The organism is Sphingomonas ginsengisoli An et al. 2013 (assembly GCF_009363895.1).
Taxonomy (GTDB): Bacteria; Pseudomonadota; Alphaproteobacteria; order Sphingomonadales; family Sphingomonadaceae; genus Sphingomicrobium; species Sphingomicrobium ginsengisoli.
In genome coordinates this window covers 2312501-2422266 of the sequence record NZ_CP045434.1, presented here as the reverse complement: position 1 = coordinate 2422266, position 109766 = coordinate 2312501, and the positions used below count along the sequence as shown (strand labels likewise).

The window sequence follows — 109766 nt, the reverse complement described above, 5'->3', positions numbered from 1 at the left end:
GCAGCGGCGATCGCGTCGCGCAGGAAATCCTTCTGGTCGGGCCACAGCGCCGCGGTCGGGGTGTCCCACAGCTTGAGCCCGACGACCTGGTCGATGTTCCCGGCGCGCCACTGGAACTCGGTCCGGTTGGCGTGGAGGATGCTGCCGTCGGGCGCCATCAGGACGATCAGTTCCTGGACGCTGTTGAAGATCGCCCTCAGCCGCGCTTCGCTCTCGCCCAGCTCGGTGGTGCGCTCGGCGACCAGCGCCTTCAACTGCTCCTCGCCCCGCTTGGCGAGCGTGATGTCGAACGCCGCGCCGATATAGCCGAGCAATTCGCCATCGGGCCCGAACCGCGGCCGCGACACGCTGCGCAGCCAGCGCCAGCTGCCGTCGTGCCGCCGGTAGCGCGCCTCGAGCATGAACGGCAGCAGGCTCGCCTCGCCGGCGATGCTCTCGGCGACCAGCCGGTCCCAGTCGTCGGGGTGGATGAAGTCGCGCCACTCGTGGCTGTTGACCTGCGCCCGGGTCAGCCCGGTGAACTCGAGATAGGCGTCGTTGACGAACTCGCGCTTGCGGTCGAGCCGGGTCACCCACATCATCACCGGGGCGCTGTCGGCGATCCGCCGGAAGCGCGCCTCGCTCTCGCGCAGCGCGCGCTCGGCGACGCGCTGCTCGGTAACGTCCTGGATGATCATCACCACCGCGGTCACCCGCCCGTCGGGCGCCTTTTGCGGAATATACTCCGTCTGCAGCGCCAGCGGGCCGCGGGTCGGATGGGTGATGTCGGCGGCGAACCACTGCCGCTCGCCCGCCAGCGCGGCCTCGATCATCGGCCGCCGCGCCTCGTAGGCCGCGGGCCACAGCACCTCGGCGATCGTGTGCCCGAGGATCGTCCCGCGCGGCTGCTCGAAGAATTCGGCGAAGGCGCGGTTGCAGAAAAGGTAGCGTTGCTGCGGATCGATCGTGCACAGCGGCATCGGCAGCGCGTCGGCGATGCCGAGCACCTGCGCGAAGTCGATCCCGGTCATGGGACTGGGCCGGGGAGCGGGTCCGGGCGCGCGACCGGCCATGCGCCCCCGATTACTCCACCGCCGCGGCGGAGGGAATTCCTGGCTCGACGGCCGCCGCCACCGGTTCGACCGGCGGCAGCGCCAGCCACCACCACAAGGCGCCGAAGCCGACGATCCCCGCCGACGCGTAGAAGGCAACGTGGAAGTCGCCGCCGTGGCGCCCGACCAGCCAGCCGGTCAGGATCGGCCCGACGATCCCCGAGCAATTGCCGACCCCGTTCAGGATCCCGACCCAGCTCCCCGCCGCGCGCGGCCCGGCGTAGATTTGGGCCAGCGCATAGCTGTTGGCGCCGCCGATCCCGCCCACCGCGCCCGCCAGCAGCAGCCAGCCGAACAGCGTCGCGGTCGAAGTCGCCAGCGCCGCGCCGACGATCGCCGCCGCCAGGCTCAGCTGGTAGAAACTGAGCAGCCCTTTGCGCAGCCGACCCTCGGGCCAGCCGCGGCGGACCAGCGCGTCCGAGCCCCACCCCCACAGCAGCGCGCCCGCCCCCTGCACCAGGTAGACCGCGGTCGCCATGCCGGTCATCGTGCCGATCGACAGCCCGCGCGCCTCGACCAGGTAGAGCGGCAGCCAGGCGAGCAAAAAGAAGAAGCCGTAGGTGTTGCAGAAGTGGCCGATTCCGAGCAGCCACGGGGTCGGCTCGCGCATCACCGTGCGCACCGGCACGCTGTCGCCGGCCCGGCTCGCGCGGTCGCTCCAGTGCGGGCGCGAGGCGATCAGCCACGGCACCAGCCACAGCAGGGTCACGCCCCCGAACACCCAGAAGATCGCGCGCCAGCCGACGCTCGCCAGCAGCAGCCCGCCGGCGAAGGTCCCCAGCGCCGGCCCCCACGCCAGCGCCGCCGCCACCGTCCCGTTGGCGATCCCGCGATGCTCGGGCGCGACGTGGCGGGCGATGATCTTGCTCGCCGCCGGAAACGCCACCCCCTCGCCGACCCCGAGGATCACCCGCAACGCCACCAGCATCGCCAGTCCGCTGACGAAGCCCGTCAGCAGCGTCGCCAGCGCCCACAGCGCCAGCCCCGCGGCAATCAGCCGGTAGACGCAGAACCGGTCGGCCAGCCAGCCAACCGCGAACTGCGCCGGAGCATAGATCCAGGCGAACGCCGACACCGCCAGCCCGAAAGCGTAAGGCGTCAGGTCGAGCTCATGCTTGAGCTTGGGCGCCGCAATCCCCAGCGCCCCCCGGTCGACATAGTTGAGCAGCACCAGCGCGCCGAGCAACAGCGTCAGCCACACCCCCGCCTGCCGCCCGCGCCGCTCGTCCATCCCGCTGTCCTCCCCCGCCGACAGCAGCACAGCGCGGAGCGCGGCGCAATGCTCGCGGCCCGCCCCTGTCCTACACACAACCAGATCGGTTAAGCCCTCGTCCGCCAAACCAACCGCAAGGGACTAAGCCATGCCCGATCGCCCGCCCCCGCCGCGCCAATTCACCCTCGACAGCGCCTACGCCCGCGCTCTCCTCGCCCCCGGCCCACCGAGCCATTCGACCCTCGCGCCCGAGCCCCTGCCCATCGCCTATCGCTGCCTCAACCCACACCTCACCCCCGCGCCGGGCCGGGGTCGCCGATGATCGACCGCCGCCCCCACGCGCCCAACGGCGGTGAGCCCCTGCCCGATTTCCAGCCGGTTCAGCGCAAGTATCGCCACGACGGCTGGACCCCCGAGCGCCAGCGCGGTTTCATCGCCGCCTTGGCCGACACCGGCTCGGTCCGCCGCGCCGCCAACCTCGTCAACATGACGCCCGAGGGCGCCTACTACCTCCGCCGCCAGGCCGGCGCCGAAAGCTTCCGTCGCGCGTGGGAAGCCGCGCTCGATTTCGGCGTTCAGCGCCTCAAGGACCTCGCCTTCGAGCGCGCGATCGAGGGCGACCTCGTCCCCGTGATGAGCTTCGGCAAGCTCGTCGGCTACCGGCGCAAGATGAACGACCGCCTGCTGATGTTCTGCCTCCGCATGAACGCGCGCAGCCGCGACGGCCGCCGCTACGCCCAAAGCTACTTCGACCCCGCCGCGCCCAGGCTGACCGGCGCCCCATCATCCTCCCCCACCGGGGGAGGGGGACCAGCGCAGCTGATGGAGGGGGTTCTGAGCCCCGTCCCCCTCTCCCTCACCACCCCCCTCCCGACCGAGGCTGAGCAGGCCGACGACCAGGCCGCCCTCATCCGCGGCTTCGACCCGGTCGAGCTCAGCCTCGCGCAGATCGAGTCCCTCGAGGCCCTCCTCGCCGACGCCGCCGCCGCCAAGCGCGCGCTTGGCCAGCACCCCGCCGCCGACCCCGACGTCCCCTTCGTCAGCGAGGCCGACGGCGCCCACCTGCTCGAATCCGGCGTCGAGGAAGCCGCGACCGGCGCCTACTTCCAGCCCGAGCACGAAGCCGACTGGACCATGCTCGACGAGGCTGGGCTGAAGGAGGTCGCGGCCATCGACGAAGCGGTCGCCCAGGTCACCGCCGCCCGCGAAGCCGCCCACCGCGCCGCCCTCGTCGAGATTGCGAGGGAGGCGGGGATGGCGGTGCCGGCGGAGATCGAGGCCGCGCTGGAGCGGGAAAGGGAGGAACCGTCACCCCGGACTTGATCCGGGGTCCTGAGCGACGTTGGAGGGCGGGGTCCAGCTACTACCCGATGGCGGTGCCCTTAAAGCACTGCTCGCGATGCCACTTGATAAAAGCCGGATCGGGCCATTCCCGTCGCTGCTCCGGGAAGCGCGCGCGTCCATCGGGCAGCAGGATCTTTCGCACGCCGTCGACATCATTGATCTGGTTTGAGAGGAGCACTGACCGGTCGTCGGCCAAGCTGAGCAAACCACGGTCAAACATCCAGTGCACCGTGCCCGACAGCGCAAGTCCGTTCTGCACCACGTCAGGCCCCTTGGCTTCGACTGACTTGATGTGCGCAGCTTCAACCTCAGCACGGCCCCCGCCGTTGATGAACTGAAAACCGGTAAAGGCGCAGCGCCGGTCGTAAGCTCTGATCACCTTTGACCGGAACACACGGTCCCGCACCGTGCGCAGCGTCAGCATCTGCGTCCGGTCTTGCTCGAAGACGAAGGGCGCTTGTTCTTCTGCGACGCCGTTGACCGACAGCGTAGCATCGGTCCGCGGCAACAGCTCGTCATGTGTCGCCAAGCCGATTGAGATGATCCGATTGAAATCAGAGTCAGGGATCGGGCGAACGGCGGATTGCGCACGACCTGAAACCCGACCTGCCTCGTTCAGCACGCTGCGTTCCGGATAAGCACCGCCGGATTGAAACGGCACGTCATGATCGAACGGCAGGTATGACCCCGGCTCAATCATTGCGAGATACATGGCGGAGGCGCTGGGGTCAGGCACGATCCGCTCAACCTTGCCGACCGCGTGATAGCCTTTTCGCCCGGCTTTAACCGGCTCCATGAAAAGGACCCAATCGCCGACCATTTGGCTCGCACGTGAAAGGTAAGGCTCGGGGAACTGGTAAACCTCCCACGGTCGATCTTCGTAGCGAGAGTCTTCGCGAAAGAGGAACACGCCTTTGCTCATGGGGCTATGCTATTTGGGCAAAGGGCTGACGTCGATGCCGAATGAAGAAGCGTTCGCTCACCGCTGTTGAACGATGCTGCTACAAGAATGTCGGTTCGGCCTCGATTTGGTTCTCGCTGAAATTCCTTCGCAGCGAGCATCGGCCTGACCTTACTGACACGGCTTACTCCATTGACCCGCGAACGATGGCAGTCGTAAGCTCTCACAGTCACGAAGCCGCGCAGACTCACTGCCCTGCGGGATGGCAACTTACGATGGCTCCTGCCGAACAACTCCGCAGGGGCATTGAAAGGTACTTTAAGATGGCTGCTTTCGAGCCAGGTCGGCGTGCGCCCGACATTCTTCCAATGACAGTCGCCAAGATGGGGTTCTTGGTGGACCGCCTAAACAGAGACTGCTCGCCTCTCCAATTCGTTCGTGAGCTTACGAAAAACGCCGTGGAGGCGGTCGAACGATGTGATCCGCCGGTGGGAGAAATCCGCTGGGATGTGGACTGGAACCGCTTCGATCTCCTTGGGCCCGACTCTGCTCAAAAGCTCTGCATCATCGATACGGGACTCGGAATGTCCGGCGACGAGATGGTGGAATTCATCAACAAGTTGTCTTCGTCTATCCACGAGCAGTCCGCCACCGGCAATTTCGGCGTGGGAGCGAAAATCTCTGCCGCGCCGCTGAACCCGGAAGGCTTGGTATATCTGAGCTGGAAGGGCGGAGTTGGGTCCATGATCCATCTCCATAAAGATCCAAGCACGGGTGATTACGGATTACTGCGCTTCAGTAACGGCGAGTTCTGGCAGCACATACAGAATGATCTGAAGCCTGAGCCAATCAATGATCACGGTACGATGGTCGTTCTGCTCGGATCCTCAATCGATGAGAGTACGATGTTGGCTCCTCCGGGTGCCAAGATGCCGCGCAAGTGGATACTTCGGTATCTGAACTCGCGTTTTTTTTCCTTCCCTGAGGGGGTCAACGTATCGGTGCGAGAAGGCTGGGACCTTCCCCGCGGTACCCGGCATAACTTCTTGAGGAAAGCGACCGGACAAGGGCCGTGGCTTGCCGAGAACGCCGCGGATCATGGGCAGGTTCGCTTGCCCAGCAATAAGGCTACTCTCCACTGGTGGATCATCAAGTCGGACGTCGACACCAACAGCGGACACTACATCCCCGGCGGCCACGTAGGTGCGTTATTCCAGAATGAACTCTATGAGATTGCCTCGAGTTCAGCAGGCTATGCTCGTCTTCAGGCGTTCGGAATAGTTTTTGGCGGCGATCGGGTCGTTCTTTACGTCGAACCCGATAACGACCCCACAAGCATGGTAACTGCGAACACCGCACGAACCCAACTTCTCATTGGAAGCGAGCCGTTGGATTGGTCGAGCTATGCTGCTGAATTTCGTGAACTCATGCCCGAGCGCCTTCGGGAATATCAGGATGAAATCGGGTCTGGGTCAATCCAGACTGATCACCGTAAAGCCATTCGAGAGCGGCTTCGGACAGTGCGTGAGTTGTTCCGGTTCGGTCGTTATCGGCCTCGCGTAGGTGGACAATTCAACGTTACCCCTGGAGAAAACACCGGAGGTGAGATCGAGGGCGACGAAAAGAAGAAGCGCGAGACCTCCTCAACAAGTGGAGGCAGGGGCGGCATTCGTGGGGACATCTACGCGTTATTTGCGGAGGAAGTTGGCACTCCTGCCGATTTGATCAACTTGCCGACCGAACCGCAGGCAAAATGGATCTCGCTCGAAGACAAGACCCGGAATGCCGGAGACTTAGAAGATAGAGCCGCACGCTATCTTGTTGAGCAGAACCTGCTGCTAATCAACGGAGACTTCCGCGCCTTCACTGATATGGTAGATCGCTGGGCCGAACGCTACGCCAATGTTCCAGGATGCAGGTCGACTATTCAAGATGTAGCTCGCGAGTGGTTCGAGCAGCAGCTTATCGAGACAGTCATGAGCGCCCTGGCACTCAAGCAAGGTGGAAAGTGGAGCATGCAAGAGTTGCCGGAGTTGTGGAGCGAGACTGCTCTCACCGCTTCAGTTCTGCCCCGCTACCATATCGATATGAGCATAAAACGGATCCTAGGACAGCGCCTTGGGCGTATAGCCGCCTAAGCTCGGTTCAGTCGCTCCGCTCGGGGCGGCTGTTCACGCGAGGTATGCTGAAAGCAATCGCTGGGGCCTTAGGCGCGCGCAGACCAAGAGCGGAGTCGTCACGGAGTAAATCCGTGACGTCGGTCGTGTCGTCCTCGCCCCGGTGCGGCCCGCGCGCACGCCGGCCGGAATGCGCGCTCTCTTCGCGTTGCTCCGGCGGCGCTGCGCGCCGGCGTCGCTACGCTCAGGCGCTTATTCTTCCCCCATCCTGAGCGCCGCAATGAACGCCTCCTGCGGAATGCTCACCGAGCCATATTCCCGCATCTTGGCCTTCCCCTTCTTCTGCTTCTCCAGCAGCTTCCGCTTGCGGGTGGCGTCGCCGCCGTAGCATTTGGCGGTCACGTCCTTGCGCATCGCGCTGATCGTCTCTCGCGCAATGACCTTGCCGCCGATCGCCGCCTGGATCGGGATCTTGAACAGGTGCCTGGGGATCAGCTCCTTCAACCGCTCGACCATCCCGCGGCCGCGGGCCTCGGCGGTGCCGCGGTGGACGATCATGCTGAGCGCGTCGACCGGCTCCTCGTTGACGAGGATGCTCATCTTGACGAGGTCGCCCTCGCGCGTGCCGATCTGGTGATAGTCGAAGCTCGCATAGCCCTTCGACATGCTCTTCAGCCGGTCGTAGAAATCGAACACCACTTCGTTGAGCGGCAGTTCGTAAGTGAGCTGCGCGCGCCCGCCGACGTAGGTCAAATTCTTCTGGATGCCGCGGCGGTCCTGGCAGAGCTTGAGGATGGGCCCCAGATATTCATCCGGAACATAGATGGTCGCCTCGATCCACGGCTCCTCGATGCTCTCGATCCGGTTGGGGTCGGGCATGTCGGCCGGGTTGTGGAGCTCAATCGTCTGCGCCGCCTCATTCTTCGAGTGGCTGAGGTGCATCGTGTAGACGACGCTCGGCGCGGTGGTGATGAGGTCGAGGTCGTACTCGCGGGTCAGCCGCTCCTGAATGATCTCGAGGTGGAGGAGTCCGAGGAAGCCGCAGCGGAAGCCGAAGCCGAGCGCCGCGCTGCTCTCGGTCTCGAACGAGAAGCTGGCGTCGTTGAGGCGCAGCTTGCCAAGGCTTTCGCGCAATTTGTCGAAGTCGGCGGCGTCGGTCGGGAACAGTCCGCAGAACACCACCGGCTGGACTTCCTTGAAGCCGGGGAGCGGTTCGGCGGCGGGGCGCTTGGCGTCGGTGATGGTGTCGCCGACGCGGGTCTGGGCGACTTCCTTGATCTGCGCGGTGATGAAGCCGATCTCGCCCGTCGCGAGCTCGTCCAGTTGCTCGATCTTGGGGCGGAAGCAGCCGACGCGGTCGATCAGGTGGGTCGTCCCCGCGGCCATGAACTTGACCTGCGCGCCCTTGCGGAGCGTGCCGTCGATCACCCGCACCAGGATCACCACGCCGAGGTAGGGGTCGTACCATGAGTCGACCAGCATCGCCTTCAGCGGCGCGCTGGCGTCGCCCTTGGGCGGCGGGATGCGGGTGACGATCGCCTCCAGCACCTCGTCGATCCCGATCCCGGCCTTGGCGCTGGCGAGGACGGCGTTCGACGCGTCGAGGCCGATCACTTCCTCGATCTCGGCCTTGACCTTCTCGGGCTCGGCGGCGGGGAGGTCGATCTTGTTGATGACGGGCACGATCTCGTGGTCGTGCTCGATCGACTGGTAGACGTTGGCGAGCGTCTGCGCCTCGACCCCCTGCGCGGCGTCGACCACCAGCAGCGCGCCCTCGCACGCGGCGAGGCTGCGGCTGACCTCATAAGCGAAGTCGACGTGCCCCGGCGTATCCATCAGGTTGAGCTCGTAGGTCTCCCCGTCGTTCGCCGTGTAGTTCAGCCGCACGGTCTGGGCCTTGATGGTGATCCCGCGCTCCTGCTCGATCTCCATATTGTCGAGCACCTGGCCGTGCGTCATCTCGCGCTCGGTCATCCCCCCGGTGCGCAGGATCAGCCGGTCGGCGAGCGTCGACTTGCCGTGGTCGATATGGGCGATGATCGAAAAGTTGCGGATATGGGAAAGCGCGGTCACGCGGGCGGTTCTTCTGCAAGCTGAAGGGAATTGGCGCGTCCGCTAGCAGAGCGGTGGCGCGCTGTCATGCACCGCCGCCGGTCGAAGCGGCCGCGCCGTTGGTCGATGGCGCTTGCGTGGCCCGCCCCGACGCCTAGCATCCGCGCGCTTATTTCTCAGCGTTCGTGGAGCCTGCCCAACATGACCCTGCCCCGTCTCGCCCTGTTCCTGGCCAGCACCGCCGCGCTCACCGCGCCGGCCTTCGCGCAGCCCGCCGCGAGCAGCGCCGCCGCCCCGGTCAGCAGCCTCGTCGCCCAGGTCCGCATCCCCAACAGCGTGTTCAAGCTCGCCAACGGCCTCACCGTCGTCGTCCACGAGGACCGCAAGGCGCCGATCGTCGCGGTCAGCACGTGGTATAATGTCGGCTCCAAGGATGAGCCCAAGGGCAAGACCGGCTACGCCCATTTGTTCGAGCATCTGATGTTCAACGGGTCGGAGAACCTGCCCGGCGACTATTTCACCTATCTCCAGCAGGTCGGCGGCACCGACTATAACGGCACCACCTTCTTCGACCGCACCAACTATTTCGAAACCGTCCCGCGCGGCGCGCTCGAGCGGGCGTTGTTCATGGAAAGCGACCGCATGGGCTATCTTCTTGGCGCGCTGACGCAGGAGAAGCTCGATAACCAGCGCGGCGTCGTTCAGAACGAGAAGCGCCAGGGCGACAACCGCCCGGGCGGGCTCGTCTTCTACGAGGTGCTCGACAACCTCTTCCCCGCCGGCCACCCCTATCACCACAGCACGATCGGCTCGATGGCAGACCTCGACGCCGCCAGCCTGGCCGACGTCCAGAACTGGTTCCGCGACAAGTACGGGCCCAACAATGCGGTGCTCGTTCTCGCCGGCGACATCAACGCCGCCGAGGCGCGCCCGCTGGTCGAGAAATATTTTGGCGCGATCAAGCGCGGTCCGGTCAACACGCCGGCGGCGGCCGCGGTCCCTGCGGCCAACGGCAAGACCATCGTCATGAAGGACCGCATCGCGGCGACCCAGATCCAGCGCTACTGGGCGGTCCCCGGGATGCTCGGCAAGGACGCTCCGGCGCTCGACCTCGGCGGCTCGGTCCTCGGCGGCCTCGCCTCCTCGCGGCTCGACCAGGCGCTGGTCCGCAACGAGAAGCTCGCGGTCGGCGTGTCGGCCTCGAACAGCAGCTTCCAGCGCGTCGGCTTCTTCAGCGTCACCGCGGTGGTCGCCCCCGGGGTCGACCCGGCGCGGGTCGAGAAGCGCCTCGACGAACTGATGGCCGACTACATCAAGCACGGCCCGACCCAGGCCGAGCTACGCCGCGCCGCGACTCAGGAAGTCGCCGGCCGGATCCGCGGGCTCGAGCAGGTCGGCGGCTTCGGCGGCAAGGCCGTCGCGCTCGCCGAAGGCCAGGTCTATGCGGGCAACAGCAATTTCTACAAGCGCAACCTCGACGAGCTGGCGGCGGTCACCCCGGCGCAGGTTCGCACCGTCTTCGGCCGCTGGCTGACCCGCCCGCCGCTCAAGATCCGGCTCGAGCCGGGTGACCGTCCGCCCTATCAGGAAGCCGCGGTCCGCCCGCAGGGCACCGCCCCCAAGGAAGGCACCCCGCCGCCCTCGACCAAGCGCGCCATCCCGCCGCTGGCGACCCTCGCGCAATTGAACTTCCCGGCGGTCGAGCGCACCCAGCTCGGCAACGGCATCAAGATCACCTACGCCCGGCGCACCGCGGTGCCGCTGACCCAGATGGCGCTGTCGTTCGACGCCGGCGACGCCTCCGACGCGCCCACCCAGCGCGGCCTCAGCGACTTCACCCTCGGGCTGCTCGAGGAGGGCGCCGGCGGCCTCACCTCGCAGCAGATCGCCGAGCGCCAGGAAGAGCTGGGCGCCGAGATCGGGGCCAGCTCGGGCGCCGACCGCAGCAACGTTACCTTGTCCGCGCTCAGCGCCAACCTCGCCCCCTCGCTCGACCTGCTCGAGAAAGTGGTCGAGCAGCCGACCTTCGCTCCATCGGAGATCGAACGCGTCCGCACCCAGACGCTGACCGGCATCGCCCAGGCGCAGAAGGACCCCAACGGCATCGCCTCGCGCGCGCTGCCGGCGCTGCTCTACGGCGCCTCGCACCCCTATGGCGGCCCCCCGGGCGGCGACATCGCGGCGGTCAAGGGTTTCAGCCAGGCCGACCTCAAGACCTACCAGCAGCGCTGGCTGCGGCCCGACAATGCCGAGATCTTCGTCGTCTCGGACCGCCCGCTGGCCGAACTGAAGCCCTTGCTCGAGCAGCGCTTCGGCAGCTGGGCTGCCCCAGCCTCGCCCAAGGGCGTCAAGACCTTCACCGCCCCGCCGGCGCGGCCCAGGGCCTCGCGGATCGTGCTGATCGATCGCCCGGGCTCGCCCCAGTCGGTGATCATCGGCGCCCAGCTCACCCCGGTCGACCCGCGCGGCAACATCATCCCCGTCAGCGCGGCGAGCGAGGTGCTCGGCGGCAACTTCCTCTCGCGGATCAACATGGACCTGCGCGAGACCAAGGGCTGGAGCTATGGCGTCAGCGGCAACTTCGGCTTCAGCCAGCACGCCGCGCCCTACATCGTCAGCGCGCCCGTCCAGGCCGACCGCACCGGCGACAGCATCGCCGCCTTGAACAGCAACATCACCGACCTGCTCGGGGCCAAGGGCGTCACCGGCGAGGAGCTGACCCGGCTCGTCGCCAACAACGTCAACGCCCTGCCCGGCCGCTACGAGACCAGCGCCGCGGTGCTCGGCGCGCTGATGAGCAATTCGCTCTACGGCCGCCCCGACGACTATCAGGTCCAGCTCGCCGGCAAGTACCGCGCCCTCGCCGCCCCTCAGCTCGACGCCGCGCTCAAGGGGGCGGTCGATCCCAACGGCTTCGTCTGGGTGGTGGTCGGCGACGCCGCCAAGGTCCGCCCCCAACTCGACAAGCTCGGCCTCCCGGTGGAGGTCGCGCAGGCCCGCTGAGCCTGGATCGCCCCTTGCCCGAAAGCTTAACCTGCGGCAGCTTTCGGGCAACAGGGAGGTCGGCGATGAACAAGGTGATTCTGGCGGCGGCGCTGCTGCTCGGCGGCGCGACGGGCGCGCTCGCGCAGCCCCAGCCGCCAAGCGAGCTCGAGAGGGCGCGGACCCTCATCGACCAGCATCAGCCCGCGCAGGCGCTCGCGCTGCTCGACCCGCTCGTCGCCAAGGCGATCGCCGACGAGGCCAAGGACCCCAAGGCGCCCTGCCCGCGCTATGCGGTGGCGATGATCCAGCGGATGATGCCTGCCAACGTCACCGTGACGCTGCCCAACGACTTTTGCGACGTGATGCTTGCAAGGGGCTATGCGCTGACCGAGCTCAAGCGCACCGCCGAGGCCGAGCAGATGCTCGCCACGCTGGTCGGCCACGATCCGCAGAACCCGCAATATCTCATCGAATATGCCTTCGCGGTCCGCTCCAACGGCGGCAACGAGCGTGCGCTCGACCTCTACCGCCAGGCCCAGCAGCTCGGCACCAAGGTCGCCGACAAGCGCCTGAGCCGGCACGTCCAGGCGGTCGCCCTGCGCGGCCAGGGCTTCACCTTGTCCGACCTCGGCCGGTGGCACGAGGCGGTAAGCGCCTACAAGCAGAGCCAGCGCTTCGAGCCCGACGACGCCATCGCCGCGCACGAGCTCCAGTGGATCGCCCAGAACCGCCCCCACTGACCCGGGCTGAAACAGTTCGCACAAGCGCCGTCGACTTGGCCCTAGGCCGTGTTAGCCCCACGGGATGAGCTTCAAGATCGAACGCCGCCAGACCCCCGACGTCCCCCGCCCCGAGCACGGCCAGCGCCGTGGCGACAAGCTCGCCGCTCTAGCCCTCGCCCGCGCCGACGCCCCCGCCTGGTGGCAACACGCCCTCCCGCTATGGACGGCGGCAGCGCTCATCGGCGCGCTAGTCGGCGTGCTCCTGCTACGGCGCTAGTGGCTCGGAAGGTTTGCGCCGGGTGGAAAGCGGACACTCCGGGCTCGCAAATCAAGCCCCTTGATCAGTTTCCTGTCCGAGCCTCGCGGCGGCCAGCCTTAGCCGATCGCCTGACCGTAGAAATTATCGATGGCGATGGCCGCGATCATCAGGATCAGCAGCTTGTGCAGCCATTCGCGGCGACTGAAAATCATGATGGCGGCGGCCGCCATCGTCAGGATGTTTCCCCACCACTGTTCAAGAAAGCTGATGACGGTCACGCCCTGCTCCGTCGTCCGCGGGGCAAAGACGAGGAAGATCGCGGCATAGGCGAGCAGCATCAGGCTCCAGAAATAGCGCGCCTGCATCCAGTAATGACCACGAAGATCGACGGTCCCTCGCGGCAACGAGTCCGGGAGGATAGCCGCGGCCATGAGGAAGACGAGGATTCGGATCATCACGTCGGGAAAGAATGCGGCAATCGTCAGTGAGCGCTCGTCGCTGTAGATGCTGAAGTCGACCCAGTAAGATTCGAGCAACATTGCCAGGACGAAGGCGGCCAGGACGAGTACCGGCCAATACCAGCGCACCCGCGCGCGGGCGGTCATCAGACGGTGAAAGCTGGTGGCAAGATCGCCGACGGCGAGAGCAACGATAATGGCCAGAAACACGGTAACATGCGACGCAACGGTCATGGCGATCCCTTGCTAGGCGTGGCTGGCGCGTGGCCGGGGGCACAAGGAGCGGACCGTACTCACGGCTGTGACATCCGCTCGCGGCGGAACGCCACCCAGCCTTCCCGGATGCCCGTTCCCAGAATCGCTCCCCCGACGGCGGGCCAGATGCTGTCGACCGTCAGCCACCACCGCAGGAGGAAGGTGATGCCACCAGCGAGCGCGGCCACCGCAAGCACGTCGAAAATCCTGCGCATGAGGCCATTGTGCGTTGCGCGTCCAATGTCCGCAATGGGTGGAAAGCGGACGTTGCGTAGCCTAGTGACCGGCTTATGTGGCAGGTTCTAGTTACCGGCGCTCTCTCTCTTACCACGGCAGCAAGGGAGCAGCCGCCCAGTGATCGTGCGATGCCGCGCTTTGCTCTTCTCGAAGAAGGTGGCGGTTTGGGTATCGAAAGCCATAACTCCACCTCGTTCCTCTTAAGCGGAGTAGGGGCAAATGCCCACTGGTTTGCCGAGGCCTACGACGAGGAAAGCAATTGGTGCGGTCGTAAAATCGCAGGTAAGTGCGAGGCGACGACCTTGAAGTTTCATCGATACATCGACGGGAACGACTGCCCGGCACTTCGGAGTGAGATGAGCCAGCTTCCGCAGGTCAGGTCGCAGGAGCGCAACGCTTCGCACCCAATCGTGTCCGACACGCCGCTGTTGTCCCTGATTTCATACGAGGGGAGGGGCATGCGAACGGAGCGCCTTGCCGAGTATGTCGGGCCACTGGCGAGCTGGTGGCGCAAAGCTCAAGGTCGCCTCACCTCCTGCTGGACCGACACTCGGCCTCCGCCCCTCTAATGTCCGCAACGGGTCGAAATTGGAGCCTCACCGCACCCGCGTGACATGCCCCATCTTGCGCCCGGGCCGGGCGTCGCCCTTGCCGTAGAGGTGGACGCTCGCGCCGGGCTCGGCGACCAGGTCGGGCCAGCGCGCCACCTCGTCGCCGATCAGATTGTCCATCGTCGCTCCGCTGCCCCTGAGCGCGGTGCTGCCGAGCGGGAGGCCGCAGATCGCGCGGATGTGCTGCTCGAACTGCGAGGTGGCGGCGCCCTCGATCGTCCAGTGGCCGCTGTTGTGGACCCGCGGCGCGATCTCGTTGACCACCGGGCCGTCGGCGCAGGCGAAAAACTCGACCGTCAGCACCCCGACATGGCCGAGCGCGTCGGCGATGGCGCGGGCCATCGGCTCGGCGGCGGCGAGGTGCGGCGCGACCAGCGGGCCGGCCGGCACGGTCGAGGTGCGCAGGATGCCGCCCTCATGATCGTTGCGCGGAGCCGGGAAGATCGCGCTGCCACCATCGAGCCCGCGCGCGACGATCAGCGAGAATTCGGCGGCGAAGCTCATCCCCGCCTCGGCCACCGCCGGCTGTGCGCCGATCGCGGCCCACGCCGCGGCGGCATCGGCGGGGGAGCGGACCCACGCCTGGCCCTTGCCGTCATAGCCATAGCGGCGGGTCTTGAGCACCAAGGGGCAGCCGAGCGCGGCGACCGCCGCCTCGACGTCGCTTAGGCTCTCGACCGCGCGCCACGGGGCGACGCGGCCGCCGGTGCTTTCGATGAATTGCTTTTCCGCCGCGCGGTCCTGCGCGACGCCGAGCGAGCGGGTGCCCGGGCGCAACTTGTCGCCCAACCCCTCGAGCGGTCCGACGCTCAAATTCTCGAACTCGTAGGTGACGACGTCGCAGGCCGCCGCGAAGCGCTCGAGCGCCGCGCGGTCGTCATACTCGGCGCGGGTGAAGTCGGCGGCGACGTCGGCCGCGCACGGCCGCTCGTGCGGATCGAAGATGTGGGTGCGATAGCCGAGCTGCGCCGCCGCCACGCTCAGCATCCGGCCAAGCTGGCCGCCGCCGACGATGCCGATGGTCGCGCCCGGCCGGATCACTCGGGGCTCTCGGCCACCGCTTCCGTTTGCGCCGCGCGCCACGCCTCGAGCCGCTCGGCGAGGGCGTCGTCGCTCAAGCTGAGGATCGCCGCCGCCAGCAGGCCGGCGTTGATCGCGCCGGGCTTGCCGATCGCCAGCGTGCCGACCGGCACCCCGCCGGGCATCTGGACGATGCTCAGCAGGCTGTCGACGCCCGCCAGCGCCTGGCTCTTCACCGGCACGCCGAGCACCGGCAGGCTGGTCATCGCCGCCGCCATGCCGGGCAGGTGCGCCGCCCCGCCCGCGCCGGCGATGATCACCTTGAGCCCGCGCCCGCGCGCCTTTTTCGCATAATCGTAGAGCCGATCGGGCGTCCGATGGGCTGACACCACCGTAACTTCGTGGGAGACGCCCAGCGCCTCGAGCGTTTGGGCGGCATGGCGCATCGTGTCCCAGTCGGACCGACTGCCCATGATGATGCCCACCGCCGCGCTCATCAGCGGCCTTTAGGAAGGAGTGTCCCGCGGCGCAACGCCCGGGACGGACGAGACGTGATTGGGACTCTGCAACCGCAGGAAACTGCGCTATTATTCATGTTCCCTTGGCTGGGGGCCAATTGAGTGGCTGACGTGCTGAATGTCGAGCGGAGCGGCATGGCCGCTGATCGCGCGGAGCTGATCGAGGAGATCGGCCGCCTGCGGGGTGAGGTCGCGCGGCTCGAGGCCAGGATCGAGGACCTCGACCAGCTCGCCCACCACGACAGCCTGGTGCCCCTGCTCAACCGCCGTGGTTTCACCCGCCAGCTCGAGAAATTGATCGACCGCACCAACCGCTACGGCGACGGCGGGGCGATCCTGTTCATCGACGTCGACGGGCTGAAGAACGTCAACGACAGCTTCGGCCACCACGCCGGCGACGCCGCGCTGGTCCACCTCGCGCAGCTATTGATCGGCGACGTCCGCCAAAGCGACTTCGTGGCGCGCTTCGGCGGGGACGAGTTCGCGGTCCTGCTCGAACGCGCCGACAGCGACCAGGCCGCCGAGACCGCCAGCCGCCTCGCCGACCGCATCGCCGGGAGCGAGTTCCGCTGCGACGACCAGCTCATCCCGTTGAGCGCGGCGATCGGCATCGCGATGATCGAGCGCGGCGACTGCGCCGAAGCCGTCCTCATCCGCGCCGACCGCGCGATGTACGAGGACAAGGCCGCGGCCTGAGCGTCGGCGCTTAGCGCTCGCTCAGATAAAACCGGTCCTTCACCGCCAGATCGTCGCCCAGCTCGTAGACGATCGGCTGCCCGGTCGGGATTTCGAGCCCGACGATGTCGGCGTCGCTGATCCCCGATAATTGTTTCTCGAGCGCGCGCAGCGAGTTGCCGTGGGCGGCGACGATCACCCGCTCGCCGCGCTTGAGCGACGGCGCGATCTCGGCCTCGTAATAAGGCAGGACGCGGGCGATCGTGTCCTTGAGACTCTCGGTCGCGGGCACGGTCACGCCGGCGTAGCGGCGGTCGTCTTGCAGCGCGGCATAGGGACTGTCGCGCTCGAGCGGCGGCGGCGGGACGTCGAAGCTGCGCCGCCAGATCTTGACCTGCTCCTCGCCGACCTTGGCGACCGTCTCGGCCTTGTTGAGCCCGGTCAGCCCGCCGTAGTGGCGCTCATTGAGGCGCCAGTCCTTGGTCACCGGGAGCCACAGCCGCTCCATCCGCTCGAGCACCAGGTTGAGCGTCTTGATCGCCCGCCGCTGGACCGAGGTGAAGCAACGGTCGAAGTCATAGCCCTTGGCCGCCAGCAGCGCGCCCGCCGCGCTCGCCTCGGCGACGCCGGCCTCGGTCAGGTCGACGTCCCACCAGCCGGTGAAGCGGTTTTCGAGGTTCCACTGCGACTGGCCGTGGCGGAGCAGGACGAGCGTCGGCATGCGTCAGGCCCGGATGTCGGGGAGCATGGCGTGGAGCGCTGCCAGGCAATGGTGGGCGAGGAACTTCGAGCGCTCCGGGCTCCACCCATAGAGCGGATCGGGCAGGTCGAAATTGTCCTTGAACGGCATTTCCAGCGTCATCGACAGGCAGCCGTAGCGCTCGGCGAGCTGGGTCGTCGACATGCTCATATTGGCCTGGCCCGGCGCCGGGATCTCATAGCCCTGCTGGGTCTGGAAATCGGGGCACAGCCGCTCGAGCGTGTCGCTATATTGCTTGAACAGCCGCGTCTGCCGCTCGGTCAGCGAGGGGATGCCCTCGAAGCCGGCGAGGAAGTTGGCGGGGATCGCCTCGTCGCCGTGGATGTCCATCGCGAATTCGGGCGGGTTCTGGTCCATCGCGTTGCGGACGCACAGCACCTCGGGGCTCTTCTCCGCGCTCGGCGCGTGCCACTCGCGGTTGAGGTTGGTGCCCGCGGCGTTGGTGCGGAGGTGCCCGCGCTTCGAGCCGTCGGGATTCATATTGGGCACGAGGTGGAAGGTCACCGCCTTGCGCAGCGCGCGGGCGACGGGATCGTCGGGATCGGCGAGCTTCTCGAGCGCGCCTTCCATGAACCATTCGGCCATGCTCTCGCCGGGATGCTGGCGGGCATAGATCCACGCGGTCAGCGGCCCCTCGCCGATCGTCAGGCAGTCGATGTCCTGCCCGTCGAGGCTCTTGCCGAGGCTGCGGTAGCTGATCCCCTCGAACTGCGCGAAGCTGCTGACCAGGTCGTGGTGCCGCTCCATCGAGTAAGGCGCGAAATAGGCCAGCCAGACGAGATCGCTCTCGGGGATCAGGCGGATCGTCAGCACGCCGTCGGCGAAGCTGGTCCCCTCGGCCAACAGCCATTCCTCGCGGTCGTAGCTGACCCGCGCCTTATAGTCGGGCCAGCCGTTGGGGTAGGCGCTGCCCGCGCAATTGGTGATGCGCAGCGTGACGTCCTGGCCCGCGGCGCCGGCGAGGCGGAAATGGAACCACTGGTAGAAGTCGCTCAGGTGATCGGCGACGATCTCCAGGTCGAAGGTCGCGCCGTCCTGCTTCACGACCCGGATGTTGCCGGAATCGAACGCGCTCGAAATCGTGATGGACATGAACCTCAACCGGTGAATGGAAAGACGCGGGCCTGATAGTCAGCCCCGCCGGTTGAGGAAAGCCCGTCGTTCCGCGCCCCCCGTCAGGCCTTGCGCAGGTGCGCCGGATTCTCAGGGTCGACCAGCACGTTCACATCGTCGCCGTAGCGGAGATCGTAGAATTCGGGGTCGCCGCCGTCGAAGTGCAATTCGCCCGAGCCGGTCTGGCCGTCGGCGCGGGTGTACATCACCGCCACCGTCGCCTCGCCCTCGACCTTCTTGCTGTGCTTGGTGCGGACCTTGTCCCACTCGGCGACGTCGGCGCACTCGCCGGTGTAGTGGCGTTCCTTCGACGCATCGAGCTGTTTCCCCGGCTCGCGCGGGTCGTCGACCGGGGTGCGGCTGGTCTCGATGATCTCGCAGGCGCGGTCGATCCGCGTGATGCTTCCCTTGGCGGGCACCCAGTTCGGGCCGCAGCCACTCAAGCACCCCGCCGCGGCCGCCACCAGCGCCGCGCTCCCCAACCGCACTGACATCGCTTCGTCCCCCTTCCGAACGAAGCCCCGCGCTACACCCGCGCCGGTTACCAACGGGTTTCGTTGCCCGCGGTGAAGCGGGGATTGGCAAGTTCCGCCCGCCTCCGCTAGCGACGGCAGCCATGACCTCTCCCACCGTTCTCGTCACCGGCGGCGCCGGCTACATCGGCAGTCACGCCGTCCTTGCCTTGCACGACATGGGCTGGCCGGTAGCGGTGATCGACGACCTTTCGAACGGGCGGCGCGAGGTAGTGCCCGAGGGCGTGCCCTTCCTCCAGGCCGATGTCGCCGACAAGCCCGCGCTCGAGGGCTATCTGCGCGAGCAGCAGATCGGCGCGATCATGCATTTCGCGGGCTCGATCGTGGTCCCCGAGAGCGTCACCAACCCGCTCAAATATTATCGCAACAACACCGTCGCCTCGCACAGCCTGATCGAGAGCGCGGTCGCCTGCGGCATCCGCCACATCCTCTTCTCCTCGACCGCCGCCACCTATGGCGCGCCCGAGAAGGTCCCGGTCGACGAGGAGGACCCCAAGCTCCCGATCAACCCCTATGGCTCGTCCAAGCTGATGACCGAGGTGATGCTACGCGACTGCTCGGCGGCGCACGGCTTCAACTATGGCGCGCTGCGCTACTTCAACGTCGCCGGCGCCGACCCGCAGGGCCGCTCGGGCCAGGCGAGCAAGGGCGCGACCCACCTCCTCAAGGTCGCCTGCGAGGCCGCCATCGGCAAGCGCAGCCACGTCGACGTGTTCGGCACCGATTACCCGACCCCCGACGGCACCTGCATCCGCGACTATATCCACGTCTCCGACCTCGCCGACGCGCACGTCGCGGCGCTGAAGGCGCTGATCGCCAACCCGGACGAGAACCTCACCATGAACTGCGGCTACGGCCGCGGCTTCTCGGTGCTCGAGATGCTCGATGCCTTGGACAAGGTGAACGGCGCCCCGGTCGAGCGGCGGATGGGGCCGCGCCGCGCGGGCGATCCGCCGCAATTGGTCGCTTCCAACCGCCGCCTCGTCGAACGGCTCGGGTGGAGCCCCAGGCACGACGCCATCGAGCACATCATCGGCACCGCGCTCGCCTTCGAGCGGCGGCTCGCCGGCCAGGAGTAGCCCCCATCCGTTTCACGCTCGCGTTCGCGCCGCTCGCCGCCCTCGCCCTGCTCGCCGCCGCGCCGGCCCCGGCGCCCGCACCCGCGCCCGCGCCAGCCGCGGTCTCGCCCGAGCTCGCCGCCGCCGCCAACCGCGTCCGGGCCCATGTCGAGTTCCTCGCCGACGACCTGCTCGAAGGCCGCGCCACCGGCGCGCGGGGGCATGAGATCGCCGCCCGCTACGTCGCCGCCCAGTTCCGCGCGCTCGGCCTCCAGCCCGGCGGCGCCGACGGCGGCTGGTTCCAGCGCGTGCCGCTCCGCCGCGCGGCGCATGACGGCAATCCGGTGGTCAGCCTGACCAGCGGCGGCAAGGTCGCCCGGCTGGCGTGGGGCACCGACGTCGCCCTCCGCCCCAGCCTGACCGAGAAGCAGCGAAAGTTCACCGCGCCGCTGGTGTTCGCCGGCTACGGCCTTAGCGATCCGGCGCTCGGCCAGGACGACTTCAAGGGCCTCGACGTCGCCGGCAAGACGGTGGTCGTGCTCGAGGGCACCCCGCCCGGCATGGACACCGAGGTCGCCGCCCACCTCTCGTCGGTGAAAGCGCAGATGGCCGCCCGCGCCGGCGCCGTCGGGCTGATCGAGATCGGGCGCACCGGCAGCAGCAGCCGGCTCGGCCAATATGCGCGCGGTTCGGCGACCGACTGGGTCGATGCGAGCGGCGAGGCGGGCAGCACCCCCAAGGGCCTGCGCCTGCGGATGGCGGTCTCCAACGCCGCCGCCGCCCAGCTCTTCGCCGGCGCCCCCAAGACGCTCGAGCAGGTCCGCGCCGAGGCCGCGCGCGGCGGCAAGGGTCCCGCCGGTTTCGCGCTTCCGGGCACCCTCGGGGTCGAGGCCAACAGCCGCTGGGAGGACTTCACCAGCCCCGAGGTGATCGCCCTGCTCCCCGGCACCGACCGCAGCCTCAAGACCGAATATGTCGTGCTGATGGGCCACCTCGACCACCTCGGGATCAGGAAGGACGCCAAGCCCGGCGAGGACGCCATCTACAATGGCGCGCTCGACAATGGCGCCGGGGTCGCGACCATGCTCGAGGCCGCGCGCGAGTTCGTCGCCTCGGGCAAGCCGCCGCGCCGCTCGGTGCTGTTCATCGCCAACACCGGCGAGGAACTGGGCCTGCTCGGCGCCGATTATTGGGCGGCGCACCCGACCGTGCCGCTCGGCCAGGTCGCGGCGGCGGTCGACCTCGACATGCCGCTCCCCCTTTACCCCTTCGTCGACGTGATCGCCTTCGGCGCGCCGCACAACACGGTCGCGAAAACCGTCGCCGCCGCCGCCGGCAGCATGGGGGTCAAGGTCTCGCCCGACCCGATGCCCGAGCAGTCGATCTTCGTCCGCTCCGACCATTACACGCTCGCCAAGCGCGGCGTCCCCGCCATCCTGCTGGCGACCGGCTTCGGCGGGCGCGGCAAGGGCGTGTGGGACGATTTCTTCGCGACCCGCTACCACCAGGTCCGCGACGATCTCACCCAGGCGATCGAGTGGGACCAGCTCGCCCGCTACGCCGAATTGAACTACCGCATCTCGCGCGACCTTGCCGACACCGGCCAGCGTCCGCGCTGGTATGCCGACAGCTATTTCGGCAAGGCCTTCGCGCCCGATCAGCCCAAGGCCGCGCGCTAGGCGCTACTGCAGCGCGGGCTCGTTCAGGCGCAGGTGGAGGTAGGTCGGGTCGAAGTCGCCCGCCGCCGCCAGCGCGCGCCAGTCGCCGATCCAGATCGCGCGCGGATTGGGCCGGCGGATCAGTTCCTCCTGCTCGAGCAGCTTCAAACTGCGGTTGACGTGGACGGGAGTCAGCCCGGTCGCGTCGGCGATCTGCTCCTGCGTCATCGGCAACTCGTAATGCGTGTCACTGGCGAGCCCCGCCACCCGCAGCCGCACCGCGAACTCGCACAATAGGTGCGCGATCCGGGTCCGCGCGTCGCGCCGCCCGACGTTGGCTATCCACTCGCGGAACAGCGAGGCATCGACCAGCGTGTCGAGCCACATCGCCCGCGCCACCCGCGGCCGGTCGAGGGTCAGCTGGATCACCGCCTCGCGCGGGATCATCGCAACCCGCCCGGCGGTCAGCATCTGGACGCTGTGATCGGCGACCTCGAGCAGCGAGTTCTGCAGGTCGACCGCCTCGCCCTTCATGTGGATGCCGACGATCTGGCGCTCCCCGCTGGCGACCAGCTTGGAGCGGATCGAATAGCCGCGCAGCATCACGCAGGTGGTGCGCGGCGGCTCACCCTCACGGATCAGGAACTGGCCGCGCTCCATCGCCTCGATGGTGCACGGCAGCCGCAGCACCGCGGCGCGGTCGTCATCGTCGAGCGGAGAGCGGTAGGCGAGCTTCGTCACCAGCGGCCCGAGCGTCGACGAACTGGTTTGATCCTGCACCGGCCTGACCCCGCAACCGCGCCCTGTTGACCGCCGCGGCCGGGCAGCGTTCGTCCGCGGGCATGCGGGCGGGCCTAGCTGGCGGCGGACGGCGGCTCCCTAACCCAAGTTGGTTTGTCTCAAACCCGGACCAAGGACTACCTAACCCATGCTAAACGCCGGAACCATTCGAGCGTTGCGGCGCTGACTTGGACCATCGGCCAGGATGTGCCGGCCGGTGCCTGAAAGTCTGGTCGTGCCGCGTTTCTTTTTTCATCTCGTCGATGACATCGACGCCTTGCTCGACCGCGACGGTCAGGAGGTCGCCGCCCACGACATCCCGCAAACCGCGCTCAAGGCTGCGCGCGACTGCATGGCGGGCGACGTCCAGGAGGGTCGCCTCGACCTCGGCTACAGCATCGAGGTGCATGACGAGGCGGGGCACCTGATCCACAGCCAGCCGTTCGGCGATTCGGTCGAGATCGTCCGCCAGGACGCCCCCGCCCAGCCGCCGCTCCGGCCCCGCTCACCTTGACTCTCGCCTAGCCCTCCCATAAGCGCCCCGACCGAAGCCCGTCAGGGCGTCAGCTGACAATCTAGACTAAAGAGAAACGGGCAGACCCGGCCATGAAGATTCGCAACTCGCTCAAGTCGCTCAAGGACCGTCACCGGGATTGCCGCGTGATCCGTCGCCGCGGCCGCACCTACGTCATCAACAAGACGAACCGCCGGTTTAAGGCGCGTCAGGGCTAAGCATCCGGGGGATGCTTAGCCGGCGCGCCCGGCAAGGCTAAGCTGCTCGGCGGGGCCACGTGTCCCGCTTCGGTTCATCGCTCACCAGTACCGGCTGGCCGTCCATTGGCGGTTAAGCTGTTCCTTCCTATATGGTTGGGACTGGAGTGATGACGACCATGACGACGACTTTCCGTATCCTGATCGGTCTCGGAGCCCTGGGGCTCACCGGGGCTATTGGTGCGGGCACCGCCTCGGCGCAGCAGGCGCCGGGCGGCAACAATGCGCAATGCACCTCCCCGCCGGGGCTCAACTACATGATCTGCAACGGCCAGCGCGTCCCGCGGCCGAGCAACCGCGTGGTCCGCCCCGACGGCAGCTGGCGCGAGGAGTTGCGCCAGGGCAGCTGCGTCGTGGTCAAGGAAAAGACCGCCACGGGCGAGTATAAAGAGACCCGTCAGTGCAACTGAGGCACTGACGGCTTCTTCCTTTACGACGACTGCTGGACCGGATGCCCCTGTTGCGCGCGTGACGTGCGGCCGGTCGGATCGGCCGCGATCACGCAGGCCGGCAGCTTGAGCTGCGCCAGATCCTGGCACGGCCGCACTTGCGCGCTGCCATCCGGCCCGACGAAGATCGCCCAGTCGCGCTTGTCGGCGCACGACGCGGTCCACATCGACAGCGTGTTGTATTCCTGCACATAGCCCGACTTGGTGACGCGCTTGCACGGCATCCCGCTATCCTGGATCGCGCGCTTCAAGCCGATGTCGCGGTTCATCGTGTCGAGGTTGTGGAGCGCGTCCTGCTCGGCGCTGCGGACCGCGATCTTCTGGTTGTTGGCCGGCGCCGGCGCTTGGCTCCCGCTCCCACAGGCGGCCAGGCTCAGCATCAGACAAGTCGCAATCACTTCGCGCATCGGTCAGGCTCCCTCATCATCGGCATAACGCAGGCGAACCCGCCCGGCTGCATCCTTCGCCTTGCGGACCGCCGCGTCGGTCGTCTCGGCCAGCGCCAGCGCCACCCCCATCCGCCGGTTGGGCAGGGTCTTGGGCTTGCCGAACAGCCGCAACTCCGCCCCCGTCGCCAACGCCTCGCCCACCCCTTCGAACCCAAACCGCTCGCTCTCCCGATCGGCGAGAATCACCGCCGAGGCCGCCGGCCCGTGCTGGACGATTGGCGCCACCGGCAGCCCGAGGATCGCGCGCAAATGCAGCTCGAACTCGTTGGGTGACTGGCTGATCAGCGTCACCATCCCCGTGTCGTGCGGGCGCGGGCTCAGCTCGGAAAAGATCGCCCGCTCGCCGGCGATGAAGAACTCGACTCCGAACAGCCCCCGCCCGCCGAGCGCCTCGACCACCTTGCCCGCTTGGCTCCGCGCCGAGCGCAGCGTCGCCTCGCTCAACGCCGCCGGCTGCCAGCTCTCGCGATAGTCGCCCGCTTCCTGGCGATGACCGATGGCGTCGCAGAAGTGAATTCCGTCGGCCGCCGCGACGGTCAGCAGCGTGATCTCGCTGTCGAAGGCGATAAACTCCTCGACGATCACGCGGGGCCGGTCGCCGCGCATGTTGGCGACCGCATAGTCATAGGCCGCGCCGACTTCCGCGGCCGTCCGCGCCACGCTCTGCCCCTTGCCCGACGAGGACATCACCGGCTTGACCACGCACGGCAGGCCGACCGCGTCGATCGCCGCCAGCGCCTCGGAGCGGCTCTCGGCGAAGCGGTAGCGGCTGGTCTCGAGCCCCAGTTCCTGCGCCGCGAAATCGCGGATGCCGTCGCGGTTCATGGTCAGCTGCGCGGCCCTGGCCGATGGCGCCACCCGCCACCCCTCGGCCTCGAGAGCCCCAAGTGTCGCGGTGTCGATCGCCTCGATCTCGGGGACGATCACGTCGGGCCGATGCCGCTCGACCGCGGCCCGGAGCGCCGCCCCGTCGAGCATCGAGAAGACCTCATGCGCATCGGCGACCTGCATCGCCGGCGCGCCCTCGTAGCGGTCGCAGGCGATCACTTCGCAGCCGAGCCGCTTGGCGGCGATCGCGAACTCACGGCCGAGCTCGCCGGAGCCGAGTAGCATCAGTCTGGCAAGGAACATGCCGGCGGGTTAGCAAGTGCGCATTGGTTCGTCATCAGGAGTGCGCCCGTGCCCGTCCTCACCTTCTTGCTCGCGCTCGCCCAGGCCGCCGCGCACATGCCTCCGCCCGACCCGGCCAAGCCCCCGCGCACCCCGGGTGAGATCGTCGCCGCGGCGCCCGCCTCGGCCTGGCGCGCGATTCCCGCCGACGACCTGCTCGTCATCGACTACGAGGGCGGTGGCCGCACCATCGTCCAGCTCGCCCCCGGCTTCGCCCCGGTCCACGTCGCCAACATCCGGCGGCTGGCCAACGGCGGCTACTGGGCCGGCAGCGCGATCTACCGGGTGCAGGACAATTATGTCGCGCAATGGGGGACCAACGACGACAAGAAGCCGCTTCCAACCGGGATCGTCGCCAAGCCCCCCGCCGAATATGTCCGCAGCGCCGCCGGCCTCGCCATCCGCCCGCTCGGCTTTCCCGACCCCTATGCCGTCCGGGTCGGTTTCTCCGGCGGCTGGCCGGTCGCGCAATATAAGGACGGCAGCGTCAGCCTGACCCATTGCTACGGCACCGTCGGGGTCGGCCGCGACCTCAATCCCGATACCGGCATGGGGGGCGAGCTCTATGCCGTGATCGGCCAGGCGCCGCGCCAGCTCGACCGCAACATCGCCATCGTCGGGCGGGTGGTCGAGGGGATCGAGCTGATGGCGGCGCTGCCGCGCGGAACCGAGGCGATGGGCTTCTACAAGGGCGCCAACGTCGCGCGGAAAATCGCGCAGGTCCGGTTGGCGAGCGCTCTCCCCGCCGGCGAACGGCCGCAGTTCGAATATCTCGCCGAGACCAGCCCCGCCTTCGCCGCTTACCTCAATCGCCGCGCCAATCGCGACGACGATTTCTACCGCGTGCAGGCGGGCGGGGTGGACCTGTGCAACGCGCCGGTGCCCGTTCGCAGGACACCGGCGCGCTGACGTCTTCCCTGTTGGGTTAGTCTCCCCTCCCGACGGCTGTTGGCCAGGACGCTACTGGGCCGTGTGTCCGGAGGGGGAGTGGGGTTCAGGCCGCCCAGGCCTGTTCGCTCGGGCGGTCCTTGTTACGGTGCTGGATGACGGTCGGGCCGTGATGGTGGCGCGTGCTCGCCTCCGCCAGCGGCAGGGCCGTGGCGCAGAAGGCACATTCCGCCGACATCCGGCCGATCAGCCAGTGGGTCCGGCCGCAGCCGGGGCAGTGGTTGGTCTCATGCTCGCGATAGACGGCGTGGTAGCCGCGTACCGCGGGGTCGTGCTTCAGGCCCAGGTCGCCGAGGGTCGGAAAGTTCGACATTCGATTTACTCCCTTTGGCTGCAAAACGCGGGCCTGCGGGAATAAGTTTCAATCGGGTTACCGTGTTCACAGGCTGCGTAGTGCCACGGCGGGACGAACACGGAGCGCGGGCCACGCCACCAGCAGCGCGGTCAGCACCGCCACCACCACCCCGATCAGGGGCAGCAACACCAGCCCCGGCCAGCTCGGCTGGAAGCCCAGATTGAACAGCTTGGTCACCACGCCCCACGCCGCCGCGGTGCCGAGCAGGAAGCTCGCCAGCGAGACCGTCCCGCTCATCGCAGTGAACTCGATCAGCTGGGCCAAAAGGATCTGCCGCCGGGTCGCGCCGACCAGCTTCAGCAGCACGCTTTCCCGCGCGCGGCTGGCGCGGGTCGCGGCGACGGCGCCGGCGAGCACCGCCACCCCGATCAGGATCGCGATCAGCGTCGCCAGCGTGATCGCCGCATTCATCGCGCCCAGGATTTCCTGCACCCGCGCGACCACCTCGGAGACGCGGATCGCGCTGACCATCGGCAGCTCGGCCGCCAGCGTCCGCTCGAAGCCAGCGGTCGACCGCCCCGCGCCCGGCGCCACCGTCGCCATCAGCGTATAGGGCGCCTGCTCGAGCGTGCCGGGCGCGAAGATGATCGCGAAATTGAACCCGAAGCTGCGCCAGTCGATCGTCCGGAAGGACGCGATCTTCGCGGTGATCGGCCGCCCGAGCACCGCCACGGTGATCGAGTCCCCGACCTTGAGCCCGAGCGCGGTCCCGGCGTCGGCGTCGAGCGAGACCAGCGGCGGCCCGCGATAGTCGTGCGGCCACCATTGCCCGGCGACCACCCGGTTTCCCGCTGGCAGGTCGGCGGCGAAGGTCAGCCCGCGGTCGCCGCGCAGGATCCACGCCCCCTCGGGCACTTTCATCGTCGCCACCGGCTGCCCGTTCACTTCGGTCACCGGCCCGCGCAGCGACGGCACCAGTCGCAGGTCGGCGCCGGGCAATGCGCGGGCGGCCAGCGCGCGGAAATGCGCTTCCTCGTCAGCCGGGAGGTCGAGCAGGAACAGCGCCGGCGCCTTGGCCGGCACGTCGGCGGCGAGCTCATTGCGCAGGCTCGACCCGATCCCGCTCAGCGCCACCAGCAGCGACAGGCCGAGGCCGAGCGCGATGCTTAGCCGGACGGTGGCGCTGCCGGGTCGGTGCAGCGCCGCGATACCGAGCCGCGCGACCGGCCCACCGCGCCCCGCCGCGCGTCGCGCGACGCGGCGAATCGTCCAGCCGATCAGCCCGAACAGCCCGGCGAGCCCCGCGCCGAACGCCACGGCAAAAAGCGTCAGCGCGCGATTGTCCGACGACATCACCGCCAGCCCGATCGCCGCCGCGGCGGCCAGCGCCGGGACCAGCAGCGAGCGCCACCCGCCGCGATTGCTCCCACCGTCGCCGACATCGCCGCGCAGCACCGGCGCCGGGCGGTCGGCGATCGCGCGGGCGACCGGCCGCCACCCCGCGGCAATCGTGATCAGCACCCCGAACGCCGCGCTCAGGCCGAGCGCACCCCATTGCGGCGCCGGGTCGGGGCGGATCGGCAGCAGGTCGCCGACCACCTGCCCGACCAGCAAAGGCGTCAGCGCGCCCACCGCCAGCCCGATCAAGATCGCCGCCCCCGCCAGCAGCGCGATCGACGCGCCCAGCATCGGCGCCAGCGTGGCGCGCGTCGCCCCCAAAATCTTGAGCACCGCGATCCGGCTCCGCCGCGCGGCGGCGAAGGCGCCGACCGCGCTCGCCACCCCGATGCTGCCGATCCCGAGTGCGCCGAGCGCGATCAGCAGCATCAGCTGCCCGACATTGTCGACGAACCGCCGCGTGCCCCCCGCCGCGTCGCCCTTGTCTAGTGCGCGCCAGCCGCCATCGGGAAAGCGCTGCTGGAAGGCCTTGCCAATCGCGACCCCGTCCGCGCCCGACGGGAGGAGCAGGCGATAGCTGCTGGTGTAGAGGCTGCCGGGCTGGATCAGCCGAGTCGCCTTAAGGCCCTCCGGGCTGACCAGTACCGGCGGCGCGAGCGCGAAGCCCGCGGCGGCGGGCATCTGGCGGATGATCCCCGCCACCCGGAAGCTGGCGAAACCGATCCGCACGCCGTCCCCCGGTCGCAGCCCAAAGCGGTCGGCCAGCTCATGCCCGACCGCCGCCTCGCCCGGCCCGGCCATCCGCCCGGCATCGAACGCGACCGCCCCGGCCGGCGGCCAGCTCGGCGCCACCCCCGACAGCTCGACCAGCGCCGCGCCGCGCGGGGTGACGAGGTTGGCTCTTGTCGTGGTGCTCGGCATCACCCGCCCGAGCGCGGCCATCGCCTGCGCTTCCGCGGGCGACGCCTCGCGCTGCGAAGTCGACAGCATCAGGTCGCCGCCGAGCAGCGCCCGGCTGTTCTGCGCCAGCGCGCCGGTGATCGCGCTCGCCAGGCTGGTGACCGAGGCGAGCCCGGCGACCGCGATGGTCAGGCAGGCGAGCAGCAGCCAGAGCGAGCCGATCCCGCCGCGCAGGTCCCGCCGCGCGAGCGTCCAGCTGCCCATCTAGGCGACGATCCGCCCGTCGGCGATGCGGACGATGCGGTCGGCGCGCTCGGCCACCGCGGGGTCGTGGGTGATGACCAGCAGCCCCGCGTCGGCCGCCCGCACCCGCTCGAACAGGAGGTCGACGATCTGCTTGCCGGTGGTCGCGTCGAGGTTGCCGGTCGGCTCGTCCGCCAGCAACAGCCGCGGGCGCGGTGCGGTGGCGCGGGCGATGGCGACGCGCTGCTGCTCGCCGCCTGACAATTGGGTCGGATAATGGTCGAGGCGATGGCCGAGCCCGACCTCGGTCAGCTCGGCGGCGGCACGGGCGCGCGGGTCGGGCGCACCGGCCAGCTCCATCGGCACCATCACATTTTCGCGCGCGGTCATCGTCGGCAGCAGGTGAAAGGCCTGCAGTACGATCCCGATCCGTGCCCCCCGCAACCGCGCCAGCGCGTCCTCGTCGAGCGCGCCGACATCGGCGCCGAGCACCGTCGCCCGCCCGCTGCTCGCTCGCTCGAGCCCGGCGATCACCGCCAGCAGCGAGCTCTTGCCCGAGCCCGACGCGCCGAGGATCGCGACCCGCTCGCGCTCCTCGAGCCGGAAACTCACTCCGCGCAAAATCTCGGTGCGGGCCTCGCCCTCCCCGAGGGTCAGGTGGACGTCGGCGATGTCGATGAGGGGTTCGGCCATGTGGCCAAGCAGCTAGGAACGTTGCAGCGCCACCACAACCACCTAGATGGAAGGCCATGTGGAAATGGTCCTTGCCCCTCCTCCTCGCCGCCACCCCCGCGGCCGCCGCGCCGGCCCCCGCCGACACGCCGCTGATCCTCGCCTTTGGGGATAGCCTCACCGCCGGCTACGGGCTCGATCGCGGGCTGGGTTTCGCGCCCCAATTGCAGGCGGCGCTGCGGCGGCAGGGGATCAAGGCGAGTGTCCACGATGCAGGCGTCTCGGGCGACACCAGCTCGGGCGGCCGCGCCCGGCTCGGCTGGACGCTGTCGGGCCTTCCCCGCCAGCCCGACCTCGCGATCGTCGAACTGGGCGCGAACGACATGCTGCGCGGGGTCGATCCGAAGCTCACCGCCGCCAACCTCGACGCGATCGTCGGTGAGTTGCGCAAGCGCGGCATCCCGGTGGTGGTGGCGGGAATGCTCGCCGCGCCCAACCTCGACCCCGCCTACCGCCAGCAGTTCGACTCCCTCTTCCCCGCGCTGGCGATGAAGCATGGCGCGAGCCTTTACCCGTTCTTCCTCGAGGGCGTCGCTGGCCACCGCGAGCTCGCGCAGGCCGACGGCCTCCACCCCACCTTCGCGGGGATCAAGATCATCGTGACGGGGATTTTGCCGACGGTGCAGCGCGCGCTCGCGGCGCCGCGCCCGCGCTAATTCGAAAGCAGGTCGGCTGGGTCGATCGGGGTGGCGAATTCGGCGCCGATACGGTCGCCGTCGCTCCACCGGACCAGCGCGTTGGCGCGCTCATGCCCAGGGATGATCAGCCAGATGCGCGCCCCGACCGCGATTTCGGTCGACGTCTGCGCCATGAAGCCGGTCGCCGAAATGTTGAGCACCCGCGCGTCGCAGCCCTCGTTGCCGAGCTCGCGGACGCGCGCCTCGACCTCGACGTCCGCGCGGTCGGCGCGGCGGCGGTCGGCGACAGCACTATCCTCGTTCGCGATTCGCGCGTTGATCGACACGGTCAGGGTCTCCGGAGCTTGGCGCCAGTCCTCGCTGCTCGCGTGCCTCATGCCGAATTGAGCGTTCATGTCCATCGCTTGGTTCCCTCGCGGTTCACCATCGTGACCCGACCGGACTTAAGAAACAATGATTGCCTTGGCCACTGTTGCGGTGCGGCGACACTGTTCCGGCCTGTTCATGTTTGATATGGCGGCCAGCGGGCAAGACGGTCGCGTCGACGGCTTCCGCAGGGTGAAGTTCGTTACGCGAAAACAATGGGTTGGGTGATTATGAGCGGGCGTTTGACGAAGATGGTGCTGTGGGCGTCGACGGTCGCCGTGCCGGTGGCCGCGATGGCACAGGTCGCGCCGATGGCCGCGCCCGCGCCGGTCGTCCGGACGCCGCTCCCGGCGCCGATCACCCCGCCGCCGGTGCGCTCGACCGATCCGCTGGCGCCAGCCGGCGGCGTTCCCGCGCCGGTCGTCACCACGCCCGCCCCGCCGCCGGTCGAAATTCCGCCCCCGCTGTGGCAGCTGTCGGCGGCGCAGGAGCTGTCCGCCTACATCCGCGGGATCGGTCGCGACGGGCTCGACCCCGCCGACTACGCCCCCGCCAAGCTCGACGCCGCCATCCGTGGTGGCGATCCGCAGGTGCTCGCGCAGGTCGCCACCGACAGCTTCCGCAAGGTCGCCCGCGATCTCGCGCTCGGCCATGTCCCCCGTTCGGCGCGGACCCAGTGGTTCGTCAAGGATCCCGACCTCGACACCGTCCGCCTCGACCAGCTGCTCGTCTCGGCCGCGGCCGGCGGGCGGGTGACCGACATGCTCAACAATCTGCTGCCGACCCACCCGCAATATGGTGCGCTCCGCAACGCGCTCGCGCTGGCGATGGCCAACCCCAAGCCGGGCAGCGCCGCGGCGATCGACAAGATCCGCCTCAACATGGACCGCTGGCGCTGGCTGCCGCGTGACCTTGGCCAGCGCTACATCATCGTCAACGTCCCCGGCCAATTCGCGACCCTGGTCGAGAACAGCCAGACCCGCTGGAAGCATCGCGCCATTGCGGGTGCGACCAAGACCCCGACCCCGCAGCTCGCGGTGACCGCGACCGGCGTGATCCTCAACCCCTGGTGGGAAGTGCCGCCGTCGATCTCCAAGGAGGCGGCGGGCAAGCCGGGCTACGTCGCGGTCAAGGGCGCCGACGGCAAGGTCCAGCGCTGGCGCCAGCCGCCGGGCCCGCGCAACGCGCTCGGCAAGATCAAGTTCGTGATGCAGAACCCGCAGAACATCTATCTGCACGACACCAACAACCGCGGCCTGTTCGACGCCCACGCGCGCTTCCTCAGCCACGGCTGCATCCGCACCGAGAACATTCTCGACCTCGCCGCCGAGCTGCTCGGCGACAACAATGGCGAGTGGACGCAGGACCGGATCGACGCCGCGCTCGCCAGCGGCAAGACGGTGCAGGCCAATTTCGTCAAGCCGATCCCGGTCTACATCGTCTACTTCAGCACCGCCGCGCTGACCGACGGCAGCCTGGTCCAGTATCAGGACCTCTACGGCCGCGACGGCGCGGTGCTCGACGCGCTGAACGACCGCCTGCCGGTCATCCCGAAGGCCAAGCCGACCCAGACCGCGGCGAAGTAAGCGCCCACGAAAAAGGGCCGCGCCTCCATCGGGAGACGCGGCCCTTTTGCGTTGGTCCGTTCGAGACGCCTCAGGCGACCTTGTCGGCGTAGATCATCCGGCCACCGGCGAGGCGGCGCATCACTTCGAACTGGCTTGCGCGGCTGAACGCGAAGCAGCCTTCCGAGCGGCCGAGCTTGCCGTGCTCGGCGATCATCTCGGGCTCGGCATACCAGGCGTTGTGGATCACGATCGCGCGGCTCTCGGCGTTGCAATTGCTGACGTCGAGCCCGCGGACCTTCATCGAGAGCCCGTACTTGCCCTGGTAATAATCGGCGGTGGTGTAGGCGCCGTTGCTGGTCGCCTCCGACCCGAACTGGTTCGAGAACATCTCGACGAAGCCCGAATGGTCGGGGTCCGACCCGCGGCCGTGCGCCACCAGGTGGCTGGCGACGGTGCCGTTCATCAGGTCGACGAGGTGGAAGCGCGGATCGCGGCTGGCCTTGCTGAAGTCGACGATCCCGATGGTGTCGCGCGCGGCGACCCGGTGCAGGTCGAGGGCGGCCTTGGCCTTGGCCAGCAGCAGCGGATCGATCCCCGGCAGCGTCGCCGCGGCGGCCGCGACCGGGGCGGCGGGCATCAGGGGCAGGGCCGAGACCGCGGGCTGCGCGAAGACGATCGCGGGCAGTCCGGCAGTGGTCGCCGCGCTCGATACCAGCGCAGCCCCGGCGCCGACTCCAGCCCAGCGCAACATGTCCCGACGATTGACCTGCAAAATGAGTGCCCTCCAAAATGCGAAGAACCCTTATACAGATCAAATGGTTAACCGCCGATAACCAGCTTGTGTCTTGCCGTTCGCCTTGGCCCGGACGGCGCTCGACTCGTCGTGCAGCGGGCGGCATGGTGCGGGTTGAAACTGTGCCGACCCGCTGTTATGGGGCGCGCCAACGCCGCGAGCTCAGGGCTCTGCGGCGATCAAGCTGCTTTGCGCGGCCGACCGGGCCTTTCGACGAGTGGCCGTGGTTTGCTGCTGTGGCCTCGAGGCCGTTGCTAGACGATTGGAGTGATTGGGTTTTTATGCAGATCATCGTTCGCGACAATAACGTCGACCAGGCGCTGCGGGCGCTCAAGAAGAAGCTGCAGCGTGAGGGCGTCTATCGCGAGATGAAGCTTCGCCGGCACTATGAGAAGCCGTCGGAGAAGCGCGCGCGGGAGCGGGCTGCGGCGATTCGCCGGGCGCGCAAGCTCGAGCGCAAGCGGGTCGAGCGCGAAGGCGGCCGCTAAGCTTTCTGCCACGAATCACCGGGGGCCGCTTCGCATCGAGGCGGCCCTTGTTGTATCTGCTCCCATCCGTTGAAGGCATGCCCCGATGAGCGTCACCCAGGTCCCGATTCGCCCCGTCGCCAAGGCGACCCGCACCCGCGCCCTGTTCGGCTTCGTGCTGGTGATCCTGGCGGCGGTGCTGCTCGCCTGGTTCGGCGCCGGTCAGCTGCGCGGCGAGACCACGCCCAGCGGGCTCACCTTCCGCACCATCCAGAAGGGCGATGGTCCGCTGATCACTCCCAACGACGGCGTGCTGATCGAATATGAGGGCCGCCTCCCCGACGGGACGGTGTTCGACACCACCGCGGGCAAGAGCGCGGTGCCGATGATCGCGGGCCAGGTCATCCCCGGCTTCTCCGAGGCGCTGCAGAAGATGCAGAAGGGCGGCCGCTACAAGTTCCGCATCCCGGGCAACCTCGCCTACGGCGCGACTCCGCCGGCGGGCAGCCCGATCCCGCCCAACTCGCCGCTCGATTTCACCGTCCACGTCGTCCAGGTCGTCCCCAATGCGGCCCAGATGATGCAGATGCAGCAGCAGATGCAGCAGGGCGCGGCCGGTGCCGGCGCCGAAGGTGCGGGCGCGGGTGCCGAGGGCGCTGGCGCGACCACCATGCCGCCCCCGCCGGGCGAATAAGCCTCAATGTGAGCGGGCGACCGTCACGTCGTCGTCCGCCACGTGACCCAGCCGGGCCCACTCCTCGAGCACGACCTTGAGGCTGGCGAGGATCGGGTCGGCGAGCAATAGCCCGAGGAAGCCGAACAGCGCCCCGAAGATAAGCTGCGCCGCCAGCACCGCGGCGGGCGCCAGGTCGACCGTCTTGCGGGCGATATAGGGCATGACGACATAGCCCTCGATATTGTGGACGGCGAAGTAGACGACGATCGCCCACACCCCCGTCCCCGGCCCGGCCGAGAAGCCCACCGCGACCATCAGCGCCCCGCTGATCAGCGCCCCGATGTTGGGAATGAACGCCAGCGTGCCGGTGATGAGCGCGAGCAACGCGGCGAACGGCACGCCGCCCGCCGCCAGCGTCGCCCAGGTGAACAGCCCCTCGGTGATCATCCCCAAGAGCCGCCCGAATAGCAGCCGCCGCAGATTATATCCGACCCGCGCCAGCACCCGGTAGAAGAAGTCGCGGTGGCGGATCGGCAGCATCCACGCCACTCCGCGATCATAGAGCTTGGGCTCGGTCGCGAAGAAGATGCCGAGGGCGAGGATCAGCACCGCGCTGGTGATCACCCCGATCGCGCTGCCGAGGGCGCTGGTCAGCCGGCCGACGCTGCCGACCAGTTGCTGGGTGACCATCTGCGGCTTGTCCTCGTCGACCAGCCCATGGTCGTGGGCCCAGCCGAGCAGCCGCGCTCCCTGCGCCTCGACCGTCTGGCGGAGCGCCTCGAACTGCCCCGCGAAGGTCGTCCCCGCATACCACAGCACCCAGCCGAAGAAGCCGAGGCCCAGGAACAGCACCAGCACCAGCCGCAGGCCCCGCGGGATCGGCAGCGCCCGCCCGAGCAGCCGCGCCCCGCCGTCGAGCAGCACCGCGAAGATGAGGCCGCCGATGATCAGCAAGAGCGGCTCGGCGAGGAAGACGACGCCGAGGATCATCAGGACGACGCCGGACCACACCCCGGCGCGCTTCAATTCGGTCAGGACCAGCGGATCGCGGAACTCGGCCGGACCGGGCTGCTCGACGTGCGGCGGCTCGGGCGGGGCCATTCGCCGCCTAGCTGCCCTGGTGCGCCCGGAGCGACGTCCCCGCGCGGCCGGGGCGCAGCGCCTCGACCCAGCTCAAGGGGTTGAACAGCTGGGTGCTGCCGTCGAGGCTGAAGGTGATGAACTCGGCGCGGCCGCCGATATTCTCCCACGGCACCGGTCCGCCCAGGCCGAACTCGGGCGCGCCGGCCGAGAAGCGGCTGTCGGCGCTGCGGTCGCGGTTGTCACCCATCAAGAAGACATGGTCGGCAGGCACGGTGACCGGCCCGTAATTGTCGCCCGGGCTGTCGCCGAGGTCGATCGTGTCATAGCTGACCCCGTTGGGCAGCGTCTCGCGGACGATCGGCAGGCGGCAGTAGCTCTTGCCGTCCGAGGCCTGGACCAGATAGCCGGCGAACTGGATCCCGCACGGCGCATTGTCGTCGACCGGCACCATCGCCGGCGGCCGGATCTCGCGCTTCACTTCCTTGCCGTTGAGGATGAGGTGCCCCCCGCGCACCTCGACCGTGTCGCCGGGCAGGCCGATCGCGCGCTTGATATAATCCTCGGTCGCGCCCGGCGGGGTGACGATCACCACGTCGCCCGCCTTGGGCAGATGCCCGAACAATCGCCCTTGCATTGCCGGCAGGACGTGGAAGCTCGGGCTCACCCACGACCAGCCGTAGGGATATTTGCTGACCACCAGCCGGTCGCCCTTGAGCAGCCCCGGCATCATCGATTCGGACGGGATGTAGAAGGGCTTGGCGACCAGGCTGTGGAACGCCAGCACCGCCAGCAGCACCCAGAACAGCCCCTTGATCTCGCGCCACAGCGCCGAACCCTTGTCCGGCGCCGTGGCGGGGTCGCCCGCCGGGGTTTCGGCCACGGGCGGCGGCGCGGCCGGGTCGGCGGTCAGGCTTGGCTCGGTCACTCAATCACGCTCCAGCTTGCGGGCTTCCAATATCACGAACGCCTGGGCCCAGGGATGGTCGTCGGTCATGGTCAGATGGACCTCGACCGCGTGGCCTGCCGGCGTGAGGGCGTCAAGCCGCGCGCGGGCGCCGCCGGTCAGCACCAGCGTCGGCTTACCCGAGGGCGCATTAACAACCCCGATATCCTTCATGAACACGCCGCGCTTGAACCCGGTCCCGACCGCCTTCGAGAAGGCCTCCTTGGCGGCGAAGCGCTTGGCCAGCGTCCCCGCCGCGGTGAACGGCCGCCGCGCCGCCTTGGCCCGCTCGGCATCGGTGAACACGCGGTTGAGGAAGCGCTCACCGAAGCGGTCGAGCGACGCCTGGATCCGCTCGATGCTGCACAGGTCCGAGCCGAGGCCGATGATCACCGCGCATACTCCATCGCGGCGCGCATCTGGCGGATCGCCTGCTCCAGCCCGACGAAGATCGCCTCGCCGATCAGATAATGGCCGATGTTGAGCTCGCGAAGCTGCGGGATGGCGGCGACCGGCGTCACGTTGTCGGTGGTCAGCCCGTGCCCGGCGTGGACCTCGATCCCGTTCTTGGCGGCAAGCGCGGCGGCGTCGGCGAGGCGTTTCAGTTCCGGGCTCCGTTCGGCCTCGGCGAGATGCGCGTAGCGGCCGGTGTGAAGCTCGACCACCGGGGCGCCGAGCCGCAAGGCCGCGTCGATCTGACGCTCGTCGGGTTCGATAAACAGGCTGACCCGCACGTTCGCCGCCCGCAACTCGTCGACCAACGGCTGAAGCGCGGCGAACTGCCCCGCGGCGTCGAGCCCACCCTCGGTGGTCCGCTCCTCGCGCCGTTCGGGGACGATGCAGGCGGCATGCGGCCGGTGGCGGAGCGCGATGGCGAGCATCTCCGCCGTCGCCGCCATCTCGAGGTTCAAGGGCACCGGCAGCTCGGCGGCCAGCCGGTCGATGTCGCGGTCGGTGATGTGGCGGCGGTCCTCGCGCAGGTGGGCGGTGATCCCGTCGGCGCCCGCCGCGCACGCCAGCAGCGCCGCCCGCACCGGATCGGGATTGTCCCCGCCGCGCGCGTTGCGGATGGTCGCGACATGGTCGATGTTGACCCCGAGGCGGAGGCGCTCATTCATCGCCGCGACATGGCAGCGCCGCCGGCGTTGTTCAATTCGCGGGCGCCGGACAGGCCGCGGCGGAGAGCAGGTCGTAAGCGAAGCCCTGACCCTGCCAGACCTCCCCGAACGGAAAGTCATCGCCGCCGCGATCGGTGAAGACGGCTAGCGAGGTGCGCTGGTGGGGAAGGATGAAGTTGCGGACCTGGACCCCGCCAATTTCGCCCCGGCGCTCGATGATCCGGACAGGCCCCGCGCACCCGGACAGGGGCGCTTTGAACGACCATTGCCCCAGCGCGATCGAGCCGAGCTCCGGTTTACCGTCCCACATCTCCGCGAGTTGCGCTGGCGGCAGAAGCTTACCCGCGAGCAGGGCTCGATCGAACGACAGGAGGTCCTTTGCGCTCCCATAGAGCCCAGCCGACGCCCCGTAGGACGTGAAATCGACGCTTGGCTCCGGCTTGCCGCCGACAGTCCCACTGACCGTTATTTCGGAAGTTGGAAAAGCGTGCAGGCTGGTGAGCTTTAGCGGCCGAGCAATCCGCTCCTCGACAAGCTTCTGCCAGGGCTTGCCGGTGACCTTTTCAAGCAGGGCACCCACGACGATGTAATCGCAATTGTTGTAGCTCCACTTCCCTCCCGGTTGGCCCGCCACTGGCCCGGCGCAATAGCCCGTGAGTGGATTGCGGCTGCCCCGATAGGTCGCGGAATAATAAGACGGCATCCCGTCAGCGCCCTTGGCCGTGTTGTCCGGGTTTGGCAGGCCGGACTGGTGCCGAAGCAATTGGCGCACCGTGACGAGCGATGCGTTGGGGCTGCGAAAGCCGGGGAGGTAAACACTGACCGGTCGATCCAGGCCGATCCGGCCGGCGGCGACTTCCTGCATGACGAGCACCGCGACGACTTGCTTGGTGACGGAAGCCCATCGCCACAGGCGCGGCGCGGTCAGCGCGCGAAGAAGGCCATAGCGCCGGATTTCCGCGTCGCTGGGGTCGTGCGGGATCGTATCTACCAGCCAGCTATCGCCCCCGCGGCTGACCACATATTCGCCGTGTAGATCGTAGCGTTGCTGCACGGCCTTTAATTGGGTCCCGATACGGTCATACGGGACTTCCGGTGCGGACTTCTGGTCGACCATCCTTAGGTGGACGGTCGGACTCGCGGCCGCCATTGCCACGGCCGCCAGGATCACGCCGCGCGGCTGCCGGGCTTGATCGCGGGGATGGCGGCGAGGTCAGGCGGGAGCGCGTCGGCCGCGTAGGTCGGCACGTCGAGCGCGACCAGCGCGGTGAAGGGGACGCCGAGGTCGACCCCGCCGTTCGAGCGGTCGACCAGCGCGGCCGCGCCGATCACCTCGCCACCGGCCGCCTCGATCGCCGTCATCGCCTCGCGGCTCGAGAGGCCGGTCGTCACCACGTCCTCGACCATCAGCACCCTCTGCCCCGCCTCGAGCGCGAAGCCGCGGCGCAGCTCGAACGTCCCGGTCGGGCGCTCGACGAACATCGCCGGCTTGCCCAGGGCGCGGCCCATCTCGTGGCCGACGATCACCCCGCCCATCGCCGGCGAGACCACCACGTCGACCGCGTCGCGAACACTGGCCGGTAGTTTGGCGGCGAGCGCCTGCGCCAGCCGCTCGGCCCGCGCCGGGTCCATCAGCACCCGCGCGCACTGCAGGTAACGAGGGGAGCGCAGCCCCGAGGAGAGGATGAAATGCCCCTCCAGCAACGCGCCGGCGGCACGGAATTCGTCGAGCACCTCGGCGTCGGTCATGGCCACGTTCCCACCCTCGTTCGCCTGCGCTGATAAGCCCCGCGCGACCCCGCTTCAACACCGGGACCAATGACCGTGCCGAAGCGCTTGAGAGAGCGGCGGTCCGCTCCTATAAGGCCGCCACTTTCGTTGCCTCCCGCGAACACGGGGCGGCCCGTCAATGACCTGAAGGAACGTGATGAAGTTCTTCCCCTGGGCGCTCGCCCTGGCCGTCGCCGGCCTCTCTCCGCTCAGCGCGCAGGCCCCCGCGGCCGCCCCGACGACGAGTGCGGCGACCCCGGCCGCGGCCCAGCCGAATCAGGCGCCGGCAACCACCGCCGCGCCGACGGCAGCGCCGACCGCCGCGCCCGCGACGCCCGCCGCCAAGGCGACCGGCCCGGCCTTCCAATATGCCCTGCCGACCCCCGGCATCGGGGAGCCCGACGGCCGCATCGGCACCCAGGACCAGGTCACTCCGGTCGGGCAGGAGGCCGCCGCCTTCCACAATAACTGGCTGCTGCTGCTGTGCGCGATCATCAGCGTGTTCGTGCTCGGCCTGCTGCTGATCGTCATCGTCCGCTTCCGCCGCGGCGCCCACCCGACCCCGTCGCGGACCAGCCACAACACCTTCATCGAGGTGGTGTGGACCTTGGTCCCGGTGCTCATCCTGGTGGCGATCGCGATCCCCTCGATCCGCCTCATCCGCCACCAGTACAGCCCGCCGCCGGCTGACCTCACCATCAAGGTGATCGGCAACCAGTGGTACTGGACCTACCAATATCCCGACAACGGCGGGTTCGAGGTCGTCTCGAATATGCTCAAGGAAAAGGCCGACGCCGGCCCCGGCGCGCGCTTCCGCACCGATGCCGATGGCCCCAAGCTGCTCGCGGTCGATGAGCGGCTGGTGATCCCGGCGGGCAAGGTGGTGAAGTTCATCGTCACCTCGAACGACGTCATCCACAGCTTCGCCATGCCGGCCTTCTGGATGAAGATGGACGCCAACCCGGGCATCCTCAATGAGACCTGGGTCAAGGTCGACCGGCCGGGCGTCTACTTCGGCCAGTGCTCCGAACTGTGCGGCGCGCGCCACGGCTTCATGCCGATCGCGATCGAGGTGGTGAGCCCCGAGCGTTACGCCCAGTGGGTCGCCTCGAAGGGCGGCACCATGCCCGGCGCGAAGCCGGCTGCCACTCCCGACAGCACCGCGGCGACCACCGTTACCCCGACCAACGTCACCCCGGCCGCCGCGCCGCTGCCCGCTACCGTTCCCGGTAGCGCAGCGCCCGCCGCTCCCGGCGCCACCCAGCCCAACGTCGCCAATCGCGCGACCGCCAACAAGTAAGAGCGGACCCCATCATGGCTACCACCGCAGACAATCTTCCGCTGACGGGCCACGAGGCGCCGGCGCACGACCATCACCATGACGCGGACCACAAGCCGGCGTTCTTCGCCCGCTGGTTCATGTCGACCAACCACAAGGACATCGGCACGCTCTATCTGATCTTCGCCATCTGCGCGGGGATCATCGGCGGCGCCATCTCGGGCATCATGCGCGCCGAGCTGGCCGAGCCGGGCATCCAGATCCTGACCAAGGCGTGGCCGCTCGGCGCGGGCACCGCCAACATGGACGAGGCGCTCCACCACTGGAACGTGCTGATCACCGCCCACGGCCTGATCATGGTCTTCTTCATGGTCATGCCGGCGATGATCGGCGGCTTCGCCAACTGGTTCGTGCCGATCATGATCGGCGCACCCGACATGGCCTTCCCGCGGATGAACAACATCAGCTTCTGGCTGCTCGTCCCGGCGTTCATCCTGCTCCTGGGCTCGACCTTCGTGTCGGGGGGCACCGGCCTCGGCGCGGGCACCGGCTGGACGGTCTACGCACCCTTGTCGACGAGCGGCTCGTCCGGGCCCGCGGTCGACATGGCGATCTTCTCGCTCCACCTGGCGGGCGCGAGCTCGATCCTCGGGGCGATCAACTTCATCACCACCATCTTCAACATGCGCGCGCCGGGGATGACCCTGCACAAGATGCCGCTGTTCGTCTGGTCGATCCTGGTCACCGCTTTCCTGCTGCTGCTGGCGCTGCCGGTGCTGGCGGGCGCGATCACCATGCTGCTGACCGACCGCAACTTCGGCACCAGCTTCTTCGACGCGTCGGGTGGCGGTGATCCGGTGCTCTACCAGCACCTGTTCTGGTTCTTCGGACACCCCGAAGTCTACATCATGATCCTGCCGGCGTTCGGCATCGTCAGCCAGGTCGTCTCGACCTTCAGCCGCAAGCCGGTGTTCGGCTACCTCGGCATGGCTTACGCGATGGTCGCGATCGGCGTGGTCGGGTTCGTCGTGTGGGCGCACCACATGTTCACCGTCGGCCTCGACGTGAACGTGAAGATGTACTTCACCGCCGCGACCATGATCATCGCGGTCCCGACGGGCGTGAAGATCTTCAGCTGGATCGCCACCATGTGGGGCGGCTCGATCTCGTTCGAGACGCCGATGCTGTGGGCGATCGGCTTCATCTTCCTGTTCACCGTCGGCGGCGTTACCGGCGTCGTCCTCTCGAACGGCGGCGTCGATACCTACCTCCACGACACTTATTACGTGGTGGCGCACTTCCACTACGTGCTGTCGCTGGGCGCGGTGTTCGGCCTGTTCGCGGGCTTCTACTACTGGTTCCCGAAGATGAGCGGGAAGATGTACAATGAGCTGCTCGGCAAGATCCACTTCTGGGTCATGTTCGCCGGCGTCAACGTGATCTTCTTCCCGCAGCACTTCCTCGGATTGGACGGCATGCCGCGGCGTATCCCGGACTACACCCCGGCGTTCGCTTACTGGAACAAGATCTCGAGCATCGGCTACGAGATCACCGCGGCCTCGATGCTGGTGTTCTTCGTCAACGTCTTCTGGTCGCTCGCCGCGGGCAAGAAGGCGCCGGACAACCCCTGGGGCGAAGGCGCCACCACGCTCGAGTGGACCCTGCCGAGCCCGCCGCCCTTCCACCAGTTCGAGACGCTCCCGCGGATCGACTGAGCGAGAAGGCCACGACCCAAACGAAACGCCCCGGCCTCACCGCCGGGGCGTTTTGCTGTGGGGGTCACAAGCGCCCACAGCGTCGCCAATTTCGCTTGCCCGAGCGGATGGCGCGCGCTCCACTGCCACGATGCGCATCCTGCTCGCCGCCGTCCTGCCCATCGCCCTCGCCGCCGCCGCCGCGCCGCCGCTGATCGGCGGGCAGTGGCAGGCGCCGCGCGGGCTGGTGCAGCAGCCGTTATGGCCCGGCCTTCCCCCCAACCATGCCGACAGTCCGGCCCGGCCCGAGCATAGCGAGACGGGCACCAACCCCAAGCGCTTCGCGGGCCGTCCCGTCACCGGCGTCTACGACGTGGCCCGCCCGTCCCTGACGATCTTCCCGCCACGCGGGCCGAGCCGGCGTTCGGCGGTGCTGGTCTTTCCCGGCGGCGGATTCCAGCAATTGGCGATCGACCTCGAGGGCACCGAGGCCTGTGACTGGCTGACGGCGCGTGGCTTCACCTGCGCGCTGGTCAAATATCGCGTGCCGGGCAGCGACCACCATTACGACCCCAGGTGCGATTGCGGTCTCGAGCCAAGACATCCGACCGCGCTGCAGGACGCGCAGCGGGCGATCCGTCTGGTCCGGGCGCGGGCCGGCAGCCTCGGCATCGATCCGCACCGCATCGGGGTGATGGGCTTTTCGGCGGGCGGCTATCTGGTCGCCGAGACCAGCACCATCGTCGCGCCGACCTACCCCCCGGTCGACGCCGCCGACCGCCTGAACAGCCGCCCCGATTTCGCCATCGCGCTCTACCCCGGTCACCTCTGCCGCGACGGCAAGTCGCTGGTCGCCAAGATTAGGGTGACCAGGGCGACCCCGCCGACCTTCCTCCTGCAGGCGTGGGACGATCCGACCGACCCCATCTGCGGCAGCACCCAATATGCCCGCGCGCTTGCCGAGGCGAACGTCCCCGCCGAAGTGCATCTCTTCGCGAGCGGTGGCCACGCCTTCGGCTTCCGGCCCTCGGGTGGGGCGGTGGACGGCTGGCCGGCGCTCCTGGCCGGCTGGCTCGACCGCCTGGCCGTTCTGCGCCGCTGAGGCTGGCGTCAGGCCAGCCGCGCCGCCGCGAACCCCAGCGCGATGGCGGCGAGCGACAGCAGCACCGAACCCACGACGTAGAGCGCGGCGGCGCCCGGCTGCCCGCGCTGCCACAGCGTCAGTGCGTCGAGGCTGAAGGCGGAAAAGGTGGTAAAGCCGCCGAGCACCCCGGTGGCGAGGAACAGCCGCCACGGCTGGCTCGCCGCCGGCCCTTCGGCCAGCAGCGCGGCGAGCAGCCCCATCGCGAACGAGCCGAGGATGTTCACCGTCAGCGTTCCCGCCGGGACGGTCGGCCCGAACCAGAGCATCCCGAGCCGGTTGACCCCGTAACGCGCGACCGCGCCGAGCCCGCCGCCGAGGAACACCAGCAACGGGTTCACGACGCCGCCTCCACCTTGGGCTTGCGATGGGGCACGAGGTGCAGAATCGCGACCACGATCGCGCCGACCACGCTCCCGACCACCGCCGAGCCGAGCGCATAGATCAGCCAATTCCACACCGGCTGCCAGAAACCGAGCAGCGCCGCCCCCGCCTCGGCGAGGTGATGAACCGCATGCGGCAGCGCGGTCAGGACGTGCAGTTGCTCGAGCCCGTGGAGCAGGATCTGCCCGCCGACCCACAGCATCGCCGCGGTCCCGATGGTCGACAGCGCGCTGAGCAGCTTGGGCACCCCGCGCACCAGCAGCAGCCCGGGATGGCGCAGCTTGCCCCCGCGCTTGGCGAGGTGGAGGCCGATGTCGTCCAGTTTCACGATCAGCCCGACCGCGCCATAGACCGCGATGGTGATGACGATCCCGACCAGCACCAGCGCCAGCGCGCGGGTCCAGAAGCTCGACACCTCGAGGCTCGACAGCGCGATCACCATGATCTCGGCCGAGAGGATGAAGTCGGTGCGGATCGCCCCCGCGACCTGCCGCCGCTCGAGCTCGGCGGGGTCCTCGACCTCGGCCAGCGCGGCCTCGTCATGGTGCTCGCCCGACAGTTTCTCCCACAGCTTCTCGGCGCCCTCGAAGCACAGATAGGTCCCGCCGAGCATCAGGATCGGGGTGATCGCCCACGGCGCCACCGCCGCCAGCGTCAGCGCCACCGGGAGGATGATCAGCAGCTTGTTGCGCAAGCTCCCCACCGCGATCTTGCCGATGATCGGCAGCTCGCGGTCGGGGGTCAGCCCGGTGACGTAGCGCGGGGTCACCGCGGTATCGTCGATCACCACGGCCGCCGCCTTGCTCCCCGCCTTGCCGACCGCCGCCCCGACATCGTCGAGGCTCGAGGCGGCGAGCTTGGCGATGGCGGCGACATCGTCGAGCAGGGCGATCAGTCCGGAGGGCATGTCCGGGTCTTAGGCGATGGAGTTCTCGCTCCACAATCCCGCTCGTCCCGAGCGGAGGTCCGCAGGACCGCAGTCGAGGGGCGCGTCGCGAAACGCCCTTCGACGACGCTACGCTCTGCTCAGGACGAGCGAAACTTGCCACCTCGCCCATAATCCCCCATCCGACGCCCCCATGCTGAGCCTCGATTTCATCCGCCAGAACCGTGACGCCGTGGCCAAGGCCGCCGCGCAGAAGAATGTCGCGATCGACCTCGACGCGCTGCTGACGCTCGATGGCGAGGCGCGGGCGGCGCAGCAGGAACTCAATCGCCTTCAGGCCGAGCGCAATCGATTATCAGATCAGATCAAGCGATCGTTCGCTGCGGCTGGTAGATCAGGTGGTCTCAGCGACGACACCAAAGCTGAAGTCGAACAGCTAAAGGAGCAGAGCAAGCTCACAGGCCCGCTGATCAAAGAGCAGGAAGACCTTTTCGCCGACCGACAAGCAGCGCTCCGCGAACTCCTCCTCCGCCTCCCCAACATCCCGTGGGACGGCGCCCCGGTCGGCCCCGACGAGAGCTTCAACACGGTCATCCGCACCGAAGGCGCCCCGCGCGACTTCGGCTTTACCCCTCTCGACCATGTCGAGCTGATCGAGCGCAACGACTGGGCGGACTTGACCCGCATCGTCCAGGTCGCGGGCAGCCGCCAATATTGCCTGAAAGGTCGCCTCGCCCTGCTCGAGGGCGTGTTGATGAACTGGGCGCTGCAGAAGATCGCCGCCGCCGGCTTCACCCCGATCACCGTCCCCGCGCTGACCCGCGAGGACGCCTTCGTCCGCCAGGGCCAGTTCCCCGGCCACCGCGAGGAGACCTACCAGCTCCCCAACGACGACCTCTGGCTCGCCGGCACCGCCGAGGTCGCGCTGACCTCCTTGCACTCGGGCGAGATCCTCGACCTGTCGAACGGCCCCGTCCTCTATGCCGGCACCTCGCCCTGCTTCCGCCGCGAGGCAGGCAGCGCCGGCCGCGACGTCCGCGGCCTGCTGCGCGTCCACCAGTTCCTCAAGGTCGAGCAATATGTCATCTGCGAAGCCGACGAGGCGGTCTCGGCCGAGTGGCACTCGCGCCTCCTCAGCCTCGCCGAAGGGCTGCTGACCGACCTCGAGATTCCCTACCAGGTGATCGAAACTTCGACCGGCGACATGGGGCTGGGCAAGTATCGCATGAACGACATCGAGAGCTGGGTTCCCTCGCTGGCTAAGTATCGCGAGACCCACAGCTGCTCGACCCTCCACGACTGGCAGGCGCGCCGCGCCAACCTCCGCTACCGCGACGCCGACGGCAAGGTCCGCTTCGCCCACACCCTCAACAACACCGCGCTCGCGTCCCCCCGCATCCTCGTGCCCCTGCTCGAGAACCACCAGACCGAGGACGGCCGCGTCCGCCTCCCCGCCGCGCTCCAACCGCTGATGGGCGGCGAATTCCTTTGATTCGTCATTGCGAGCGAAGCGAAGCAATCCATTCCGCCGCGCCGATGGATTGCTTCGCCTGCGGCTCGCAATGACGGAAGATCACGACACCCGCCCGCCCCCGGCCACCGCGCGCGTGGCGGAGATTGCGGCGTTCGTCCCCCGCGCCTGGAAAGCGTTCCTGCCGGTCGGCCCGCTCGGTCCGGCGGGCGGCCCCAAGTGCCTCGTCCTCCCCGGCTTCCTCGCCAGCGACCGCTCGACTGCCGCGCTGCGCCAGGCCTTCGCCGACGCCGGCTGGCGCACCGCGGGGTGGGAGCTGGGGCTCAACAGCGGCGCCAAGGCCGACACCATCCGCCTCCTGCGCGAGCGGTTCGAAGCGTTCAGCGCGGGCGAGCCGGTGCTGCTGGTCGGCTGGAGCCTCGGCGGCGTCTTCGCCCGCGAGCTGGCGCGCGAGGTGCCGACCGACGCGCTGGCGGTGGTGACGCTGGGCTCGCCCTTCAGCGGCGACCCGCACTGGAACAACGTCTGGCGGCTGTACGAACTGGTGACGCGTCACAAGGTCGACGCCCCGCCGATCGAGCGCAACCACGCCAAGCCGCCGGTGCCGACGCTGGCCCTGTGGTCGCGCCGCGACGGCATCGTCGCCCCGCGCTCGGCCTACGGTCTGCCCGAGGAACGCGACGAAGCGGTCGAGCTCGACTGCACCCACATGGGCTTCGCGGTCAGCAGCCGCGGCACCCGCGCCGTGGTCGCCGCCACTCACGCCTTCCTCACCGCGCGGGGACTGACGCCCCCATGATCGTCGCGATCACCGCCTCCAGCGAGTCGGCCACGAAGTAAGCCGGCTGCATCGCGTCGTGCCGGTAAGGCGCGGCGGTGGCCTCCGTCAGGTCGAACCGCCGCCGCGCGATGCCCTCGTCCTCGAGACTCTGCCGCGCCTCGCCGAAGCTCGACGCCAGCCCCGCGCCGAGGATGCGCGTCTCAAGCCCCTCGCGGCACAGCCCGAACTCGATCGTGTGCCAGTAGAGCCGCGCGATCCACTCGCCCCGCCCGGCCGCGATCGCCGCCTGTCCCATTTCGCCCGCGCGTTGCATCGCGTCCGCCATCCCGGGGTGCGCCAGCATCGGCACATGGCCGAAGATGTCATGGAAGCAGTCGGGCTCCTCGAGATAGTCGAGCTGGTCGCGGCGGCGGATGAAGTCGCCGACCGGAAACACCCGCTCGCTAAGCATCGCGAAAAAGGCGTCGTCGGGCACCAGCCCCGGCACCGCGACGCAGCGCCACCCGGTCAGCGGCGCCAGCTTCGCGTTCAACCGCCCCAGCTCGGGCACCCCGCCCGCGCCGAGGTCGAGCAGCGCCAGCCCGTCGAAGAACTCGCTCACCACCCGCCCGCGCAGCAACTCGACCTGCCGCGCATAGAGCGTGTCCCACACCTGGTGATCGTCGGCGGTGAACCCTGCCCAGCCCTGGTCGATGACATGGCGCTGCCACGCGGCGGGGGTGTTGGCATCGTCGGCGGTAAAGGTCTTGAACATGGGCTTGTCCTTTGAAGGGCATTAAAAAACCCCGCCGGGCCTGGGCCTGACGGGGTGCGGTGGGGCGGCGGTGACGAACAGGCGTCAGCCGACCTCCACCGCGGGCGGATAATAAGTAACGGCAAGGGCGATCGTGCGGATCATCACGGGCCAAATGCCACGCCGCGCCTGAACGCGCAATGGCCGCCCCGTTCAGGCCTGCTGGATGGGAATCACCGCCAGCGTGATCCGCGACAGGCAGACCAGCTTGCCGGCGTCGTCGGTGATCCGCATCGTCCACACCTGAGTCGTCCGGCCGAGCGCCTCGTTGGTCGCGCGGCAGGTCACCCACCCTTCGCGCGCGGCGCGGATGTGGTTGGCGTTGATTTCCAGCCCGACAACGATCTTCTCGGCCGGGTCGACCGCCAGCGCGCCGGCCATCGAGGCAACCGTCTCGGCCAGCGCCACCGACGCACCGCCGTGCAGCCGCCCGAACGGCTGGTGCGTGCGCCGGTCGACGGGCATCCGCGCCTCGAGCCAATTGTCGCCCATCTGGGTGAATTCGATCCCGAGGTGGCCCGGCATGCTCGCCGCGCCCATCCGCGTCACGGCCTCGAGGTCGATATCCTTGCGCTGCCAGATCTCCACCCCATGTCTCCGTGAACGATGAACCTGCCGCGCTAGTGGCACGAAACGGAGCGCTCGCCCATGACCCCCGAGAACAAGCGGATCGCGAAATATGCCGCGGTCGGCGCGCTGATCGCCATCCCGCTGCCGATCGTCGGACCGATCATCGGCGGGATCGTCGGCGCGGTGATCGGCCACAACAAGAACAAGGCCGAGGGCGCGGGCTCCTACTGAGCGGCGAGGTCGTCGATCGCCTGCGCCAGCGCGCGGTCGCGGTCCGTCACCCCGCCGGCGTCGTGGCTGGTTAGCCGGAAGTCGACCCGGTTCCACACGGACGTGAACTCGGGATGATGGTCGACCTTCTCGGCATGGAGCGCGACCCGGGTCAGGAAAGCGAAGGCCGCGCTGAAGTCGGCGAAGCGGAAGCTGCGGTGCAACGCCCCGTCGCGTTCGATCCAACCCGTCGCCTGGTTCACCGCCTGTCTCCTCCCGCTGGCCTTGCGCGCGCTTGAAAGCCCGCGTCAAGCGGAGCAGGGACGGCGCCAGGTAAGAGGAGTATCATCATGGCCACCGCCACCGCCGAGCTGTCGCCGCTCGGGCTCGAGAACCCGATGGGCACCGACGGCTTCGAATTCGTCGAATTCGCCGCCCCCGACCCCGAGCTGCTGCGCTCGCTGTTCTCGAAGCTCGGCTTCCCGGTCGTCGCGCGCCACCGCTCGGCCGACATCACCCTCCACCGCCAGGGCGACATCAACTTCCTCATCAACGCCGAGACCGAGGGCCACGCCGCCGACTTCGCGCGCGACCATGGCCCTTCGGCGGTGTCGATGGCCTTCCGCGTCAAGGACGCCGCCAAGGCCCACGCCCGCGCGCTCGAACTGGGCGCGACCGACGCCAGCCATGGCGGCCTCGGCGCCCCCGCGATCGAGGGCATCGGCGGCTCGCGCCTCTACCTCGTCGACCGCTACGGCGCCGCCGGCAACTGGTATGAGGACAGCTTCACCTTCGAGCCCGAGTGGCAAGCGACCGAACGCACCGCCAACGCCCACCTCGTCTACCTCGACCACCTCACCCACAACGTCCACCGCGGCCGCATGGCGCACTGGGCGGAGTTCTACGAGCGCCTCTTCAACTTCCGCGAGATCCGCTACTTCGACATCGAAGGGAAGGTCACCGGCCTCTTCTCCAAGGCGATGACCAGTCCCTGCGGCAAGATCCGTATCCCGCTGAACGAGAGCCAGGACGACAAGAGCCAGATCGAGGAATTCCTCCGCGAATACAAAGGCGAAGGCATCCAGCACATCGCGCTCGGCAGCGACGACATCTACGCATCCGTCGACATCCTGTCCGAACGCGGCATCCCCTTCCAGGACACGATCGACACCTACTACGACCTGCTCGACGAGCGCGTGAAGGACCACGGCGAACCGCTGCACGAGCTCAAGAAGCGCAAGATCCTCGTCGACGGCGCCCCGACCGAAGGCCAGGGCCTGCTCCTCCAGATCTTCACCCAGAACGTGATCGGCCCGATCTTCTACGAGATCATCCAGCGCAAGGGGAACGAGGGCTTCGGCGAAGGCAATTTCAAGGCGCTGTTCGAGTCGATCGAGCTGGATCAGATTCGGCGCGGCGTCATTTCGGCGGAATAGTCCATCGTCATCCCGGGCTTGACCCGGGATCCACCTTCTTTGGACCCAGCATCAAGCCAGACAGGTGGACCCCGGATCAAGTCCGGGGTGACGACTGCTCCCGGCGCGATTGAGAGACATTCGACTTGACCCAAGCCTTCATCTGCGACGCCGTCCGTACCCCTATCGGCCGCTATGCCGGCGCGCTGTCCTCGGTCCGCGCCGACGACCTCGCCGCCATCCCCGTCCGCGCCCTGATGGAGCGCAACGCAAAAGCCGACTGGGAGCAACTCGACGACATCATCCTCGGCTGCGCCAACCAGGCGGGCGAGGACAATCGCAACCTCGCGCGCATGGCCGGCCTCCTCGCCGGCCTGCCCCACCAGAGCGGGGGCGTGACCCTCAATCGCCTGTGCGGCTCGGGCCTCGACGCCGTCGCGATGGCGGCGCGCGCGATCAAGAGTGGCGACAAGGACTTCATCCTCGCCGGCGGCAGCGAAAGCATGAGCCGCGCGCCCTTCGTCCTCCCCAAGGCGCAATCGGCGTTCGACCGCAACGCCGAAATCTACGACACCACCATCGGCTGGCGCTTCGTCAACCCGAAGCTGCGCGACGCCTATGGCGACGACACGATGCCGAGCACCGCGGAGAATGTCGCCGACGACTTCTCGATCAGCCGCGAAGACCAGGACGCCTTCGCCCAGCGCAGCCAGGAGAAGGCCGCCGTCGCGCAAGCCAACGGCCGCCTCGCCGCCGAGATCGTCGCGGTCGACATCCCCGGCCGCAAGGGCGAGGTCACCACCGTCGACAAGGACGAGCACCCCCGCCTCACCGGCCTCGACAAGCTCGCCGCGCTGAAGCCGATCGTCCGCAAGGACGGCACCGTCACCGCGGGCAATGCCTCGGGCGTCAACGACGGCGCCGCCGCGCTGATCGTCGCCTCGGAGGAAATGGCGAAGCGCCACGGCCTCACCCCCCGCGCCCGCGTGCTCGGCGCCGCGGTCGCCGGCGTGCCGCCGCGGATCATGGGCATCGGCCCCGCCCCGGCGACCGAGAAGCTACTCGCCCGCCTCGGCCTCACCCTCGCCCAGATGGACGTGATCGAATTGAACGAAGCCTTCGCCGCGCAGGGCCTCGCGGTCCTCCGCCAACTCAACATCGCCGACGACGACCCCCGCGTGAACCCCAACGGCGGCGCCATCGCGCTCGGCCATCCGCTCGGCATGAGCGGCGCCCGCCTCGCCCTCACCGCCACCGAGGAACTCCAGCGCACCGGCGGCCGCTACGCCCTCGCCACCATGTGCATCGGCGTCGGCCAGGGCATTGCCATGGCGATCGAGCGGGTCTGATGGTCCCGCGTCATTGCGAGCGGAGCGAAGCAATCCATATCGCGGCGATGGATTGCTTCACCCGCGGTTCGCAATGACGACGGACAACCTCTGGGACGTCCTCCGCGAAGTCCCCGACCCCGAGATCCCGGTCATCTCGGTGGTCGACCTCGGCATCGTCCGCGAGGTGTCGGCCGACCGCGTCGTCATCACCCCGACCTATTCGGGCTGCCCCGCCACCCTGGTGATCGAGCAGAGCATCCGCGCCGCGCTCGACGCCGCTGGCTATCGCTCGGTCCGGATCGAGACCGCCATCGCCCCGCCCTGGACCACCGAGTGGATCACCCCCGAGGGTCGCGAAGCCTTACGGAAGTACGGCATCGCCCCGCCCGAGCCCTCGGGCGCGGTCGCCTGCCCGCAATGCGGCTCAGATCACGTCGAGGAAATCAGCCGCTTCGGCTCGACCCCCTGCAAGAGCCAGTATCGCTGCCGTGACTGCCTCGAACCCTTCGACCGCTTCAAGTGCCACTGACGCCTCTTCGTTATTGCGAGCGAAGCGAAGCAATCCAGGCCGCGTCGACGCATGACTGAGCTATGGATTGCTTCGCTATGCTCGCAATGACGACCTGATCACCCGCACTGCCCCCGGTGCAGCAATTTGTGATCCGCCAGCACCAGCGCGACCATCGCCTCGACCACCGGCGCGCCCCTGATCCCGACGCACGGATCGTGCCGGCCCCGCGTGACCGCATCGACCTCATTCCCGGCCTCGTCCACGCTCGGCACCGGCACCCGGATCGACGAGGTCGGCTTGAACGCCACGCGGACGACGACCTCCTGCCCGGTCGAGATGCCCCCGGTGATCCCGCCCGCATGGTTGCTGTCGAACCGCCCGCCGCTCCGGATCGCGTCGGCATTCTCGCTGCCCTTCAGGCACGCCGCCGCGAAGCCGTCGCCGATCTCGACCGCCTTGACCGCATTGATCCCCATGCACGCCCCCGCGAGATCGGCGTCGAGCTTGCCATAGACCGGCGCCCCCCAGCCCGCCGGCACCCCGCCCGCGACGCACTCGATCACCGCACCAAGGCTGTCGCCCGCCGCGCGCGCCTCGTCGAGCAGCGCTTCCCACCGGCTACCGTCAGCCTCGCCGCCAATCTCGACCACCTTCGCGATAATCGTCACCTCGGGGATGATCAGCCGCGCGATCGCCCCGCCGGCGACCCGGATCGCGGTCTCGCGCGCGCTTGCCCGCCCGCCGCCGCGCGGATCGCGCAGCCCGTATTTCTGCTGATAGGCCAAGTCGGCATGCCCCGGCCGGAACGGCAGCCCGGCATAATCCCCTGACCGCGCATCGACATTGTCGATCATGAAGCCGATCGGCGTCCCCGTCGTCCGCCCCTCGTAAATCCCCGACAGCAGCCGCACCCGGTCGGGCTCCTGCCGCGGCGAGACGTTCTTGCCCGTCCCCGGCCGCCGCAAATCGAGGAAATGCTGCACCTGCGCCTCGTCGAGCGCGATCCCCGGCGGGCAGCCGTCGAGCACCCCGCCGATCGCCGGCCCATGGCTCTCGCCCCAACTCGTCAGCCGCAGCAGCCGCCCGAAGCCGTTCCAGCTCATGCCGCCTCCCTGATGTCCGCGCCAAGCCCGCGCATCGCGGTCACGAAGGTCGGGAAGCTGGTCGAAATCATCTCCGCCTCGTCGACCGTCACCGGCTGCGCGGCGGCGAGCCCCAGCACCAGATGCGCCATCGCGATCCGGTGATCGCCGTGGGTCGCTACTTCGGCCCCGCCCGGCACCGCGCCGCCCGTGATCACCAGCGCATCGCCCTCGGCGCGCGCGTCCACCCCGCACGCCGCCAGCCCCGCCGCCATCAGCGCCAGCCGGTCGCTCTCCTTGTGCCTAAGCTCGTCGAGCCCCTCGATCCGCGTCTCTCCCCGTGCACAAGCCGCGAGCACCGCAAGGATCGGGATCTCGTCGACCATCGAGGGGATTTCCTCGGGCGTGAACTCGGCCCCGAACAACGGCCCGAATCGCACCCGTACGTCGCCGATCGTCTCCCCCGCCTGCCCGCGCACATTGGCCAGCGCGACGTCGGCGCCCATCCGCTGCAACGCCATGACGAAGCCGCTCCGCTGCGGGTTCAGGAGCATGTCAGGCGCGGTCACCTCCGACCCGGGCACGATCGCCGCCGCCGCGAGCGCAAAGGCGGCCGACGACGGATCGCCCGCGATCGGGATCAGTGCGGGCTTGAGCTGGCGGCGCTCGCCGAGGCTGACCCGCTCGCCCTCGCGAACGACGTCGACCCCCATCGCCGCCAGCATGATTTCGCTATGATCGCGGCTCGGCACCGGCTCGGTGACGCTGACCGGCTGGTCGGTGCCGAGCCCGGCGAGCAGCACCGCCGACTTGACCTGCGCCGACGCCGGCACGTTCACGTGCACGATTCCCTGGGTCACCGGCCCGCGCAGCGTCAGCGGCAATGTCTCGCCGCCCTCGAACCGTACGCCCATCGCCTCCAACGGCCGCCGCACCCGTCCCATCGGTCGGCGACTCAGCGAGGCGTCGCCGGTGAAGGTCGCGCTCACTCCCTGCCCCGCCGCCGCGCCCATCAGCAATCGCGCGCTCGTCCCGCTGTTGCCGCAATCGATCGGCGCGTCCGGGGTTCGCCAGCGCCCTCCGATCACCCGCCAGCGCCCCGGCCCGAACTGCTCGACCCGCACCCCGAACGCGCGCAGCGCCTGCGCCGTGGCCAGCACGTCGGCGCTTTCGAGCAACCCGCTGACCACCGTCTCGCCCTCGGCCAGCGCGCCGAAGATCAGCGCGCGGTGCGACAGCGACTTGTCGCCGGGAACGGCGAAGCGGCCGGCGAGCGGCCCCGACGGGCGGCTCGTCAGCTTCAGGCGCCGAGCGCCTTGCCGAGCTCGACCTGCCCCTGCTCCATGCCCGAGCCCGGGACGGTCGCGGTGGCGAGGTCGCCGATCTCACCCAACCGGTCGAGGATGACCTGCCCGGCGTCGAGGTCGTCGAGCCCCTTGATCGAAATGCCCTTGGTCAGCGTGATCTGCGCCGCCTCGACCCCCTGCGCGCCCGCCGCGAGGATGGTCCGCGTCGGCGCTTCCTCGGCGACCAGCGCGAGCAGCGCCGGGCTGACGAACTCGGGCTTGAGCAACTCCAGCGCCTGCGGCGGCAACAGCCCCTCGGTCATCGCCGTCCGCGCGGTCGGCGCGAGGCAGTTGACCTTCACATTGTTCTTGGCGCCTTCCAGCGCGAGAGTCTGCATGAAGCCGACCAGCGCCATCTTCGCCGCGCCGTAATTGCTCTGCCCGAAATTGCCGTAGAGCCCGCTCGACGAGGTGGTCATCACGATCCGCCCGTAATTGCGCTCGCGCATCCCGTCCCACACCGCCTTGGTGCAGATGACGCTGCCCATCAGGTGGACGTCCATCACCAGCCGGAAGTCGGCGAGGTCCATCTTGGCGAAGCTCTTGTCGCGCAGGATGCCGGCATTGTTGACGAGGATGTCGACCGCCCCCGCTTTTGCCACCATCTCGGCCACCGCGGCCTCATTGGTGACGCTCGCCCCGAACGCCGAGGCCTTGCCGCCAGCGCTGAGGATTTCCTCCATCACCTTCTCGGCCAGGCCGATGTTCTGCGGAATGTCGTTGACGATCACCCTGGCGCCCGCGCGCGCCAGCAGCAGCGCGTGGCAGCGGCCGAGGCCCCCGCCGGCGCCGGTGACGATCGCGGTCCTGCCCTCAAGCGAAATGGCCATGCGGCTCCCCTTGTTCAGTCTGCGAGGGCAGTAGCGTCCTTCATCGCGCTGACAAGCTGGCGCAGCGCCGCCGGATCGGCGCCGAGCTTGACCAGCGCCGAGCCGGCGATGACCCCGTTCGCCCCGGCGGCTAGCGCCTGCGCGACATGCTCTGGCGTCGAGATGCCGAAGCCGAGGATCGGCGGCGGCGCCCCCGCCTCGGCCAGCAATTCGAAGATCGCATCATGGTCGAGCGCGAGCGCCTCGCCCGTCCCGGTCACCCCGGCGCGGGCGACGCAATAAGTGTAGCCACCGCTCAACCGCGCAATTCGCTCGACCACCGCGGCAGGCGTGTTCGGCGCGGCGATCATTACCAGCTCAAGTCCGGCAGCCTTGGCGGCAGTGGCGAAGCGTTCGGCCTCGAGGCTCGGCACGTCGGCGACCAGCATCGAATCTGCCCCCGCCGCCGCCGCGTCGGCCATGAACCGGTCGAGCCCGCGCGCGATCAGCAGATTGGCGTAGGTCAGGATCCCGATCGGCACCGCCGGATGCTTGGCGCGAAACTGCCGCAGCAGCGCGAAGCAATCGTCGACCCGCACCCCGGCCTTGAGCGCCCGCTCGGCCGCCGCCTGGATCACCGGCCCGTCGGCGACCGGGTCGGAGAAGGGAATGCCCACCTCGATCATGTCGGCGCCGCCATCGATCAAGGCGTCGAGCAGCGTCGCACTGGTCGCCACATCGGGATCGCCGAGCATCAGGAAGCCGCCGAACGCGCCCTCGTGCCGCTGCTTCAAGCGCAGGAACATTTCGTCGTAGCGGCTCATGCGGCCTCCGGCTTCAACAGCTTGACCGCGCTCGCCATGTCCTTGTCGCCACGCCCCGACAGGTTGACGACGATGGTCATCTCGCGGTCCGCCTCGCGCGCCAGCTTGATCGCATAGGCCACCGCATGCGCGCTCTCGAACGCCGGGATGATCCCCTCGGCTTTCGCCAGCGCCTGGAAGGCGGCGAGCGCATCGTCGTCCTCGACCCCGACATAATCGGCGCGGCCGCTCTCCTTCAGATACGCATGCTCGGGCCCCACTGCGGGATAATCGAGCCCGGCCGAGATCGACCAGCTGTCACTGATCTGCCCGTCGCTGTCCTGCAGCACCAAAGTCTCGGTGCCGTGGAGGATGCCGTGATGCCCGCGCAGGATGGTCGCGCCATGCTCGTGCCCCGACAGGCCCTTGCCCGCCGCCTCGACCCCGACCAGCCGGACGCCCTCGTCGGGAATGAAGTCGCTGAACATGCCGATCGCATTCGACCCGCCGCCCACGCAGGCGACGACCACGTCGGGCAACCGCCCCTCGACCTCGACCACCTGCGCCCGCGCCTCCTTGCCGATCACCCGCTGGAATTGCCGGACCATCGTCGGATAGGGGTGCGGCCCGGCGGCGGTGCCGAGCAGATAGTGCGTATGCGGAAAGCTCGCGGTCCAGTCGCGCAGCGCCTCGTTGACCGAGTCCTTGAGCGTCCGGTCGCCCGCGGTGACCGGGATCACCTTCGCGCCCATCAGCTCCATCCGGAACACGTTCAGCTGCTGCCGCGCCACGTCGTCGGCGCCCATGTAGATTTCGGTTTCGAGCCCGAACAGCGCCCCCGCCAGTGCGGTCGCGACGCCATGCTGCCCGGCTCCGGTCTCGGCGATCAGCCGGCGCTTGCCCATCCGCTTGGCGAGCAGACCCTGCGCCAGCACCTGGTTGGTCTTGTGCGCCCCGCCATGGAGCAGATCCTCGCGCTTGAGGTAAATCCGCGCCGGGCTGTCGCCCGCGAGGTTGCGACAGCGGGTCAGCGGCGTCGGCCGCCCGGCGTAGGTCGTGAGCAGCTCCTCCAGCTCCGCCGCGAAAGCCGGGTCCTGCTCGGCCTCGAGGAAGGCGCCTTCGAGCTGCTCGAGCGCGGGCACCAATATCTCGGGCACGTAGCAGCCGCCGTAGCGGCCGAAGCGTCCGTCATGCTTCATCGTGTCGCCTTTCTTTTCGTCGGCCGCAGCGCCGCGAACAGCGCGCGCAGCTTGTCATGATCCTTGATGCCCGGCGCCGATTCGAGCCGCGAGCTGGCGTCGAGCCCGTAAACCCCCGTCGCCTGCGCCGCCCGCGCATTGTCGGGCCCGATCCCCCCGGCGAGCCACGCCTCGGGCCGCCGCGGATGATCGGAGACCGTCGCCCAGTCGAACGCCTCGCCGGTCCCGCCTGCGCCGTGGTCGAATAATTGCCGATGTCCGCCGCGCTCCTCGGCGCCCGCCGTCCACACCTCGCCGCCGAACAGCCCGCGGATCGCGGCGACGCTGTCGGCGCTCTCGTCCCCGTGCAGCTGCACCACCGCCAGCCCCAACGCCTCGGCCGCCGCGATCACCTGATCGACCGGCGCATCACGAAACACACCGACCGGCTTCAGCCCCGCGGCCCGCGCCACCTCGGCGAGCGGCCCCGCCTGCTCGACCGTCAGCGCCCGCGGCGTACCCGGCACGAGGATCAACCCAACATGGGTCGCCCCCGCCGCGGCCGCCGCCCGCACATCTTCGGCCCGGGTCAGCCCGCAGACCTTGACCCGCCCGAACACCAGCGCCCGCGCCGCCTCGCCGACATCGTCCGCCGCCATCAGCGACGAACCGACCAGGAAGGCGTCGGCCAGCGGTGCAAGGCGCTCGACATCGACGCGGGTGGCGATTCCCGATTCGCTCACCAGCACCCGCTCCGCCGGCACCAGCGGTGCCAGCCGTTCGGTCACCGCCAGGTCGGTCCTGAGCGTCTTCAAATCCCGGTTGTTGATCCCGACGATCCGCGCTCCCAGCGCCAGCGCGCGCTCGAGCTCTTCCTCGTCATGCACCTCGGTCAGCACGTCCATCGCCAGCCGCGCGGCCTCGGCCATCATCGCCCGCGCGCCATCGTCGTCGAGCACCGACAACATGCACAGCACCGCATCGGCGCCGTGCAATCGCGCTTCGGTCACCTGGCGCGGATCGACCACGAAATCCTTTGCGAGGATCGGCCCGTCGAACAGCGCGCGCACCGACCGCAGCGCCGCGAATGACCCGCCGAAGAACCGCTCGTCGGTCAGCACGCTCACCGCATCGGCGACCCCGGCATAAGCCTTCGCCGCCGTCTCGATCGAGTGCGCCGAGCGATGCCCCGAGGGCGAGGCGCGCTTGACCTCCATGATGAACCGCGCGCCCGGCCGGCGCAGCGCCGCCTCGAGCGAACGCTCGCTCGGCACCGCCGCACCGCCGTCGAACCCCGCCAACCGCGCCGCGACCTCGGCCCGTTTGTGCGCGACGATCTCAGCCAGCACGTCAGTCACGGCTCGCCTCGACATAGGCGCGCAAGATCTGCCCCGGACGCCCGCTCGCCAGCGCCTCGCGCGCCATGTCGGTCCCCTCGCGCAGGTCGCCGGCGACGTCGGCGGTCATCAGCAGCGCGCCCGCGTTCAGCGCCACCACCGCCGCATCGGCCGCCGCGCTCTGCCCGTCGAGCAGCGCCAGCAACCGCGCGCCATTCTCCTCAGCATCGCCACCCTCGACCCCGGCCAGCGGCGCGCGGTCGAGCCCCGCCTGCTCCGGCGTCAGCGTCACTTCGGTCAGCACGCCGCCGTGCAACCGGATCGCCTGCGTCTCGGCGTGGAGCGCCACCTCGTCGAGCCCGCCGCCATGCACCACCAGCGCCTGCTCGACCCCCATCGCGCCGAGCACCAGCGCCACCCGCCGCAGCAGCTTGGGATCGGCGACCCCGAGCAATTGCACCGGCGGCCGCGCCGGGTTCACGCACGGCCCGAGCAAATTCATCACCGTGCGCACCTGCAACTGCCGGCGGATCGGCGCCGCATGCTTCATCCCGACATGATAAGAGGGCGCGAACAGGAAGCAGAAGCCGGTCTCGTCGAGGCAGCGCCGCGCGGCGGTCGGCGCCATCTCAAGCGTCGCGCCGAGCGCTTCCAGCACATCCGCCGAGCCGCAGCGGCTGCTCGCCGAGCGGTTGCCATGCTTGGCGACCGGCAGCCCGCACGCCGCCGCGACGAACGCCGCCGCGGTCGAGATGTTGATCGAGCCCGAGCCGTCACCCCCGGTCCCGCAGCAATCGGCGAACAGATAGTCGGGGCGCGGGAAATCGACCGCGGCGGCGGCCAGCGCCTGCGCTGCGCCGATCATCTCCTCCTCGGTCTCGCCCTTGACCCGGAGCGCGACCAGCAGCCCGGCGATCTCGCCCGGCTCCAGCCGGCCGAGCACCAGCCGCTCGAACAAATGGCGGCTCTGGTCGGCGCTCAGGTCCTGCCCGTCGAGCAGGCGCGGCATCGGGTTGGGCACCGGCCCTTGGTCGGGCGGCAGGTGCGGCTGGAGCGAGGTGGCGCTGGTCGACATGGAGAAACGCTTTCGTGGAGCACAAAAAAACCCGCCGGGGAGCGGCGGGTCGGACAAACTCTGGTCGGTGAAGTCGGGAAGGAAAGTCCGCTTACCGCCAGCGCCATCGCGCCGCCGCCACAGGCACACGCCACCACCGCCAGGAAGCGGTCGCGGAAGCGGTGAGGGCGAAGGCGGAAGCCATGGCGCCTACCTCCCTGCTTCGACGCGGCTTGTCAACGCTGGCCGAACGGCCATGGTGCCGCGCATGACCGACCCACGGATCGTGATCGCCGGCGCCGGCAACATCGGCTGCTACCTCGGCGGGCTGCTCGCCGCCGCCGGCCGCCGGGTGACCCTGCTCGGCCGCGAACGAATCGGCGACGCCCTCGCCGAGCATGGTCTCCACCTCACCGACCTCGACGGGCTCGACCTCGGTCTCGGGCCCGGCGTGGTGCCCTTCGCCACCGATCCCGTGGTGCTGGCCGACGCGGACCTCATCCTCGTCACGGTGAAGAGCGGCGCCACCGCCGAGATGGCCGCGCTGATCGCTGCCCACGCGCCGCCGCACGCCACGGTGATCAGCCTCCAGAACGGCATCGCCAACGCCGACATCCTCCGCGCCGCCTTGCGCGGCCGCACCGTCCTCGCCGGGATGGTCCCCTTCAACGTCGGCAACCTCGGCGACGGCCACTTCCACCGCGGCACCTCGGGCAGCCTCGTCATCGAGGACCGCGACCCTGCCGCGCTCGCCGCGCTGACGGTCCCCCACCTCGGCGTCCGCGCGGTGCCCGACATCGGCCCGGTCCAGTGGGGCAAGCTGGTGATCAACCTCAACAATGCGCTCAATGCGCTGTCCGGCCTCACCGTCTTCGAGCAGCTCCAGAGCCGGCCGTGGCGGCGGGTGATGGCGGCGCAGCAGGCCGAGGCGCTCGCCCTCCTTGCCCAGGCCGGCATCGACCCCGTCGGCATCGGCAAATTCCCGCTGAAGCGCTTCCCCGCGGTACTGCGCCTGCCGACTCCCTTGTTCCGGCTGCTCGCCAAATCCTCGGTGCGGGTCGACCGCCGCGCCCGTTCGTCGATGTGGGACGATCTCGAGCGCCGCCGCCCGACCGAGGTCGGTGAGCTTCAGGGCGCGGTGATCGCGCTCGCCCAGCGACTCGGCGCCACCGCCCCGATCGCCGTGCGAGTGACCGCCTTAATCCGCGCCGCCGAGGCCGCCGGGCAGGGTTCGCCCGGCCTCGCTCCCGCCGAGGTCCTGCCCAAGCGGTGAACATCCTCTACGTCATCAATTCGGTCGAGGGTGGCGGCGCCGCGCTGCCCGTCCCCGCGATCGTCGCCGCGCTGGAGAAAGCAGGCGCGGCCGTCACCGTGCTCGCGCTCACCCGCCGCAACGGCAAGGCGCTCCCGGCCCTCGAGCGCGCCGGGGTCCGCACGATCGTCCGCGAGGGCGGCGAAAAGGATCATGGCGCGGCACTCAAATGGCTCGGCCAGCAGATCGCCGCGCACCGCCCCGACCTCCTCTGGACTTCGCTCACCCGCGCGACCCTGCTCGGCCAGTGGGCTGGGCAGCGCGCCGGCGTGCCGGTGGTAAGCTGGCAGCACAACGCCTTTTTAAAACCCTCCAACCGCTGGCTTCTCCGCGCCCGCCGCAACGCCGCCATCCTGTGGGTCGCCGACTCGGCCGCGGTAGCTCGACTGACCGAGCAACGGCTGGGCCTCGCCCCCGAACGCGTGATCACCTGGCCGATCTTCGCCGCCGACCCCACGGCTCCTTTGGCCCGCCCGTGGTCGCCCGGCGAGACGCTCGAACTCGGCAGCCTCGGCCGCCTCCATCCCAACAAAGGCTACGACCTGTTGCTGGCCGCGCTGGCCCGGCTCGCCGCCGACGGATTCGTCGCCCCGGTGCCGTTTTGGGTGCGGATCGCCGGCGAGGGGTCCGAGGAAGCCGTCTTGCGTGCGCAAATGGCGGAATTGAATCCGCCAAATGTCGCATTTTGCGGCTATGTCGGCGACAGCCGCGACTTTCTCGCGGGGCTCCACGCCTACCTCCAACCCTCCCGCCGCGAGGGCTTCTGCATCGCCGCCCACGAGGCGATGCAGGCCGCCCTCCCCGTCCTCGGCACCCGCACCGGCGAGATGCCATTCAGCATCGAAGAAGGCGTCAGCGGCTGGCTGGCGGACCCCGGGGACGTCGCTTCGCTGGCGGCTGGGCTGCGGAGATTGCTGAGCAATCCGAACGACTTGGCGGTGATGGGCGCGGCCGCGCGGGAGACAGTCTTGACCCGCTTCAGCCAACAGAAGTTCGACGCAACCGCCGCCGAAATCCTCGCCCGCGTTCAAACCGCCGCGACGCTGAGCTCTCCCCGCTTGTAGCGCCGCACCGCCGCCCGGAACGAGAACAGCAGGCTCGCCGCGATCACCGCGCTCTGCAACAACGCATGCCACCCCGCCCCGTTGAGCCCGAGCCACCACAGCAAGGGCGGTAAAGCGGGGTATAACAACAGGTTACCGACCAGCTTGGCGTTGATCGACTTGTTCGGAAGGCCGAGCGCGATCAGACCCGGCGAGACCGGCGCGGTGCCCAGCGTCAGCAGCCGCGCGGCGGCGGTCAGCGACAGGATCCACGCGGTCCCGCTGCCGGTAAAGGTATGCCCGCCGATGAAGTGCATGATGCGGTCGGCGAAGATGCCGAGGATCAGGCACATCGGCACCCCGATCGCCGTGGCGACCGCCGCCGAATGCCACACCGCCTGGCGGAAACCCTTGAAATCCTGCTGGGCGATCAGCTTGGCGACCACCGCATAGCTCGAGTTGGCGAGCATCTGGGCGGGCTGCTGGAGAACGATGCTGGCGCGCTGGGCGAGGCTGAAAATGCCCGCCGCGGCCGGCCCGAGCATCCAGCCGACGGTCAGCGGGGCGAGCTTGGGGCCCATTTCGCTCAATGTGATGTCGACGTTGGTGGTGACGATGAACGGCAGCAGCCCTTCGTTCTCGGCGACCGTGCCGCGCACCGAGCCGACCAGCCCGTGCGACAGCCGCATCCGCCGCAGCACCCACAGCCCCATCACCCACATGCTCAGCCCTTCCGCGAGCGAGGCAAGCAGCCAGATGGTGAGGAAAGTGACGAGCCCGCCGCCGAGCGCGAGGGTCAGCAGGCAGCCGCCGAGCCGGACCAGCGGATTGACCAGCTGGTGGAAGCCCAGCAGGTCGAACCGCTCAGCAATCTGGAGGATGCCGTAGGGGGTCGCGCGAACAGTGGCGACGATGGCGAAGGCGTAGGGGATGGCGAAGCGCATCGCGTCGGGCGACCAGCCGAGCCGCGGGCCGATCCACGGAACCAGCGCCATCGCCACCAGCACCGCGATCGCTCCGCAGCCGATTTCGACCAGCGCCATGAAGCGGATCAACCGCATCAGCCGGCCATGCTCGCCCTGCTGGAGCGCAAAATTGCCGTAGCGGACGACCCCGTGGAACCCTGAGAAAGCGATCAGGCTGCCGATGAAGGTGGTGTAGCCGTGGAGCAGGATGAGGATGCCGTAGCTGGTCGCGCCCAACGCATGGGTGACGATCACCACGTAGCAGAGGCTGAGCAGACCGGCGCCGATCTTGCCCCCCGCGAGCAGCCCGAGATTGGCGAAAATCCGGCGCAGCGCGCCGCCTTGCGCGGGAGTTGTGACGGGCGTTTCCAAGCGGTCGGTCGGGTCCCTGCGGGTAGCCGGGCAGTGCGGCCCCCAGCGACGCCATAGCGGCGGCGGGCGGGCGCGCAAAGCGGCGCGTCAGGCGGGAACGAGGCCGAGCTTGTGGAGGATGGCGTCGGCGGCGCGCTCGGACGCCGGCCGCTCGGTGCGGTCGATGCTGGCCGCGAACAGCGCCTGCTGGGCGGGCAGGTAACGCGGATGGTCGCGCCACGCCCGTTCGAGCGCACCGGGCAGCGCGTCGACTTCGTCGATCACCTCGCCCGCCTGCCAGAAGGCGTAATTCGGGTCGTCGCGCCAGGCGACGCCGTGCGTGTTGAGAAAGATGCACGGCCGCGGCGTGGCGAGGAATTCGTAGAGTTGGCTGCTGACATCACCGAGATAGAGGTCGGCGGCCTGGGTGTAGGTGAGGTCGGTCGAGGCCGGCGAGCCGCGGTCGACGAGAATGTTCGGGGCCTCAATGACCGCCTTGGCAATCTTGCCCGGACGGCGCGCGGTCAGCCGGTCGATGGTCACCGTCAGCGGCCGCTCGAACAGCATCACATGGGGCGCGAAGATGAGGTTGTAGGCCGGATTGGCCGCGAACCAGGCGAGTAGCTTGGCGCCATCTTCATACCAGGACGACAGATGCGGCGAGACGTGCGGGTTGTAGAGCACCGTCGGGCCGCCGTTGGCCTGCAGCGGCAGGCGCGGCGGCGTCGCGGGAAGGAGGTCGAGCTTGGGATAGCCGACCAGGGCAAGCTGCTCGGCGGGCACTCCCGCCTCCGCGCTCAGCCGGCGCGCGATCTTGGGACCCGAGACGAGCACCAGGTCGAAGGCGCGGCTGGCGGCATTGAACCCGATCGCGCGGTCGCCCGCGCCGTGGCGGGTGTGGATCAGCGTCAGGCCGGTGAGGCCGTAGCGGGTCTTCAAGAGGGTCGAGCTCTTCTCGGCGACCACCAGCGCGTCGAGCGTGCGGAAGAAGGCGAGATTGTCGCGGAGGACGGCGAGCTTGGCGATCGGCAGCCACCGCTCGAGCAGCGCGCTCGCCAGCCGGCTCGACCGCCGTCGTGGCCGCAAGGCGACCATCGTCAGCGGCGGCCGCTCACCCTGGCCGGCGATCAACCGCTCGACTTCGGCGGCAAGGCGATCGGAGGTGGTGATCAGCACGACCTCGACCCCGGGCAACCGCCGCCGCGCGAGCGCCAGCGCGATCGGCAGGCTGTGCCCGATCTGGTGGATCTGGTCGTGATTGAAGAGGAAGCCGATCCGCCGCGGCTGTCGTTCGCTGCTGGTCACCAAGGCCTCATCGTGCGGGCGACCCTAGCCCGCAGCGCCGGCTATGGCCAAGCGTGCGCCTGCCGCCAAACGCCTTTTCCCATCGCCGTGAAGTTGATACTCTAGCGAAACAAGATTGCCACGGGACTCGGCGGCGGTTGGCGGCATCATCGACGCGCCCACCCGCTTGATGTCCGGCTGGTCGTTGCTGGCCGCCCGGCGGCCGCGTGATGCGTCAACCTCATCGGGAGAAGCAGACATGACCACCTTGCCTCGAATGGCCGCCGGCCTCGCCCTTACGCTGGCCGCGTTGCCGGTTTCCGCTGCCGCGCAACCAGCCGGCTTCCTGGTGTCCATGGTCGCGCAGGATTGGTCAGCGGGACGCGGCGCCAACAATCTCTACCAGCGCGGCTATCAGGACGGCCTTTCCGGCGGCCCGCGCCTGGGCAATGCGCGCGCCTATCTGCAAGGCTATCAGGCCGGCGCGCAGGCGCGCTTCGGTCAGGGCGGGGGCGCGCCGCTCTACGGCTGGTACGACAACGGCTGGAGCCGGCTCCAGGGCCGCAACACCGCCGAGGCGCTGAGCCGTCTCAACAATCGCGGCTTCGTCGAAGTGAGCAACCGCAAGCTGGGCGGAGAATGGGTCAAGGAATATTGGCGCCGCGGCAGCCGCGAGTGCCTGGTGATCCGCTCGGCGCACAACCGGATCAACTCGATCCAGCCGGTCGATCCTGCCCAGTGCCGCTACTAGGCACGATGTCATGAAACCTCGCCGGCGCCGGACCGTTTTCTAGGTCCGAGCGACCATTGGAGAGACGATCATGAGCATCGACAAGGACGACAACAAGCTGGGCATCGACAGCGACCGCACCGAAGGCAGCCTCAAGCAGGCCGGCGGCAAGCTCAAGGAAGGCGCCGGCGCGCTGTTCGGCGACAAGAAGCTCGAAGCCGAAGGCAAGGCCGACCAGGGCGAAGGCAAGCTCCAGAACGCTTGGGGCAGCATCAAGGACAAGGCCCGCGAGATCGTCGGCAGCGACGACGACAACAAGGACGTGAGCGACAACGACAACCGCTAATCGCGGATTGTCGGAAAAGAGGGCTCGGCGTGAAAGCGCCGGGCCCTTTTTGCGGGCTTAGTCCAGCCAGGTGGCGGAGCGGGAGGGATTCGAACCCTCGATACGGTTTTGCCGTATACTCACTTTCCAGGCGAGCGCCTTCGACCACTCGGCCACCGCTCCGCACTGATTGAGGTGCCTGGAAGCAGCGCTCTCTAGGGAAGCGGGGCGCCAGCGACAAGCCACCCGCTGGCCGTTGCCGCCGCGCTCGGCTAGGCGCTTGATCAATGCGCGCCTTCGGTCCGTCCCCTTCCGCCGCCGAGATCGAGGCGCTGGCGCGCGCCGCGCTCGAGCGATTGCCTGAGCCGTTCGCCAGCCACCTCGACGGCGTCGTCCTGCAGGTCGAGGAATTCGCCGACGAGGACGTGCTGCGTGAGATGGGGATCGAGGACCCGTTCGACCTGTCGGGGCTCTACACCGGCCGCCCGCTGACCGAGCGCAGCTCGACCGACAGCGGCAGCCTGCCCGACCGCATCCAGCTGTTCCGTCGCCCCCTGCTCGACGAATGGGCGGCCGAGGGCGAGGAGCTCGAGACTTTGGTCACCCATGTCCTGATCCACGAGGTCGGGCATCATTTCGGTTTTTCCGACGACGACATGCACGCGCTCGAAGACGAGGCCGAGTGAGCGACTTGCTGCGGTTCGCCGAGGTCGCCTGCTGGCGTGGCGGGCGGCTGTTGTTTTCGGACCTGTCGTTCGAGCTGGGGGCCGGCGACGGGCTGTGGCTGCGCGGGCCCAACGGGGTCGGCAAGTCGAGCGCGCTGAGGCTGGCGGCGGGGCTATTGAAGCCGCTCAGCGGGACGATCGAAGCGGCGCCGGCGGCGCTGGCGGACGAGGCGCTGGCGCTCGACCGCGAATTGCCACTGCGGCGGGCGCTGCGCTTCTGGACCGAGGATGCGGCGGCGCTGGACGGCGCGCTCAAGGCGCTCGATCTCTCGCGCCTTGCCGACGTGCCGGTGCGGCTGCTGTCGACCGGGCAGGCACGGCGAGCACGGCTCGCGCGGGTGGCGGCGTCGGGGGCGCAGCTATGGCTGCTCGACGAGCCACTGAGCGGGCTCGATGCGGACAGCATTGGGTTGGTCGCCGCGCTGATCGAGCGCCACCGGGCCGAGGGCGGCGCGGTGCTGGCAACCTCGCATCAGCCGATGCCCGGCGCGGGCTGGCGCGCGCTAGATCTCGCCGCATGACCGGGCGGCTGATCCTCCGCGAGGTGCGGCGCGCGCTGAGCGCGGCGGCGTGGCTGCCGCTCGCTTTCTTCCTGCTGGTGGTGGCGGTGGTGCCGTTCGCGGTCGGGCCCGATGCGCGCTTGCTGGCGCGAATCGGCGGTGGGGCGCTGTGGATCGCGGCGCTGACCGCCGCGCTGCTGCCGATCGAGCGGCTGATCGAGCCCGACCGCGCCGATGGGGTGCTCGACCAGCTGGCGGTCGCCGGCGTGGCTGACGAAGTGACCGCCTCGGCCAAGATCGCGGGGCACTGGCTGACCTTCGGGCCGCTGCTGCTGCTCGCCGCGCTGCCGGGGGCGGCGCTGCTCGGACTCGACGGAGCGGCGCTCGGCCGGGGCCTGGCCAGTCTGGCGGTGGGGACGCCGGCCCTCGCCGCGCTGGCGGTGGCGGTGGCGAGCCTGACGGCGGGCCTGCGCGGCGCGGCGGCCCTGGGTGGGCTGCTGCTGCTACCGCTGGCGGTGCCGTTGCTGATTTTCGGAGCGGGCGCGGCGGCGGGCGAACCGGGCGCGCTGGCGCTCGAAGCTGCGACTGCCCTGTTCATCACCGCTGGCGCGCCGTTCGTCGGCGGCGCGGGCTTGCGGGCCTTGCGGACCTAGTCGCGCCGCCACCGCGCGAAAATGGCCGTCGGGAGGAGCAGCCCGCGCGCTTCCTCGCGCACCGCCATCTCGCCGCATTCGACCGTCCCGCCCAAATCGGCGAGGGTCTGGCGGAGGAGTTCGGCGATGCTCAGCGCACTCATCCGCACGGCGTAGACGGTGAGGACGAGGAAGCGGCTGTTCTCGTCGAGCAGCTGGCGGCAGTCGGCGAGCAGGGGGGCGAGATGCTCCTCGAGGCGCCACATCTCCCCGGTCGGACCGCGGCCGAACTTGGGCGGGTCGAGCAGGATCCCGTCGTAGCGGCGCCCGCGGCGGACCTCGCGCGCGGTGAATTTGGTGGCGTCGTCGACGATCCAGCGGATCGGCCGCTCGGTCATGTTCGAGAGGGCCGCGTTGGCGCGGCCGCCTTCGACACTCTTCTTGGAGGCGTCGACGTGGACCATCCGCGCTCCCGCCTCGCTCAGCAGCAAGGTGCCGACCCCGGTGTAGCCGAACAGGTTGAGCACGTCGGCGTCGGCCGAGCGCGCGCGCATCCAGTCCCATTGCGGCGCCATGTCGGGGAAGAAGCCCAGGTGGCGGAACGGGGTCAGGCTGGCGTGGAAGCGGACGCCGTCGCGCTGCAGCGGCCAGCTGGCCCGGACGGGGCGCTGGTGGACCCAGCGGCCGCCGCCGTCCTCGTCGCTGCCGGGAACGAATTCGGCATCGGCGGACCAGTCGTCGCTCGCAGGCGCCCACATCGCCTGCGGCTCGGGGCGGATCACCCGAACGTCGCCGTAGCGCTCAAGCTTGCGGCCGTGGCCGCTGTCGAGGAGGCCGCAGTCGGCCCACGGCTCGGCGACGATCGTCTGGAGGTCGGTCATGCGGCGAGCGCCAGCTTGCCCCCGCCGATCGCGGCAAAGGCAGGGCGCTGGCCAAGCATCGCGGTGCCCGCGGCGCAGGCAGCGGCGGCATCGACCGCGGCGAGCTCGGCGAGCGATTCGTCGAGGCTCATCAGCCGGCCGAACAGCTCAACCGAGCGGGCATGATGGTCGGCGCGGCCCTGCACGGTTTCGAGGCTCATCCGCAGCTGCGCTTCGATCTGGGCCTTGGCGCGGGCGACTTCGGGGTCGCTTAGCGTCTCGGCGGCGGCGGCGACGACGTCCTGCGCGAGCGCCAGCGCGGCGGGGGCGTCCTTGCGGTCGGTGGCCGCGCTGACCGCGAACAGGCCGGTGTCGGCGAATCCCTGCACCCAGGCGTAGATCGAATAAGCGAGGCCGCGCTCCTCGCGCAGCTGCTGGAACAGCCGCGAGGACATTCCGCCGCCGACCGCTTGCGAGAATACCGCGGCGGCGGGCATGGCCGGATCGGCGCCGGGCGGGGCGGCCCAGCCGAGGTGCCAGTGGGCCTGAGCGGTGCGGCGTTGCTGCTGGCGGGCGAGACCGGTGAAGCGGGCGGGCGGCTGGGCTGCGGGGTGGCCCGGCGCGAGATCGCCGAAACGCGCCTCGGCCATGGCAAGCAGGCGCTCGGGCGCGACCGCGCCGGTGCCGACCAGCAGCAATCGCTCCGGGCTGAACTGGTTGCCAAGCCAACCGTGGAGGTCGGCGACCGCGAAGCCGGTGATCGACGGCTCCGTCCCGATGACCGGGCGGCCGAGCGGCTGGTCGGGAAAAGCGGCTTCGAACAACAGGTCGCCCGACAGGTCCTCGGGATTGTCGAGGATCTCACCCAGCTCGGAGAGGATGACGCCCTTCTCGCGCTCGAGCTCGGCGGCGTCGAAGTGGGGCGCGCGGACGAGGTCGGCGATCAGCTCGACCGCGAGGGGGACGTCGGCAGGAAGGACGCGGGCGTGGAAAGCGGTCTGGTCGCGCGCGGTCCAGGCATTCAGCGAGCCGCCGACATGCTCGATGTCCTCGGCGATCGCGCGGGCGTCGCGGCTGCCGGCGCCCTTGAACACCATATGCTCGACCATGTGGGCGAGGCCGCCTTTGCCGACCGGCTCGAAGCGCGAACCGACCGCGGCGTAGAGGCCGACCGCCGCCGACTGCGCGCCGGGCATCGGGTCGGCGACGACCGCCATCCCGTTGGCGAGCCGGTGGAGCGACGCGCTCATGGGCGCGCCTTTCGCAGACGGGTGGCGACGGCGATCACGTAGATGGTGAGCGCGACCGCGGCGAACAGGAACCACTGGACGGCGTAGGACCAGCTGCTGTTCCCCTCGGCATCGGCGCCCGGGGCGGGGTTGGCGGCGAGGCCCGCGAGCGGCGGGGCGGCGACCAGCATCAGCGTGCGCGGCTGATGGTGGAAGAGGCGCACCGAGAGCGGCCGTTCGTCGGGCGCATAGTCGATGATGCCGCTGACCGGGCCGCCAGCCCACTGCACTTTCTGATTGGGATCGCGGGTGGTGCCGAGCTGGACGGTGAGGCCCGGCCCTTCGGCCCCGGTGCGGCAGGCGGCGAGCACGCGGAAACCGGCGCCGCCAGCGCCGAGCGTCTGGACGGAGACCGGCGACAGGCAGAAACCGCTGGCGCGGCGGTAGAGCCACTGATCGCCGACCGGACTGGCGGGAAAGGCCATCGGCGGGAGGTGGAGGTTCTGCGCCTGCAGTGAGGCCTGGCGATCGCGCTGGTGGGCACGGTCGAGCTGCCAGAAGCCGAGGCGGATCAGCACGCCGACCAGCAGCAGCACCAGGATGGTGGGTACTATCAGCTGGCGGCGGTTCATTTCACCAGCCGCCCTTCGCGCGCGCGGTTGCGATATTCTGCGCCAAGCAGCCACGCCTTGGCCAGCCGCAACCCGCCACCGGTCAGGACGAGCCCGATCGGCAGCCAGACGAGATGGACCCACCACGGCGGCTCATGGCTGGCGTCGAGCACCAGCGCGGCGATCACCAGGATCGCGCCGACGATCAGGATGAGGAAGGCGGCGGGACCGTCACCGACGTTGAACTGGGTGTAGTCGAGGCCGCAGGCGCTGCAGCGGTCGGCGAAACGAACAGGGCCGGCAAACAGCCGGCCCTTTCCGCAACGGGGGCAGGTTCCTTTCAACGCCGTCACCAGCACGTCGGGCTCCTGCCGCTCGTCGGCTGAGGTCACCCGTGCATCGGGGCGCCCCATCCGCCCCAGATGTAGATGGAGACGAACAGGAACAGCCACACCACGTCGACGAAGTGCCAGTACCAGGCCGCCGCTTCGAAGCCGAAGTGCTGCTTGGGGGTGAAGTCGCCCTTCACCGCGCGCAGGTAGCAGACGATCAGGAAGATGGTGCCGATGATGACGTGGGCGCCGTGGAAGCCGGTCGCCATGAAGAAGGCCGAGGTGTAGATGTTGGCCGGGCTCTCCGCCGTCGCATGCTCGGACGAGAAGCTGAAGGGCGCGTGAATATATTCATACGCCTGGATGCAGGTGAAGGTGATGCCGAGCAGGATGGTCAGCAGCAGCCCGTTCTTCAGGCCCTTGCGGTCGCCGTGGATCAGCGAATGGTGCGCCCAGGTGACGGTGGTGCCCGAGCACAGCAGGATCAGCGTGTTCAGGAGCGGGAAGCCGAACGGGTTCAGCACCTCCATGCCCTTGGGCGGCCACTGCGCGCCGACGCTCTCGGCCGCGCTGGGGAACAGCGCGTTCATGAAATAGGCCCAGAACCAGGCGACGAAGAACATCACCTCGGAGGCGATGAACAGGATCATCCCGTAGCGCAGGTGAAGCTGGACGATCGGGGTGTGATCGCCGGCATGCGCCTCGTGGATCACGTCGCGCCACCAGCTGAACATCACCGCCAGCACGCCAAGCAGGCCCGCGATGCAGACGAACTTGCCGTAGGGGTTGTCGTGCATCCACATCACCCCGCCGCCCGTCAGGAGCAGCGCGGAGAAGCTGCCGGCCAGCGGCCACAGGCTCGGCGGCAGGATGTGGTAGGGATGGTTCTTGGTGCTAGCGGCCATCGATGGTCCCGTGTTTCAAGCGAGTTTCGGGCGAGGCCTTAGCTGGCGCCTGCGGGTTTTTCCACCGGGTAAAACGTATAGCTCAGCGTGATCTCGTGAATGTCCTTGGTCGCCGGGTCCTTGCGGATCTGCGGATCGACGAAGAACACCACCGGCATATGCGCCTTCTGGCCCGGGCGCAGCGTCTGCTCGGTGAAGCAGAAGCACTGGATCTTGCTGAAATATTGGCCGGCAAGATCGGGCGAGACGTTGAACGCCGCACGACCGGTGGTGACGCGCGGGCTGTTGTTATGCGCGAAATAGCTGATCTGGGTCTTCTCGCCCGGGTGGATGGTGACGGTATTCTGCTCAGGGCGGAATTCCCACGGCAGCGCGGCGTTGATGTTGGCGTCGAAGCGGACGGTAATCTCTCCCGCCACCGCGCCCGGCGCGACCTCGGCGCGGCGCGGGGTGCCGCCGAAGCCGGTCGCCTGGCAGAAGGCGCGGTAGAGCGGCACGCAGGCGAAGGCGACACCGAGCATGAAGAGGACGAACAAGGCGGCGCGGATCGCGACCTTCTTGTTGCGCTTCTCGTGCTCGATCCGCTGGGGCGCGTTCACCGGTTCACCGTCAGCTTGGCGATGGTGATCGCGAAGGTCAGGACGACGAACAGGATGAGCAGGATGGCGGTGATCCGCGCGCCGCCCCGCTGGCGGGCACGGACGAGCTCATCTTCGGGACGGGGAGTGTTCATAGGGGCCACCAGCGGTCGGCGACGACCGCGCCGAACAGGACAAAGAGATAGATGATTGAATAAGCGAACAGCTGCTTTTCGGGCTTCATGCCGGCCGGCTCGGTCGCGCGGTTGCGCCACACCGCGATCGACAGCAGCAGAAACAGCGCCGAGCCAACCGCGGCAGTGACGCCATAGAGCGCGCCGGTCAGGCCGAGCGGCCAGGGCGCGACCGCCGCCGCGGCCATCGGCAGCGTGTAGAGCAGCACCTGCAGGCGGGTGTGCGGCAGCCCGGCGACCACGGGCAGCATCGGCACCCCGGCCTTGGCATAATCGGTCCGCACGAACAGGCTGAGCGCCCAGAAGTGCGGCGGGGTCCACAGGAAGATGAGCAGGAACAGCAGCACCGGCAGCAGCTCGATCCGCCCGGTCGCGGCGACCCAGCCGATCAGCGGCGGGAAAGCGCCGGCGGCGCCGCCGATAACGATGTTCTGCGGGGTCCGGCGCTTGAGCCAGACGGTGTAGATCACCGCGTAGAAGAAAATGGAGAAAGCGAGGATCAGCGCCGCCAGGTGATTGGTGGCGAGGTCCATCAGGATGACCGACATCGCCGATAGCCCGATGGCGAAATGGAGCGCGGTCTGACGATCGAGGCGGCCGGCGGGCAGCGGGCGCTTCTCGGTCCGCCGCATCATCGCGTCGAGGTCGGCCTCATACCACATGTTGAGCGCCGCCGCTCCGCCCGCGCCGAGCGCGATGCACAGCACAGCGGTGAACGCCAGCACCGGGTGCAGCGTCACCGGCGCGGCGAGCAGGCCGGCGAGGCCGGTGAAGACGACCAGCGTCATCACGCGCGGCTTGGTGAGCGCGAACAGGTCCCGCCAGTCGGCTGGCAGGGGCAAGGTGGTGGTGGCGGTCGGCATGAGTCTCGCGGCGCATATAGTGGGATGGCCCGGGCGGCGCTAGGCTGGCCGCATGACCCGTCGAATCGCCCTCGCGCTCGCCCTGCTCGCCGCCTTTCCGGCTTCCGCCCAGACTGTGCCGCCGCCCGCGTCCGCCCCTGCGGCACCGGCAGCGACGACCGATCTGGTGACCGTGGCGCTCGACACCGCCGCGGGACGGATCGTGCTCGCGCTCGACCGCGCCCACGCGCCGGCGACCACCGCCAACTTCCTGCGCTACGTCGATTCGAAGCGGTTCGACGGGAGCACTTTCTATCGCGCGATGCCCTATGGCGCGGGCAACGGCCTCATCCAGGCCGGGATCACCAAGGACGCGCGGCTGCTCTACCCGCCGGTCGCGCATGAGCCGCCGAGCCAGACCGGGCTCAAGATGGACGCCGGGGCGGTGGCGATGGCCAACCTCGGGCCGGGCACCGCCAAGTCGGACTTCTTCATCCTCGCCGGGCCGATCACGACGTTCGGCGACGCCTTCGCGGTGTTCGGCCATGTGGTCGAAGGGATGGACGTGGTGAAGGCGATCCTCGCCAGCCCGGTTTCGCCCGACAAGGGAATTGGCCCGATGAAGGGCCAGATGCTCGACCCCGCGGTCACCATCCGCACCGCGCGGCGGGTCGCCAACTAGGCCGACGCCTCGCTGGCGGCTGGCGTCGCCGGTGGCGCTCGTCGAAGCAGCACCACGATCGCGATGATCGGCAGCGTGGCGGTAATCAGCCAGTTGTCGGGGATCGGTCCGATCTGCCGAAAGCCCGCGGGCAGCAGCGAGAAGTAGAGCAGCTTGAGGCCGAGGTCGCCGCTTGGCCAGGCGATCGACAGCAGCATCCAGCCGGGCAGACAGCCGAGCGTCCACAGCAATCGCCGGCGAAACAGGCCGCTCCGCCAGACGCGGACGATCGCGGCGATCGACAGCGCCCAGGCGGCGAGCGGGATCAGCAGGAGAATGACGGCCTCTCGGCCGGCCGCGAGCGAGAAGCGGGTCGCTTCGTCGAGCGGACGCCCGAGAGGCTGCCAGAAAATGCCTCCGTCAGACCGGCTGTCGTCAGACCGCACGAGCATGATCGTGACCAACCCCGAGCGGGGCCCGTCGTCGAGCGCATAGACGAGGCGCGATCGCCGCGCCCCACCACCGCTCACCGTCCAGTAGCCGACCATGCGGGGCGTCACCTTCGGCGTCGCGACGGCAAGCTGGCGGAAGATGTCGGCCGGCACGCTCGTCCCCGCCGGCAAGGTCAGCTTGGCGGGATCGGCGGTCCCCCGCGCCTCGTCGATCGTTCGGAAATAGGCCATCGCCTGGCGCTGCTCGTCCGCCGGCGCGAAGGATGCCGGGTTGAGCGTGCATCCGCCCAGCAGCGTCAGCAGCACGCCCGCCAGCAGCGTGCGGAGGATGTCGGCCGGGCGCATCGACGACTGGCTCAGCGCCGTTCGCCCGCGCTTTGGGTGCGGGTCGCGGCGTAGGGCGCGCCGGCCAGCCAGCCCGGCCAGCGGTCGCTGTCGGCGACCATCTGGCCGACGCGATAGGCGGCCAGCGCTTCCTGGGCGGTGCCGGCGAAGGTCCACTTGGGGTCGAACTCGTCGCACGGCTGATGATAGCAGCGCGCATTGTAGGCGCCGACGATCCGCTGCCCGGCGGCAGTCCCGCCGACCTGGAGGTCCCGTCCCCCGCGGAAGGCGAGCACCGGCACCCCGCGCTGGGCGAAGGGGAAATGGTCCGAACGGAAATACCAGCCAGCCTCGGGGCTCGGCTCGGGATCGACCCGCAGCCCCTGCTCGCGGGCGGCCTGGACCAGCATCGCTTCGAGCTCGGACTGACCGGGGCCGATGAGTTCGAGGTTGCGCGCGGCGGGCAGCGCCACATGGGGGTCGAGGTTGATCACCGCCGCGGTGCGGGCGAGCGGGACCAGCGGGTGCGAGGCGAACCAGTCGGAGCCGAGCAGGCCCTTCTCCTCGGCGGTCCAGGCGGCGAAGACGATCGAGCGCTGCGGCCGCGGGCCGTGGGCGAAGGCACGCGCGATCTCGAGCATCTCCGACGTGCCGGTGGCATTGTCGATCGCGCCGTTGCGGATGCTGTCGCCGCGCGCGTCGGGACCGTTGTGGCCGTTGGCGTCCCAATGCGCCCCGTAGAGGACATAGTCGTTGGGCCGCGCCGCGCCGCGCAGGATGCCGACGACATTGTGGCTGACGACGTTGGTCGCGCGGTTGGTGGCGTCGACGCTGACCGTGCCAGGGAGCGCGAAGGCGCGGAAGGCGGCGCTGCGGGCGCGCTGCTTCAAGGCCGGCAGGGTGTAGCCGGCGCGCGCGAGCAGCGGCAGGATCGCCGGGCCGCGGACGATGCCGCTGAACCTGATGCTGGTCGGCTTCAGGGGCGCATAGCTGAAGGCCGGCACGCGGATGCTGCCGCCGACCTGGCTGTAGGGCCAGCTGTAGGCGGCTTCCTCGTGGATGAAGAGCACGCCCGCGGCGCCGGCCTTGGCCGCGGCGACGACCTTGGCCCCGCCGCGCCCGGCGAAGGACAAAGCGCGGCCACCGAAGCCGAGGTCGCGCCCGGCCTCGAAGTCGGGATCGTTGGCGAGCATCACCACCACCTTGCCGCGCACGTCGACCCCCTGGAACGCGTCCCAGCCGCGGGCCGGATCGGGCGCGCCCCAGCCGGCGAACACCAGCGGCAGGCCGGTGAGGTGGGTGCGGCCGGGCGCGGTCGGGTTGATGTCGAGGTCGGGGCCGTCGCGCAGCACGGCCGGGCGGCCGCGCATGGCGACCGTCAGGCGCCCGCCGGGCAGCGTGTCGAGGCGGACGAAGTTGATCGGCTGATACCAGCTCCCGCCCTCGCCCGCCGGCTGCAGCCCCGCCGCCGCCATCTGCCGCGCGATATAGGCGATCGCCTTCTGCTCGCCCGGCTCACCGGGACCACGTCCTTCGAACGCATCGGAGGAAAGCATGCGGACGTCGGCCTTGATCCGGGCGGGATCGATCGGGCCGGCGCCGGTGAGGGCAAGGAACAGGGCGGGTGCCAGGAGGAGGGTACGCATCGCCGTAGTGGAGCGCTCCTGAGCCGCGCGTGCAAGGCCAAAAACAGCGCGGTCGAGTCGCTCCATTGACTCGCGTGCCGGACTCGCGGGAATAAGAACAAAAGTAGAACAAGAACGTTGCGAGTCGTGTGGAACGAGGTCTGCCCTCCGTCCCCGGCGGGGAATCCGCGCGGGTTGAACAGCCCCTGCCGTTGTCGGCGGCGGGCGGACCGACGCTGTCCGAATTGTTCGCCGCGAGCCCGCGCGACGCGGGCTGGGCGGGGTTCCTGCTTAGGCAGCTCGACCCGGCCAGGCCGCTGTTGTGGGTGCAGGAAAGGATGGCGATCCTCGAGGGCGGGCGGGTCCATCCCGCCGGGCTCGGGCGCCACGGCCAGGGGCTCATCCATGTCGAGGCGCGCGACGCCCGGGCGGCGCTGTGGGCGATGGAGGAGGGCCTGCGATGCCCGGCCCTGAGCGCCGTGATCGGCGAAGTGTGGGGGGACCCCGCCGCGCTCGACTTCACCGCGACCCGGCGGCTGGCGGTGGCCGCCGAACGTCATGGCGTGGCCGCCTGTTTGATAAGGCTGGGCGGCCACGCCAATTTGAGCGGCGCGCGCTTCCGCTGGCGGCTGGCGAGCGCGCCGAGTTTGGCCCATCCGCTCGACCATCGCGCGCCGGGCGAACCGCGCTGGGAGGCCGAGCTGTTCCGTGCGCGCGGACGCCCCCCGGGGCGCTGGGTGATGGCCGGTGACGGATCAACGGATCTGCTCCCTGTGGCTGCCCCGGCTGGCGATCGAGCGGTGGGCGAGGACAGGCCCCTCGACGTCGCTCGGGACAGGCCCCTCGACGCCGCTCGGGACAGGCCCCTCGACGTCGCTCGGGACAGGCGACGATCAGCCTGAGCGGCCCGTCGTCCTCACGGTCGAGGCGCAGCACGGCCAGCTGATCCACGCCGCCACCGACGCCGCGCTGGCGGGCGGGGCGCGGGTCGGCGGGCGGCTGACCGACGCCCGCGCGCTCGACCCCGCGCTCGAGGCGGTGCCGGCCGATGTCGCGGGCGATGCCGCTTGGTTGCGCGCGCTGGCGCTGTGGGCGGCCCGCTGGTCGCCGCTGGTCGAGCTCGACGGGACCGACGCGCTGCGGCTCGACCTGACCGGGATCGCGCACCTGTTCGGCGGCGAGGCGCGGCTGCTGGCCGAGATGGAGGCGCGGATCGCGGCGCTTGGCTTCACCACCCGCGCGGCGATCGCGCCGACCGCGGGCGCGGCGTGGGCGCTGGCGCGGTTCGGCGGCAACACCGACCAGGCGTCGACGGCACGGCTAGCGGTGCTGCTCGCCCCCCTCCCCGTCGCCGCGCTGCGTCTGAGCCCGCAAGCGACTCACATCCTCGTCCGGCTCGGCCTCAAGACCATCGGCGACTTGGCCGGCGTGCCGCGCAAGGCGCTCGCGCGGCGCTTCCGCGAGGCCGAGCATCCCTTGGACGCGCTCGACCGCGCATTGGGCCGCAAGCCCGAGCCGCTGACTGGGGTCCGCCCCGACCCGCCGCCGTGCGCATTGCTGCGGATGCAGGAGCCGGTCACCCACCCCGAGGCGGGACCCCAGGCGCTGGCGCTGCTGGTGCCGCGGCTGGTCGCCGAGCTGCAGACGCGCAAGCTGGGCGCACGCGCGCTGGTGCTGACCGGCTACCGGGTCGACGGGACGCTGAGCGAGGCGAGCGCCGCCACCTCCATCCCGACCCGCGATCCCAGGCACCTCGCCCGGCTGCTCGCCGACAAGGCTCAGACGATCGATCCCGGCTTCGGGGTCGACGCCTTCGCGCTGACCGCGAGCTGGGCCGAGCGGCTCGACGCGGGGCAGGACGCGCTGGTCGGCGAGCCGTCGGGCGAGACCAGGCTGGCCGAGCTGATCGACCGGCTGAGCGTCAAGCTGGGGCCCGACAAGGTGCGACGGCCAGCGCCGCGCGAGAGCCATTTGCCCGAGCGGGCGAGCGGGTGGGTCGCGGGGGTGGCTGCGAATACCCCCGCTCGTCCTGAGCGGACCCCGGACTTGATCCGGGGGAAGTCGAAGGGCGTGTTGCCACACGAACGCCCTTCGACTGCGGCCTACGGCCTCCGCTCAGGACGAACGAGTAGTGCGGTGGATTCCCCCCAGCGCCTGCTCGACACGCCCGAGGCGATCGCGGTCATCTATGCGACACCCGAGGGCCTCCCCCGCCGCTTCGTCTGGCGGCGCAAGGTGCATGACATCGCCCGCGCGCAGGGGCCGCAGCGGATCGCCCCCGAATGGTGGCGCGAACGCTCGACCGCGCGCTTGCGCGATTATTACAAGGTCGAGGACGAGGCCGGCTGCCGCTTCTGGATCTTCCGCGAAGGGCTGGTCGGCGACGGGCGCGGCGGGCCGCCCGAATGGTTCGTCCACGGGCTGTTCGCATGAGCCGCCGCCATGCCTGAGCAGGAAGGCTATGCCCGCCGCAAGCTGGTCCGCGAAGGCGGTCCCGCCGCGTTCATCCCGCCCGCCGACTTCGTCGAACTGGGGATCGCCACCCCGTTCAGCTTCCTGCGCGGGGCGTCGGACGCGATCGAGCTGGTGATGACCGCCTTCGCGATGGGGATGGACGCGATCGGAGTCGCCGACGTGAACACGCTGTCGGGGGTGGTGCGGATGCATAGCGCCTGCAAGGGCGCGGGGCTGCGGCCGCTGATCGGGTCCCGGCTGGTGGTGCGGGTGGCGCCTAGTGCCAGCAGCAATGTGCTGCAGTTCGCTCGTCCTGAGCGGAGGCCGCAGGCCGTAGTCGAAGGGCGTGCCGAGGGTGGCGACGCCGAACGCCCTTCGACTGCGCGCTCCGCGCTCCGCTCAGGACGAGCGGGTGGGGGTGATGAACAAGCCGCGACCCTCCTCGCCTACCCGATCGACCGCGAAGGCTATGCGCGGCTGTCGCGGTTGCTCAGCCTCGGGCAGGGCCGCGCGGAGAAGGGCGAGTGCGACCTCACGCTGGCCGATGTCGCCGACCATCGCGAGGGCATCGCCTTCATCGCGTGGCCCGAGGAGGATTTGGACGCCTTCGAAGCGCTGCTGCCGGCGCTGACCGCGGCGCTGCCCGGGCTTCGCCACATCGCCGCCGCGCACCTCTATCGCGGCGACGATCTCGCCCGGATCGAGCGATTGGACCGGCTGGCGAAGGCGATCGGCGCGACCATCCTCGCCACCAACGACGTCCATTATCACGAGCCCGCCAAGCGCCCGCTGCAGGACATCATGACCTGCATCCGCGAGAAGACCACGCTGGCGGAGGCCGGCTACCGCCTCCACCCCAATGCCGAGCGGCATTTGAAGAGCCCGGCCGAGATGGCGCGGCTGTTCGAGCGCTGGCCCCACGCGATCCGCGCCACCCGCGCGTTCGCCGACGCGCTCGGCTTCAGTCTCGACGAGCTCAAATATGAATATCCGCGCGAGAGCGTGCCCGAGGGGCGCAGTCCGCAGCAGCAGCTCGAGCATCTGACCTGGATCGGCGCTTCGGCGCGGTGGGGCACCGACGGGGTACCCGAGACGATCGTCAGGCAGCTCCGCCACGAACTCAAACTGATCGCGAAACTGGATTTCGCGCGCTACTTCCTGACGGTCCATTCGATCGTCGATTTCGCCCGCTCATGCGAGCCGCCGATCCTCTGCCAGGGACGTGGGTCGGCCGCCAACAGCGCGGTCTGCTATTGCCTCGGCATCACCGCGGTCGACCCCTCGACCAACGACCTCCTGTTCGAGCGCTTCATCTCCGAGGAGCGCAAGGAGCCGCCCGACATCGACGTCGATTTCGAGCATGAGCGGCGCGAGGAGGTGATCCAGCACATCTACCAGAAGTACGGCCGCGACCGCGCCGGGATCGCCGCCACCATCATCCACTACCGCCCTCGCTCGGCGATCCGCGAGGTCGGCAAGGTGATGGGCCTCTCCGAAGACATTTGCGCGGCGATCGCCGGGACCATCTGGGGCTGGGGCGAGGACGTCAGCGAGAACCATGTCGCCGAGGCCGGGCTGGACCTTTCCGACCCGCACCTCGCGCGGGTGATCAAGCTCGCCGAGCAATTGATCGGGATGCCGCGCCACCTCAGCCAGCATGTCGGCGGCTTCATCCTGACCGAGCGACCGCTGATCGAGACGGTCCCGGTCGGCAATGGCGCGATGCCCGACCGCACCTTCATCGAGTGGGACAAGGACGACATCGAGGAACTGGGCATCCTCAAGATCGACGTGCTCGCATTGGGCATGCTGACCTGCATCCGCAAATGCTTCGCGCTGATCGAGCAGCATCATGGTGAGGCGTGGGACCTCGCCACCGTCCCGCGCGAGGAGGCGGGCGTCTACGACATGCTGTGCCAGGGCGATTCTCTGGGTGTCTTCCAGGTCGAGAGCCGAGCGCAGATGAACATGCTGCCGCGATTGAAGCCGCGCTGCTTCTACGACCTGGTGATCGAGGTCGCGATCGTCCGCCCCGGGCCGATCCAGGGCGACATGGTCCATCCCTTTCTCAAGCGCCGGCAGGGCAAGGAGAAGGTGGAATATCCGCGGCCGTCGCCCGAGCACGGTCCGCCCGACGAATTGGAGCGGATCCTCAAGCGGACGCTGGGCGTGCCCGTGTTCCAGGAGCAGGCGATGAAGATCGCCTTGGACGCCGCCAAATTCAGTCCCGAGGAAGCCAACCAGCTGAGGAAGGCGATGGCGACCTTCCGCAGCCGGGGAACGATCGACCTCCTCCAGGACAAGATGGTCGAGCGGATGGTGACCCGCGGCTACGAGCGCGAATTCGCCGAGCGCTGCTTCCACCAGATCCGCGGCTTTGGCGAATATGGCTTTCCCGAAAGCCACGCGGCGAGCTTCGCGCACCTCGTCTACGTGTCGAGCTGGCTGCGGTGGAAATATCCGGCGGCCTTCGCCTGCGCGTTGCTCAACAGCCAGCCGATGGGGTTTTACGCGCCCGCGCAAATCGTCCGCGACGCGCGCGAGCACGGGGTCGAGGTACGCGCGGTGGATGTGAACCTGAGCGGGTGGGATTGTTCGCTGGAGGACGCTCACCCCGCTCGTCCTGAGCGGAGCGCGAAGCGCGTAGTCGAAGGGCGTTGGGAGCGTGGTGCGGGTGAACGCCCTTCGACTACGGCCTGCGGCCTCCGCTCAGGACGAGCGGGTTCGGCCCCTGCCCTCCGCCTCGGCCTCCGCCAGGTCGAGGGCCTGCGTGCCGCCGATGCCGCGCGACTGGTCGAGGCGGCGCCGTTCGCCAGCGTCGAGGAGCTGCAGTCGCGCGGCCATGTCCCGCCGCACGCGATCGAGCGGCTGGCCGAGGCCGACTGCTTCCGCTCAGTGGGGCTCGACCGGCGCCAGGCGCTATGGGAGGCGCGGGCGTTGAGGCCGGTGCCCGAGCTGCCGCTATTCGCCGCGGCTCAGGCGCGGGACGAGGGCGAGGAGACCGAGACCGCGACGCTGCCGACGATGCCCTTGGGCGAGCATGTGGTGAGCGATTACCAGACCACGCGACTGAGCCTGAAGGCGCACCCGATGCAGTTCCTGCGCGATCATTATGGGAGCCAAGGCTTCGTCCGCGCGAGCGACCTGCGCGAGGTCAAATATGGCCGGCGGGTCAAGCTGGCCGGGCTGGTGCTGATCCGCCAGCGGCCGGGCAGCGCCAAGGGGGTGTGCTTCATCACGCTCGAGGACGAGACCGGGGTCGCCAACCTCGTCATCTGGCCCGACGCCTTCTACGCCCAGCGCAAGGTGGTGATGGGCGCGCGGCTGATGGTGGTGCACGGCATCGTCCAGCACGACGAGGCGGTCTGCCACCTGATCGCGCAGAAGCTGGAGGACGACAGCGCGCTGCTGCGGACGCTGTCCGATGCGCAGGCGCTCGACCCGCAGCTCGGCCGCGGGGACGGCGCCGGGCCGGCGCGACCGCCGATGCGCGGCCACCCGCGCGATGCCCGGATCATCCCCGACGCGCGGGTGATCAACTGCCCGACGCATTGACCCCGCGCCGACAAGCGCCACATTCCGGCCATGCTTCGGCAAGGTTGGGCTCAGCTTCGGGCCGCTAGGGGACGCCCATGATCAAGCAACTGACCCTCGCCGCCGGCCTCGCGCTGGCGCTCTCCACGGTCCCCGCCGCCGCCAGCCCGGCGTCCGAGCTCGAGGGGCTGTGGCGCAATCCCAAGGGCAGCGTGGTGGTGCGGATCGGCCCGTGCGGCCCGGCGCTGTGCGGGCGGGTGGTCAACGCCAGCGCGTCGGCCAAGGCCAAGGCCGCGCAGGGGGGGACCGAGGTGCTGGTCGGCACGACAATCCTCTCCGACATCCGCCCGGCCGGCACCCGCCGCTGGAAGGGCCGCGTCTTCCTGCCCAAGCAGAACATGCACGCCAGCGGCAACCTGAGCCTCGCCGGCAACGAGCTGACGGTGCAGGGCTGCGTCCTCGGCTTCCTCTGCAAGGACCAGACGTGGGTGCGGGTCAGCTAGGGGCGCGGGTCCGCTAGACCGACAGCGTGAAGCCGCCGCTCAATTCCCCCGCCAGCACCGCCGCCTGCAGCGCGGCCATTTCGTCGGCCCAATAGCGATCCGCCTCGAGGTGCGGGCTGAGCGCGCGCACCTTGCCGTGCAGCGCCTGGAGCGCCGGACTGGTCGCGAGCGGGGCGTGATAGTCGACCCCCTGGGCGGCGGCGATCAGCTCGACCGCGACCACCCCGGCGGTATTGCGGGCGATGGCGCATGCCTTGCGCGCGGCGATCGGCGCCATCGAGACATGGTCCTCCTGCCCGGCCGAGGTCGGGATCGAATCGACCGACGCCGGGAAGGCGAGGCTCTTGTTCTCGCTGACCAGCGCGGCGGCGGTGACCTGGGGGATCATCAGGCCGGAATTGACCCCGCCGTCGTCGACCAGGAAGGCGGGCAGCCCGCTCATCTTGGGATCGACCAGCACCGAGGTGCGGCGTTCGCTCAAGGAGCCGACTTCGCATAGCGCCATGGCGATGGTGTCGGCGGCGAAGGCGACCGGCTGGGCGTGGAAATTGCCGCCCGAAATGGCGGCGTCGCAGCCGTCGCCCTCGTCGAAGATGATCGGATTGTCGGTCACCGCGCCCGCCTCGATGGTCAGCGTGCGGGCGGCGTTGTGGAGCAGGTCGAGCGCGGCGCCCATCACCTGCGGCTGGCAGCGGAAGCTATAGGGGTCCTGCACCTTTTCGCAGCCGTGGGTGTGGCTGGAAAGGATCGCCGAGCCGTCGAGCAGGCGGGCGAGCTCGGCAGCGACGCGGATCTGTCCGGGCTGGCCGCGCAGCGCGGAAATGCGCGGGTCGAACGGCTTGGCGCTGCCCTTCAAGGCATCGACCGACAGCGCCCCGGCGTGGAGCGCGGCGCCGAAGGTGCGTTCGGCCGCGAACAGGGCGTCGAGCGCGACCGCGGTCGAGAATTGGGTGCCGTTGATCAGCGCGAGTCCTTCCTTGGGGCCGAGCTCGAGCGGCGCGCGGCCGAGGCGCTGGAGCGCGTCGCCGGCGGCCAGCCGCTCGCCGCCGAGGTCGATCCACCCCTGCCCCATCAGCGCGGCGGTCATGTGCGCGAGTGGGGCGAGGTCGCCGCTGGCGCCGACGCTGCCCTGGCTCGGGATGACCGGCATGGCGTCATGGTCGAGCAGCGCCTGCAGCGCCTCGATCACCGCCGGCCGCACCCCCGAATGCCCGCGACCGAGGCCGAGCAGCTTCAGCACGATCATCAGCCGGACGACGTGGCGCGGGGTGGCGTCGCCAAGGCCGCAACTGTGCGAGAGGATGAGGTTGCGCTGGAGCTCGGACAGGCGCTCGGCGGGGATGCGGGTCTGGGCGAGCAGGCCGAATCCCGTATTGATGCCGTAGACCGTCTCGCCCCCGGCGACGATCCGCGCGACCGCGTCGGCCGACGCGTCGATCCGGTGCATGGCGGCGTCGTGCAGGCGCGCCGGCGCCCCGCTCCACAGTTGGCGGAGCTGAGTAAGGTCGATCGCCTGGGGGTCGAGGGTCAGCGTTGATGACGACAAGTTTCCATGTTTCCCTGGTTCGGGGGTGAGAGCGGCGACATCTGTGCCATTGCGGGAGGTGAAGTTTCCAAGTTTCCCTGGTGCGGGGTCATGGTGGCGATATTTCCCCTAGCGAACTTTCCCTGCTTCGGCTTTCCCGACGCCGCGATCCAAGCGTTGCCGACGATCGGCAGGCTCGCCCAGCGCTGGTTGAGGCGGAGCAGCACGGAGCACGCCGTTTCCTATTGTTCAAGCGGTGGGGCGGAATCTGCTTTGGGTGGGAAGCCGACATTGAGACTGCGCAGCGGATCTCGCTTAGAGCGGTTGGCAGCTTTGTCGTTCGCTCACCTTCTTGGCTAGACCTGCAAGATCGTGAAATTCGCCAAAGTCGGCCGTGACTCCGAAACGCTTAAAGTTGTCGTCTCCTTGTTGTGCAAGGACGCCCGTCACCACTCCTTCTCTGCTTGCGTTGGCCCAGGCTTGCAACAGCACTATCAGAAAGTCGTCGCTGACTTTTCTCTCCGAACCAGACAATAGTTGAAGTGTCTTCCAGCTATTCTGTTCGGACGATACTGCAGAGTTATACGCGTCCATCTGCACATAGAGCATCGCTAAATCTCTGGCCCTCTGCCGATCCATATGGAGCGGCAGGCCTTCGGATTTAGCAACCTCAAAGGCTGTCGACTCTGATGGTCGCACGGCGGGAAAGCCTATTGTGCCAATTGCCGGCAGGCTTCCTGTCTGGCGTGCCCGATCAAGAACTTTTCCAATCGAGATCAGGCGGCTTTCGATGCACTTTTGCTCAAGTCGCCGTTCAACGAAGTTGAACCTGTTTCCGGAAAGCTCGCCACTCATCGCCTGCAGCCCATCGCGAAGCCGAATTTGCCATCGAACCCAATCCGCGACTTCTCCAATGAGAAGAGCGATCAATACACCCAGCACAACACTCCCAACTTCCCGCGCGAACTTCCGCCGTTTTACGGCAACCGACTTCCTGCTTACATCTCCCATTCGCACCCTCCTTCAGCACCTAAACGATAGGTCCGTCGGCTCGAGGTCCGCAATGGGTCGAAAAACGACGCTCCGCTCAGACCCGCTTCAGGCGCAGGGCCGACCAGTCGAGGTCGATGGCGATCTGGGCGACGGTGTCGCGGCCGTGGGTGGGCGCGAGCTGGTGGATGAGGTCGCGGCTGAGGTCGGCGGCGAGGGATGAGGTGAGCTTCGGGTAGGCGACCCACAGGATGGTGTCGCGGCGCAGGGTCGCGGCGAGCTCGGGCAGGCGCTGGTCGAAGACCGCGCGGTCGGGCGTGAACAGGAGCACGACGTCGGCATCCTGCGGTTCGGCCGTCCGCGCGTCGGCGGTCAGCGCCGCGAGCGCCGGCGGAGCGCCGATCACCGCTAGCGTGCGCTCGCCTTTGACCTGCAGTCGGTCGAGCAATGGCTTGTCGGACATCCTTCGTACCTCCGGTCGGTCAGAGCATCGGCAGGTCGAGGCCCTGCTCGCGGGCGCAATCCTGCGCGATCGCGTAGCCGGCGTCGGCATGGCGCATGACCCCGGTGGCGGGGTCGTTCCAGAGGACGCGTTCGAGGCGGCGGGCGGCGGCGTCGGTGCCGTCGGCGACGATCACCATGCCGGCGTGCTGCGAATAGCCCATGCCGACCCCGCCGCCGTGATGGAGCGACACCCAGGTCGCGCCGCTGGCGGTGTTGAGGAGGGCGTTGAGGAGCGGCCAGTCGCTGACCGCGTCGCTGCCGTCCTGCATGCTTTCGGTCTCGCGATTGGGGCTGGCGACACTGCCGCTGTCGAGGTGGTCGCGGCCGATGACGATGGGGGCGCTGACCTCGCCGTTGCGGACCATCTCGTTGAAGGCGAGGCCGAGGCGATGGCGCTGGCCGAGCCCGACCCAGCAGATGCGCGCGGGGAGGCCCTGGAAGGCGATCCGCTCGCGCGCCATGTCGAGCCAGCGGTGGAGGTGCGGATCGTCGGGGATCAGCTCCTTCACCCGTTGGTCGGTCTTGTAAATATCCTCGGGATCGCCCGACAGCGCGCACCAGCGGAACGGGCCGATGCCGCGGCAGAAGAGTGGGCGGACGTAGGCGGGGACGAAGCCGGGGAAGTCGAAGGCGTGCTCGACGCCGGTGTCCTTGGCCTCTTGGCGGATGTTGTTGCCATAGTCGAAGACCGGGACGCCCATCGCGCGATAGGACAGCATCGCCTCGACATGGCGGGCCATGGCGATGCGCGCGGCCTGGGCCACCGCGGCCGGATCGCGCTCGCGCATGTCGAGCCATTTCGCGACGGTCCAGCCGATCGGCAAATAGCCGTTGGCGGGGTCGTGGGCGCTGGTCTGGTCGGTCAGCGCGTCGGGGCGGATGCCGCGGGCGAGCATCTCGGGGATGAGTTCGGCGGCGTTGCCGAGGAGGCCGACGCTGGTCGGTTCGCTGGCGTTGCCGATGATTTCCAGAGCTTCGTCGATGGTGGCCGCGCGGCGGTCGAGGTAGCGGGTCTCGAGCCGCTTCTCGATCCGGGTTTCCTGGCATTCGATCGCGATGCAGTGGGCGCCGGCCATCACCGCCGCGAGCGGCTGCGCCCCGCCCATGCCGCCGAGGCCGGCGGTGAGGATCCACTTGCCCCGGAGGTCGCCGCCATAATGCTGGCGGCCCATCTCGGCGAAGGTCTCGTAGGTGCCTTGGACGATGCCCTGGGTGCCGATGTAGATCCAGCTGCCCGCGGTCATCTGGCCGTACATCATGAGCCCGGCGCGATCGAGTTCGTTGAAATGCTCCCACGTCGCCCATTTCGGCACGAGGTTGGAGTTGGCGAGGAGCACGCGCGGGGCGTCGGGGTGGGTGCGGAAGACGCCGACAGGCTTGCCCGACTGCACGAGGAGGGTCTCGTCCTCGTTCAGCCGCTCGAGCGTTTCGACGATCTTGTCATAGGCCGCCCAGTTGCGCGCGGCGCGGCCGATGCCGCCGTAGACGACGAGGCTCTGCGGATCCTCGGCGACCTCGTCGTCGAGGTTGTTCTGGAGCATGCGGACGGCGGCTTCGGTGAGCCAGCTTTTGGCCTTGATGTCGGACCCGCGGCGGGCGCGGATGCGGCGGCTATTGTCGCGGCGTTGGTCGGTCATCGAAGCCTTTCCGTCATGCTGAACTCGTTTCAGCATCCATCGTCGAGCGGCGGTGCTAGTGGAGAAATGGACCCTGAAACAAGTTCAGGGTGACGGTTCTGCCAATCAACAATCCACCCCAGCGAGCATCCGCCGCGCGGGTCCGGACAGGCCGATCCAGTAGCCGAGCTCGGCCGGCTCGGCGATGTCCCAGGCGACGAGATCGGCGACCTTGCCGGGGGCGAGCGTGCCGACCTGGTCGTCGATGCCGAGCGCCTGGGCGGCGTGGACGGTCATGCCGGCGAGCGCTTCCTCGGGGGTCAGGCCGAACAGGGTGCAGGCCATGTTCATCGCGAGCTGGGGATTGAGCAGCGGCGAGGTGCCGGGGTTGCAGTCGGTGGCGATGGCGATCGGGATGGCGTGGTCGCGCAGCAGCTGGACCGGCGGCTTGTGCGTTTCCTGGAGCGCGTAAAAGGCGCCCGGAAGCAGCACCGCGACGGTGTCCGCAGCCGCCATCGCCGCCGCACCGGCCTCGTCGAGATGCTCGAGATGGTCGGCCGAGAGGGCGTGGTAGCGCGCGGCGAGCTTCGCCCCGCCGCGGTTGCTGAGTTGCTCGGCGTGGAGCTTGACGCGGAGGCCATGGTCCTCGGCGGCGACGAACAGCCGCTCGATCTCATGGGGGAGGAAGCCGATGCCCTCGCAGAAACCATCGACGCTGGTGGCGAGCCTGGCTTCGGCGACGGCGGGGACGAGCTCGTCGATCGCCTGGGCGACGAAGGCCTTGCGGTCGGCGCCCTTGGGGAGGGCGTGAAGCGCGAGCAAGGTCGGGGCGATGCGGACCGGCTCGCTCTCCGCCAGCGCCTGGGCGACGCGCAGCAGGCGCAGCTCGGAAGCGACATCGCTGCCATAGCCCGACTTGACCTCGACCGTGGTGCAGCCACCGGCCATCAGCGCACGGAGGCGGCGGCGGGCGCTGGTGAACAGTTCCTCGTCGCTGGCGGCAGCGGTGGCGGCGATGGTCGAGGCGATCCCGCCCCCGGCCTCGGCGATCTCCTCGTAGCTTGCGCCCATCCGCCGCAGTGCATGTTCGCGGGCGCGGGTGCCGCCGAAGACGAGGTGGGTGTGGCAGTCGATCAGCCCCGGGGTGACCCACAGGCCGTTCATCGGCACCACCTCGCCGACCTTCATGCCGGCCATGTCGGTGCGCTTGCCGATGCGGATGATGCGGCCGTCGGCGATGGCGATGGCGGCATTGCGGACGATGCCCAGCGGGTCGCCCTTGGCCGGGATCATGGTGCAGACGTTGCAGTCGGTGAGGAGCCGGTCCCACATGGCGGAGGCTGTGGCACGCTGCTAGGCAGGCAGCAATGACCAGCGCCTGGCCCAACCTCGCCGAATTGCTCACCAGTGCGGCCGATGCGCCGGTCGGATGGGTCGGGGCGCCCTTGTCGGCGGGGTCGGTGACGCCCGGACGGTGCGATCTGGCGCCCGCGGCGCTGCGCGGCATCCTCAAGCGGATCGGCCGCTACGACATCGCGCGGGCGAAGGAAGTGGGGAGCCTCGTCCACGATCGCGGCGAGGTGAAGCTCGACGGGTTGAGCATCGAACAGGCGACTGGGCCACTGCGCGCGGCGGTGGCCGAGAGTGTCGCGGCGCATGGGCTGACGCTGCTGATCGGGGGCAACAATGCGGTGACCCGGCCCGGCGTGCTCGGGCTGGCCGAGGCGCTAGGGCTGCTGCTCGACGCGATCGGGCTGATCACGCTCGACGCGCATCTCGACATGCGCGACCTGTTTGCGGGACTGGGCAACGGCAATCCGGTGCGGGCGCTTCGCGAGGATGGGCTGCCGGGGCGCAACATCGTCCAGGTCGGGCTCGCCCCCTTCGCGAACAGCGCGCGGATGCACGACGATGCACTGTCGGGCGGGCACCTGCTGCTCACCGCCGACGAGGTCCACGCCAAGGGCGGGCGCGCGGCGGCGGTGCGCGCGATCGAAGCGCTCGACCACGTCGAGGCGATCGTGGTCGACTGCGACATCGACGTGATCGACCGGGCGCAATTTCCCGGCGCCCCGGGCGCGCGGCCGGGCGGGATCTCCAACCAGGACTTCTTCGCCGCCGCCCGCCGCCTCGCCGCCGAGCCGCGGGTCAGGGTCATCGACCTCACCGAATGGGACCCTCCGCTCGATCCGAGCGACCTTTCGGCGCTTACCGCCGGCCGCTGGCTGGCCGACGTACTGGCGGGATTCGAGGCGCGCTAGCGGCCGAGCAACTGGCCGAGTTCGGCTGGGCTCAGCGCGTGGCGGAGCTGATCGCAGCGACACTGGTCGGGGCGCTTGTCGGGACGGCGGCGAAGCAGGCGGGTGCCGTGGCGGAAGCGGCCGCCGGTGACCTGGTCGTAAGCGACCTCGACGACCAGCTTGGGCTTGAGCGGGATCCACTCGGCCGAACGCGCATTCGCCCAGCGGCTGGGTCCGCCCGGCGCCGCGCCGGTGAAGCCGGTGCCACCCGCCAGCTTCTCGAGCTCGGGCGTCCACTCGGCGCGCTCGGCGGCGCTGAACGAGGAGCAGAAGCCGACGTGGTTGAGCTTGCCCTCGTCGTCGTAGAGTCCGAGCAGCAGCGAGGCCATCGTCGCCGACGCCCGCTCGGTGCGGTAGCCCCCGACCACGCAGTCGGCGCTGCGGCGCTGCTTGACCTTGACGAAGGCGCGCTCGCCCGGGCGGTAAGGCTCGTCTTGGCGCTTGGCGATCACCCCGTCGAGCGCCGCGCCGCTAAGTGCGAGCCAGCCGAGCGCGTCGGCGCGCCGCTCGGTGGCGGGCGACAGGAGGAGGTCGGGCGAGCCCTGGTCGGCGACGAATTTCTGCAGCTTCGCCCGCCGCTTGGCGAGCGGTTCGCTGGCGAGATTCTTGCCGGCGAGACCCAGCAGGTCGAACGCCATCAACCGCGCGGGCGTCTCGGCGGCGAGCTTGCGGACGCGACTCTCCGCGGGATGCAGGCGCTGCTGCAGGGCCGCGAAGCTGAACTCACCGCCGCTTTCGATGATCAGCTCGCCATCGAGGATGAAGCGCCGGGCGGGCAGCGTGGCGAGACTGGCGACCACTTCGGGGAAGTAGCGGCCGAGCGGCTTGCCGCTTTTCGACCATAGAGCGACCGCGTCGCCTTCGCGCACCGCGAGGCAGCGGAAGCCGTCCCACTTGGGCTCGAACAGCCAGCCGGGCCCGTCGGGCAACTCGCTCGCCAGCAGCGCTTCCATCGGCGCGAACGGCGCGGTCTCGCTCATCGCCAGACAACCCGCGATTACCGCTGAAGTGCCGGTAAGCTTAAAGTTGCGGTAACCCGCCGCTCCCAAGCGATGGTAATGGGCACGCTTAGGCCATTCCCGTCCACCGTCCGCACGGCGCCGGCGTCCTCGCTGCCGCTGGGCGACGTCAGCGCCTTTGCGTCGGCGAAGATGAAGGCGCTCGGCTGGGCGCTGGCCGCGATGGTCAGCCTCTGCCTGCTGGTGATGCTCGGCTCGCTCGCCGCGACCCATCGCGAGTCGGTCGCCATCGCCACCGAGCGCGAGCAGCAGCAGGTGCGCAACGCGCTGATCGCGACCGTCGGCGACATGCGCGCCGATTTGACCAGCGTGACCTTCTGGGATGAGGCGGCGCAGCATACCGGGGTGAAATTCGATCCGAAATGGACCGATGAGAACGTCGGGGTCTGGCTCGCCAAATATTATTCGGTCGACGAGAGCTTCGTCCTCACCGACCGCGGCGGATTGCTCGCTTCCTACCTCGGCCCGCGGCGCTCGGCGGCGGCCAGCTTCGATCGCTATCGGCCGCTGGTGGCGCCGGTCGTCGCGCAATTGCGGCGTCAGTTGCACAGCTACCAGCCGGGGCAACCCGATCTCGCCTTTGGCGCGGCCAAGTTGGGGACCAGCCACCAGCGGCTCGATTTCGCGCGGCTGGTGATGGTCGAGGACAGCCCTCGCGTGGTGATCGTCGCGCCGATCCTGCCCGATTTCGGCCATGTCGGCCCGGTCCGCCACCCGGCCATGCTGGTCGCCTCTTTCCGGCTCGACGGCAAGCTGTTCCGCACCATCGGCCGCGAGCTGATGATCGACGGGTTGCGGGTCAGTCGGCGGGCCGCGCCGTTGCCACCGCGCAGCAATCGCTTGCCGATCATCATCGCGGGGAGCGCGGCGCCGCTCGACCTGCGCTGGACGCTTCAGCCGGTCGGGACCGACCTGCTGCGCCGCTCGCTGCCGGTCGTCGCGACGCTGTCGCTGCTGATGCTGGTGGCGGGGGTGGGCGGCGCGCGCTTCGTGCGCGATTCGGCGCGGCAGCTCTACCGCAGCCGGGTGCAGGCGATGCAGGACGAGCTGACCGGCCTGCCCAACCGCCGCCATCTCACGCGGCTGGTCGAGGAGATGACCGGCAAGGCCGCGCCGTTCGCTTTGCTGTTCGTCGACCTCGACCGGTTCAAGGACGTCAACGACCTGTGGGGTCATGCCGCCGGCGACGAGGTGATCCGAGAGGCGGCGGCGCGGCTGACCGCGATCGCCGGCGCCGAGCGGGTGGCGCGGTTCGGCGGCGATGAGTTCGTGCTGGTGGTGGCAGGCGGCCGGGACGCCGCGGCGGCGACCGGCCAGGCGGTCCTCGCTGCGCTACGGCAGCCGTTCGCGGTGGCTGCGAACATGATCGTGCTGGCGGGCAGCGTTGGGGTCGCGGTGTTTCCCGACCATGGGCCGGCCGCCACCGACCTGATGCGCAAGGCCGACCTTGCGCTCTACCGCGCCAAGGAGCTGGGCAAGGACCGGGTAATCGCCTTCGACGACGGCATGGACGGCGCGCTGCGCGAGCGCCAGACGCTCGAACGCGACCTTCGCCGGGCGGTCGCCGAGCGTGAGCTCAGCGTCGACTTCCAGCCGCAGTTTGGCCGCGCCGACGAGGGACTGATCGGGATCGAGGCGCTGGCGCGCTGGCGGCGGGCCGACGGGCGGACCATCGAGCCCGGGACGTTCGTGCCCCTTGCCGAGGAACTCGGCCTGATCGCCGCGATCGACGCCTTGGTGCTCGAGCAGGCCTGCGTCGAGGCGGTGCAGTGGCCCGAGCTGATGCTGGCGGTCAACGTCTCCCCCGGGCAATTGCATTCGCCCGGCTATGCCGAGCAGGTGCTTGCGACGCTGGAGCGAACCGGCCTCCCCGCCCGGCGGCTTCGCCTCGAGATCACCGAGACCGCGCTGTTCGGCCATATGGGGCAGGTCGCGCAGACCGTCGCCGAGCTTCGTAGCCACGGCGTGCACTTCGCGATCGACGATTTCGGGACCGGTTTTTCCAGCCTCGACCGGCTGCGGATGCTCAAGCTGGACGGGATGAAGATCGACCGCAGCTTCGTCGCCGACCTCGTCCGCAATCCCGATTGCCCGGCGCTGATCAGCTCGATGGTCGCGCTCGGTCACGCGCTCGGGCTGACGGTGACCGCCGAGGGGGTCGAGACCGACGAGCAATATGCGCTGCTTCAGCTCGCCGGCTGCGACGAATATCAGGGCAATCTGCTGAGCCTGCCGGTCGGCGCGACCGAGGTGGCCGCGCTGCTCGACACGCGGCGGCGCGAGCTGCTGCGGGCCTGATCAGCGCAGCGAAATCCACACCGGCGCGTGGTCGCTGGTCTTGGGCAAGGCGCGGACCGAGCGGTCGACCCCGGCTTCGCGCAGGCGTTTGGCCGCGGGGGCGTTGAGCAGGAGATGGTCGATCCGCAGCCCCGCGTCGCGGGCGAAGGCGTTGCGGAAATAGTCCCAGAAGGTGAACACCTGCTCGGTCGGATGCTTGGTCCTCAGGGCATCGGTCCAGCCTTGCGCGAGCAGGCGCCGGTAAGCGGCGCGCACCTCGTCGGCGAACAGCGCGTCGTCGTGCCAGCGTTCGGGTTTGTAGACGTCCATGTCCTCGGGAATGATGTTGTAGTCGCCCGCCAGCACGACCGGCCCGTCGACGGCGAACAGCTCGGCGGCGAGGGTTTCGAAGCGGGCGATCCACTCGAGCTTGGCGTCATATTTGGGGCCGGGGCGCGGATTGCCGTTGGGGAGGTAGAGGCAGCCGATCAGCACCCCGCCGACCGCCGCTTCGAGATAGCGACTGGGGGCATCGGGGCCGTCACCGGGCAGGTTGCGGCGGGTCTCAACCCCCGCTGCCCCGCGACTGAGGATGGCGACCCCGTTCCAGCTTTTTTGGCCGAGCCAGATCGCCTGGTAGCCGGCCGCGAAGATGGCTTCGGCGGGGAAATTGTCGGGGGCGGCCTTCAATTCCTGCAGGCAGACCACGTCGGGCGCGGTCGCGTCGAGCCACTCGAGCAGCACCGGTAGGCGGCCGTTGACGCCGTTCACATTGTAGGAAGCGATCCGCATGGCCCCTCGTGAACATTTCGCGTCGGCATCGGCTCCGTCCCCGGCCATCGTTGCACCGCAACAAGGGCGGGCGGGGCAGGCATGGCGGCAGCGACGATCGACAGCGGCGACACGGCGTGGATGCTGGTCTCGACCGCACTCGTCCTGCTGATGCTGCTGCCCGGGCTGGCGCTGTTCTATGGCGGGTTGGTCCGCGCCAAGAACCTGCTGAGCGTGATGAGCCAAGTGCTCGGCATCACCGCCGTCGCCGTGCTGGTGTGGATCGGGTGGGGCTACAGCCTCGCCTTCGGCGAGGGCGGGCGGGTGATCGGCGCGCTGTCGCGGATTGGCCTGGTCGGGCTCGACGGCGCCAGCGCCTGGCCGCTGCCGACCGCGGGCAAGGCTATCCCCGAACTGTTGTTCGCCGCCTTCCAGCTGACCTTCGCCGCGATCACCGCCGCGCTGATCACCGGCTCGCTGGTCGAGCGGGTGCGGTTTCCGGCGATCCTGCTGTTTTCGGCGCTGTGGCTGACGGTCGTCTACGCGCCGGTCGCGCACATGGTGTGGGCGCCGACCGGGCTCGTCGCCGCGCTCGGCGCGATCGACTTCGCCGGCGGCACGGTGGTCCATATCAACGCCGGCGTCGCTGGGCTGGTCGGGGTCGCCTTGTGCGGGCCGCGGCTCGGCTGGCCGAAGGAGGCGATGCCGCCGCACAATCTGGCGCTGGTGCTGATCGGGACCGGGTTGCTGTGGGTCGGCTGGTTCGGGTTCAACGGCGGCTCGGCGCTCGAAGCCAATGGGCTGGCCGCGGTGGCGCTGATGAACACGCTGGCCGCGCCGGCCGCCGGCGTCCTTGCCTGGATGGGGATCGAGCGCTGGCGCTCGGGCAAGCCGTCGCTGCTCGGCGGCGCGTCGGGCGCGGTCGCCGGACTGGTCGCGGTGACGCCGGCCGCCGGGATCAGCGGCCCGCTCGGCGCGATCCTGCTCGGCGCGGTCACCAGCCTCGTCTGCTACGGCTTCATCGCCCGCTTCAAGGCGCGGCTGAAGCTCGACGACAGCCTCGACGTGTTCGGCATCCACGGGCTGGGCGGGATCGTCGGCTCGGTCGGGACGGCGGTGGTCGCGCTGCCCGCGCTGGGCGGTCACGCGGCGGCGGACTATGCGCTGGGGCCGCAACTGGTGCGCCAGCTCGCGGCGGTCGGGCTGGCGATCGGCTGGTCGGCGGCGGGCTCGGCGCTGTGCTTCGCGCTGACCCGGGCATTGCTCCCGCTCCGCCACGACGAGGAAGCCGAGCGCGAGGGGCTCGACCTCAGCGACCATGGTGAGCGCGCCTACAGCTGACCGGAGCCGGCCGACCGCCGCAAACCGGGACATTTCCGCCACTTATGCCGAGTCGGGCGATTGACTCTTAACCGCGGTTAGCGGTTAGTTAACAAGTCGCGACTCGCGGGAGGGCCCTGCGATGCGACTCGCAGGGGAAATCCATGGCGGCTCGGGGGTCGAGAGCGGGAGCAAGGCTCGCGGCTGCGATTCTCGTTGCCGCGCTGCCCTGTGGCGGCGCCGGCGCGCAAAGCCTCGCTCCGACCCGCGATGAGCTGACCCGGCCTCAGCCGGTGCCCGAACGGGGCCCGTCGCGCCTCGAAGTGAAAAGCGAGATGGAGCGCTCGCCTTGCGCGCTGGCCGATCCGCAGTTCGCCGGGATCGACGTCACCATCCGCGAGGTGCGGTTCCACAATCTGAAGGGCGCCACCCCGGCGGAAATGCGTGCGAGCTGGGCCGATCTCGTCGGCCAGCCGCGCCCGGTCAGCACCATCTGCGACGTCCGCGACCGCGCCGCGACCCTGCTGCGCGACAAGGGCTATCTCGCCGCGGTGCAGGTGCCGGTCCAGCGGATCGAGAATGGCGTGGTCGTGCTCGAGGTGCTTTACGGGCGCGTCACCACGGTTCGGGCGCGCGGCGAGACCAGCGGCGCCGAAGCCAAGCTTACCCAATATCTGTCGAAGCTGACCGAGGACGAGATCTTCGACCGCAAGCGCGCCGAGCGGTATTTGCTGCTGGCGCGAGACCTGCCCGGCTACAACGTCCAGCTGACGCTCCGTCCCGCCGGCACCGCCCCGGGCGACCTGGTCGGCGAGGTGACCGTGATCCGGCGGCCCTATTCGGTCGATGCGACGGTGCAGAACCTCGCCGGACGCGAGACCGGGCGCTGGGGCGGGCAGGTGCGCGCGCAGGCGTTCGGGCTGACCGGCATGGGCGACGTCACTACGCTCGGTTACTACAACACGCTCGGCGATTGGCGCGAGCAGCGGATCCTCCAGGCGGGGCACCAGTTTCGCCCGGGTTCGGAAGGCCTGATCGTCGACGGCCAGTTCACCTACGCGTGGAGCCGGCCCGACATCGGCGCTCAAGCTGGCGATCCGGCACTGACCGCGCGCACGCTCTTCTCCAGCCTGTCGCTGACCTATCCTTTGGTCCGCCGCCAGGGGCACAGCGTCTATCTCGGCGGCGGGTTCGACTTGCTCAACCAGAAGGTCACGCTGATCACTTCGCTGACCCGCGACCGGCTGCGGATCGGCTGGCTGCGTGCGAGCGCCGAGGGGGTGGATACGAAGAACCCCGCGCCGCACTGGCGGGCGAGTGGCTTCGTCGAGCTGCGCAAGGGGTTCGACATGTTCGGTGCGAGCAGCGAGTGCCGCCAGGCGCTGTGCGATTTCGTGACCACCGTGCCGCTCAGCCGGGCCGACGCCGATCCGCGCGCGACGCTGGTGCGGGCCGGCGGCTCGGTCGAGCTGGCGATCGGCGGGTCGCTGGCGCTCTATGTCAGCCCGCGCGCCCAACTCGCCTTTGCGCCGCTGGCAGCGTTCGAGGAATTCACCGGGGGCAATTACACCATCGGCCGCGGCTACGATCCGGGGACGATCAGCGGTGACAGCGGGGTCGGCCTCGCCACCGAGTTGCGCGGGCCGCGGCTGCGGGTCGGCCACGGCGGGGCACGGGTGCAGCCGTTCGTCTTCGGCGACATCGCCTGGGCTTGGAACAAGGGCGACGGGCTTGGCGCCGATCGCCTGTCCTCGGTCGGGGGCGGGGTGCGCGGCAATCTCGCCGACCGCCTGCGGCTCGACCTCACGCTCGCCAAGCCGCTCGAGCGCGCGGGTCTGTTCGACCGCCGTCCGGGCTGGCGCGCCCTCGTTTCGCTCACCACCCGCTTCCTGCCTTGGAGATGACCATGCGCGCAGCGATTTCCCTGCTCTGCTCGGCCGCGGCCTTTGCCGGCCTCGCCGCCGTGCCCGCTCCCGCGCTGGCGCAGCGCTCGTTCCAAGGGAGCGGCCAGGTCGTGTTCGGCAGTGCGAGCATCGACCAGACCAGCGGGACGGTAGTGCGGGTCGGCAGCCCGCAGGCAGTGATCAACTGGACCCCCGACACCGCCGCCGGAGTCGGCAACGGCAATTCGGTGATCTTCCAGCCGGCCGGCACGACCGCGCTGTTCACCACGCCGACGGGAAGTACGTTGACCGACTTCGCGGTCCTAAACCGCATCCTTCCGGGCGATCCGTCCCGCCCGATCGAGCTCAACGGCACCATTCTCTCGCGGCTGCAGGGCAATGCCGACCAGGCGGCGGGGACGGTCTACTTCTACAGCCCGGGCGGGATCGTGGTCGGCGCGAGCGCGGTGATCGACGTCGGCAGCCTCGGCCTCACCACCAGCGATCCCTGGTCGGGGAGCGGGCCGTGGCTGAGCGCCGACCGCACCGTGGTCTTTGCCTCCAGCGCGCCGGGCCGAGCGGTGTCGATCGCGCCGGGCGCGTCGCTGACGAGTTCGGGCAGCACGGGAAGCTACACCGCCATCGTCGCGCCGCAGGTGTTGCAATCGGGGACCATCAGGACGTCGGGCGGGGCAGCGCTGGTGGCGGCCGACGCCGCGACCATCACCTTCAGCCCCGACAATCTTTATTCGATCCAGGTCAGTGCGCCGACAGCGGGGAGCAACGGCGGGCTGTTCATCGACGGCGGCAGCATCGGCCGCACGCTCAGCGGACCGGTCGCGGCGACGCAGCGGCTCTATCTGGTGTCGATTCCCAAGAATAGCGCGGTGACGATGCTGATCCAGGGCGGCGCCGACCTCGGCTTCACGCCCGCCGGCCAGGCGAGCGTCGATGGCGACGCGATCGTGCTGTCGGCCGGGCGCGACATCGCCCACGGCGCCCTGGCCGGTGCCTCGAACGGGCTGGCAGGCAATGCGACCATTCAGAACGCGACCTTCCGCGATCACACCGTCGCCGGGATCAACGGCTCCGCCAATTTCCTCGCGCTAAGCGGCGACCTGCGCTTCGCCGGCGACCTCAGGATCGAGGACAATGCGATCACGCTGCGCGCCGAAAACGGCCATGCGCTCAGCGTCGGCGGCACGCTCGTCGCCGATGCCAGCGGGGTGAGCAGCGCGACCGACACCACCGGCTTCGGCGGCAGCGTAACGCTGGCCGCGGGGAAGGCGGGCGGCGGCGGGCGCGGGGGCTCGATCAGCGTCGGCGGCGGGGCGAGCCTGCTCGCCAACGGTACCGGGGCAGCGTCGTCGAGCGGGACCGGTGGGGTGATCGGCATGATTGCCACCGACAGCGGCCGGATCGGAATCGGCGGCGATCTCAGCGCGGCGGCCGACGGGATCGGCGGCGCGGGGACCAGCGGTGGGACCGGCACCGGCGGCTCGATCGAGCTCAACGCGCAAGGCGGGACGATCGCGCTCCGCAACGCGACGCTCCACAGCGACGGGGTCGGCGGAACGGGCCAGGGCGGCAGCGGCGGCGATGCCGCGACCGGACGGCTGGCGCTGCTGGTCGGACCCGGCGGAGCGCTCACCGCGAACACCGTATCGGCGCACGCCGGCGCGACCGGCGGCAGCGGCTTAGCCGGGGTTGGACGATCGGTGTCGACGGGCGGCAATCGCGTCCAGCTGACCGGCGGCCAACTTCACGTCGGGCAGCTCGGCTTCACCGTCGCCGCGGCGACCAGCACGCCCGACGCGGTGCGCGACCTGGTCGCGGTCGACCACGCCACCGCGGACGTCGACGGCGGCTTCGGAGTCACCACCAGCAACGCGCTTGGCGTGTCGAGTGACGGCGGCCGGCTGACGGCGGGGTCGATCACGCTCGGAGCCCGCACCTTCACCGCCGAGGCGGCGCCGGTGGCGCGGGGCAGTTTCAACGCCTTGCAGTTGTCGGTGACCACCGCGGGCGACCTGCTGATCGGCGCCAACCTGAAGTCGTTGAACGGCTTCGCGGCCACGGCGCCGGGGAAAGTCGCCCTGGCGGGGCTGGCAACTTCCGCGGGCGGGATCGCGATCACCTCGGGCGGGTTGCTGACGATCGACGGCGCGTGGACCGCGCCGACGATCGACCTCACCTCGAGCGATATCGCGCTGGGCTCGTCCGCCAGCCTGACCGCCAGCGGGGCGATGCGGCTGACCTCGACCAACGCCTCGCAGATGCTGCTTGGCGACGGGCTGTCGGGAAGCGGCTATGCCTTGAGCGATGCCGAGTTCGGGCGGCTGCGCGGCGACAGCATCACGCTGTCCGGCCGCGCCGACGCCAGTGCCCCGCTTGCCATTCAGGTCGGCAAGCTGACGCTGGCCGGCGCGCAGCTCGGAAGCAGCGGGTTGCTGCGCATCGTCAGCGCGACCCCGAGCGGCCGCGCTGGGGTGATCGGCATTACCGGTCAAATGACGGGCAATGGCATCGGCGCTGCGCAGACGGTCGAGTTCGAGGCCGCGCGCGTGCAGGTTGACGCCGGCAGCGGCGGGATCAGCCTGGGTGGCAATGGCGCGGCGCCGGGCGGGCAGCTGAGCTTCCGCACCGACCGCCTGTGGGTCGCCGAAGCCGACACCTTAAATCGGCTCGCCGCCAATTCCGCCTACACCGGACGCGAGGCGGACCTTGCGCGAGTGATGCTCACCCCGCGTCCGGCAGGGGTCGTCCGTGCCGGCACGATCAGCTTCGTCGATCCGCACCAGATCCTGGTCCAGAACAGCGGCACCAAGGCCTTGCCGGCGGGGCTGACCAGCGGCAGCGGCAGCTTCCTCGGCTTCGTCTCCGCGGGGGCGCCGGCGGGCCCGGTCGAGCTGATCGTCAACGGGCAGATCGTGGCGGCCAGCGGCACCGCGACCGGTGGCTTCGCGGTGCAGGCGGCGCTGAACGGCGCCAAGGCGTCGAGCGGGTTCGTCTTCACCCCCAACAGCAGCGTCAACGGCTGCCTGGTCAACGCGTCGAGCTGCGCACCGACCGTCGTCACCCGCGACGAGGACATTCACCTGGGCTTCGTCCCGTTCCTGCCCGACAAATTGTTCGGCGACGACGACGATGACCGCAAGCGCAAGTCGAGCGCGATCACCCCGGCCGAGAAACTGGTCGACCGCCGACCGCTCGAAAAGGTCCGGCCGATCGACGAGCCGGTGTCGGGCGCGGGCAATCCGGCGATGATGGGGGCCACCACGTCGCCGGGAGGCGGACGATGAGGCGGACCCTGGCGGCGGCGCTGGCGGCAAGCGCCCTTGGCGGAATGGTCGCCACGCCCGCACCGGCGGCGGACAGCGTCGCGACCCGCGACAGCTTCCGGATCGGGAGCGACGGGGTCAGTTGCAGCGCGCAATTCAACGCGCTCGACAAAAGGCTCGGGACGATGTTCGACCGGGCCTATGCGCTGACCTGCCGCGACGCCGCGGCGCCGGTCGGGGCGGCGCTGGTGCTCCGCCGCGCGATCGCGCTGCCGGTGGTGATGGCTGGCCAGGAATGCGCGCCCGAGGCGAGCGCCGTGGTGGCCGGGATCGGCGCGGTGCGGATGATCCGCTGCCACGACCGCGCCGCCTCGCTCGACTATCTGCGCTACGGTATCGACCGCGGCGCCAAGCATTATGTGGTCGAGGGCCTCGCCGGCTACGACAGCGCGCTGCGCCTCGCGCTCGCCAGCCTAGTCAACGACCGACCACAGCCCGGCACGGTGCGGGTCGCCACGACCGAGGTCAGCGACCTCGCCGCCTTCGCCAGCATCCAGGCCGGCGCACTCGACACCGGCAGTGCGCGGATCGAGGGCTATTTGCGCAACAATGGCGGTCGCTACGCCGAGTCCGCCGAATTCTTCGATTCGATTGCCGAGCGGCAGGGCAATGACGCGGTGCTCAAGGCCGAGACCTGGGCCAACCAGGGCCTGCAGCAATCGAATCTCGGCAATGCCGCGGCGGCGCGCGGGCTGTTCGACAAGGCGCAGGCGCTGATCTCGCCGTCCGACCCGGTGCTGATGCGGTTGCTGCGCAACTATCGGGCGATCGCCGAGCTCAACCGCCAGCAGCCGTCGGACGCGCTGGTGCGCTTGGCCGAGCCGATGCCCGAAGTGGTCCGCGACGACGACCGCGACGCGCTCGGGCGGGGCCTCATCAACGAGCCGGTGAGCCTCGAGCTCAACAGCGATAGCGCCGACGCGCGGCGGCTGCGTGCGCTCGACAGCGCGTTGACGCCCGCCGAGCGATCGGACGTGCTCGATGGCCAAGCCTTGGCGCTGACCGGGACCGCGCACCGCCAGCTCAAGCGCTATGCCGAGGCCGAGCGCGAGCTGGCCGAGGCGGGCCGGCGGATCCGCGGAGTGCGCGAGGGGACGATCGAATCGGCGAGTTGGATGCTGTCGGACATCGCGCAGGAGCAGGCGCTGCTGGCCGAGGACCGCGGCGACGGGATGGGTGCACGCGCCCGCTACGACGAGGCGATCGCGATCCTCGAAAAGAGTTTGCCCGATTCACCCGCCCTGCTGTCGGCGCGTGCGCGCAAGGCGTCGATGCTCGGCCGGCTCGGCGACCGCGCCGGCGCTCGCGCGCTGTTCCGCGACGTGGTGGCGCAGGCGAGCTCGGTGCCCGACGGCGGCTCGACCTTGCGCGGCCTGCTCGAGCCCTATCTGGCGATGCTGGCCGACGCGCCGGACGCCGCGGCGGCGGGCGAGGCCTTTGCGGCCGCGCAGGCGCGGCAGCGGCCCGGCGTCGCGCAGACGCAGGCGGTGCTCGCCCGCCAGTTCAGCGAAGGCAGCGACGAAGCCAGCGCGTTGTTCCGCCTGTCGCTCGCCCGCACCCGCGAGATCGCCCGAGCGCAGCAGGAAGTGGCCGATCTCCAGGCGCGGCCGCAGCCGACGGCGGCGGTGCTGCAGAGCGTGGCCGCGGCCCAGAGCAATCTCGCCGCCTTGCGGGCCGAGCAGACCGGGCTGCAGGCGCGGCTGAGCGCGTTCCCGCGCTACCAGGCGCTGAGCCGCAGCCAGGTCGACCTCACGGAATTGCAGCAGCGGCTCAAGCCCGGCGAGGCCTATTGGCAGCTGATCGACACGGCGAGCCGGGATTATGCGTTGTTCGTCACGCCGACCTCGGCGCGTCTGTACCGGACCGGCAGCGATCGCGCCGGGCTGGCGGACGACGTCCGGGCGCTGCGCGACACGATTGCGCGGACCGATCAGGGGCAGGTCGTCACCGACCCGTTCGATGTCGCTCGCTCGGCGGCGCTGTTCACCCGGTTGATGGGGCCGATCGCCCCGGCGCTGGGGCAGGTCAGCCACTTGATCGTCGAGCCCGACGGGGCGCTGCTGCAGCTGCCGGTGTCGGTGCTGGTCAGTGACCCCGCGACACTCGCCGCCTACCAGGCAAGACAGCGGCTGCCAGGCGCCGACGAATATGACTATCGCGGGATCGCGTGGCTCGGGCGCGGGCGCGAGATTTCGACGGCGGTGAGTGCGCGCAGCTTCCTCGACGTCCGTGCGATCGCGGCGAGCAAGGCGCATCGGCTCTACCTCGGGCTCGGCGACAATGCGGTGCCCGGCGCGCTGCCGGTCGCGGCGGTGACCGACGAGTGCGAGTGGCCGCTGTCGGCGTGGCAGGCGCCGATCTCGCCGGCCGAGCTGAAGCTTGGGGAGCGGCGGTTCGGGCCGGGGCGCAGCGAGCTGATCACCGGCGCGGCGTTCAGCGACACGGCCTTGCTGTCGGATCGCGAGCTCGGCGACTTCCGCGTGCTGCATTTCGCCACCCACGGGCTGGTGACCGCGCCGCGGCCTGACTGTCCGCCGCGTCCGGCGCTGTTGACCTCGTTTGGTGGGGCCGGCTCGGATGGGCTGCTGAGCTTCAAGGAGATTTTCGACCTCCACCTCGACGCCGACGTGGTGATCCTGTCGGCGTGCGACACTGCGGGCCTGGCGACGATTGCCGCTAGCCGCGAGGCGGGGGTGACGTCGGGGGGCAATTACGCGCTCGACGGGCTGGTCCGCGCCTTCGTCGGCGCCGGCGCGCGCTCGGTCGTGGCCAGCCACTGGCCGGTGCCCGACGACTATGGCGCGACCGGGCGGCTGATGGGCGGATTGCTCGGCGCCAAGCCGGGTGAGCCGCTCGCGGCGGCATTGCGCGATGCGCAGGCGGGGCTGATGGACGATCCCAAGACCAGCCATCCGTTCTACTGGGCAGCGTTCATCATCCTGGGCGACGGGGCCAAGCCGCTGCTGCCGGCGGGTAGCTTACCGCCGCAACAGGTCGCCAGCCTGCCTGAGCGGCGGCGCTAAGGCCGAAGCGCGAATCGCCCGCCGGTGAGGGCGGGCTTGTGCGGGGAACAACGGAGCCAAGCCCTAGGTCAGGTCCGGACGAACAAAAAAGGCCGCCCGGATGGGTGGCCTTTTGAGTTTGGTTGCGGGGATAAGATCTAAACCTACGACCTTCAGGTTATGAGCTTCAGAACGTCCACTTTCGCAAGCAGTTGAGAAGTCGGGCATTTTATGGCTAAGCTGTTGGCTTCCCCCCTGCTACGCAGTGTCACAGGGAGACACCGGATGCTCAAAGGATTCCAAACGATCGCGGACACAGCGCGGACACGCAATCAGCGAATTACCTTGAATGATTCGATCCCAACCAAAGGTAATCGCATCTACTACGATGAGCGCGTTAGCGGCTTTGGCTGTCGAGTAGCCTCAACCGGCGCTCGGTCCTTCATCTTCAACTATCGCACCGCTAGTCGAGAGCGGCGGATAACGATCGGCCAGTTTTTTTTCCTGGAATGTCGTGATAGCCCGCAGACAGGTCGAGGCGCTCCGTCGAGACGTCGATGTGGGTGGCGATCCCCTGAAGAAACGCGAGGACCGGAGGACTGCGCCCACTGTTAAGTCCTTGTTTGATCGATATTCGGCTGAGCACCTTCCGACTAAAGCCGCGCGTTCGGCAACGGACGATCGCTCGATGTGGGTCAAAGACATTCTACCTAGCTTTGCTGCAATCAAGGTCGAGGACCTAACCTTTGCAGACTGCGCCGCTCATCACGCGAAAATAAGTCCAACCCGCGAGGTTAGAGCCAATCGCATCCTTGAGGTCCTAAGAAAGGCGCTAAACCTCGGCATCCGATGGGGTTGGATTGAGCGTAAGCCAGCTTCTGGGGCACACAGAAATCAGGAGCAGAAAAGGCACCGCTACCTCGCTCGCGAAAGCGTGATGCTAATGAAGCGGGCCTTAGAAGGGCAACCAGTAACCGTCCGCAGATGCGGTTCTGTTTATGCTCCTAACCGGCTGCCGGAAAAGTGAAGCTCTCGGGGCTACCTGGGACCAGTTCGATCTCGATGCGGGGACTAGGCCGAGTTCTCAGACGAAGCAAAGGCGCGAGCATCGACTTCCGTACTCGTCAGATGCAGCGGAAATCCTCGCACGACGGTGCGCCGAGGCTGCCGGCCCCCACATATATGCCGGCAGGCTCGGCGCACCCCTACGGGATGCCCGGAGGACGTGGCTGTCGGCTTGCACGAGCGTCGGCCTGAAGCGGGTTCGCCTGCATGACTTAAGGCACACGTTTGCGAGCATGGCTGCGTCTGAGGGCCTAACCTGCTGGTTGTAGGCGAGCTGCTTGGGTATTCTTCGGCCGAGACGACGATGCGCTATGCAGGGCTATACGACGATGTTTTGAGGCGGGCGACTGAAGGTATTTTAGAGAAGCTTCGATGAGCAGCAATCGCGAATGTCTGCTTCGGGTGAAAAGCGGACGTTGGCCTTTGGATAATCGCGGCCCGTGTCTCTGATCCTAATCTCTTCGGTCACAACTAAGGTTTCGCCGGCGGAGCTACGCGCCGGAAAAGACGCGATACGGCAAATCCTTACGGCAGCCGGGCCGTCCAAGTGACCCTCGGCCGTCGCACCCCTGATGGTTAACCTCAACCGCCTCCAATAGTCACCAGCGATGGAATTTGTTTGCTTTGACGTGTAGGCGTTTGCGCATACATTCGAGGTTTCGAGTGTTATTCGGAAAGTTGGCGGATCGGGTGCCGGCAAAGGCTAGCCATGAGCGATCGCTTATGTCGTTACCGAAACCGCCCTGTCGATTGGACGCTTGCCGCGCAAATTCTGGATGGACGTGGGACAAGAGTTGAATAGAAGGTGTTATCTTTGACTCAGTCCTTCGAAAATACAGCAGCGAATTCCACTGGTCTGCGCAGGTCCTGGCAAATACAGCGTCGTGTTATCTGGGCGCTGACTTTGCGCGAGATGTTGACTCGATTCGGACGGCATAACATCGGGTTTCTTTGGCTTTTCGCAGAGCCGATGATGTTCACATTGGCTGTCACTGCGCTGTGGACAGCCACTAAGTCGGTACATGGATCAAATCTTCCGATAGCAGCGTTTGCAATCACCGGATATTCGAGCGTTCTGCTTTGGCGAAATATGCCAGGGCGAGTGATTAATTCGATCGAACCCAATCTGGCGCTTATGTATCACCGCAATGTCAGACCCTTAGATATCTTTTTCGCTCGTCTGATCATCGAGGGTGCCGGAGCGACAATGTCGTTCGTGTTCCTCGTAATATTCTTCGCTTTCTCGGGGTGGATCGATCTTCCTGAAAACGTCCTGCAAGTGTCGTTTGGGTGGTTTATGCTTGCTTGGTTTGGATCAAGTCTTGCAATTCTGCTCGGTGCCCTTGCAGAGGAGTTCGAATTAGTCGAAAAACTTTGGCACCCGCTTGCGTACATTCTCTTCCCGCTCAGCGGTGCGGCGTTCCTAGTCGACGCGCTTCCGCAAGAAGCCCAATATTACGTCCTGTTGTTGCCAATGGTTCACGGCACAGAGTACATCCGTGAAGGCTTCTTTGGTAGCCAGATCACGGCCCATTACGATTTGGGCTACATGGCTCTTGTCAATCTGGGACTGACAATTTCGGGTCTGTCGCAAACGATGAAGATCAGTCGCACGATCACGCCTGAGTAATCTTGGCTTTTGGCAGAATTCAATCGCGGCCTCCAACCTGGAATTTTGCCTTTATTCAGCGGCCATTTACCTAGACCCAGAAATTTTCCCGTCCTCGTGGCCTATCGATTTTTGCCGATAAGCTTCGCAATCGATCATCGCTCTCTCTCATTGGGTGGCGGGTTAATCGCTCACGCTAAGCGTTAGGCCGTAGCATTGCTTTATTGTTTCTAGACTCGGCTTAAGAACCTCTTCAGGCGAAACATCTCCCGGCACGGCCACAAAGTTCCAGACTTTGGCGTTGATCAAATTCTCTGCATGCGGGTACTCAAAGCCAAAGAGATCATAGATCCGATAGCCGAAGCTTGTCACAAAGGCGTGCAAGTCCCTTGGTTCGTAATTGAAAAAGGCCGGAGAAGTATCGTCCCACTCAAACGCGATCAGCGGTCGTTTCCGAAAAACTTCCTCAGCACCCCGGAAAGCGTCAAATTCGGCGCCTTCTATGTCAAATTTCGCAAAAGTGAGACGATTGACGAAGGCCGTTGAAAGGGCGCTATCGAGCGTGACCAATTCAACTGTAATCTCGTCGTACTCGCCCTCGATGAGATTGTCGCGGTGAGCGAGACTACTCAGACCTGAATCATTTATTTTGCTGAAGAAGAATTTGGCCTCTCCGAGTCTGTCTGACACCGCCTTTTGATAAAGGGTTGTCCTTTGCCGCAGGTGCGCATGATGTAGGGCGATTGCCTCGAGGGTTTGTCGGCACATCTCAGGCGCAGCTTCAAAGCCAATAACATGACCCGCTGGGCCTACGGCTTCGGCCATCTGAACAAAATGGGTTCCGTGATTCACCCCCACGTCGAGCATAGCATCCCCGGGACGCGCATGCGCGACGTAGATATCGCGAATGAGGCCTTCCATGTCGGGCCACCCCGTTGAACGAAGGAAGTACTGGGCTAGTGCGTGACGATCCATCTCAATGCAGTCTCTCGCAGATTTTGCTTAGCTGTGCGTCAGTCGGCCTGATTGGCGACGGGAATACCACGGCCACAATTCACCTACGCAAGAAATCCAACAGTTTCCGGTTGGGGCGAGGTGCTCTTGGTAATCCGGAAATTTCCACCTTGCGATTGCCATTCAGATATTCAGAACTCGCCAAAAGACCGGTCACGACCTTATTCCTCCTCTCGCCTTCTCTTAGAAGTCTGAGGTGATGTTGCTCGCCATCTGGATCAGGGGAGCGGCCCAAGACGACCTCGTAAGCCTTCCTGACAAAGAGCTCCGGAGGCAACTCTCGTAGGTCTGACCATTTAAAAACGGAAGTTCCGCTAGTGCCTTGCTTTTGCGGCTCAACGCTCGAATGCGCAGCCTGACTTTGCAGGACGCTCAACATTCCTTGGGCCCGCAGAAGATCGCCAGTCTTCAAACGCTTCTCGACCGTCTTATAAATCTCGTCTCGAGCGTTCGTGAGCTGGCCTAGAAAGACAACCAAGTCTTGCGCCCACTCAGTCCAGCTCGGGCCATGCTCGCCTCGTACGGATGATGCTCCTGCACGTAACGCCTTGCGAACCGCCTCTGGCAGGTCGTCGTCGTTGCCGAACAGGACCACGCCCGACGTGTCCCCGAACGTTTGCAGAATTTCGCGCGTCGCTGCGATATCACGCGCGACAATGGGCTTACCTAATGCAAGTGCATGCATGAGTGTAAAACCAAATCCCTCGTAAAACGATGGAAGGACAACCACGCTGCTGCTGGCAAGAGCGTGATTCATCTCAAGCTCACTGATCGCGCCCGACCTCAGCAAGCGAACATTTGGAGGATAGCTTTCTTGCGCTCCCAGGACGACAAATCCCAAGGATTGGAAAGTTTCTGCTAGAAGTTTTCCGACTCTCGTTGAGTCCTTATGGTCGAAATGATTCCCGGCGACAAAAATGTGACGGGCGCCTTTCCGACTTTCAGCGTATTGATCGGCATAACAGCCACGCTGCGTCGCGAGCAGCTTTGCGAAAAGTCGACCCTTGACCGAAGGAAATCGATTTACGAAAGTTTTCCTCGAAAACTCACTGATAAATACCAAGCCGCTCGCAGTGTCGGCGACATGATCCCAAAGGTCTTCGATTTTCTGGTTGTGCCGGAGGGGTCCACAATCGAGGGAAATAACATCGAGCATCGAGTAGACTACGATCGGGGCCAGCTTTTCCATCACGTTCACGTCGTGCAAATCGTAGGGCTGGCCGAAACTGAATGAGATCGCATAGACTTCATCAGTCCGACTAGTAATTCGGATGTTGGGAATCGTTTCAAGGCCATGAAAACGGGCGGTATCCCAATCACAAAGCAGAACGACGTTGAAGCGGTCGTCAGCTTCTCTCGAAAACGCTCTCAAAGCAGACACGATGAATTCGTTGGTGCCGTTATGATGGCGGCCCATAGAGAGTAGATTGAAGACAATATCGAGGCGTCCGTGAGAGTCCGGCAAAAGACCCTTCATTAAGCTTTCAGCGCGAAAACCCGGCGAGTGTTCGAACTTTCGCACCAATGGCAAAAACTCAGGATGGAGTCGCGTGATTTCGCGAAGGTTGTCCGCCCGGTGCGAATCCAATTCGATATCCGTAAGGACGAAGGAGGCCGAACCTGCGTGATAAGCGAAAGCGTGGTTTGCAAGGACGGCGCGGAACCCGACCTTTCCTGCACGCATAACGAGATCATTTTCTTCTTCGTACCCGACGCCGAAACGCTCGTCCAACCCGCCGAAATTCTGAATCACGACTGACCGAATAAGCATGTAGAAGCCAATTGCGGTCGGCACGAGTGAGTAGCGTGGGAGCAAGTCTTGCAATTCCGACCAAACCTGGTGCGATGCCTCTGGCCCGATGGATAGTCCCGCCTGGCTGTGCGGCGGCAGCGGGAAGGTGCAAAGCGACGCATTGTTCGAGCGCGGACAGACAAAGCCGAATTGTTCGTCGAGGGCAGCAACCGCAGCGAGCTCGGACAGTGTGCCCGGAAAAGTCTGAGTGTCGCTATTGATCAGGATCGCCGACGCGCCCCGTTCCTTTGATGCCTTGAGCGCCTTATTCACGGATTTTACAAATCCGAAATTTACAACGTTTTCGATCAGCAGATCAATCGAGCCGTGGTTGGCCTCGGTAGAAAGATATGCGCTTACCTCGTCGTCATCAGGCGAATCGTTGACCACGATAAGGCGGGGTGCGTACGATGATATCTCACCGATATGAGCCCTAATCGAGTCTAGGCACTCCTGAACGAGCGCCTTATTCCTGTAGACCGGAACAATGAGATCCAGCTTCTCAATCCCGCTGTGGTTTGAGACAGGCGAAAAAGACGCAACAGATTCGTAATTCATTTACCTACGACGCTCGTTCCAGGAGTGACCGGCGTGAAAAATCGAAGGCTCGTCGCTTCGATAATTTACCGACGAATCAAACCTCGGTGCACAAAAAGCGGTCTCGCGGCAAGCCGAAAGCGCTCAAAAGTAGTTGTATCGAGTAGCAAGGTGGTGGGGTCCGAGCGTTGTTTTTCACAGTGATCTAGGCGTCGAGACGCTTGATCTGCGCGACTCGCCCTACTAGGCGGCCGCGGTTGGACAGCGCAGATTCTAGGCCGAAGTATTTGCCCCGGCATTTGCGGCCGCCTCTTGGCCGATCACTGTTGATGCTGTTGCTTGGGGTTTTCGGAAACCACTCGCAGCAATGATCCGTCGTGTGCGACAAGTTAGTGCTTTTGGCGGCACTGCCGAGTTCGCGGATCAAGAACTAAGCGGTCAGCAGGCAGCCGAAACATGGCATACCTCTCCTCTACCGGTCCCGTTGGACACCCGTACTCTCCGCCATCGGACATCGTTTATGATGCTTTGGATGCTTCCCTTGCGAAGCTCTTAGACGAGCACGTGAGGGGCAGCGCGGAGGTCAAGCTTGCCTCGGCTATTAGGACCCGCTCGATCAGCGAGTCCAATCGACTTCCTGAGACGCACTACCGGCTGCTCTTCGGGTCTCAGATCCAGGCCCTCGAGGGGCTCAACGTCACCGGGCAGGCTCCACTCATTTACTTCGAAAAGCTCTTCCAGACGGTCGCGGATAAGCCAGCCAACCTTACTATCCATGCTGGCCGCACCTTTGGGCAGTGGGCAAAGTTTGTCGCGAAAATCGGCTACGCCTCAGTTAATCGAAGGCTCAGAACCTTTGCAAGTGCAGATCACGTTATTCGGCCGGCAGTTCTTACAGTGGATAGTTCTAATTGGTGTCCCCGAATTCAAGCCGGGTTGATGCGGCGGACACTGTGCGGACACGGCTAAGCAGAGTCATTCTTACGCCGAGCGAGACAGACACAAAAAAGCCCGCTAG

At 68.5% G+C, this 109766-nt stretch carries 105 protein-coding genes and 1 tRNA gene (1 of these 106 cut by a window edge); 47 read left to right on the top strand and 59 right to left on the bottom strand.

Going from position 1 to position 109766, the window contains the following annotated elements; translation table 11 throughout:
• Positions 1–1010, bottom strand: partial view of a hybrid sensor histidine kinase/response regulator gene (locus tag GCU42_RS11785; protein WP_162789211.1) — the start only. 1291 nt of this gene lie to the left of the window's left edge; only the first 1010 of its 2301 coding nucleotides appear in the window; it begins with the start codon at positions 1008–1010; its stop codon lies off the left edge, out of view.
• A 52-nt stretch (positions 1011–1062) separates the two neighbouring features.
• Positions 1063–2352, bottom strand: coding sequence for an MFS transporter (locus tag GCU42_RS11780; protein ID WP_114227686.1), 1290 nt, complete (start codon positions 2350–2352; stop codon positions 1063–1065).
• A gap of 100 nt (positions 2353–2452) precedes the next feature.
• Between GCU42_RS11780 and GCU42_RS15110 the strand changes: the two genes are divergently transcribed.
• Positions 2453–2626, top strand: coding sequence for a hypothetical protein (locus GCU42_RS15110; protein WP_162789210.1), 174 nt, complete (start codon positions 2453–2455; stop codon positions 2624–2626).
• Entirely contained in the window at positions 2623–3627 is a 1005-nt protein-coding gene (locus GCU42_RS11775; protein WP_114227685.1) for a hypothetical protein, read from the top strand. Before GCU42_RS15110 ends, GCU42_RS11775 begins: the two co-directional genes overlap by 4 nt.
• A gap of 40 nt (positions 3628–3667) precedes the next feature.
• On the opposite strand, the gene GCU42_RS11770 is transcribed toward GCU42_RS11775, so the two are convergent.
• Positions 3668–4570, bottom strand: a complete 903-nt coding sequence (locus GCU42_RS11770; RefSeq protein WP_114227684.1) for an HNH endonuclease — start codon at positions 4568–4570, stop codon at positions 3668–3670.
• A 41-nt stretch (positions 4571–4611) separates the two neighbouring features.
• On the opposite strand from GCU42_RS11770, the gene GCU42_RS11765 reads away from it, so the two are divergent.
• Positions 4612–6687 carry an ATP-binding protein gene (locus GCU42_RS11765; protein WP_152569568.1) on the top strand — a complete coding sequence of 692 codons (2076 nt, stop codon included), beginning with the start codon at positions 4612–4614 and terminating at the stop codon, positions 6685–6687.
• 231 nt (positions 6688–6918) lie between these two features.
• Here GCU42_RS11765 and lepA read toward each other — a convergent pair whose 3' ends face one another.
• The gene (lepA, locus tag GCU42_RS11760; protein WP_114227682.1) at positions 6919–8739 is read right to left on the bottom strand and encodes a translation elongation factor 4; all 1821 of its coding nucleotides are present in this window, start codon (positions 8737–8739) and stop codon (positions 6919–6921) included.
• 180 nt (positions 8740–8919) lie between these two features.
• On the opposite strand from lepA, the gene GCU42_RS11755 reads away from it, so the two are divergent.
• The 3 genes from GCU42_RS11755 to GCU42_RS11745 all read left to right on the top strand — a co-directional run bounded on the left by GCU42_RS11755 (position 8920) and on the right by GCU42_RS11745 (position 12702).
• Entirely contained in the window at positions 8920–11721 is a 2802-nt protein-coding gene (locus GCU42_RS11755) for a M16 family metallopeptidase (RefSeq protein WP_114227681.1), read from the top strand.
• Positions 11722–11786: 65 nt separating this feature from the next.
• Positions 11787–12443 carry a tetratricopeptide repeat protein gene (locus GCU42_RS11750; protein WP_114227680.1) on the top strand — a complete coding sequence of 219 codons (657 nt, stop codon included), beginning with the start codon at positions 11787–11789 and terminating at the stop codon, positions 12441–12443.
• Positions 12444–12507: 64 nt separating this feature from the next.
• Positions 12508–12702, top strand: coding sequence for a hypothetical protein (locus GCU42_RS11745; protein WP_114227679.1), 195 nt, complete (start codon positions 12508–12510; stop codon positions 12700–12702).
• A 98-nt stretch (positions 12703–12800) separates the two neighbouring features.
• Here the strand turns inward: GCU42_RS11745 and GCU42_RS11740 are convergent, their stop codons facing one another.
• The 4 genes from GCU42_RS11740 to purE all read right to left on the bottom strand — a co-directional run bounded on the left by GCU42_RS11740 (position 12801) and on the right by purE (position 15762).
• Entirely contained in the window at positions 12801–13376 is a 576-nt protein-coding gene (locus GCU42_RS11740) for a hypothetical protein (protein ID WP_114227678.1), read from the bottom strand.
• Between the two features lie 59 nt (positions 13377–13435).
• The gene (locus GCU42_RS15105) at positions 13436–13612 is read right to left on the bottom strand and encodes a hypothetical protein (protein WP_162789209.1); all 177 of its coding nucleotides are present in this window, start codon (positions 13610–13612) and stop codon (positions 13436–13438) included.
• 618 nt (positions 13613–14230) lie between these two features.
• Positions 14231–15232 (bottom strand): 5-(carboxyamino)imidazole ribonucleotide synthase, encoded by a 1002-nt coding sequence (locus tag GCU42_RS11735; protein ID WP_240309472.1) that lies wholly within the window; start codon positions 15230–15232, stop codon positions 14231–14233.
• Between the two features lie 50 nt (positions 15233–15282).
• Positions 15283–15762, bottom strand: coding sequence for a 5-(carboxyamino)imidazole ribonucleotide mutase (purE, locus tag GCU42_RS11730; protein ID WP_114227675.1), 480 nt, complete (start codon positions 15760–15762; stop codon positions 15283–15285).
• 123 nt (positions 15763–15885) lie between these two features.
• Between purE and GCU42_RS11725 the strand changes: the two genes are divergently transcribed.
• Entirely contained in the window at positions 15886–16479 is a 594-nt protein-coding gene (locus GCU42_RS11725; protein WP_152569567.1) for a GGDEF domain-containing protein, read from the top strand.
• 10 nt (positions 16480–16489) lie between these two features.
• Here the strand turns inward: GCU42_RS11725 and gpmA are convergent, their stop codons facing one another.
• The 3 genes from gpmA to GCU42_RS11710 form a co-directional block, all read right to left on the bottom strand.
• On the bottom strand, positions 16490–17179 hold the full coding sequence (gpmA, locus tag GCU42_RS11720) for a 2,3-diphosphoglycerate-dependent phosphoglycerate mutase (protein ID WP_114227673.1): 690 nt from the start codon (positions 17177–17179) through the stop codon (positions 16490–16492).
• Between the two features lie 3 nt (positions 17180–17182).
• Positions 17183–18310 carry a M14 family metallopeptidase gene (locus GCU42_RS11715; protein ID WP_114227672.1) on the bottom strand — a complete coding sequence of 376 codons (1128 nt, stop codon included), beginning with the start codon at positions 18308–18310 and terminating at the stop codon, positions 17183–17185.
• Positions 18311–18393: 83 nt separating this feature from the next.
• The gene (locus GCU42_RS11710) at positions 18394–18825 is read right to left on the bottom strand and encodes a hypothetical protein (protein WP_152569566.1); all 432 of its coding nucleotides are present in this window, start codon (positions 18823–18825) and stop codon (positions 18394–18396) included.
• A gap of 122 nt (positions 18826–18947) precedes the next feature.
• On the opposite strand from GCU42_RS11710, the gene galE reads away from it, so the two are divergent.
• Both galE and GCU42_RS11700 read left to right on the top strand, forming a co-directional pair.
• Complete coding sequence (galE, locus tag GCU42_RS11705) at positions 18948–19943, top strand: UDP-glucose 4-epimerase GalE (protein WP_114227670.1); 996 nt, start codon at positions 18948–18950, stop codon at positions 19941–19943.
• Positions 19862–21601 carry a M20/M25/M40 family metallo-hydrolase gene (locus GCU42_RS11700; protein ID WP_114227669.1) on the top strand — a complete coding sequence of 580 codons (1740 nt, stop codon included), beginning with the start codon at positions 19862–19864 and terminating at the stop codon, positions 21599–21601. Before galE ends, GCU42_RS11700 begins: the two co-directional genes overlap by 82 nt.
• 3 nt (positions 21602–21604) lie before the next feature.
• On the opposite strand, the gene GCU42_RS11695 is transcribed toward GCU42_RS11700, so the two are convergent.
• On the bottom strand, positions 21605–22360 hold the full coding sequence (locus GCU42_RS11695; RefSeq protein WP_240309440.1) for a Crp/Fnr family transcriptional regulator: 756 nt from the start codon (positions 22358–22360) through the stop codon (positions 21605–21607).
• A gap of 217 nt (positions 22361–22577) precedes the next feature.
• Between GCU42_RS11695 and GCU42_RS11690 the strand changes: the two genes are divergently transcribed.
• The 3 genes from GCU42_RS11690 (at position 22578) to GCU42_RS11680 (ending at position 23541) form a co-directional block, all read left to right on the top strand.
• Complete coding sequence (locus tag GCU42_RS11690) at positions 22578–22874, top strand: DUF6894 family protein (RefSeq protein WP_152569565.1); 297 nt, start codon at positions 22578–22580, stop codon at positions 22872–22874.
• Between the two features lie 92 nt (positions 22875–22966).
• On the top strand, positions 22967–23092 hold the full coding sequence (ykgO, locus tag GCU42_RS11685; protein ID WP_029941846.1) for a type B 50S ribosomal protein L36: 126 nt from the start codon (positions 22967–22969) through the stop codon (positions 23090–23092).
• 158 nt (positions 23093–23250) lie between these two features.
• Positions 23251–23541, top strand: a complete 291-nt coding sequence (locus GCU42_RS11680) for a hypothetical protein (RefSeq protein WP_152569564.1) — start codon at positions 23251–23253, stop codon at positions 23539–23541.
• 20 nt (positions 23542–23561) lie between these two features.
• On the opposite strand, the gene GCU42_RS11675 is transcribed toward GCU42_RS11680, so the two are convergent.
• Positions 23562–23987: a hypothetical protein gene (locus GCU42_RS11675; protein ID WP_114227666.1), complete on the bottom strand. Its 426-nt coding sequence runs from the start codon at positions 23985–23987 to the stop codon at positions 23562–23564.
• A gap of 3 nt (positions 23988–23990) precedes the next feature.
• Positions 23991–25142 (bottom strand): formate-dependent phosphoribosylglycinamide formyltransferase, encoded by a 1152-nt coding sequence (gene purT, locus GCU42_RS11670; RefSeq protein ID WP_240309439.1) that lies wholly within the window; start codon positions 25140–25142, stop codon positions 23991–23993.
• Positions 25143–25208: 66 nt separating this feature from the next.
• Here purT and GCU42_RS11665 point away from each other — a divergent pair, with 66 nt between their 5' ends.
• Entirely contained in the window at positions 25209–26108 is a 900-nt protein-coding gene (locus tag GCU42_RS11665; protein WP_240309438.1) for a peptidylprolyl isomerase, read from the top strand.
• An 85-nt stretch (positions 26109–26193) separates the two neighbouring features.
• On the opposite strand, the gene GCU42_RS11660 is transcribed toward GCU42_RS11665, so the two are convergent.
• From GCU42_RS11660 to GCU42_RS11650, 3 genes are all read right to left on the bottom strand, one after another.
• Positions 26194–26460 carry a hypothetical protein gene (locus GCU42_RS11660; RefSeq protein WP_114227664.1) on the bottom strand — a complete coding sequence of 89 codons (267 nt, stop codon included), beginning with the start codon at positions 26458–26460 and terminating at the stop codon, positions 26194–26196.
• Positions 26461–26526: 66 nt separating this feature from the next.
• A complete protein-coding gene (locus GCU42_RS11655; protein ID WP_114227663.1) occupies positions 26527–29004 on the bottom strand; it encodes an ABC transporter permease in 2478 nt (825 codons plus the stop codon).
• Positions 29005–29676, bottom strand: coding sequence for an ABC transporter ATP-binding protein (locus tag GCU42_RS11650; RefSeq protein ID WP_114227662.1), 672 nt, complete (start codon positions 29674–29676; stop codon positions 29005–29007).
• Between the two features lie 56 nt (positions 29677–29732).
• On the opposite strand from GCU42_RS11650, the gene GCU42_RS11645 reads away from it, so the two are divergent.
• A complete protein-coding gene (locus GCU42_RS11645) occupies positions 29733–30371 on the top strand; it encodes an arylesterase (RefSeq protein WP_114227661.1) in 639 nt (212 codons plus the stop codon).
• On the opposite strand, the gene GCU42_RS11640 is transcribed toward GCU42_RS11645, so the two are convergent.
• Positions 30368–30748, bottom strand: a complete 381-nt coding sequence (locus GCU42_RS11640) for a PilZ domain-containing protein (RefSeq protein WP_162789208.1) — start codon at positions 30746–30748, stop codon at positions 30368–30370. The two genes, GCU42_RS11645 and GCU42_RS11640, sit on opposite strands and share 4 nt — an antisense overlap.
• A 201-nt stretch (positions 30749–30949) precedes the next feature.
• Here GCU42_RS11640 and GCU42_RS11635 point away from each other — a divergent pair, with 201 nt between their 5' ends.
• A complete protein-coding gene (locus GCU42_RS11635) occupies positions 30950–32305 on the top strand; it encodes a L,D-transpeptidase family protein (RefSeq protein WP_114227659.1) in 1356 nt (451 codons plus the stop codon).
• 70 nt (positions 32306–32375) lie between these two features.
• Here the strand turns inward: GCU42_RS11635 and GCU42_RS11630 are convergent, their stop codons facing one another.
• On the bottom strand, positions 32376–33038 hold the full coding sequence (locus tag GCU42_RS11630) for a murein L,D-transpeptidase catalytic domain family protein (RefSeq protein WP_114227658.1): 663 nt from the start codon (positions 33036–33038) through the stop codon (positions 32376–32378).
• Between the two features lie 323 nt (positions 33039–33361).
• On the opposite strand from GCU42_RS11630, the gene rpsU reads away from it, so the two are divergent.
• Both rpsU and GCU42_RS11620 read left to right on the top strand, forming a co-directional pair.
• Positions 33362–33568 (top strand): 30S ribosomal protein S21, encoded by a 207-nt coding sequence (gene rpsU / locus GCU42_RS11625; protein WP_037498287.1) that lies wholly within the window; start codon positions 33362–33364, stop codon positions 33566–33568.
• Positions 33569–33653: 85 nt separating this feature from the next.
• Positions 33654–34241, top strand: a complete 588-nt coding sequence (locus tag GCU42_RS11620; protein WP_114227657.1) for an FKBP-type peptidyl-prolyl cis-trans isomerase — start codon at positions 33654–33656, stop codon at positions 34239–34241.
• Positions 34242–34244: 3 nt separating this feature from the next.
• On the opposite strand, the gene GCU42_RS11615 is transcribed toward GCU42_RS11620, so the two are convergent.
• The 6 genes from GCU42_RS11615 to pyrE are packed head-to-tail and all read right to left on the bottom strand — an operon-like array spanning position 34245 to position 39116.
• Entirely contained in the window at positions 34245–35324 is a 1080-nt protein-coding gene (locus GCU42_RS11615) for an AI-2E family transporter (RefSeq protein WP_114227656.1), read from the bottom strand.
• A gap of 7 nt (positions 35325–35331) precedes the next feature.
• The gene (gene lepB / locus GCU42_RS11610) at positions 35332–36231 is read right to left on the bottom strand and encodes a signal peptidase I (protein WP_420496912.1); all 900 of its coding nucleotides are present in this window, start codon (positions 36229–36231) and stop codon (positions 35332–35334) included.
• Positions 36232–36642 carry a holo-ACP synthase gene (gene acpS, locus GCU42_RS11605; RefSeq protein ID WP_114227655.1) on the bottom strand — a complete coding sequence of 137 codons (411 nt, stop codon included), beginning with the start codon at positions 36640–36642 and terminating at the stop codon, positions 36232–36234.
• The gene (locus GCU42_RS11600) at positions 36639–37367 is read right to left on the bottom strand and encodes a pyridoxine 5'-phosphate synthase (RefSeq protein ID WP_114227654.1); all 729 of its coding nucleotides are present in this window, start codon (positions 37365–37367) and stop codon (positions 36639–36641) included. Before GCU42_RS11600 ends, acpS begins: the two co-directional genes overlap by 4 nt.
• A 31-nt stretch (positions 37368–37398) precedes the next feature.
• The gene (locus GCU42_RS11595; protein ID WP_162789207.1) at positions 37399–38484 is read right to left on the bottom strand and encodes a serine hydrolase domain-containing protein; all 1086 of its coding nucleotides are present in this window, start codon (positions 38482–38484) and stop codon (positions 37399–37401) included.
• A 50-nt stretch (positions 38485–38534) separates the two neighbouring features.
• A complete protein-coding gene (gene pyrE, locus GCU42_RS11590) occupies positions 38535–39116 on the bottom strand; it encodes an orotate phosphoribosyltransferase (protein ID WP_114227652.1) in 582 nt (193 codons plus the stop codon).
• 178 nt (positions 39117–39294) lie between these two features.
• Here pyrE and coxB point away from each other — a divergent pair, with 178 nt between their 5' ends.
• The 3 genes from coxB (at position 39295) to GCU42_RS11575 (ending at position 43212) form a co-directional block, all read left to right on the top strand.
• Positions 39295–40437: a cytochrome c oxidase subunit II gene (gene coxB / locus GCU42_RS11585; protein WP_114227651.1), complete on the top strand. Its 1143-nt coding sequence runs from the start codon at positions 39295–39297 to the stop codon at positions 40435–40437.
• A gap of 14 nt (positions 40438–40451) precedes the next feature.
• Complete coding sequence (ctaD, locus tag GCU42_RS11580) at positions 40452–42131, top strand: cytochrome c oxidase subunit I (RefSeq protein ID WP_114227650.1); 1680 nt, start codon at positions 40452–40454, stop codon at positions 42129–42131.
• A 130-nt stretch (positions 42132–42261) separates the two neighbouring features.
• Positions 42262–43212 carry an alpha/beta hydrolase gene (locus GCU42_RS11575; protein WP_114227649.1) on the top strand — a complete coding sequence of 317 codons (951 nt, stop codon included), beginning with the start codon at positions 42262–42264 and terminating at the stop codon, positions 43210–43212.
• 8 nt (positions 43213–43220) lie between these two features.
• Here GCU42_RS11575 and crcB read toward each other — a convergent pair whose 3' ends face one another.
• Both crcB and GCU42_RS11565 read right to left on the bottom strand, forming a co-directional pair.
• Positions 43221–43592, bottom strand: coding sequence for a fluoride efflux transporter CrcB (gene crcB / locus GCU42_RS11570; RefSeq protein ID WP_114227648.1), 372 nt, complete (start codon positions 43590–43592; stop codon positions 43221–43223).
• Positions 43589–44542, bottom strand: coding sequence for a DUF808 domain-containing protein (locus tag GCU42_RS11565; protein ID WP_114227647.1), 954 nt, complete (start codon positions 44540–44542; stop codon positions 43589–43591). The genes crcB and GCU42_RS11565 overlap by 4 nt, the downstream gene beginning before the upstream one ends.
• A gap of 172 nt (positions 44543–44714) precedes the next feature.
• Here GCU42_RS11565 and serS point away from each other — a divergent pair, with 172 nt between their 5' ends.
• Positions 44715–46013 carry a serine--tRNA ligase gene (serS, locus tag GCU42_RS11560; RefSeq protein WP_114227646.1) on the top strand — a complete coding sequence of 433 codons (1299 nt, stop codon included), beginning with the start codon at positions 44715–44717 and terminating at the stop codon, positions 46011–46013.
• 70 nt (positions 46014–46083) lie between these two features.
• Complete coding sequence (locus GCU42_RS11555) at positions 46084–46791, top strand: alpha/beta hydrolase (protein WP_114227645.1); 708 nt, start codon at positions 46084–46086, stop codon at positions 46789–46791.
• On the opposite strand, the gene GCU42_RS11550 is transcribed toward GCU42_RS11555, so the two are convergent.
• Positions 46763–47527, bottom strand: a complete 765-nt coding sequence (locus tag GCU42_RS11550; RefSeq protein ID WP_114227644.1) for a phenylalanine 4-monooxygenase — start codon at positions 47525–47527, stop codon at positions 46763–46765. The two genes, GCU42_RS11555 and GCU42_RS11550, sit on opposite strands and share 29 nt — an antisense overlap.
• A 192-nt stretch (positions 47528–47719) precedes the next feature.
• Entirely contained in the window at positions 47720–48154 is a 435-nt protein-coding gene (locus GCU42_RS11545) for a hotdog fold thioesterase (RefSeq protein ID WP_240309437.1), read from the bottom strand.
• A 60-nt stretch (positions 48155–48214) separates the two neighbouring features.
• Here GCU42_RS11545 and GCU42_RS15100 point away from each other — a divergent pair, with 60 nt between their 5' ends.
• Entirely contained in the window at positions 48215–48367 is a 153-nt protein-coding gene (locus tag GCU42_RS15100; RefSeq protein ID WP_168713121.1) for a hypothetical protein, read from the top strand.
• On the opposite strand, the gene GCU42_RS11540 is transcribed toward GCU42_RS15100, so the two are convergent.
• Positions 48361–48609 carry a 4a-hydroxytetrahydrobiopterin dehydratase gene (locus tag GCU42_RS11540; RefSeq protein WP_114227643.1) on the bottom strand — a complete coding sequence of 83 codons (249 nt, stop codon included), beginning with the start codon at positions 48607–48609 and terminating at the stop codon, positions 48361–48363. The genes GCU42_RS15100 and GCU42_RS11540 overlap by 7 nt on opposite strands.
• A gap of 87 nt (positions 48610–48696) precedes the next feature.
• Between GCU42_RS11540 and hppD the strand changes: the two genes are divergently transcribed.
• From hppD to paaD, 3 genes are all read left to right on the top strand, one after another.
• Positions 48697–49782 (top strand): 4-hydroxyphenylpyruvate dioxygenase, encoded by a 1086-nt coding sequence (hppD, locus tag GCU42_RS11535; protein WP_114227642.1) that lies wholly within the window; start codon positions 48697–48699, stop codon positions 49780–49782.
• A gap of 125 nt (positions 49783–49907) precedes the next feature.
• The gene (pcaF, locus tag GCU42_RS11530) at positions 49908–51110 is read left to right on the top strand and encodes a 3-oxoadipyl-CoA thiolase (RefSeq protein WP_114227641.1); all 1203 of its coding nucleotides are present in this window, start codon (positions 49908–49910) and stop codon (positions 51108–51110) included.
• Between the two features lie 73 nt (positions 51111–51183).
• Entirely contained in the window at positions 51184–51621 is a 438-nt protein-coding gene (paaD, locus tag GCU42_RS11525) for a 1,2-phenylacetyl-CoA epoxidase subunit PaaD (RefSeq protein WP_114227640.1), read from the top strand.
• 98 nt (positions 51622–51719) lie between these two features.
• Here paaD and GCU42_RS11520 read toward each other — a convergent pair whose 3' ends face one another.
• The 7 genes from GCU42_RS11520 to trpD are packed head-to-tail and all read right to left on the bottom strand — an operon-like array spanning position 51720 to position 59233.
• Complete coding sequence (locus GCU42_RS11520) at positions 51720–52706, bottom strand: chorismate synthase (protein WP_114227639.1); 987 nt, start codon at positions 52704–52706, stop codon at positions 51720–51722.
• Positions 52703–53983, bottom strand: coding sequence for a 3-phosphoshikimate 1-carboxyvinyltransferase (aroA, locus tag GCU42_RS11515; protein ID WP_335341015.1), 1281 nt, complete (start codon positions 53981–53983; stop codon positions 52703–52705). Before aroA ends, GCU42_RS11520 begins: the two co-directional genes overlap by 4 nt.
• A 2-nt stretch (positions 53984–53985) precedes the next feature.
• Positions 53986–54861 carry an SDR family NAD(P)-dependent oxidoreductase gene (locus GCU42_RS11510; protein ID WP_114227637.1) on the bottom strand — a complete coding sequence of 292 codons (876 nt, stop codon included), beginning with the start codon at positions 54859–54861 and terminating at the stop codon, positions 53986–53988.
• A 14-nt stretch (positions 54862–54875) separates the two neighbouring features.
• A complete protein-coding gene (trpA, locus tag GCU42_RS11505; RefSeq protein ID WP_114227636.1) occupies positions 54876–55664 on the bottom strand; it encodes a tryptophan synthase subunit alpha in 789 nt (262 codons plus the stop codon).
• On the bottom strand, positions 55661–56842 hold the full coding sequence (gene trpB / locus GCU42_RS11500; RefSeq protein WP_114227635.1) for a tryptophan synthase subunit beta: 1182 nt from the start codon (positions 56840–56842) through the stop codon (positions 55661–55663). Before trpB ends, trpA begins: the two co-directional genes overlap by 4 nt.
• Positions 56839–58179, bottom strand: a complete 1341-nt coding sequence (gene trpCF, locus GCU42_RS11495) for a bifunctional indole-3-glycerol-phosphate synthase TrpC/phosphoribosylanthranilate isomerase TrpF (protein ID WP_205214970.1) — start codon at positions 58177–58179, stop codon at positions 56839–56841. Before trpCF ends, trpB begins: the two co-directional genes overlap by 4 nt.
• Entirely contained in the window at positions 58172–59233 is a 1062-nt protein-coding gene (gene trpD, locus GCU42_RS11490) for an anthranilate phosphoribosyltransferase (protein ID WP_205214969.1), read from the bottom strand. The genes trpCF and trpD overlap by 8 nt, the downstream gene beginning before the upstream one ends.
• Positions 59234–59480: 247 nt before the next feature.
• Between trpD and GCU42_RS11485 the strand changes: the two genes are divergently transcribed.
• Both GCU42_RS11485 and GCU42_RS11480 read left to right on the top strand, forming a co-directional pair.
• The gene (locus GCU42_RS11485; protein ID WP_114227842.1) at positions 59481–60485 is read left to right on the top strand and encodes a 2-dehydropantoate 2-reductase; all 1005 of its coding nucleotides are present in this window, start codon (positions 59481–59483) and stop codon (positions 60483–60485) included.
• Positions 60482–61588, top strand: coding sequence for a glycosyltransferase family 4 protein (locus GCU42_RS11480; protein ID WP_114227633.1), 1107 nt, complete (start codon positions 60482–60484; stop codon positions 61586–61588). Before GCU42_RS11485 ends, GCU42_RS11480 begins: the two co-directional genes overlap by 4 nt.
• On the opposite strand, the gene GCU42_RS11475 is transcribed toward GCU42_RS11480, so the two are convergent.
• Entirely contained in the window at positions 61552–62904 is a 1353-nt protein-coding gene (locus tag GCU42_RS11475; protein WP_114227632.1) for a lipopolysaccharide biosynthesis protein, read from the bottom strand. The genes GCU42_RS11480 and GCU42_RS11475 overlap by 37 nt on opposite strands.
• 87 nt (positions 62905–62991) lie before the next feature.
• Positions 62992–64188 carry a hypothetical protein gene (locus tag GCU42_RS11470; RefSeq protein WP_168713120.1) on the bottom strand — a complete coding sequence of 399 codons (1197 nt, stop codon included), beginning with the start codon at positions 64186–64188 and terminating at the stop codon, positions 62992–62994.
• A gap of 238 nt (positions 64189–64426) precedes the next feature.
• Here GCU42_RS11470 and GCU42_RS11465 point away from each other — a divergent pair, with 238 nt between their 5' ends.
• Positions 64427–64918 carry a hypothetical protein gene (locus GCU42_RS11465; RefSeq protein WP_152569562.1) on the top strand — a complete coding sequence of 164 codons (492 nt, stop codon included), beginning with the start codon at positions 64427–64429 and terminating at the stop codon, positions 64916–64918.
• Positions 64919–64988: 70 nt separating this feature from the next.
• Entirely contained in the window at positions 64989–65243 is a 255-nt protein-coding gene (locus GCU42_RS11460; protein WP_205214968.1) for a CsbD family protein, read from the top strand.
• Positions 65244–65314: 71 nt separating this feature from the next.
• Here the strand turns inward: GCU42_RS11460 and GCU42_RS11455 are convergent.
• Positions 65315–65405 (bottom strand) — tRNA-Ser (locus tag GCU42_RS11455).
• A gap of 104 nt (positions 65406–65509) precedes the next feature.
• Between GCU42_RS11455 and GCU42_RS11450 the strand changes: the two genes are divergently transcribed.
• Genes GCU42_RS11450 through GCU42_RS11440 form a run of 3 tightly spaced genes read left to right on the top strand, consistent with a single transcriptional unit; the run spans position 65510 to position 67100 of the window.
• Positions 65510–65908 (top strand): metallopeptidase family protein, encoded by a 399-nt coding sequence (locus tag GCU42_RS11450; protein ID WP_114227629.1) that lies wholly within the window; start codon positions 65510–65512, stop codon positions 65906–65908.
• Positions 65905–66468 carry a heme ABC exporter ATP-binding protein CcmA gene (gene ccmA / locus GCU42_RS11445; RefSeq protein WP_114227628.1) on the top strand — a complete coding sequence of 188 codons (564 nt, stop codon included), beginning with the start codon at positions 65905–65907 and terminating at the stop codon, positions 66466–66468. Before GCU42_RS11450 ends, ccmA begins: the two co-directional genes overlap by 4 nt.
• Positions 66465–67100: a heme exporter protein CcmB gene (locus GCU42_RS11440; protein ID WP_114227627.1), complete on the top strand. Its 636-nt coding sequence runs from the start codon at positions 66465–66467 to the stop codon at positions 67098–67100. Before ccmA ends, GCU42_RS11440 begins: the two co-directional genes overlap by 4 nt.
• Here the strand turns inward: GCU42_RS11440 and GCU42_RS11435 are convergent.
• The 8 genes from GCU42_RS11435 to GCU42_RS11405 are packed head-to-tail and all read right to left on the bottom strand — an operon-like array spanning position 67097 to position 72651.
• Positions 67097–67960, bottom strand: coding sequence for a class I SAM-dependent methyltransferase (locus GCU42_RS11435; RefSeq protein ID WP_114227626.1), 864 nt, complete (start codon positions 67958–67960; stop codon positions 67097–67099). The genes GCU42_RS11440 and GCU42_RS11435 overlap by 4 nt on opposite strands.
• Positions 67957–69189, bottom strand: a complete 1233-nt coding sequence (locus GCU42_RS11430; RefSeq protein WP_114227625.1) for a M16 family metallopeptidase — start codon at positions 69187–69189, stop codon at positions 67957–67959. The genes GCU42_RS11435 and GCU42_RS11430 overlap by 4 nt, the downstream gene beginning before the upstream one ends.
• Complete coding sequence (locus GCU42_RS11425) at positions 69186–69800, bottom strand: SURF1 family cytochrome oxidase biogenesis protein (RefSeq protein ID WP_114227624.1); 615 nt, start codon at positions 69798–69800, stop codon at positions 69186–69188. The genes GCU42_RS11430 and GCU42_RS11425 overlap by 4 nt, the downstream gene beginning before the upstream one ends.
• Positions 69797–70192, bottom strand: coding sequence for a DUF983 domain-containing protein (locus GCU42_RS11420; RefSeq protein WP_114227623.1), 396 nt, complete (start codon positions 70190–70192; stop codon positions 69797–69799). The genes GCU42_RS11425 and GCU42_RS11420 overlap by 4 nt, the downstream gene beginning before the upstream one ends.
• Complete coding sequence (locus tag GCU42_RS11415) at positions 70168–71016, bottom strand: cytochrome c oxidase subunit 3 (protein WP_114227622.1); 849 nt, start codon at positions 71014–71016, stop codon at positions 70168–70170. Before GCU42_RS11415 ends, GCU42_RS11420 begins: the two co-directional genes overlap by 25 nt.
• A gap of 38 nt (positions 71017–71054) precedes the next feature.
• Positions 71055–71615: a cytochrome c oxidase assembly protein gene (locus GCU42_RS11410; protein ID WP_114227621.1), complete on the bottom strand. Its 561-nt coding sequence runs from the start codon at positions 71613–71615 to the stop codon at positions 71055–71057.
• The gene (locus tag GCU42_RS15095) at positions 71612–71749 is read right to left on the bottom strand and encodes a hypothetical protein (RefSeq protein ID WP_168713119.1); all 138 of its coding nucleotides are present in this window, start codon (positions 71747–71749) and stop codon (positions 71612–71614) included. Before GCU42_RS15095 ends, GCU42_RS11410 begins: the two co-directional genes overlap by 4 nt.
• Positions 71746–72651, bottom strand: coding sequence for a heme o synthase (locus GCU42_RS11405; RefSeq protein WP_114227620.1), 906 nt, complete (start codon positions 72649–72651; stop codon positions 71746–71748). Before GCU42_RS11405 ends, GCU42_RS15095 begins: the two co-directional genes overlap by 4 nt.
• Before the next feature lie 52 nt (positions 72652–72703).
• Here GCU42_RS11405 and GCU42_RS11400 point away from each other — a divergent pair, with 52 nt between their 5' ends.
• A complete protein-coding gene (locus GCU42_RS11400; protein WP_114227619.1) occupies positions 72704–73312 on the top strand; it encodes a peptidylprolyl isomerase in 609 nt (202 codons plus the stop codon).
• Here GCU42_RS11400 and GCU42_RS11395 read toward each other — a convergent pair.
• Both GCU42_RS11395 and GCU42_RS11390 read right to left on the bottom strand, forming a co-directional pair.
• The gene (locus GCU42_RS11395; RefSeq protein WP_114227618.1) at positions 73309–74088 is read right to left on the bottom strand and encodes a hypothetical protein; all 780 of its coding nucleotides are present in this window, start codon (positions 74086–74088) and stop codon (positions 73309–73311) included. The two genes, GCU42_RS11400 and GCU42_RS11395, sit on opposite strands and share 4 nt — an antisense overlap.
• An 11-nt stretch (positions 74089–74099) precedes the next feature.
• Complete coding sequence (locus GCU42_RS11390; protein ID WP_162789206.1) at positions 74100–75713, bottom strand: M28 family peptidase; 1614 nt, start codon at positions 75711–75713, stop codon at positions 74100–74102.
• A gap of 191 nt (positions 75714–75904) precedes the next feature.
• On the opposite strand from GCU42_RS11390, the gene GCU42_RS15090 reads away from it, so the two are divergent.
• The 4 genes from GCU42_RS15090 (at position 75905) to GCU42_RS11375 (ending at position 82183) form a co-directional block, all read left to right on the top strand.
• The gene (locus GCU42_RS15090) at positions 75905–76594 is read left to right on the top strand and encodes an ImuA family protein (RefSeq protein ID WP_114227616.1); all 690 of its coding nucleotides are present in this window, start codon (positions 75905–75907) and stop codon (positions 76592–76594) included.
• Complete coding sequence (locus tag GCU42_RS11385) at positions 76479–78125, top strand: Y-family DNA polymerase (protein WP_240309469.1); 1647 nt, start codon at positions 76479–76481, stop codon at positions 78123–78125. The genes GCU42_RS15090 and GCU42_RS11385 overlap by 116 nt, the downstream gene beginning before the upstream one ends.
• A 9-nt stretch (positions 78126–78134) precedes the next feature.
• On the top strand, positions 78135–81701 hold the full coding sequence (locus GCU42_RS11380; protein WP_114227615.1) for an error-prone DNA polymerase: 3567 nt from the start codon (positions 78135–78137) through the stop codon (positions 81699–81701).
• Positions 81702–81778: 77 nt separating this feature from the next.
• A complete protein-coding gene (locus GCU42_RS11375) occupies positions 81779–82183 on the top strand; it encodes a DUF2147 domain-containing protein (RefSeq protein ID WP_114227614.1) in 405 nt (134 codons plus the stop codon).
• A 13-nt stretch (positions 82184–82196) separates the two neighbouring features.
• On the opposite strand, the gene hutH is transcribed toward GCU42_RS11375, so the two are convergent.
• From hutH to hutI, 5 genes are all read right to left on the bottom strand, one after another.
• On the bottom strand, positions 82197–83729 hold the full coding sequence (gene hutH / locus GCU42_RS11370) for a histidine ammonia-lyase (RefSeq protein ID WP_114227613.1): 1533 nt from the start codon (positions 83727–83729) through the stop codon (positions 82197–82199).
• A 294-nt stretch (positions 83730–84023) separates the two neighbouring features.
• A complete protein-coding gene (locus GCU42_RS11365) occupies positions 84024–84719 on the bottom strand; it encodes a hypothetical protein (protein ID WP_152569560.1) in 696 nt (231 codons plus the stop codon).
• Between the two features lie 76 nt (positions 84720–84795).
• Positions 84796–85161, bottom strand: a complete 366-nt coding sequence (locus tag GCU42_RS11360) for a hypothetical protein (protein WP_114227611.1) — start codon at positions 85159–85161, stop codon at positions 84796–84798.
• A 19-nt stretch (positions 85162–85180) separates the two neighbouring features.
• Positions 85181–86839, bottom strand: coding sequence for a urocanate hydratase (hutU, locus tag GCU42_RS11355; protein WP_114227610.1), 1659 nt, complete (start codon positions 86837–86839; stop codon positions 85181–85183).
• Between the two features lie 105 nt (positions 86840–86944).
• Positions 86945–88150, bottom strand: a complete 1206-nt coding sequence (gene hutI / locus GCU42_RS11350; protein WP_114227609.1) for an imidazolonepropionase — start codon at positions 88148–88150, stop codon at positions 86945–86947.
• 35 nt (positions 88151–88185) lie between these two features.
• Here hutI and GCU42_RS11345 point away from each other — a divergent pair, with 35 nt between their 5' ends.
• Positions 88186–89079: an arginase family protein gene (locus tag GCU42_RS11345; protein ID WP_114227608.1), complete on the top strand. Its 894-nt coding sequence runs from the start codon at positions 88186–88188 to the stop codon at positions 89077–89079.
• Here the strand turns inward: GCU42_RS11345 and GCU42_RS11340 are convergent.
• Positions 89076–90098, bottom strand: coding sequence for an ATP-dependent DNA ligase (locus GCU42_RS11340; protein WP_114227607.1), 1023 nt, complete (start codon positions 90096–90098; stop codon positions 89076–89078). The genes GCU42_RS11345 and GCU42_RS11340 overlap by 4 nt on opposite strands.
• Positions 90099–90176: 78 nt before the next feature.
• Here GCU42_RS11340 and GCU42_RS11335 point away from each other — a divergent pair, with 78 nt between their 5' ends.
• On the top strand, positions 90177–92435 hold the full coding sequence (locus GCU42_RS11335) for a putative bifunctional diguanylate cyclase/phosphodiesterase (RefSeq protein ID WP_162789205.1): 2259 nt from the start codon (positions 90177–90179) through the stop codon (positions 92433–92435).
• On the opposite strand, the gene GCU42_RS11330 is transcribed toward GCU42_RS11335, so the two are convergent.
• The gene (locus GCU42_RS11330; RefSeq protein ID WP_114227605.1) at positions 92436–93206 is read right to left on the bottom strand and encodes an exodeoxyribonuclease III; all 771 of its coding nucleotides are present in this window, start codon (positions 93204–93206) and stop codon (positions 92436–92438) included.
• An 81-nt stretch (positions 93207–93287) separates the two neighbouring features.
• Here GCU42_RS11330 and GCU42_RS11325 point away from each other — a divergent pair, with 81 nt between their 5' ends.
• From GCU42_RS11325 to GCU42_RS11300, 6 genes are all read left to right on the top strand, one after another.
• Positions 93288–94526, top strand: coding sequence for an ammonium transporter (locus GCU42_RS11325; protein ID WP_114227604.1), 1239 nt, complete (start codon positions 93288–93290; stop codon positions 94524–94526).
• 314 nt (positions 94527–94840) lie between these two features.
• Positions 94841–96409, top strand: a complete 1569-nt coding sequence (locus GCU42_RS11320) for a ShlB/FhaC/HecB family hemolysin secretion/activation protein (protein ID WP_240309436.1) — start codon at positions 94841–94843, stop codon at positions 96407–96409.
• Between the two features lie 2 nt (positions 96410–96411).
• Entirely contained in the window at positions 96412–99690 is a 3279-nt protein-coding gene (locus GCU42_RS15560) for a beta strand repeat-containing protein (RefSeq protein ID WP_162789204.1), read from the top strand.
• Positions 99687–102752 (top strand): CHAT domain-containing protein, encoded by a 3066-nt coding sequence (locus GCU42_RS11310; RefSeq protein WP_114227601.1) that lies wholly within the window; start codon positions 99687–99689, stop codon positions 102750–102752. Before GCU42_RS15560 ends, GCU42_RS11310 begins: the two co-directional genes overlap by 4 nt.
• Positions 102753–103729: 977 nt before the next feature.
• Positions 103730–104065, top strand: coding sequence for a tyrosine-type recombinase/integrase (locus GCU42_RS15665; RefSeq protein WP_205214967.1), 336 nt, complete (start codon positions 103730–103732; stop codon positions 104063–104065).
• A 545-nt stretch (positions 104066–104610) separates the two neighbouring features.
• Positions 104611–105426, top strand: a complete 816-nt coding sequence (locus GCU42_RS11300; protein ID WP_114227600.1) for an ABC transporter permease — start codon at positions 104611–104613, stop codon at positions 105424–105426.
• Between the two features lie 162 nt (positions 105427–105588).
• Here GCU42_RS11300 and GCU42_RS11295 read toward each other — a convergent pair whose 3' ends face one another.
• The gene (locus tag GCU42_RS11295) at positions 105589–106326 is read right to left on the bottom strand and encodes an FkbM family methyltransferase (protein ID WP_162789203.1); all 738 of its coding nucleotides are present in this window, start codon (positions 106324–106326) and stop codon (positions 105589–105591) included.
• 133 nt (positions 106327–106459) lie between these two features.
• Entirely contained in the window at positions 106460–108769 is a 2310-nt protein-coding gene (locus tag GCU42_RS11290; protein ID WP_114227598.1) for a glycosyltransferase, read from the bottom strand.
• Positions 108770–109204: 435 nt separating this feature from the next.
• Between GCU42_RS11290 and GCU42_RS11285 the strand changes: the two genes are divergently transcribed.
• Entirely contained in the window at positions 109205–109717 is a 513-nt protein-coding gene (locus GCU42_RS11285) for a hypothetical protein (protein WP_152569559.1), read from the top strand.
• The last annotated feature ends 49 nt before the right edge of the window (positions 109718–109766 follow it).

What these genes read in the sequence shown, in the direction of transcription:
- GCU42_RS15110 (WP_162789210.1), top strand. Translation starts at nt 2,453, where the DNA reads ATGCCCGATCGCCCGCCCCCGCCGCGCCAATTCACCCTCGACAGCGCC.
- GCU42_RS11775 (WP_114227685.1), top strand. Translation starts at nt 2,623, where the DNA reads ATGATCGACCGCCGCCCCCACGCGCCCAACGGCGGTGAGCCCCTGCCC.
- GCU42_RS11770 (WP_114227684.1), bottom strand. Translation starts at nt 4,570, where the DNA reads ATGAGCAAAGGCGTGTTCCTCTTTCGCGAAGACTCTCGCTACGAAGAT.
- GCU42_RS11765 (WP_152569568.1), top strand. Translation starts at nt 4,612, where the DNA reads ATGAAGAAGCGTTCGCTCACCGCTGTTGAACGATGCTGCTACAAGAAT.
- GCU42_RS11755 (WP_114227681.1), top strand. Translation starts at nt 8,920, where the DNA reads ATGACCCTGCCCCGTCTCGCCCTGTTCCTGGCCAGCACCGCCGCGCTC.
- GCU42_RS11750 (WP_114227680.1), top strand. Translation starts at nt 11,787, where the DNA reads ATGAACAAGGTGATTCTGGCGGCGGCGCTGCTGCTCGGCGGCGCGACG.
- GCU42_RS11745 (WP_114227679.1), top strand. Translation starts at nt 12,508, where the DNA reads ATGAGCTTCAAGATCGAACGCCGCCAGACCCCCGACGTCCCCCGCCCC.
- GCU42_RS11740 (WP_114227678.1), bottom strand. Translation starts at nt 13,376, where the DNA reads ATGACCGTTGCGTCGCATGTTACCGTGTTTCTGGCCATTATCGTTGCT.
- GCU42_RS15105 (WP_162789209.1), bottom strand. Translation starts at nt 13,612, where the DNA reads ATGCGCAGGATTTTCGACGTGCTTGCGGTGGCCGCGCTCGCTGGTGGC.
- GCU42_RS11735 (WP_240309472.1), bottom strand. Translation starts at nt 15,232, where the DNA reads ATGCTGAGCGTGGCGGCGGCGCAGCTCGGCTATCGCACCCACATCTTC.
- purE (WP_114227675.1), bottom strand. Translation starts at nt 15,762, where the DNA reads ATGAGCGCGGCGGTGGGCATCATCATGGGCAGTCGGTCCGACTGGGAC.
- gpmA (WP_114227673.1), bottom strand. Translation starts at nt 17,179, where the DNA reads ATGCCGACGCTCGTCCTGCTCCGCCACGGCCAGTCGCAGTGGAACCTC.
- GCU42_RS11715 (WP_114227672.1), bottom strand. Translation starts at nt 18,310, where the DNA reads ATGTCCATCACGATTTCGAGCGCGTTCGATTCCGGCAACATCCGGGTC.
- GCU42_RS11710 (WP_152569566.1), bottom strand. Translation starts at nt 18,825, where the DNA reads ATGTCAGTGCGGTTGGGGAGCGCGGCGCTGGTGGCGGCCGCGGCGGGG.
- galE (WP_114227670.1), top strand. Translation starts at nt 18,948, where the DNA reads ATGACCTCTCCCACCGTTCTCGTCACCGGCGGCGCCGGCTACATCGGC.
- ykgO (WP_029941846.1), top strand. Translation starts at nt 22,967, where the DNA reads ATGAAGATTCGCAACTCGCTCAAGTCGCTCAAGGACCGTCACCGGGAT.
- GCU42_RS11680 (WP_152569564.1), top strand. Translation starts at nt 23,251, where the DNA reads ATGACGACGACTTTCCGTATCCTGATCGGTCTCGGAGCCCTGGGGCTC.
- GCU42_RS11675 (WP_114227666.1), bottom strand. Translation starts at nt 23,987, where the DNA reads ATGCGCGAAGTGATTGCGACTTGTCTGATGCTGAGCCTGGCCGCCTGT.
- purT (WP_240309439.1), bottom strand. Translation starts at nt 25,142, where the DNA reads ATGCTACTCGGCTCCGGCGAGCTCGGCCGTGAGTTCGCGATCGCCGCC.
- GCU42_RS11660 (WP_114227664.1), bottom strand. Translation starts at nt 26,460, where the DNA reads ATGTCGAACTTTCCGACCCTCGGCGACCTGGGCCTGAAGCACGACCCC.
- GCU42_RS11655 (WP_114227663.1), bottom strand. Translation starts at nt 29,004, where the DNA reads ATGGGCAGCTGGACGCTCGCGCGGCGGGACCTGCGCGGCGGGATCGGC.
- GCU42_RS11650 (WP_114227662.1), bottom strand. Translation starts at nt 29,676, where the DNA reads ATGGCCGAACCCCTCATCGACATCGCCGACGTCCACCTGACCCTCGGG.
- GCU42_RS11645 (WP_114227661.1), top strand. Translation starts at nt 29,733, where the DNA reads ATGTGGAAATGGTCCTTGCCCCTCCTCCTCGCCGCCACCCCCGCGGCC.
- GCU42_RS11640 (WP_162789208.1), bottom strand. Translation starts at nt 30,748, where the DNA reads ATGAACGCTCAATTCGGCATGAGGCACGCGAGCAGCGAGGACTGGCGC.
- GCU42_RS11635 (WP_114227659.1), top strand. Translation starts at nt 30,950, where the DNA reads ATGAGCGGGCGTTTGACGAAGATGGTGCTGTGGGCGTCGACGGTCGCC.
- GCU42_RS11630 (WP_114227658.1), bottom strand. Translation starts at nt 33,038, where the DNA reads ATGTTGCGCTGGGCTGGAGTCGGCGCCGGGGCTGCGCTGGTATCGAGC.
- rpsU (WP_037498287.1), top strand. Translation starts at nt 33,362, where the DNA reads ATGCAGATCATCGTTCGCGACAATAACGTCGACCAGGCGCTGCGGGCG.
- GCU42_RS11620 (WP_114227657.1), top strand. Translation starts at nt 33,654, where the DNA reads ATGAGCGTCACCCAGGTCCCGATTCGCCCCGTCGCCAAGGCGACCCGC.
- GCU42_RS11615 (WP_114227656.1), bottom strand. Translation starts at nt 35,324, where the DNA reads ATGGCCCCGCCCGAGCCGCCGCACGTCGAGCAGCCCGGTCCGGCCGAG.
- GCU42_RS11600 (WP_114227654.1), bottom strand. Translation starts at nt 37,367, where the DNA reads ATGAATGAGCGCCTCCGCCTCGGGGTCAACATCGACCATGTCGCGACC.
- GCU42_RS11595 (WP_162789207.1), bottom strand. Translation starts at nt 38,484, where the DNA reads ATGGTCGACCAGAAGTCCGCACCGGAAGTCCCGTATGACCGTATCGGG.
- pyrE (WP_114227652.1), bottom strand. Translation starts at nt 39,116, where the DNA reads ATGACCGACGCCGAGGTGCTCGACGAATTCCGTGCCGCCGGCGCGTTG.
- coxB (WP_114227651.1), top strand. Translation starts at nt 39,295, where the DNA reads ATGAAGTTCTTCCCCTGGGCGCTCGCCCTGGCCGTCGCCGGCCTCTCT.
- ctaD (WP_114227650.1), top strand. Translation starts at nt 40,452, where the DNA reads ATGGCTACCACCGCAGACAATCTTCCGCTGACGGGCCACGAGGCGCCG.
- GCU42_RS11575 (WP_114227649.1), top strand. Translation starts at nt 42,262, where the DNA reads ATGCGCATCCTGCTCGCCGCCGTCCTGCCCATCGCCCTCGCCGCCGCC.
- GCU42_RS11565 (WP_114227647.1), bottom strand. Translation starts at nt 44,542, where the DNA reads ATGCCCTCCGGACTGATCGCCCTGCTCGACGATGTCGCCGCCATCGCC.
- serS (WP_114227646.1), top strand. Translation starts at nt 44,715, where the DNA reads ATGCTGAGCCTCGATTTCATCCGCCAGAACCGTGACGCCGTGGCCAAG.
- GCU42_RS11555 (WP_114227645.1), top strand. Translation starts at nt 46,084, where the DNA reads ATGACGGAAGATCACGACACCCGCCCGCCCCCGGCCACCGCGCGCGTG.
- GCU42_RS11550 (WP_114227644.1), bottom strand. Translation starts at nt 47,527, where the DNA reads ATGTTCAAGACCTTTACCGCCGACGATGCCAACACCCCCGCCGCGTGG.
- GCU42_RS15100 (WP_168713121.1), top strand. Translation starts at nt 48,215, where the DNA reads ATGACCCCCGAGAACAAGCGGATCGCGAAATATGCCGCGGTCGGCGCG.
- hppD (WP_114227642.1), top strand. Translation starts at nt 48,697, where the DNA reads ATGGCCACCGCCACCGCCGAGCTGTCGCCGCTCGGGCTCGAGAACCCG.
- paaD (WP_114227640.1), top strand. Translation starts at nt 51,184, where the DNA reads ATGACGACGGACAACCTCTGGGACGTCCTCCGCGAAGTCCCCGACCCC.
- GCU42_RS11520 (WP_114227639.1), bottom strand. Translation starts at nt 52,706, where the DNA reads ATGAGCTGGAACGGCTTCGGGCGGCTGCTGCGGCTGACGAGTTGGGGC.
- GCU42_RS11510 (WP_114227637.1), bottom strand. Translation starts at nt 54,861, where the DNA reads ATGGCCATTTCGCTTGAGGGCAGGACCGCGATCGTCACCGGCGCCGGC.
- trpA (WP_114227636.1), bottom strand. Translation starts at nt 55,664, where the DNA reads ATGAGCCGCTACGACGAAATGTTCCTGCGCTTGAAGCAGCGGCACGAG.
- trpB (WP_114227635.1), bottom strand. Translation starts at nt 56,842, where the DNA reads ATGAAGCATGACGGACGCTTCGGCCGCTACGGCGGCTGCTACGTGCCC.
- trpD (WP_205214969.1), bottom strand. Translation starts at nt 59,233, where the DNA reads ATGTCGACCAGCGCCACCTCGCTCCAGCCGCACCTGCCGCCCGACCAA.
- GCU42_RS11485 (WP_114227842.1), top strand. Translation starts at nt 59,481, where the DNA reads ATGACCGACCCACGGATCGTGATCGCCGGCGCCGGCAACATCGGCTGC.
- GCU42_RS11465 (WP_152569562.1), top strand. Translation starts at nt 64,427, where the DNA reads ATGACCACCTTGCCTCGAATGGCCGCCGGCCTCGCCCTTACGCTGGCC.
- GCU42_RS11460 (WP_205214968.1), top strand. Translation starts at nt 64,989, where the DNA reads ATGAGCATCGACAAGGACGACAACAAGCTGGGCATCGACAGCGACCGC.
- GCU42_RS11450 (WP_114227629.1), top strand. Translation starts at nt 65,510, where the DNA reads ATGCGCGCCTTCGGTCCGTCCCCTTCCGCCGCCGAGATCGAGGCGCTG.
- GCU42_RS11440 (WP_114227627.1), top strand. Translation starts at nt 66,465, where the DNA reads ATGACCGGGCGGCTGATCCTCCGCGAGGTGCGGCGCGCGCTGAGCGCG.
- GCU42_RS11435 (WP_114227626.1), bottom strand. Translation starts at nt 67,960, where the DNA reads ATGACCGACCTCCAGACGATCGTCGCCGAGCCGTGGGCCGACTGCGGC.
- GCU42_RS11430 (WP_114227625.1), bottom strand. Translation starts at nt 69,189, where the DNA reads ATGAGCGCGTCGCTCCACCGGCTCGCCAACGGGATGGCGGTCGTCGCC.
- GCU42_RS11425 (WP_114227624.1), bottom strand. Translation starts at nt 69,800, where the DNA reads ATGAACCGCCGCCAGCTGATAGTACCCACCATCCTGGTGCTGCTGCTG.
- GCU42_RS11420 (WP_114227623.1), bottom strand. Translation starts at nt 70,192, where the DNA reads ATGGGGCGCCCCGATGCACGGGTGACCTCAGCCGACGAGCGGCAGGAG.
- GCU42_RS11415 (WP_114227622.1), bottom strand. Translation starts at nt 71,016, where the DNA reads ATGGCCGCTAGCACCAAGAACCATCCCTACCACATCCTGCCGCCGAGC.
- GCU42_RS15095 (WP_168713119.1), bottom strand. Translation starts at nt 71,749, where the DNA reads ATGAACACTCCCCGTCCCGAAGATGAGCTCGTCCGTGCCCGCCAGCGG.
- GCU42_RS11405 (WP_114227620.1), bottom strand. Translation starts at nt 72,651, where the DNA reads ATGCCGACCGCCACCACCACCTTGCCCCTGCCAGCCGACTGGCGGGAC.
- GCU42_RS11400 (WP_114227619.1), top strand. Translation starts at nt 72,704, where the DNA reads ATGACCCGTCGAATCGCCCTCGCGCTCGCCCTGCTCGCCGCCTTTCCG.
- GCU42_RS11395 (WP_114227618.1), bottom strand. Translation starts at nt 74,088, where the DNA reads ATGCGCCCGGCCGACATCCTCCGCACGCTGCTGGCGGGCGTGCTGCTG.
- GCU42_RS11390 (WP_162789206.1), bottom strand. Translation starts at nt 75,713, where the DNA reads ATGCGTACCCTCCTCCTGGCACCCGCCCTGTTCCTTGCCCTCACCGGC.
- GCU42_RS11380 (WP_114227615.1), top strand. Translation starts at nt 78,135, where the DNA reads ATGCCTGAGCAGGAAGGCTATGCCCGCCGCAAGCTGGTCCGCGAAGGC.
- GCU42_RS11375 (WP_114227614.1), top strand. Translation starts at nt 81,779, where the DNA reads ATGATCAAGCAACTGACCCTCGCCGCCGGCCTCGCGCTGGCGCTCTCC.
- GCU42_RS11365 (WP_152569560.1), bottom strand. Translation starts at nt 84,719, where the DNA reads ATGGGAGATGTAAGCAGGAAGTCGGTTGCCGTAAAACGGCGGAAGTTC.
- GCU42_RS11360 (WP_114227611.1), bottom strand. Translation starts at nt 85,161, where the DNA reads ATGTCCGACAAGCCATTGCTCGACCGACTGCAGGTCAAAGGCGAGCGC.
- hutU (WP_114227610.1), bottom strand. Translation starts at nt 86,839, where the DNA reads ATGACCGACCAACGCCGCGACAATAGCCGCCGCATCCGCGCCCGCCGC.
- hutI (WP_114227609.1), bottom strand. Translation starts at nt 88,150, where the DNA reads ATGTGGGACCGGCTCCTCACCGACTGCAACGTCTGCACCATGATCCCG.
- GCU42_RS11345 (WP_114227608.1), top strand. Translation starts at nt 88,186, where the DNA reads ATGACCAGCGCCTGGCCCAACCTCGCCGAATTGCTCACCAGTGCGGCC.
- GCU42_RS11340 (WP_114227607.1), bottom strand. Translation starts at nt 90,098, where the DNA reads ATGAGCGAGACCGCGCCGTTCGCGCCGATGGAAGCGCTGCTGGCGAGC.
- GCU42_RS11335 (WP_162789205.1), top strand. Translation starts at nt 90,177, where the DNA reads ATGGGCACGCTTAGGCCATTCCCGTCCACCGTCCGCACGGCGCCGGCG.
- GCU42_RS11330 (WP_114227605.1), bottom strand. Translation starts at nt 93,206, where the DNA reads ATGCGGATCGCTTCCTACAATGTGAACGGCGTCAACGGCCGCCTACCG.
- GCU42_RS11325 (WP_114227604.1), top strand. Translation starts at nt 93,288, where the DNA reads ATGGCGGCAGCGACGATCGACAGCGGCGACACGGCGTGGATGCTGGTC.
- GCU42_RS11320 (WP_240309436.1), top strand. Translation starts at nt 94,841, where the DNA reads ATGGAGCGCTCGCCTTGCGCGCTGGCCGATCCGCAGTTCGCCGGGATC.
- GCU42_RS15560 (WP_162789204.1), top strand. Translation starts at nt 96,412, where the DNA reads ATGCGCGCAGCGATTTCCCTGCTCTGCTCGGCCGCGGCCTTTGCCGGC.
- GCU42_RS11310 (WP_114227601.1), top strand. Translation starts at nt 99,687, where the DNA reads ATGAGGCGGACCCTGGCGGCGGCGCTGGCGGCAAGCGCCCTTGGCGGA.
- GCU42_RS15665 (WP_205214967.1), top strand. Translation starts at nt 103,730, where the DNA reads ATGCTCCTAACCGGCTGCCGGAAAAGTGAAGCTCTCGGGGCTACCTGG.
- GCU42_RS11295 (WP_162789203.1), bottom strand. Translation starts at nt 106,326, where the DNA reads ATGGAAGGCCTCATTCGCGATATCTACGTCGCGCATGCGCGTCCCGGG.
- GCU42_RS11290 (WP_114227598.1), bottom strand. Translation starts at nt 108,769, where the DNA reads ATGAATTACGAATCTGTTGCGTCTTTTTCGCCTGTCTCAAACCACAGC.
- GCU42_RS11285 (WP_152569559.1), top strand. Translation starts at nt 109,205, where the DNA reads ATGGCATACCTCTCCTCTACCGGTCCCGTTGGACACCCGTACTCTCCG.